Here is a 115,343-nt window from a genome sequence, read left to right as displayed (position 1 = left end):
CTGTGACTTTGACGGAAGAACACTTTCGCGCGTTGCGGCCAGGTACGTTTGTTTTTACGGGCATCGCTCGTCAGACGCTGAGTGACTGGTGCCAGGCGCACTCACTGCGGCTCGTCAAACTGATGGAACTGGATGAAGTGGCGATTTCCAACTCCATTCCGACCGCCGAAGGCGCCATCGCCATCGCCATGAAGGAGACGGAGATCACGCTGCACGGCGCTCGCGTCGTGGTGTTGGGATTTGGGCGCTGCGGCCAGACGCTGGCGCACAAACTGCGGGCGATGGGCGCCAGTGTCAGCGTATGCGCGCGCAGCGCTGCAGACCTGGCGCGGGTTGATGAAATGTCACTTGCAGCCGTGGAGATGAAGGATATTGAATCGGTTGTCGCGACAGCCGACATCGTTTTTAATACCATTCCGGCGTTGATTCTCACGGCTGCGGTGTTAAAAGAGATGTCGCACGACTGTGTCATCATCGACATCGCTTCAAAGCCGGGCGGCACCGACTTTCGTTACGCCGAGCGGCGTGGGTTAAAAGCCCTTCTGGCGCCAAGCCTGCCTGGTTTGGTCGCGCCAAAGACGGCCGGCCGCATTATCGCGCAGTCTGTATCCCGCATTCTCGCTTTGGAAACAGATGGTTTACACGGGGAGGAAGACATATGGAGCTAAAAAATAAGACAATTGGATTCGGTGTGACAGGAAGCCACTGCACTTATGAAGAAATCTATCCAGAAGTCAAGCGGCTTGTCGATCTCGGCGCGACAGTCATTCCTGTCTTTTCCAACAATGTGTTGAACACGGCGACGCGCTTTGGCGAAGCTGGCGAATGGGCCCGTAAAATTGAAGAGGTCACGGGCCAGAAAGCCATTACGACCATTCCAGAAGCCGAACCGCTTGGTCCGAGCAAGAAATTGGATGTTATGTTAATTGCGCCGTGTACGGCAAGTTCAATGAGTCGCTTGGCGCAAGCCAATACCGATTCGCCCGTCTTGATGGCGGCCAAATCCACATTGCGCAATGACAAACCATTGGTCCTGGGAATTTCGACCAATGACGGATTGGGTTTGAGCATGTACAATATCGCTCGTTTGGTGAATACGAAAAACATTTTCTTTGTACCATTTGGTCAGGATGCGCCACATGTTAAAATAAACTCACTCGTATCACTGATGCGATTGATTCCCGAAACATTGTCAGCGGCGCTTGAAAAGCGTCAACTGCAGCCAGTGTTACTGGAACGGTGGCGCGAAGAGCGACCGTCCTGACAAGGTCATAAAAGCTCACCGAGCGGCGCAGATTCACGTAAAACACGACCGAGCGTCTTTCACAAACAAGCAGCGGCTTGCTTGCATCCTTGGTCATGGTGAGCATGTCTGAGCCAGTTCTAAGTGGCTTCTAACCCAAAAAATAATACGGCACCTTTGGTGCCGCGCCATCCGCGATGCCTCGGTTGACAGGCGTTTTCTGATGTTGCAGGTGCGGGACGCAGTGCGCATGGCGGTCTACAAAGGAGATTTTGTTATGGAGAGAAAAGCGGCATACCGGCTAGCGATTTTAGGTGCGACAGGCGCAGTCGGGCGGGCGATGATTCGCACGCTCGAACGGCGTGGTTTTCCTGTTGAATCTATCAAATTGCTCGCTTCGGAACGTTCAGCAAACCAGACACTGACTTATGCGGGCCAAGCGATTCAAGTTGAAGTCGCCAAGCCGGAATCGTTCGAGGATGTGGACATCGCGTTGTTCAGCGCAGGGGCTGGTGCCAGTGAGCGCTTTGCGCCGGAGGCGGTGAAACGCGGCGCCATTGTCGTCGACAACAGCTCAGCTTTTCGGATGGCTGAACATGTGCCGCTGGTCGTACCAGAAGTCAATGCACATGCGCTGGATGGGCATCAAGGCATCATTGCCAATCCCAACTGCTCCACCATTCAGTTGATGGTTGCGCTCAATGCGCTGAAAGAGTTTGGTTTGGAGCGCGTTGTCATCTCCACGTACCAAGCGGTCAGCGGTATGGGACAAACGGCGATTGACGCGCTTGCGCAGGAAGTCGAAAGCTGGCGGCAGCACGGCAAGGTGGAGGAAACCATTTTCCCGCTCGCCAATCAGGATGTGCATTATCCGATGGCATTCAACGTCTTGCCGCAATGTGATGTCTTTCTTAACAACGGGTACACAAAAGAAGAGATGAAGCTGGTCAACGAATCGCGCAAGATTCTGGAAATGCCAGAATTGGCAGTCAGTCCGACGGCGGTGCGTGTACCTGTGGTCTACGGGCATGCTGAATCGGTTGCGGTTCGTTTTCAAACGCCAGTTTCAGCGGCAGTGGCCCGGGAGAAGATGCACACGGCGACCAATTTAGTCGTTGTTGACGATCCGGCAAATTATCTGTACCCGCACCCGCAGATGGCCAGTGACACAGGTGAGACATATGTTGGCCGCATTCGGCAGGATCTCGAGGATCCACATACGCTTCTGTTCTTCGTTGTAGCTGATAACTTGCTAAAAGGGGCTGCTTGGAACGCGGTGCAAATTGCTGAGGCGCTGGTGGCGCGCGCCTGACGGTCAGCGAAAGGAAGTTCGGAAGCATGAGAATTGTGGTGCAAAAATTCGGCGGTACGTCGGTTGCGACGCCAGAATCGCGCTTGGCGGCCGCTTCGCATATCGAACGTGCGCGAAGTGACGGTTACAGTGTTGTGGTCGTCGTCTCGGCGATGGGACGGCGCGGAGATCCTTATGCCACAGACAGTTTGTTGTCGTTGCTCGATGGAACCGATGGGGTGGCAAAGCGAGAAGCGGATTTGCTGATGGCCTGCGGGGAGACGATTTCTGCGGTTGTTTTTGCAGGTGTGTTGCGCAGCCGCGGCCATGCGGTCACCGTGCTGACTGGTGCACAAGCAGGGATTGTGACCAACGGTGAATTTGGCAATGCGCGCATTGTCGACATCCGGCCGGATCATATCCTCGCAAAGCTGAATGAGGGGCAGATTGTGGTTGTCACTGGCTTTCAAGGGGCAGACGAAACGGGCGAGTTGACGACGCTGGGGCGCGGCGGCAGCGATACCACCGCCACAGCTTTAGGTGTGGCGCTGTCTGCGGAAGTTGTGGATATTTTCACCGATGTGTCTGGCATTATGACTGCGGATCCGCGCATCGTAAAAGAGGCACGTCAATTGGAACAGGTCACATACAACGAAATTTGCAATTTGGCCTATCAAGGCGCAAAAGTGATTCATCCCAGAGCGGTGGAAATTGCGATGCAGCGCAACATCCCGATTCGCGTGCGAAGCACGCATTCAGAGGATCTGGGAACATTGGTGACCCAATCGGCCCACCAGTTAGAGCATGGCGCGCTTGTCAACCAAAATGCGTGGGGCATCGCGCACACGGCGAATGTGGCGCAGATTCGCGTGGAAGGCGAGGGTGTGGGAACTTCGTCTATTTTTGCGCTGATGGCCGAGCGCGGCATTTCTGTAGATTTAATTTCGGTGACGCCGCAGCAAGTTGCCTTCACGGTCGCCGATGAAGTGGCGGATGTCGCCATCCGGCTGTTGGATGAATTGGGGTATCAGCCACAGCTCCGGCGCAATTGCGCAAAGGTGTCTGTCGTCGGAGCAGGCATGACAGGGGTTCCCGGCGTGATGGCACGCATTGTCACTGCGCTTGCGCAAGAGAAAATTGAAATTTTACAGTCAGCTGATTCCCATACCACCATTTGGGTATTGGTTGATGGTTCGCATATGGTCGCGGCCGTGCGCGCGTTGCACCGTTCGTTTTGTCTCGCGGCTGCGATGGTGTGACAGAAAGGATGAGACGGTATGGATTTTGGCAGTTTGATCACGGCGATGGTGACTCCGTTCAATCAGGCTGAACAAGTTGATGAACTCGCGCTTTCGCGATTGATTGACCACCTGATAAGAACGGGGACCACAGCCATTTTAGCTTGCGGTACGACAGGCGAGTCGCCGACGCTGACGCACGATGAGAAATTGCAGCTTTTTGAGGCGACGCTGCGCGCCGTGGACGGCCGCGTGCCTGTTCTTGTGGGCACAGGGAGCAACGTGACCAAGCAGTCAATTGAACTGTCGCGCGAGGCGGTTGCGCTTGGCGTAGACGGCTTGCTCTTGGTGGCGCCTTATTACAACAAACCATCACAAGAAGGTCTGTATGCCCACTTCGCATCCATTGCTGATGCGATTGATTTGCCAGTGATGATTTACAATGTGCCTGGGCGCACAAGCGTGAATATTGAGACAGACACCATTCTTCGCTTGGCGCAAATTCCGAACGTGTTTGCTGTGAAAGAAGCGAGTGGCATATTCACGCAGATCGCGCATATTGCTGCAGAAAAACCGGATGATTTCCTGCTTTACAGCGGTGACGATAAATTTACACTGCCGATGTTGAGCCTAGGCGCAGCAGGCGTTGTCAGTGTGGCGAGCCACGTGGTGGGTTCAGAAATGCGCCAAATGATGGATTTGTTCTGGCACGGGGAGACCGAGGAAGCGGCAATTTGGAGCGCGCGCCTATTGCCGATGTTTGAAGGCCTGTTTGCGACTTCCAGTCCGGCGCCTGTCAAAGCTGCGCTCTCGCTTATCGGGCAACCCGTCGGCAGCGTTCGCCAGCCGTTGTTGCCAGTTTCCGGTGCGCTGGAAGCACACTTACAGGAATTGTTGCATCGACTCGGCAAAATTTGATTGTCTGTTCAATCACTTGGTTCATCATCGCAATGGACGCGGCCCTGAAGAGGGCCGTGGCGATGTTCCAAGGCACCCCAAGGAAAAGAACGTGTGGTAATGGCCGGAAACGCGCGTTTCTCCGTCATCTCGCTTCCGTTATATCACCTGATCACCGTGATGGCGATGCCTGAAGTCATCGCATAATGCCATAAAACGCGTATCCATCACAGGATCTTTATGGCGCGTCAAGTCCATGACGCCACTTTTTCAGCATCCTCCATGCGAAAACAAACATTTTTTACATAATGTGAATGATCACGTTGGTTGTGCGCCGTCATAATCCGGGTTATAATACTCAACATAGTGACTGGCGCGGCTTTCTAAAAGAGCGAATCATCACTCAGATCGATGGATGAACGGACTGATCTGTGTGACCGATTGAGCGATATTTTCATCGGCGTACGGACAGAACTGTGCGAACTTGAGGAAATCTTTTTGATCGCATGTGGTGAGCTGTGTAGCGTACACAGCCCTGTTAACTTGTGCACAATTTTTATTTGTGTTCTCGATTTTTGATTGCGGAGGTGCAAAATTGGCTAAAGGAAAAGCACGACTCTCCATCGTTCCACTTGGTGGGGTTGGCGAGATCGGAAAAAATATGACTTTGTATTGGTACGGGAACGACATGGTTGTCGTTGACGCCGGCTTGAAGTTCCCAGAAGAGGATATGCTGGGCATTGATATAGTCATTCCAGATATCACATTTTTGGTGGAAAATCGCGATAAGATCCGCGGGATTTTCTTGACCCACGGACACGAGGATCACATCGGTGGCTTGCCATATATCTTGCGGGACTTGAATGTTCCCGTTTATGGGACGGGCCTCACATTGGGACTTGTAGAAAATAAACTGCGTGAGCATGGGCTGTTGGATACGGCGAAATTGCATCGCGTCGACGGCAATTCTTTGATCAATGCGGGTGTCTTCCAGATTTCTTTGTTTTATGTCAATCACAGTATCCCGGATACTGCAGGTTTTGCCATTGACACACCTGAAGGCGTCGTCATTCATACAGGCGACTTTAAGTTTGATCCAACACCGGTCGATGGTCGGCACGCCGAGGTGCACAAACTGGCTGCTTTTGGCGCTCGCGGTGTTTTGGCGCTCGTAGGGGACAGCACGAATGCGGAACGCCCTGGCTATACGCCCTCGGAGCAAACCGTCGGTGTAAAAATAAACGAGATCATCGCGAACGCGCCTGGACGCGTCATCATGTCGACATTTGCTTCTAATATTCATCGACTGCAATTGATGATTCAGGCGGCCGAGCGCCATGGTCGAAAAGTGGCCGTAGTGGGTCGCAGCATGGTCAATAACATTCAGACGAGTGTCCAATTGGGATATCTTGAAATTCAACCCGACACGATGGTGGACGTGGATGATATCAACAAGATGGATCCGGAAAAACTGGTGATTTTATCGACTGGCAGTCAAGGCGAACCAATGTCCGCTTTAACGCGGATGGCTCGCGCAGCGCACCGGAAGATTGAAATTCTGCCGGGGGATACCGTTGTTTTTGCCAGTTCGCCCATTCCGGGAAACGAAAAGTATATCGCGCGCACGATTGATCAACTGTTTCGCGTAGGGGCAAACGTCATTTATCGCGGTGTGCACGCTTCTGGTCACGGCAGCCAGGAGGATTTGAAGTGGATGCTTTCGCTGGTTCGGCCGAAGTACTTTTTGCCGGTTCACGGCGAGTTTCGCATGCAGCGCACACATGCCGACTTGGCGATTGATGTCGGTGTCGAAGCGGAAAACATTTTCATCACCGATTTGGGCGATGTGGTCGAATTCGAAAATGGACGCGCTCGGCTCGGGGGCAAGGTGCCCGCAGGTACCGTGATGATCGATGGACTTGGCGTCGGCGATGTCGGCAACATTGTCCTGCGTGATCGGAAACTGCTGTCTCAAGACGGCATTCTCGTGGTGGTTGTCACGTTGTCGAAAGCGACAGGGCAAGTATTGTCTGGACCAGATATCATTTCGCGCGGGTTCGTCTATGTGCGGGAGTCAGAGGCGTTGCTCGAAGAGGCGAACAGGTTGGTGGAAAATACACTGGCTCGTCTGGTCTCCGATAACATCAGCGAATGGTCCTCATTGAAGACCGCCGTTCGCGATGCGCTTGGACGTTATCTGTTTGAACAGACCCGTCGCCGTCCGATGATATTGCCCATCATCATGGAGGCATAAGTTTGACAAAGTGAAAAAGGGGCCATCCAGCAGACCGCGTCGCCAGTCTGTTGGATGGCCTTTTTTGTCGTTCGCGTATCCCATTTCTGCATCTGATTTCCTCTCGACGTTCATACTAAGGGGCGAAGAGAGGAGTGGATGAGGGTGAAACCAAACGGAGGTTTACCAATCGAGCATGTTCTGCAGCAAATGCGGCGCTTGTCCACAAACATGTCCGAGGCGCAAGAAACACCAGATGAACATACAACGGAAAATATCGAAGCGCTTGGCGCAACAGCTCCGGCGACGATGCCGGAAAGCAATATTTACTGTTTAACCATCATTGGTCAAATCGAAGGACATATGGTGTTGCCGCCGCAGAACAAAACGACCAAGTATGAGCACATCATTCCTCAATTGGTTGCAGTTGAAGAGAGTGAAAAAGTAAAAGGCCTCTTGTTGGTCTTAAATACGGTGGGCGGTGATGTCGAGGCTGGACTTGCCATCGCAGAGTTGGTTGCATCAATCAGCAAGCCAACGGTCTCTCTGGTGTTGGGCGGCGGCCACTCCATTGGCGTACCTATTGCAGTCAGCTCCGACTATACGTATATCGCCGAATCCGCGAGCATGACCATTCACCCGATTCGGCTCAATGGGCTTGTGATTGGTGTTCCGCAGTCATTTGAGTACCTGGAGAAAATGCAGGAACGTGTCACGCGCTTTGTCATTGAGCACTCCAACATCACAGAGGAAAAGTTTCGTGATTTGATGTTGAACACGGGGCAGATGGCCAAGGATATTGGCACAACCGTCGTCGGACAGGATGCAGTAAAATACGGCTTGGTGGATGAAGTGGGCGGTTTGGGGCAGGCGATGCGCAAACTTCAGGAGATGATGGCGGCAGAAGCAGAAGACGCCACACAAGCGGCTACGGGGATGATGCAGTAATGCATTGGACCATTTTATCCGAGCATGAAGTATTTGCGAACGCGACGCCTACAGATGCAGAGCACAACGCCATCGAAGAAGTGATGGTTGGCCAAGCGCGGCTCATCCTTGCGCGCGCCGCTGACGGCACTGCGACCATCACGCGCCTCATCAGTCCACACGCGAGGGATTACCTGCGCGAGGATTGGCAACCAGGGATGCCTTACCGTGGAGACGTGTGATGATCCATCAGATTGAATCATGACGAGGGGGACTTTTTCACATGTTCCTGCGGGTAGGGGTCGCTCGGGAAGCGTAGTGGTGGAGATATCACCTTGAAGCGGGGCCGCTTTAAGCGGCCTTTTGATGATTGATGATGGGATTTTAGGAAACATCGTTGAACGTGTCTCTATTTTCCCCACCAGTATCAACGATACAAGGGCAAGAGCAGGAAAAGCGGCATGCAGCCACGAAACAGTCAGCAATGAAATGAAGGCTGGTGGGTAAAGCGTGGCACGAAAACAACAGCAAAAAAATATCCTCAAATATGAAGTCACAGGCCTTGCCATGTTGACGGCAAGCGCGCTCGCATTGGGTCGCTTGGGCCTAGTTGGTCAAATCTTTGCGGTAGCAAGTATTTACCTGGCTGGCAGCTGGTATTTTTTGATCCCGATTCTCGTGGGCTACGCCGCCCTATACATGATGATTCGCCGCACAAGATTTCCATGGGACAGCCGACATGTTGGCCTGTTGATCATTTTACTGTGTTTTCTCGCTTTCATGGAAATGGACTTTTACGGAAAAACATATGAAAGTATTCCCCTCTATAAAGCGCAATTTAACGCGCTGTCTGATTTGCGTCAATATATTTTTCAGCCAACTGGCAGTGCGCCGCCGCGGGCCGGCGGCGGGTTTTTGGGATATGGCGTCTTTGCCATTCTGCACGCATTGTTCAACACGCCTGGAACAAGCGAAGTGGGGCCGCGTTTGGTCATCACGGCAGGTTGTTTGATTGGCATTGCGCTGGCTTTGCAGACGTCGCTGGTCAATCTGGTCAAACGCGGCACAGGTTGGACCGAAGGTCTGATGGGGAGCCTGTGGCAGTCTGTCCGCAGCCATGTGAATGTGTTGTTTCGATCCGATAGGGATACTGATGATCAGGTTGAGCAGATTCCGCCGGGAAAATCCCGCCGCAAGAAACCGGAGCTCATTGTAGATGGAGAAGTGTATGAAGACGACGACGCTGTACAAGGGTCAAAGGCCGTTCGGCCGCAGGCTAAATTTGAGGCGCCGGTCATCCATGATTTCACGCATCGAGCTGGCCCATTGCGCGAAGAAACCACTGACGCCGCAGGAACGGCAACTGCTGAACCGCCGCTTGAGCAAATGGGCAATCAATTGGTGATGCGGTTTCCGGATGCGCCGCTGAAAAAGCCGACCACCCCACCGCAGCGAGAACATGCGCCAGAAGGGGATTACGAGGTAGGCACAATTGTGCATGACGAGAATTTTCGCCTGCCGCCCATCTCGCTTTTCACGCTGCCGCCAAACAGCGGCAAGAATTTTTCACAGCGCGGCGCGCAGGCCAATGCGCAAAAACTGGAGTCAACCCTGCAATCGTTTGGTGTGCAAGCGCGCGTTTTGGAGATCAGCCGCGGTCCCACCGTCACACGCTATGAATTGCAGCCTGCGGCAGGTGTGAAAGTTTCGCGGATTGTAGGATTGACGGATGATATCGCACTCGCCTTGGCTGCGCGCGACATTCGTATGGAGGCGCCCGTTCCAGGCAAATCGGTGATTGGCATTGAGGTGCCAAACGAGGAAGTGGCCATAGTCTCGCTGCGCGAAGTGCTTGCTTCGCCGGAGTTTCAAAAGACGAATGCTCATTTGGCGCTCGCTTTGGGCCGCGACATATCAGGTGCGCCGATTGTCGGCGATTTGCAGAAGATGCCTCACTTGCTGGTCGCAGGCGCCACAGGCGCGGGGAAAAGTGTGTGTATCAACGGGATCGTCGCTTCCATCATGATGCGTCACAAGCCACACGAAGTGAAATTGATGATGATTGACCCGAAGATGGTGGAGCTCAGTGTCTACAATGGCATTCCACATTTGCTTGCGCCTGTAGTCACAGATTCGCGCAAGGCCGCCTTTGCACTAAAAAAAGTCGTGCAGGAGATGGAGAACCGTTATCAATTGATGGCAGAACGGGGCGCGCGCGATATTGGGCGATATAATCAGTTGCTGCGGGACGAAGGACTGGAGCCGTTGCCGTTCATCGTCGTGATCGTCGATGAGTTGGCCGATTTGATGATGGTTGCGCCTGGTGATGTCGAGGATGCAATCTGTCGGATTGCCCAAATGGCCCGCGCGGCCGGGATTCACCTGATTGTGGCCACACAAAGGCCGTCCGTCGATGTCATCACGGGGCTCATCAAAGCGAACATCCCGAGCCGTATCGCTTTTGCTGTGTCATCCATGCACGACTCGCGGACCATTTTGGATGGGCCTGGCGCGGAAAAACTCTTGGGCCGCGGTGATATGCTCTACATGCCCGTTGGCGCATCGAAGGCTGTGCGTGTACAGGGGGCATTTGTCTCGGAAGGAGAAATAGAGCGGTTGGTCAAGTTCGTCAAGGAGCAGCAACACGCGGTCTACACCGTTGATTTGAACCATGGCGGCGAAGAAGAGACAACCGAGGACAGCGCCGGGGCGGACTTGGACGCACTGTTTGCCGATGCAGTAGATCTGGTTGTCGATTTGGGCCAGGCATCGGCATCGATGTTGCAACGGCGGTTTCGCATTGGCTACTCGCGCGCCTCGCGCATTGTGGATCAAATGGAGCAAAGCGGAATTGTCGGCCCCTTTGAGGGCAGCAAGCCGCGCGAAGTGATGATTTCAAAAGAGCAGTGGTTGCAGGCAAAATCATCATTCGTTCGCACACAGGAGTGATACAAGCCCTTCGTTGTCCATATACCTTGTAGTGGACATGTGAAAATCCATTCACCAGATTGGATGCCGAGAAGACTTTTTCACATGTCCCAACGTATTTGACTCGACGAGGAGATGGACAAGCATGGGGCGGACAGCGTTCAAAGGGCGCTTGTGGCAAGCGTATTTGGTTGTAGGGGCGTTATGCCTTGGCGTCTTTGTGTATGTGGACGGCAAGGTTTTTCCACAGGTAGATTCCCACTCTGCAGTGGCAAATGCGACATCCGGATCAGCAGCCCAGCATCAAAAACCGGATACGGCGCCATCCAACCAGATGATAAACACTTTGACGAAAAAGCTGGCTGATGTCGACGGTTTGTTTGACATGGTGGTTCTGCCAGACGGTGCTGGGGATGGGCAATTTACGGTATCGGCTATGGTTGATTTAGACACAGGAGAATCGGATGGTCAGAGCGTAAACCAGCAGGTGAATGCCGCGGTCGACGCGTATTACCAAGATATTTACACCAGCCAGCAACCGGTTAGCCAGGCTGAACTCACATTTATGCAGGATGGCAACATAGTTGGTCAGGCCGGATTGGGGAAAAACGCGTATGAGAAACTGGCCGCCACGACGACAGCGGGGAATATCGCAACAGCGCTCATGCACGGAACGCAAGTGGCGGGTGACAGCGCGAACGCCGCTTGGCTGGAAGTGGAGAATTCGTGACGGGCGGCGCTTGTCAGCCGCGCCGCCGCGGTGTTGCCCCAATGAGGTAGAGCTGCGATATGGCGATGTGATCACGGCGAAATGCCCGCATCAGTGCGCGTACAATCGGCTCGTGACCTGTGCGCAGCAACGTATCGACGATGCTTTTCAAAGTGAATCCTTCATCCAAGCAGTTTTCCACTTCTGGGTTGTCATCTAGACAATAGAGCCATCGTTCGTCGTACTGGCTTCCTCTGCGTTCCTTATATGCCGCGGCGTACAGTTGGTAAATATTAAACGATGCATGCAACTGCTCCAGATAGGACTCCAATTGGTACAGCGCTTTTGCAACCGATAAATGCTCTCCCTGAAAGTTGGCCAAATCACTCACCCTCTCCATTTCATTATGTTGCGCAAAAGGCGCAAAGGCAAGAGGAAGTTCAATGAGATAAAGCACATATCTAGGCCTCCTGAGCCAACTGCATCGTGAAAATGTCGGCATGGTAGATGTGCATACAGAGGGGTGGCTGTATTTTCATGATGGAATACGTAAAGTTGCATAAAGCATTTTGTGCGTGACTGATATACAATGGCAGGTGAATGAAAGACAATGTGGGTATACTTGAATATTCGAGCCAAGACCAGAAACACCTTCGTACAACGCCATCTGCGATGCCTTAAATGACTGGTCGTTTCATATGCTGCTGGTACGGAGGGCATCACATATGGCGGTCTAGGTGTTTGATAGGAGTTACAACTAACATGAAAGTCAGCAAGCCATACATAGCAAGTTCTTGTATCATCTTGACCGCCCTGATGGTATCTGGGTGTGGTGCGCCAGATCTGGCAGCGATGAAACCACACGTGACCAAGTCTGCCGGCGCGGTTATCTTGGTGGACAACCCCAATTTTGTCGCACCGAAAGATCTCCAATCCAATCAAGGCAAACAGTTGACGAGTGTCGAGACCATTCAAGCGACGACGGCGTCGTTTGCGTCAAACGTGACCTCTGCGCTAAAAAACCGGCATGTCAGCCTATGTTTGATTGCTGCTGACAATGCGAATCCACTCACAGCTGAGATTCAAAAACTTGCATCAGCGCACCCAAATGTACATTTCGAAGTGGTGAGCAATCAGACGTTGACCTCGCTGCAAAGTTCAGAGATTGGTTCCATTGTGCAAGATGAAGATGCGGTCGCTTTTGCCATTGGCTCCCTCGCTGGTACATGGGCCACGACTGAGGTGCAGGCCCTACAACTGACGAAACAACCGATTTTTGGTTATGTTCAAGGGAATGTGTCAAAAGACGCGCAAAAGGCGTTTTTTGCGGGACTGTTCACTGAAGATCCGAACGCTGATATCGAGCCGATGACGCCGCTAAATGGGACAACGGCCAATGTCACGCCAATTTATCCGACAGTGACCGCCATCGCTGCGGCTGGACAATTGAATGCGAGTTTGTTGCAGACCGTGCAGGAAACCGCTCCGGTCATCTTTGACGTGGATGATGCTTCAGACGTTCCCAATGCTGCCGTCAAGCCAGGACATCTTGGGTCGTCGCACTTACAAAACGTCTTATCTGAATTTGCGACAGGACAATGGCAGGCGCGTGCAGAAAGTGTGGTTGACCAGAATTCCGTTTTATTGGACACAGGACAGTTGCCAAGTCAGGTGATGAGCGCTTGGCATACCCTGCAACCATCACTGGCACAGGCTCCGGCGCAGTGGCAAGCCGCTTTTCAAAATCTGCCGGCGGCTACGAGACAAATGTTGCAAACGAAGTTTGGCATTGTCTGAAAAAGGAGATGTTGAATAGTGTCCAACACCGAACAAGTGCAGGGCCAAGCGCAGTACTATTTTCAATATCACATCCGTCGAGACAGGCCGGGACTTCTCGGGGATATCGCTTCTCTCTTGGGCATGCTCGGCTTTAATATTCTGCAGTTGGCAGGGGTTTCCGAGCACAGCAGGGGATTTCTCATACAGACGGATCGACCTGATAGTTTGAATGTGCTGCAGACGATGTTGTCTTCGATGGATGATATAGAGGTGACAGCGCTGCGGCAACCGTCGCTGCGGGATAGGTTGGCCATCCGTCACGGCCGCTACATCGAGCGAAGTGATGCGCAAACCCGCACATATCGCTTCGTGCGGGACGAATTAGGGGTGCTTGTCGATTTCCTTGGCGAATTGCTGAAGCAACCGGGACGTCAGGTCATTGGTGTGCGGGGACAGCCTCGGGTGGGGAAAACGGAATCGATTGTCGCCGCAAGTGTATATGCCAACAAAAGGTGGCTGTTTGTATCTTCGACACTGCTGAGACAGACCATCATGCGCGAATTGCCATCGAATGATTTTTTATCCGACCGTTTCGTGTATATTATTGATGGGGCGGTTTCAGCGCTGCGGGGGGACGAAGAACACCTGCAGTGTGTTGAAGAAATCTTGCGTATGCCTGCTCCAATTGTCATTGAGCATCCAGACATTTTTGTGAGTAGATCTCGGTTTCGTTGGGATTTATTTGACTTGATTATCGAACTGCGGCGGGAAACGCATGAAGATATACGCTATGACGTATTTGAACAGGAAGCATCCGCTTGGTCCAATGAGTGAACCACATAGTGAAGGAGGGTAATCGTTGCGAGAACTAGGCCGCATTCTGCGTACGAAGAGAGAAGCAATTGGCTATGATTTAGATGAAATTGAGGAAAAGACGAAAATCCGCAAACGATATTTGATTGCCCTTGAGGAAGGTGACTGGAGCAGTCTGCCTGGCCGCGTGTACGCACGAGGCTTTGTCCGCAGTTATGCGGATGTGCTAGGGCTTGATGGTTTCGATTTGCTGCAGAAGTATGTCGATGGGCGCGATTTGGACGAGCCAGACAAACATGAGCAAGCACCGGTTGAGACACCTGTCAGGCGCCAGCCAGCGGCAACACCACCACCTCCGAAAGCCAATGTTGAGGAAGAAGCGCGTACAAGTCCACAAAAACCGACAGCGGAGATCGCGGAACGAGACAAATCATCGTCTGCGCAACCCAAAAAGAGGACGCCGCAGTATCGGGAGACAAAAGAGCGGATGCGCGTTGGTGGCGCGGTTGGTCAGGTGCTGATTATTGTTGCCGCCTTGGTGGTGGTCGGCGGCGGATATGTGGTTTTGCACCGTCATATGGATGGGGGGAAACCCACGCAGGCTGCCACCTCCGGCAATCAAACGGGGCAAAATAACACGACTGCGCCCGCGAACACGACGCAGAACAAACCGACGAACCAAACGGGCAACCATACGACAAAGCATACAACCACGACAAAGAAACCGCCGAAGCAGCCTGTCACCATTACGGCACAGCCATTTACGGGCGGCGCGCATCCATATCTGGTTGGGAATGTCCAGAAGTTGCATGTTGTTGTGCAAGTGACGTCTGGTCAATGTTGGATGGCGGTTACAGGCGATGGCGGAAAAGTTTTGAATGGCAACGACATTGTGAACCCAGGGCAGTCACAGACGTTCGACGCGAACCAGACCATCGAGTTTAATCTTGGGCATGTCCAAGGTGTAACCATCACGGTCAATGGCAAGCCACTGACATTGCCAGATACCAATACACCTGTCACAATTCAAATTCAGAGACAAAGTTCATAAGACCGCCATGCGTCGTTCCGCACCGGCAACGTGATGAAGATGCCAGTCAATCGAGGCAGCGCGGATGGGGTGGCACGAAGGTGCCGACTTTATTTTTACGGTAGAAGGACGTGATAGAATGGCTAAAGAAGCATCTTTCGACGTAGTTTCCAAAGTGGATTTGCAAGAAGTGAACAATGCCGTGACACAAGCGCGTCGCGAAATCGAAACGCGGTTTGATTTCAAAGGCAGCAAGAGTGAGATTCGGGTAGAGGACGAAGCGCTGACGCTCATTTCCGATGATGAATACAAGTTGTCACAACTGCTCGACGTACTCCACACCAAACTCATCAAGCGGGATGTTTCGCTCAAAGCTTTAAAACCGGGCAAGATTCAACCTGCCGCCGGGGGGACGGTGCGGCAAGTGTTTACACTCACACAGGGGATAGATCAAACTGTCGCCAAGCAGATCACGAAAGTCATCAAAGATTCAAAAGTAAAGGTACAGGCTCAAATTCAAGGTGATCAGATACGGGTGACCGGCAAGAGTCGCGACGACTTGCAACAAATTATTCAACTGTTGCAAAGTCAAGACTTTGACGCGCCTCTGCAGTTCACGAATTATCGTTGATAAAACAGATGATAACTAAACTAGATGGTGTTGATAATCGCTTGGATGGGGGCGTGAAGTTTTGAATCTGGCTAACCGCATTACGATAGCCAGGATTTTTCTGGTTCCTGTCGTCAGTTTGGTACTCCTCATCCACTACAATTTTTGGTCCATCACGATTAATCAGCAGACGACGACAGGCAGCGAAATCATCGCTGCGCTTATCTTCATTCTCGCAGCAAGCACAGATGGACTGGATGGGTATATTGCGCGCAAACGCCAAATCGTGACCAATTTTGGCAAATTTCTCGATCCACTTGCTGACAAGTTGCTGATATCTGCTGTGCTCATCAGCCTTGTCCAGATGCAGCGAATGCCGGCTTGGGTCGCCATTATCATCATCAGTCGCGAGTTCGCGGTCACTGGCCTCCGGCTTGTGGCGGCGGCGGAGGGAATCGTCATCGCCGCCAGCAAGTTGGCAAAGTGGAAGACGGCGACGCAAATGATTGCAATGGTGGCGCTGATTGTGAACAATTTCCCTTTTTCTGCGCTGGGCTTTCCGTTTGCAGAATTGATGCTGTATATCATGGTGTTAATAACAGTCGTCTCGGGACTTGATTATTTCTTAAAGAACAAAAGCATCATCCGTGTGACAGACTGAAGTACTGGAGATGATGGCGCATGTCAGACGCGTGTCGCGCCGAACTGCTGGCAATCGGTTCGGAGATTTTACTTGGCCAAATTCACAACGCCCATGCACGGTTTATTTCTGCGGAACTTGCCAAACATGGATTGTACGTGTACCATCACGTTGCAGTCGGTGACAATGAAGCACGGATTCAGGCCGCATATCAAACAGCGGTAACGCGGTCCAATGTTGTGATTGTAACGGGGGGCCTCGGTCCCACTGTAGACGATTTGACAAAAGAAGCCTTGGCGGCATTTTTGGCTCGGAAATTGGTTTTATCCAATGAGGCTTTAGCGCAGCTTGAAACATATTTTGCTCATAGACAACGGAAAATGCCAGAAGAGAATCGGAAGCAAGCTTATTGTATTGAAGGTGGCGAATTGATTCCCAATCCCAATGGGACTGCGCCTGGACAATATATCTTTGCGAAGAATGTGCATTTCTTCTTGTTGCCTGGCCCGCCACTTGAAATGCAACCTATGTTGCGGGACTATGTCCTCCCGAAACTATTGGACGTCTTTGGCGGCTCACAGGCGCTCGTTTCTCGTATTTTGCATTTTTGTGGCATTGGCGAATCGGATGTCGATGAACAGGTGCGCGATTTGACAGCGTCTGCGAACCCGACCGTGGCGCCGCTTGCCGGTGAAGGCGAAATGCTTTTGCGCATCACTGCGACCGCAGGGAGTGAAGAAGCGGCAAAAGCGAAAATCGCGCCGATTGAGGCGGACATTCGCAGGCGTTTTGGCTCGTATATCTATGGGGTTGACGATGACACATTGCCAACCGTCGTGGGACGCATGCTGGAGGAACAGCGCGCGACCATCGGCGTAGCGGAAAGTTGTACGGGCGGCATGCTCGCCGCGATGTTTACAGATATTCCTGGTAGCTCAGCTTATTTTCTCGGCGGTATTGTCGCATATGACAACCATGTGAAGGAAGCGCTGCTGGGCGTTCCAGCGAATGTGCTCGAAACAAAGGGCGCGGTATCAGAGGAAACGGCGAAAGCCATGGCAGAAGGCGTCAGATCACGTCTACAGAGTACTTACGGAATTGGCATTACAGGCATTGCAGGTCCAGGGGGCGGCACGGCTGACAAACCAGTCGGCCTTGTCTTTGTCGCTGTCGCAGATGCCAGTGGAACGGAAGTTTTTCGATTGCAATATCGTGTTTCACGTCAGCAGGTGCGTTTGCGTACGTGTAAACAGGCGTTGTGGCGACTGCTTAATCGCATGCAACAACATGCGCCGGAAATCGGGAATTCTCCCTGAATTTTCGGGTTGTGTAGCACGGCGTTTGCAAAAACATGTGGATTTGTCTGGCATTGGAGTCCACTTGCCAGATTCAATGGCGCATGCCATTTTGCAAAACGCTCATGTCTTTGATTCAGAAAGGTGAGATCATGTCAGCATTTGAAGAATTTGAACTACATCGCCGCGTGGCACAGGCGATTCATGATATGGGCTTTGAAGAGCCATCGCCCATTCAAAAAGTATGTATCCCCTTGGTGTTAGAAGGGGTTGATGTGATTGGTCAGGCCCAAACTGGGACTGGGAAGACGGCTGCTTTTGGGATTCCGCTGGTTGATCGCGTCACACAAGATCCGCATGTTCAGGCAATTGTATTGACACCAACGCGTGAATTGGCGATTCAGGTCGCTGGCGAAGTTCGCAAAATCGCAAAATACAAGCGGGTTCGCTCCGTTCCCATCTATGGAGGACAGTCGATTGGTCACCAGATCCGCGCTTTGAAACAAGGTGTGCAGATTGTCATTGGGACGCCTGGCCGCGTGCTCGATCACATTCGCCGCGGCACGCTCAAGTTGAGCCAAGTTCGCACAGTGGTCTTGGACGAGGCGGACGAAATGCTGGATATGGGCTTCATTGAGGACATTGAAAGCATTCTGCGTGAAACGCCAGATGAGCGCCAAACACTGCTTTTCTCCGCAACATTCCCAGCTGAGGTCAAACGACTCTCTGGACGTTATATGAAAGATCCGAAGCATGTGACAGTCAATCGCGGTGAGATGACTGTTCCACGTATTGATCAAGTTTTTTACAAAGTGCTTGAACGCAATAAACTGGAGAGCCTCTGCCGGATTGCGGACAGCGAAGAAGTGCAGTTGGGCATCATTTTCTGCCGCACAAAGCGCGGTGTGGATGAGTTGGTCGAAGCGCTGCTCGCACGCGGCTATCTCGCTGATGGGCTGCATGGCGATTTGAGCCAGGCGCAGCGCGACAGAGTCATGCGGCGTTTTCGCAAGAATGAAATTGAAATGCTGGTCGCGACCGACGTCGCCGCGCGCGGTCTCGATGTGGACGATGTCACACACGTCATCAATTACGATATCCCGCAGGATCCTGAATCCTATGTGCACCGCATCGGTCGGACGGGGCGCGCTGGCAAGCACGGCTTGGCCATCACGCTTGTGACGCCGCGTGAGTTTAAGTTGCTTAAACAAATCGAGCGCGAGACCAAAGCGAGCATGATTTTGCGCGAAGTTCCGTCGCTGGAGGATGTGGCAGAACGCCAAGCGGAAATTTGGCGCAACCGCATCGTCGAAGTGTTGAACGAAGGTGGCCTTGGCCATTATCGCGCGATTCTAGGAAATTTGGTAGATGACTACGATCCGGTGGATCTCGCATCGGCGCTGTTAAAGGTGGCCACCGCTGGCGACGCGCAGCGTCCAGATGGCGAGGACTACGACTTTGGCGATACGGGCGCTCGTCCGGGCATGGTGCGTTTCTTTGTCAATATTGGCCGCACAGCTCGCATGAGCCCAGCAGACTTTGTGCGCGCCATCGCCGACGAAGCGGGTGTGCCTGGCGCAGCCATCGGCCGGATCGACATCTTTGATCGGTTTACGTTTATTGAAGTGGAGCAGGAAAGCGCGCCGTTTGTCTACGAGGCGCTGCGTCAGAGCCGCATCAATGGCACGCGCGTGAACTTGGAACCGGCAAAGCCGCGTGAAGCGCGGCGCTAAACGGTGTCTACGGGCAAGTCGCTTCAGAAGTGAACGTGCTGTCAGCACTTTGCTTGCAACATCTTTGCAATATACCAGGTGTGATACGCAAATGGCTCACCGTGTGGCGGTGAGCCATTTTTTTCGATCACGTTGCAAATTTTTTTGAACGATCATGCGAACAAATGTTTGCATTTGTTGATAGAGTTGATACAATATGATCGAAGGAAGCTAGCAACACTTCGCGAATTGATTATGATATCAAAGTGATTCGAATAAGACCGCTATGCGCGGCGTTTACGCGCCAATCGAACCGTGAGCATTTTTGGGTAACTGAAGCAGCGTGGTTGGTGCAGTCGCAAATGGTGATTATTCTTTCGAAATGAGGATGGTGTCCCATGGGAGAAAAGCGCGCGGCGCTAGAAATGGCCCTGAAACAGATTGAAAAGCAGTTTGGCAAAGGTTCTATCATGCGGCTGGGGGAAGCTTCTGCGTCCATGAATGTGGAAACGGTCTCCACGGGGTCAATTGCACTGGATATCGCACTGGGTGTGGGCGGATTGCCGCGAGGCCGCATCATTGAGGTGTACGGCCCGGAATCGTCAGGTAAGACGACTGTCGCGCTACATACCGTCGCAGAGGTGCAGAAGGCGGGCGGCCAAGCCGCGTTTATCGACGCCGAGCACGCGTTAGATCCAGCCTATGCCCAAAAGCTTGGCGTGAATATCGACGAATTGTTGATTTCACAGCCGGACACCGGTGAACAAGCGCTGGAAATTGCAGAGGCGCTCGTGCGCAGCGGCGCAGTCGATGTGATTGTCATCGACTCTGTCGCGGCCTTGGTTCCGAAAAACGAATTGGAAGGCGACATGGGGGATTCACACGTCGGTCTGCAAGCGAGGTTGATGTCGCAGGCATTGCGCAAGCTCGCGGGCGCCATTAGCAAATCGAAGACCATCGCCATCTTTATCAACCAAATTCGCGAAAAGGTCGGTGTCATGTTCGGCAATCCGGAAACGACGACTGGCGGACGTGCGCTCAAGTTTTATGCCACGGTTCGACTTGAAGTCAGACGCGCCGAATCAATTAAACAAGGCAACGACGTAGTCGGGTCGCGCACGCGCATTAAAGTGGTCAAGAACAAAGTCGCGCCGCCGTTCCGGCAAGCGGATGTCGATATCATGTTCGGTGAAGGGATTTCCCGTGAAGGCAGCCTGGTAGATATGGCGGCGGATATCGACGTGATTCAAAAGAGCGGTGCATGGTACTCGTTCAATGAGGAACGCCTTGGCCAAGGACGGGAGAATGCGAAACAGTTTTTGAAAGAGCATCCAGAAATCGCTGCGCAAATTGAGGCGCAAGTTCGCACACATTATGATGTCCCTTTATCGGAACTGATTGCCGGCGATGTCTCGGAGGATGACCCGGAGGATGTGCTTGAGTTTGGCAACGTTACCTGAACCAAATGAAGATGTGATTGTGGCTCGTGAGCCAGTGATGGGGGACCCGAACGCTGTTCGGGTTCTTTTTCACATTCGTTTGGCGCTTGTCATCGCCATTACGGATTGGGTGGAGCTTGGCCTCAAAGTTGGTCTGCCGGTCGATGCGGATTTATTTGAAGTGTTGACACAGCGTGCGGTCATTCGAGAGGCGGAGAAGCTGGCGCTCACCTACTTGACAGGTCGCGTTCGGACCGCATCGCAAGTTCGGTCGATGTTCAAAAGAAAAGAAGTGGATGATGCGGTCGCCGCCGCCGTCGTCAAACGGTTGCAGGCGCGTAATATCATTGATGATGAGCGCTACGCCACTTGGTTTGTGGAACAGGCTGGCGTCCGCGCTGGGCGACAACAGCTGATGGCAAAGCTATTGCGCCGCGGCATTGAGCGGGAAACGGCAAAACAGGTGATAGACCGACACTTTACGTCAGATGACGAATTGCAGGCCGCGCGATTGATTGCGGAAAAATATTTGCGCAGGCATGGGCGGATCGAAGAATACAAGGACAAAATGAAGCTGTTGCAACACTTGGCGCGCCGCGGTTTTTCTCAAGATGTGGCAATGGAGATTGTGAAAATCATCCAAAATGAGGACGGTAACACGGGTGAGGCATCAAAAGATGTGTTTTCTTGACAGTGATTTGGACGAACACGTACAATAGATCTGCGTATCATTTACGGCCTCTAGCTCGAATCCGTCATACATTGACGCGAACGGTTGGTTTTTCCAACTGGAGCAGGGAGGCATTGCTTTGTGATTCCCATTTGGTTGTGTATTGTCATAGCAGTAATTTGTTTAGCGATTGGCTTAGGGTTTGGCTACCTTGCTCGGCGGTTCATGGCCGAGTCCAAAATTGGCACCGCGGAAGTGCGTGCTTTGCAGATTATAGAGTCAGCACAACGAGACGTAGAGGCAAGACGCAAAGAAGCAGTTTTGGAAGCAAAAGAGGAAACACATCGGATTCGTCAAGAGGCGGATAAAGAGCTGCGGGAGCGACGCAACGAACTGCAGCGACTTGAGCGCCGTGTTCTTCAAAAAGAGGAATCGCTTGATCGCAAGTTGGAAGTGCAAGAGCAAAAAGCAGAGGAACTACGCAAAGACGAACAGTCATTGCAAGGTTTAAAGGCTGAAATTGAGTCACTGCGCTTGGAGCAGGTTCGCGAATTGGAACGTGTTTCTGGCTTGACGCGGGAAAGCGCGCGCGAGCTCATCATCAGTCAGATGGAGCGCGAGACGCGGCATGACGCGGCAGTGATGGTCAAACAAATTGAGCAAGAGGCAAAACGGGATGCCGAGCGGAGAGCGCGAGATATCATCGCGAGTGCAGTTCAACGTTGCGCTGCGGATCACGCTTCGGAAATCACCGTATCGGTTGTAAATTTGCCTAACGATGAAATGAAGGGACGTATTATTGGCCGCGAGGGCCGGAATATTCGTACCTTGGAAACGCTGACGGGCATTGACTTGATTATTGATGATACGCCTGAGGCCGTCATTTTATCCGGGTTTGATCCGATTCGCCGTGAGATTGCACGCGTTGCATTGGAGCGACTGGTCGCTGACGGGCGCATTCATCCAGCGCGGATCGAAGAAATGGTGGAGAAAGCGCGGCGAGATATTGATGACCTCGTTCGCGAAGAAGGTGAGCAAGCGACCTTTGACAGCAATGTGCATGGATTGCATCCGGATTTGGTCAAATTGCTTGGCCGTTTGAAATTCCGTACAAGTTATGGACAAAACGTACTCAAGCATTCAATTGAAGTGGCTCATTTGGCGGGCATGATGGCTGCGGAGCTGGGGTTGGATGTCGCCCTTGCAAGACGCGGTGGTCTGTTACACGATGTCGGTAAAGCCATTACGCACGAAGTAGAAGGTTCACACGTGGAAATTGGTGTGGATTTAGCAAAACGTTACAAGGAACATCCAATTGTCATTAATGCCATTGCTGCGCACCACGGGGATGTGGAATTTTCTTCTCCAGTGTCAGTCATTGTGGCGGCTGCAGATGCCATTTCTGCTGCACGTCCAGGAGCACGTCGTGAAACGCTGGAAATTTACATGAAGCGTTTGGAGAAGCTTGAATCGATTGCAGAGTCTTTTTCTGGTGTCGAAAAGAGCTACGCCATTCAGGCAGGGCGTGAAATTCGCATCATTGTGAAACCGGAATTAATTGATGATGCTGAGTCATTTTTGGTGGCAAAGGAGATATCCAAAAAGATTGAAAACGAACTGGATTACCCAGGTCAGATTAAAGTGACTGTCATTCGAGAAACTAGAGCCGTGGAATACGCAAAATAGAGTAGCCAACAGGCTGCTCTATTTTTCTATCGTGGGCGAGTTTTGTAAAAATTCCGTCAGGCTCGTTTGTCGTGATAGCAGAAGCATGTTGTTTGAAGCATAGACGGATTGTGGAAAGGGACTATGTGATGAAAGTGATATTTCTTGGCGATATCGTGGGGGAACCTGGTTGTCGTTTTGCAGCTGAGACACTGTCAGAGATCTTGCCACTCCATCAGCCAGATTTGGTGATAGCAAATGGAGAAAATGCGACAAAAGGACGCGGATTATCGCAAAAGACGGTTGAATCGCTGTATGACGCTGGCGTCGAGATCGTGACAATGGGGAACCATACATGGGATCAACGCGAAATTTTGCGTTTTATCGACAGTGATGAACGTATCGTTCGTCCGGCAAATTATCCGGTGGACACACCAGGGCGCGGCTATACGATTTGTAAAGTGAACCAGCGCAAAGTCTTGATCATCAACGTCATGGGACGTACGTTTTTAAGCCAGTTGGATTGCCCCTTCAATGCGGTCGAGCGCATTTTGGCGGAACATTCCGATATATGTCATGTCATTATCGACATGCATGCTGAGGTGACTTCGGAAAAACTCGGCATGGGTTGGGCTTTTGCAGGAAAAGTGTCGGCTGTGCTCGGTACACACACGCATGTGCCAACTGCGGATGCCACGATTTTGCCAGGCGGAACGGCGTATATTACGGATGTGGGTATGGTCGGGCCGCGCGACGGCATTTTAGGCATGAATCGGACACAGGTGATTCAGCGCATGCGCACGCAAATGCCGACACGTTTTGAAGTCGCAGATGGAGCCAATCAATTTTGTGCGGTTCTGTTTGAACTGGATGACGAAACGGGGCGCGCCAAACACATTGAGTCGCTGAATCGATTCGAGCCGCATCAGTAGTTTTTCTTCTCTTGTCCCTTCTGTTGGCATAAAAGGACAGTGTGTGAAATATCGATATAGTGTCCTACTGCCGAAGGGGATAGAGGAGGTCATTTCATCGTGGATGTGTTAAAGGTCTCGGCTAAGTCAAATCCGAATTCAGTCGCGGGTGCTTTGGCAGGGGTATTGCGTGAGCAAGGAAGCGCTGAAATTCAGGCGATTGGAGCAGGCGCTTTAAATCAGGCCGTTAAAGCGGTCGCCATTGCCAGGGGATTTGTCGCGCCAAGTGGCGTTGATTTGATTTGTATTCCAGCGTTTACGGACATTCAAATCGACGGGGAGGATCGGACGGCCATTCGCCTGTTGATTGAACCGCGCTGAGCAACGGTCGAATTTTACGTGCGCGTGAGCGCCATGCGTAAAGGTCGAATGGAAAGGAGCAGCTTTGATGAACCAATTCCATGTAGCCGATGCACATGTAGATGTGTTAATGAAGCTCTGTGGTTCGGATATTTCATTTCAGGCAGATGACCAGCGGCTTCAAGCAAATTTTCCATCTTTGACGGCTGGGGGTGTGGCCACACAGGTGTTTGCGCTGTTTGTGTCGCCCGACGCAGATGCGGGGACGCAACTTCACAATGTGTTGCTTGAACTAGCGGCATTTTATGAGCAGGTGGCGACGCTGCCCAATATCCGTCACATCACATCGCGCAGCGATTTGCGCACCGCGCGGCAACAGCATCAAATGGCGGCGCTTCTGTCTCTTGAGGGAGGCGGCTGTTTGCGCGGGCAGGTTGAAATTTTACACATGCTGCATCATCTCGGCGTGCGGGGGATGGGCCTGACATGGAATGACGCCAACGAGTTGGCTGATGGATGTGGGGAACTGCGCGGCGGCGGTTTGACCCGGGCAGGTCGCGCCGTGGTTCGTGAATTGCAGCGGATGGCGATGTGGATTGATTTGGCGCATTTGCATGATGCGGGTGTGCGAGATATTCTTCGCTTCACGGATGGCCCCGTGATGGCCTCCCACGCAAATGCACGAGCTGTACATGCGCACAGGCGCAATCTCACGGACGATGTCATTCGTGAGATCATTCGCCGCGATGGTTGGCTGGGGTTGACGTTTGAAGCGAGTTTTTTGAGTGACAAGCCAGCTAGTAGCGACGATGTCTTACGCCATTTGGATCACGTTTTGGAACTGGGCGGCGCCCGCCACGTCGGTTTTGGTTCAGATTTTGATGGAACCTCCAACCCTGTCGCAGGACTGTCCGAAAGCCGAGACTATGCCCAACTGGCGCAATCCATCAGGGAACGATACGGAAATGAACTGGCGCACCGAATTCTATTTGACAATTTTGAAGCGTTTTTGCTGCGGCAATTGCCCGCGTAGTCCGCATGATCCACCGCTTATAGGCCAAAGAGGCGCTCCTTCACAGGGGGCGCTTTTTTTGTTGCCAAGCCTAACTTCGTTTTTCGGGCGATGATATGATGCGCACCCATTTAGGCAATCGCATAGGATGTGCTGTGGTAGCGATTAGGCGATATGCCGACACGGGCGAGGTGGCACGGCGTTCACCACTTTTCCTCGACTCGCATACCGATACAGTATGAAACCCGGGCTGATGCCTTTGGTGATGACGCGTCGGGTTAAACTTCAGAGGAGGTTGCCGCATGGTGCTCTCAAGTAAAGATCTTGGCTATCGTGAAATCATGGCGAGCGCGGTTTGCGGTCGGGGCAGCAAGTACGCACAGACAACGTATACAGTGCGCCCTACGCACCGTCCAAGCACAATCGGTGGTTGCTGGGTGATGAACCACATTTACGAAGCTGAATTGATTGGCGATTATGTCGAAGTACACGGGCGCTTCGATGTCAACGTGTGGTATTCGTACAACAACAACTCGGACACGGCTGTGGCGAAGGAAACTGTGACCTATGTCGAGCAGATTGCCCTTCACGATCTCGATACAGATTGTGTGCGTGACACGCGTGAAGTAGAAGTTCGCGTGTTGCAAAACCCGAATTGTCTTGATGCAACGTTGACTGGGAATGGATCAGAGGTGCTGGTTCGGGTAGAGAAAGAGCTCGGTGTGGAAATCATCGGCAAGACAAAATTGTGTGTTGTGACCGCTGAGTTGGTCGAGAAAAAAGACGAAGACTTCTTCGAAGAGGAAAGTGTACTGGAAGAAGTCGAGATCGAAGACTGAACAAATCAATTGGTGGATTGAAAATGGGGCGTGATGCGCCCCATTTCTCATTGTATGACTTCGAGGAGGGACCAGTATGCGAGTTCGCGTTCAAATCAGTCAATCGTTACACGGACGCAGTGTGCAACTGCGTGGTTTTTCTCTTGGCAATAAAAATGTAACTGAGCTGATATTCGGAAATCTCGTGTGTGCTGTGAACGCGACGGCGAATAGGGCGCTGGAGAGAGAAAAACCGATTTTGGTGTTGTCTCCATCCGTGGCGAACGCATTTGGACTGACTGCGGACACAGACTTGCATCTGGTCCAGCACGGCAGCGTTTGGCGACTGGGCCCCGTCCTCGGTCTGTACGTGGATAGACTGCCATCCAAGGATAGGCCATTTGGCGAACAGACACATATGTTTGAGGAATTGACTACATACGGACAGGCAATGGGGGTGCATGTCGTGATTTTATCTCCAGGTGATGTCGCGCAGCGACGGGTCATGCATTTTGATAGCGCGAGAAAAACCTGGCGAAATCATGAACGAATTTTCCCGGATATTGTCATCCGCCGTTCTGGTTCGTTTGCCAAACTGAATGCGCAAAAGGCGCAACGCGAGTTGCAGCAATTACAAGAAAAAGGGCGGTTGTACACATTGCCGCGCGCGAGCAGCAACAAATGGACATTGTACCAGGTGCTTAGTGTCGAAACATCTTTGCGCCCGTTTTTGCCGCGAACAACACTTTGCACGTCAGGGCGAGACTTGTATCGGATGGTGATGGCGCGCAAAGACGTGTATCTCAAACCACCTGGCGGCGCGCAGGGGATATCCATCTATCATGTGCAACAAAATGGAAACCGGACCAAAGTGCAATGGGAGAAACGCAAGGTTTCACGCAACACAGAGCGCTACACAAATGTGTTTCAACCGCAGACAGAACTGAAGAAAGCCCTTTTGTCCACACAGGATGAATTTGTTGGTTTCTGGCGACGAACTGGTATGCGGCGTTGTATTGTCCAGGACACGGTGCAATTGCCGCGTTTGAACGATTCACCCTTTGATTTTCGCTGGTTAGTGCAAGCGAGCGACAACCCAGAGGTGATTGCTCGGGTGGCGCGTATTGGCCAAAAGAATGCCATTACGACCAATATTCACACAGGTGGACAGGCGAAAAAAGCGGAGGATCTCATCGAGCAGGCAGTTGGCAAGGACAAAACGACACGCTACATCCAGCAAATGGACGACATTGCCATGACCGTGGTGCGCACACTCGCCAAACGTTACGGCGCATTCGCAGAGGTCGGCATCGATTTGGCCATCTCCACGTCAGGAGACATCTATATATTCGAAATAAACCCTACACCTGGAAGGCGCATGTTGCGCATGCTTTCCCCGGACACTCGTCGTCTGTCACTTGACTCGATGCTTGAATATGCTATCAGGGCAACGGGATACGGTGGGTGAGACGTGGAAAGGGGGCGGACAGGATGGAAGGGGAACAAATTGAACTTAGTGTACACACGTTTCATAGCGCAATACCCCTCTTGCGCGTTAATCCTTTATTCCATAAATCGAGAGATCTACTCCAATTGCCAAAAGTGGAGTGTACGCACGGATCGCGAAAGATTCTTTTGACCTGCGTGCTGGATATGAACTTGCGGCAAGGCGAATTTGCCTTGAGTGAATCGGCAGCAAAGGCTTTGCGTTTGACGGAATACACGTGGCGGATGCCCGCGCAAATTTTGCCGCAAGGCGTGAGATTCGGTCCGCTCATTGGCATTCTTTCCAATCCGCTCTGGGACAGGGAAAAACGCACGCTGAAGCAAACCAAACAACTGCCTGCTTTGAAACGACTGGTTGAGGCAGGCAGAACGCATGGTGCGGTTTGTTTTCTGTTTCGCATGAGCGATGTCAATCTGCGATCCGGTACAGTACGCGGCTATGTGCTCCATGAGGGGCGCTGGCATCGTCGCGATTTGCCAATGCCGGATGTGATCTACGACCAACTTGTCTCGCGCAAGTTGGAACGTGATCCAAATGTTCAAGAAAAGCGCCAAGCGTTGACGAAGCGATATAAAGAAAAATTTTTCAACGATGGATTCTTTGACAAGTGGCAGATTTACGAGTGGCTCAAAGAGAGCGTGGATGTCAAAGCGCATTTGCCCAGAACGGTTCGCCACACGACGATGGAAAAAGCCATTGCGTTTCTGAATACGCACAGTGTCAGTTTTCTCAAACCTTTACACGGAAGTCTAGGACTTGGCATCGCGCGTTTTGTCAGACAGCGCGACGGCAGCGTCATTTACGAGCAGAAGCAGAAGACGTCGTCTGTGCTGCGGGGCAAGGCGAGTTCCAGCGAGCGCGCCCTTGAAACTTTTCGCACGCGTTTGAAGCAACGGCCGTATATTTGGCAAGAGGGATTACCGCTCGCAACTTACGAGCATCGTCCGCTTGACATCAGAATCCTGATGCAGCGCGATCACACTGGTGAATGGAAGCGAACCAAAATGTTTGCGAGGGTAGCCAAGAGTGGAGACTTTACATCGAATTTGACGGCAGGCGGCGATGCGATGCCTGTGGATGACGCAATTGCCCAGTGTTTGCCGAAACAAGAGCAGAAAAATCGCGCAAAGTCGCAGATTCGACGCTTGTCACAACAAATTGTCGACGCAGTAGAGAAGCAGTCGGGAAAGCAGTTTGGGGAATTGGGGATCGATTTGGGCTTAGATACTTCAGGAAAGGTGTGGGTCATTGAGGTCAATTCCAAACCGCGCAAGACCCCGACGACGGAGAAAGGACGTCAGGATTTGGTGGATTTATCCTTTGAACGTCCTATTCGATATGCCATCTATCTCGCCACGTCGACATCGAAATAGACCGTAGAGAAAGGAGGATGTCGAGTATGGCGTACTACTTGTTACATCGCAACCAGCCATCTGCAAAGCGCCTAGTCACACAATTGTCTCGCCTTTCCAACTATGTGTCGACCAATGTCGTATCAGAATCTGATGTGTTGGTGCGCTGGGGTGCTACGGAGGAGAGCGATCCGGCGCAAGGGATGGTACTCAATTCGAAAGATGCGATTGCGCGCATTGCCTCGCGAAATACCATGGCCAAGTTCTTGCGTCGTGTCGGCGTTCGCGTGGCGCCGAGATCGAGCAAGAACGGCGGCGTGACCAGTTTTAGCCGACAATATCGCATTCCGATGTTTGAATTGATGCCCATTGGGTGCTTTCGATCCGATTCTGGCGCGAGTTGGACGCAAGCGCGCATTTCGCGGTTGCAACCTTCCTTTCAAGAAATCTCGCTGACTGGGGATAAGCAAACCAGGCGCGCTGTCTTTTTGGCCACGCGCACGCTGCATGCGCTTGGGTTGGATTTTGGCATGGTGAGCATCGGTGTGGGCCCGAAAGGGGCCTTACACGTGTTGGATGTCACAGCGACCCCGGTGTTAGAGGGGCGGATGCTGGAAGTTTATAAAGAAGCGATGAACGCGTTTATGGAGCGAGAGGAACGCGCGCGTTACAGCGGTGCGAGCACATTGATGTTGGGAACCGACGTGGAAGTGATGCTGCAAAATGCGCAAGGAAAGATGGTGTTGGCAAGCAACTATTTTACACGCAAAGGGCGTGTAGGCTGTGATGATCGAAGTGTCAATTTTGACGGCAAACGTCTGCCTTTGATGGAACTGCGTCCATTGCCGGACAGCAGTCCGAACGGACTCTTGAACAACTTGCGGGCGACGATGCGTGAGGCCAGTGAGCGAATTGGGCGGCCGCTCGTTCGCTGGCGCGCAGGTAGCATGCCATTTCGACCGTACTGCACGGGTGGACATATTCACTTTTCTGGTGTGCCTTTCTCCAGTCGCCTAGTCAAAGCGTTGGACAACTATCTAGGCTTGATGATGATGGCCGTGGAAGATCGAAAAACGGCAGCTTTGCGCAGGCCGAAATACGGTTATTTGGGGGACATTCGCCACAAGGATTACGGCGGGTTCGAGTACCGCACGCCTGGGAGTTTTGTGTGCAGCCGCGACGCCACCGTCGCCGCTTTTCATCTGGCGCATTTTATCGCGGCAGAACATCGGAATTTGCCGATTCCGGACTTATATTCATCCCATTCGCAATTCGCTTTTTATGATGGGCATTTATCGCAATTGCGCCCTTTGATTCTTCGCAATATCGAAACAGTTCGCCAGCATGCTGCATACAGTCAATATCGTGAGTATGTCGAACCGCTATTTGCCATGATTGAGCAGGGGCGTACTTGGGATGAAAGCAAGGATGTTCGCGTAGAGTGGAACATCCCCCTCACAACGCTTCGGCGCAAACAGGTGAAAAGAACGAGGCGTGTTCGGGTGACAGGTTCTTGACGAGGAAGAGGGGTCGCTGTTGTGAACCGTGTAATCAACGCAGAACTGATGTGGCTTCATTCAAATGGGGAAATTGAATTGGTCGTTCGCCCGGTGGGTGAAACACGGGGGAGAGCATGGCCGGCGACGGCACGTTTCGCTAGCGGTGGTCTACCTGTGCGCATTGTCTCCTCAGCGGTGCGCGAGACCGTCATCTACCGGTTTCCGACGACATTGACCATGACATCGAATGGGGCAAGATTGGGAGAAGTGTACGCGATATTGGCGGGGGAGAGCAAAGAGGGTTTCACTGGCGCCCGCCTCAACTTTCGCGACATCATCGCGCTTGGACGCCAAAAACGCGTATTTTTGTACGTGGTGCCAACGGATCAAGTGACCAGCAACCCCAAGTGGCAGGGGTACGTGCGTTTGGGGACGAGACGGTGGATGAGTGTCCCTTGCCCACCGCCGCAAGCGGTTTACAACCGCATACCAAATCGTTTGTTGGAACGGCGTCCAAGCGCTGTGCAGGCGCGCCAACTGTTGGCCAATCAAAACATTCCGCTGTTTAACCCAGAATACTTTAGTAAATCAAAGATCTATGAGATGCTGATTGAGGGCGGGATGGCTGATTTTTTACCAGACACAGTTTCTCAATTGACACAAGCGGACTTATACGCAATGTTGTATAAGCATATGGCCGTTTATTTGAAGCCGTCAGGCGGCAGTGTCGGACACGGCATGTTGCGCATTGAAGCCAACAAGGGAAAATGGGCGGTTTTTGTGCTGAAGCATGGCCGGACGACACAATTTATTTGTGAATCATTGGAAGATGTGTGGCAGACGGTCTGCCGCCAGCGCGTGCCAGGCAAGTACGTGATCCAGCAAGCCATCCGTACGCTTGAATATCGTGGCCAGTCGTGTGATTTTCGCGTGCTGCTGCAAAAGCGGTCCGGTGCTTGGGAAATGGTGGGGCGCGGTGTTCGAGTCAGCGGCGCAGGGACCATCACCACGCATGTGCCCAACGGCGGCTCCATTGCAGATGCGAATGTCGTGCTGGCAGGGGCGTTTGGCGCCGAAGCTTTGCGGGTGGGGCGGAATTTGGAGCAGGCGGTCGTGCGCGCGGCGGTACTTATCGATCAGCGGTACGGTGGGAATTTGGGAGAGATGTCCATGGACATCGGCATTGACGAACGTGGGCAACCCTGGTTCTTCGAGGCCAACGCCAAACCGATGAAATTTGATGAACCGGATATCCGCAAAAAATCTCTAGAAGGCGTGCTGCAGCAATTGCATGAACGCGCGTTCAAGTGATGCTTGATACGCTGGAATTGGTTGCGTTATCAAGCTGGGATCGACAATATAAAAAAGAAGTCTGAGCCAACAAGTAAAGTGCGGCTCAGACTTTTTTTCATGAAATGACGTATCTGGATTAAACCAGCGGCCAAGGCAGCGCAAAACGCTGTTTACCCTTGGTGATCATCCGGATTTGGTGGAACGGGATATAATGCCAGCGTTTGTCGTACACGAGCAACGCCTGATGTGTGCGCACGAACTGATCAATATCTGGCAGATCACTGGCGAAGGAAAGCTTGTCCGGCGCGACAACGGGGCCGTCCAAACATGGTTCCTGATGAATCAAATGCACTTCAAACGTGGGGATATTCAACTTGTCCGACAACACCAACGCCTCCATTATTTCCTCGTGAGACACTTCATATATTATGGTATTATGTTGGGATAGACCGCCATGCGTGATACGCTCGTGCCAGCATCACGAAAATGCCAGTCAATCGAGGCATCGCGGATGGCGCATACGAAGGTGATCACTGATATTCAGGATAAATGTGTGATCACAATCTTGCAACGAGGGCACAAGGAGTTGCGTCGGGTTGGAAAAGGAAAACTTAATTAAACTTGCGCGCGAAGGACGCTTGGAGCAAGGGCTGGGGCTGACATTTGGCACGCACCGTCCCAACCAAGTGGACCGCGTTTTATACGATGTCGAGACACTCACAAAAGAACATCAAGTTGGCCTGAAGGCCAGCGGCGAGCCGTATCGCTTCTTGTTGAAAACGTACGGCTGCCAAATGAACGAACACGACACCGAAGTGATGGCTGGATTGCTTTGCGGTATGGGGTATGAGGAGACCGATAGTGTTGAACAGGCTGATTTGATTCTGTTTAACACGTGTGCCGTGCGGGAAAATGCCGAGGATAAAGTATTTGGAGAAATCGGCCGACTGCGTCCGCTCAAATATGACAATCCAGAGTTGATTTTTGGCTTATGCGGCTGTATGGCGCAGGAGCAAGGCGTGCAAAAGATGGTTTTGGAAAAATTCCCTTGGGTGGACATGCTGTTTGGCACCCACAACATTCATCGGTTGCCTGCGTTATTGAGTGCGGCCAGGCATTCCAAGGAAACCGTCATGGAAGTCTGGGATAAAGCGGCGGAAACGGTGGAAGACATGCCGAAAATGCGCAAGGACAACATTCGCGCATGGGTGAATATTCAATATGGCTGCAACAAATTCTGCACGTACTGCATTGTCCCTTACACACGTGGACGTGAGCGCAGCCGCCAGCCCGAAGACATTTTGGCGGAAATCCGCGAGCTGGTTCGCGACGGTTACCGTGAAATCACGTTGCTCGGGCAAAATGTGAACGACTATGGCGTAGATTTGGGCGCGGTGACGTTTGCCCAATTGCTGCGCCAGGTCAATGACATTGAAGGGATTGATCGGATTCGTTTCACGACGTCCAATCCCTGGAATTTCACGGACGAACTGATTCGCGTGATCGCCGAGTGTGAACATGTTGTTGAACACGTCCATCTGCCTGTGCAATCGGGCAATGATGGCGTGCTCAAGCGGATGAATCGGTCACACACGCGCGCGTATTACCTCCAGTTGGTTGAAAAGATTCGCAAAGCCATTCCGAACGTCTGCTTGACGACTGACATCATCGTCGGTTTCCCAGGCGAGACCGAAGCGGAGTTTCAGGATACGCTTCAGTTGATTCAGGAAGTGAAGTTTGACAGCGCATTTACGTTTATCTATTCGGCGCGGGAAAATACTCCTGCTGCGAAATTTGCAGATGAAACGCCGCTCGCGGACAAGAAAAATCGGCTGAAGCGGCTTAACGATGCTCAGAATGAAGTGAGCTTGATGCACAACGAGGCGTTGAAAGGACAAATCGTGGATGTGTTGGTCGAAGGCGCAAGTAGGACAAACAGCGCTGTGTTGGCGGGGCGGACACGAAGCAATCGCCTGATTTTGTTCCCAGGGGATGTGTCCCTGCGCGGCAAACACGTTCGGGTGGAAATCACCGATCCACAGACCTTTGTCCTGAAGGGACGCATGACAACCGTGGAAGAGGTGATCTCATGAGTGTCAATTTGGAAAGTCACGATTTGTTGCTCAAAAAGGCTGAACAGATTGCCGGACATATCGCGCATTCGGAGACGGCGCAGACGTACTGGCAGGCCAGAGACAAAATGGCCAGCCACAAAGAGGCGCAATCGCTGTTCGATGATTTGAAGAAAAAGACTAACGGCATGCTTGTGCTCAAGGACCGTGTGGGCGAACAGAGTGAAAAGTATCAGCGAATGAAAGACCAAACGGTGCAGATTGAGGCGCGTTTGGCGGAAATTCCGGTCGCTTTGCAATACAAAGCTGCTCAGGATGATCTCAATGGCATGTTGCAGGAAGTGATGCACATTCTGCTGGCTCGTTTAAACCAGGAGGTCCCTGTGGAAGTTGGTCCGCGTCAGTGCGGAAGTGGAGATGGGGGCAGTTGCTCATCTTGTTCGGCGCATTGATGGCAGAAGGAACTGGCAAGCGGTCGCGTGAGGGCGGCCGCTTTGCAGTTGTGTGCGCAAAATAAGATATGTTCAGGAGGTGTGACGATGGGACTGACGCCGATGATGCGTCAATACCAAGAGATTAAAGCGACGCATCAGGATGCGCTTTTGATGTTTCGGCTTGGGGATTTCTACGAGATGTTCTTTGAGGATGCTGTTGTGGCGAGCCGCGAATTGGACATCACGCTCACTGGCCGCGATGCGGGTGACGCTGGCCGCATTCCGATGTGCGGCGTTCCTCACCATGCTGTCGAACAGTATCTTGAGCGGCTGACGGATAAAGGATTTCGGGTCGCCATTTGCGATCAGGTGGAAGATCCGAAGGCGACCAAAGGATTGGTGCGTCGCGAGGTCGTGCGGATTGTCACGCCGGGGACGGCTTTGTCCGATGAGCACAGCAACCGATTTTTGGCGACAATTGTGGCCAAAGGCGCGTCTTTTGGGATGGCCATGGTCGATGTCGGGACTGGCGAGGTCTATGTTGGGCAGGCAGACGAGACATTGTGCAGAGAACAGTTATGGCTGTGGCGACCGCTCGAAATCGTCGTCGCCAAACAGTGGGAAATGCCAGATTGGCTGACTTCATTTACCGCGGATACCGATGCGCTGATGACATTTCGCGCTGCGGCAGACGAGGCGCTGATTCAGACACAATATGAAGTGGCCAGTCCCGTTGTGTTCGGTTTAGCCGCGCAAAGCCCTGCTGCTGCCGCATTGGCGAATCTGCTGCAGTACATACAGGAAACGCAAAAAATGACGTTGCGCCATTTGCAGGAGCCCAAGAACTTGTTCGTGCAAGCGCATCTGCAGTTAAATCAAGCGGCGTTGCACCATCTGGAGTTGCTGCAGACAGCGCGTGAAGGTTCGCGCAAAGGTTCTTTGCTCGAACTGCTCGACGAAACCATGACTTCTGCGGGAGGGCGTCTTTTGCGCACATGGCTGGAACGGCCGCTATGTCAGCGCGATGCGATTGACGCCCGCCACGAAGCGGTGGAACTGTTTGTCCGCGACTTGTTTTTGCGCGAGGAGATACGCGATGGACTGCGCGGCGTGCACGATTTGTCTCGCCTCGTCGCGCGCATTGCGTTCAATCGCGGCAACGCGCGGGATCTGCTGGCTTTGGCAAACTCTTTGACGTATGGGCAGGCCGTCATCGACGCGTTGCGATCCACCACGGATTTGCCGCGTTTGATTGCAAAGACGGTGTCCGACTTGCCGGGTTTGACCGACTTGATAAAGACCATCCAAGCACAATTGGTGGATGAGCCGCCGGTTTCCACACACGAAGGCCGCATGTTTCGCGAAGGTGTCGACGAATCGTTGGACAGGCTGCGGACGTTGCAGTTGTCCGGTCGCACTTGGCTGCGCGATTTGGAGCAGCAAGAGCGTGAACGAACAGGCATCAAATCGCTCAAAGTCGGTTATAACAAGGTTTTTGGCTATTATATTGAAATTTCCAAAGCAAACTTGGGCAGCATCCCCGCCAACTATGAACGGCGGCAGACATTGAGCAATGCAGAGCGTTTCATCCTGCCGGAATTGAAAGCGCGCGAGGCGGAGATTCTCTCTGCGGAAGATCGGGCGATGGCGAAGGAGTTGGAAATGTTCCAAGCCTTGTGTGAGCGCGTTTTGGGCCAACGCGTTGAAATACAGGCTTGGGCCGACGCGTTGGCGCAAATGGATGTGTTGCAATCCCTGGCACATGTGGCGGTCATGCAGAACTATGTGCGCCCAGAGATGCGCGATGAAGTCGGGATCGACATCGAGCAAGGCAGACATCCAGTTGTCGAGAAGCTATCGATCAACCGTTTTGTGCCGAACGATACGCGTTTGTGCGGCGAACAACAGATGATCCTTTTGACAGGGCCCAATATGGGCGGCAAAAGCACCTACATGCGGCAAACGGCCATCATCGTCATTATGGCGCAAATGGGGGCTTTTGTGCCGGCCAAACGAGCCGTGATCGGCGTGGTCGATCAGATTTTCGCTCGCATCGGCGCTGCGGATGATCTGGGGCGCGGGCAGAGCACCTTCATGGTGGAGATGATTGAGCTGGCAGAGATTCTGCGGCAATCGACGGCGCGGACACTCGTGCTACTCGATGAAATTGGCCGAGGGACCTCCACATATGATGGCTTGTCCATCGCGGAAGCGGTGGTGGAAGAGATGGCGCAGCGCAGCGATTGCCCATTGACGATGTTCGCCACGCACTACCATGAGCTGATAGCCTTTTCCCAATCCTTTGCCAATGTGTGCAATTATTCGATGGCCGTAGAGGAAACGGATGCGGGGGTCACTTTTTTGCACACTGTGGTCGAGCGGCCATCGGATAGAAGCTATGGCATTCAAGTGGCGCGATTGGCTGGATTGCCGCCGCATGTGATTGCGCGCGCCACAGCGCTGCTCGCGGTGCGGGAAGGGATGTCTTCATTTGAAGTGGAGGCTGCCGCAGCGAAGCAGGGCTCTCCTGCCATCGCAAACAACCAGACAACGGCTCAAGATGAGACTGCTTTGGGGTTGTTTCAAGGGCCGTATGTCGCTTTTGTTGAACAACTGGCGGCATGTGACGTGTTGCGAATGACACCGCTTGATGCAATGAATCATCTGCATCAAATCACCGAAAAAGCGAAGGAGTTGATACAGTGGGAAAAATCCAACTGATGTCCACTTCGCTGGCGAATCAAATCGCCGCGGGGGAAGTTGTCGTACGGCCGGCTTCATGTGTCAAAGAGCTTGTTGAAAACAGCCTGGACGCAGGCGCGAAACGAATTTCCGTCACGCTGACTGAAGGGGGCATCGCGGGGATTTTAGTTCAGGATGACGGTGTTGGGATGGATGAGGCGGATGCCCAACTGGCCTTTGCTCGCCATGCGAGTAGCAAAGTGTACGAAGAGCGGGATTTGACCCGCATTCGCACACTTGGCTTTCGCGGGGAAGCGCTCGCATCCATCGCAGCAGTCGCCCGCGTGACACTGACGACGCGCCAGGCGGGCGCGGATGCTGCGCTTGAAATCAAAGTCGCCGGTGGGGAAATGGCGCCGATACGGCACGTGGGTGCAGCAGTGGGGACAAGCATCGAAGTGCGCGATTTGTTTTACAACACGCCGGCGAGGCTGAAATATCTGCGCAGCGTCCAGACCGAGCAGGCAAAATCGGTCGAGATCGTGCAAAGGGCGGCGTTGTCCCGTCCAGATGTGGCGTTTAGCTGCCAAACGGAACATCACGTGCTGTTTCAAACGCCAGGGAACGGTGACATGCGGACCGTGCTTGCATCGCTGTATGGTGTGGGTGAGGCGAAACAGCTGTTGGCGGTCACTGGCGAAACGAACGACTATGTTGTCAAAGGTTACATTGGTCGGCCGACTCAGGGTAGAGCATCGAGATCGCACGCGCATTTGTTTGTCAACGGGCGCCCTGTGCGCAACATCGCAGTCCATCAGGCGGTGATACGCGGGTATAAAAACCGCCTGATGGTGGGGAAACAGCCGATGTACGCCATTTACATTGAGATGGATCCGAGTCTAATTGACGTCAATGTCCATCCGCATAAAGAAGAAGTGCGTTTCAGCGAAGAAGGGGATGTCACCCGTTTTGTCGCGGAAGCAATCGCTGCGGCGTTGGACGAGACCCTGTTGGCGCCAACGCCCGTCTCGCCGCGTGTTCAGGCGCGAAGTGAGGTGCAGCCGCTGGCGATTGATTGGTCGCAGGCAAAAACGGTGGACAAGGGCGGCCAGAGAACACAAGAATCGGTCACAGCGCGACCGGCAGTGCAAAGAACGACACCATTCAAACCGCAAAGCGGCGTAGAACTGCAGGATAAAGCCAAGTATGCGAGTGGGACGGCTCGGGAAGCCGATGTGGCTTATGCGCCAACGCAGAACGAGTCAAGACAGGATATCGCGGCAGCGGAGCAGGCGGTGACAGCGGAACAAACGCCATCTGCGTCGGCGCCAGACGCGCCGCAAGCTCGCAAGGCCAATTGGCAACTGCGGCCGATTGGCCAGGCGCTGGGGATGTATGTGCTGGCTGACGATGGTGAAACGCTGTATATCATCGATCAGCACGCTGCACATGAACGTATTCTGTTTGAGCAGTTCTACACGCGCCTGACGACGCGCACGGTCTATGCGATGCCATTGCTTGCGCCAATCACTTTGACGCTCACGCCCAGCGTGTTCGAACGGACGATGTCGCAACAAGCGGCGTTAAGTGAGCTTGGTCTGACGTTTGAGCACTTTGGCGGCTATGATGTCGTCGTGCGCACTGTACCGGATATTTGGGAAGGGCTGGACATGGACAAGCTGGTGCACGAGACGTTTGAACAGTTGCCTGCGCAGATGCAATCGGCCGATTTTCACCAATTGATGCACGATGTGATTGCCACACGCGCCTGTAAAGCTGCTGTGAAAGCCAATTGGCACTTATCCGAGGAAGAACTGGCCGCACTGTGCCATGCGCTGACGGCGTTGGACGATCCGTTTCACTGTCCGCACGGCCGTCCCATCTTCCTGCAGTTTACCGACAAACATTTGGAGAAGGAGTTCCGGCGCATTGTCTGACCGCTTTCGTGACGCACTGCAGGCGGTTGTCACCACCCCATGGCAGGCATCTGCAGAACAGGAGAAGTTGGCGCAGGCACTGGCGGCGTGGTTTGGGGCGCCCTGTGTCGCGCGCAAAGACCGAAGTGTGCAGGAATTGTGCGCAAAGTTTGCGGTTGAGGTCGTGATCGTCGCGGGGGAGCCGTTCAAACTGTATCATCGGGATGCGGATGCGCCGCTGTTTTTTCACCCCAGCATGGCGGCACAGCGGATAGCGCGCCGGGCGCGTGGCGAGACAGACCGCATGCTGCGTGTGGGTGGTATCCGCGAAGGGGATATCGTCGTGGACGCGACATTGGGGATGGCAGCCGACGCCATGGTCTTGTCTGCCGCTGTCGGACAAACGGGGCGCGTGATTGGCCTGGAGCAGAGCGCGTACGTGGCGCAGATGCTCCGCGCGGTACAGCAGTTTGGCAGCCTTACTTATCCAGAGGCGGTTCAATACCTCGCGAAGGTGGATATCATCCAAGCGAATCACAGCGCATGGCTGGCCGAACAACCGGATGACAGCGTGGATGTCGTCTATTTTGATCCGATGTTTCGTTCGCCTAATGAAGAGTCGGCAGCGCTCGGTCCCCTGCGGTTGTTTGCCAATCGCGATCAACTGCAGGAGGAGGCCGTCGCACAGGCCAAGCGTGTCGCGCGGCGTGCGGTGATGGTGAAAGAGCGGCCTTCATCAGGCGTGTTTGCAAAATATCAATTGCAGCCGGATCAACCACGCCGAAAAATTGCTTACGGAGTGTGGCGCAAACATCATGAATGACAAAAGGGTCATCTGCGTTTTAGGACCTACCGCCGTCGGTAAAAGCGATGTCGCCGTGGACATCTGCTTGCGCTATGGCGGGCAGGTGATTTCAGCAGATTCCATGCAAATTTATCGCGGGATGGATATTGGCACGGCGAAATTAAATGCACAGGAGCAGCGCGGCATTCAACATCATCTGTTGGATATGGTGGATCCTGCGACGAAGTTCACTGTCGCGCAATGGCAAAAAGCGGCGGACGAGGTCATCGAACGATTGCACAGCCAGCATGTGCTCCCGGTCGTGTGCGGCGGAACGGGCTTATATATTCGCTCTATCACGGACGATCTTGATTTTTCCACTCAGCCAGACACTGCCGCTGTACGTGAAAAATGGCTTGATTTTGCCGAAAAACACGGTCGTGAAGCGCTCCACAGAGCACTCGAGCTGCGCGATGTCGATTCGGCCAATCGCCTACATCCCAATGATGTAAAGCGCGTCGTTCGGGCGCTGGAAATCGCCGAGACGAGTGGCAAGATGATGTCTACGAACTACGATTGGACGCCGAAGTCTGGGCGTTATCAGGTCCTGCTGATTGGCTTGTGGATGGAGCGCGAGGCGCTTTACAAGCGTGTGGATAAACGCGTGGACATGATGGTGGAAGCAGGTTTGTTTGACGAGGTCAGGGCGTTGCGTGACCAAGGAATCACATCAGCACATACTGCTTTGCAAGCGATTGGCTATAAAGAGATTGACGCGTACTTTGACGGAGCCTGCACTGCGCAGGCGGCGATTGAGGCCATCAAACGCAATACGCGGCGCTTTGTCAAACGCCAATTGTCTTGGTTTCGGCGTGATCCTCGCGTACAATGGTTTGAACGGACGGATGATGGCGATTTCGCGGCAGGAGAAAACACACGACTTTGGCGAATAATTGAAGAATTTCTAGAAGGAAAATGCGAGGGGACTCGCGAATAGAATTGGCAGGCCCATGAATGGAGTGTGAAGACACATCATGACGAAGCAACAGATCAACATCCAAGACACGTTTTTAAATCAGGTGCGCAAGGACCGGATTCCGGTGATTGTATACTTGGTTAATGGATTTCAGATTCGCGGTGTTGTCCGCGCATTCGATAATTATACAATTGTCGTTGAGGCGGAAGGAAAACAGCAATTGATTTTTAAACATGCCATTTCGACATTTGTGCCGATGCGGCAGGTTTCGCTCACAGCTGAGAACAATGCAGCTGATGCAGAAGCAAGCGAATAATCTGCACTTTTTTTATCGTTGACAAAGAAGCTGTGACTGTGTTAATTTAATTGCTGTCGTTACGGATGCCAGCGTAGCTCAGTTGGTAGAGCAACTGACTTGTAATCAGTAGGTCGCAGGTTCGACTCCTGTCGCTGGCTCCAATCCGGAGGGGTACCAAAGTGGCCAAATGGAGCGGACTGTAAATCCGTTGCGGAATGCTTCGTAGGTTCGAATCCTACCCCCTCCACCATGTTTTGTAGGGGCGTAGTTCAGCTGGTAGAACGGCGGTCTCCAAAACCGCATGTCGTGGGTTCGAATCCTGCCGCCCCTGCCAGTGTCGTGTTTTTTGGGGGTATAGCTCAGCTGGGAGAGCACCTGCCTTGCAAGCAGGGGGTCATCGGTTCGAATCCGTTTACCTCCACCATCTTCCTCGATAGCTCAGCGGTAGAGCATCCGGCTGTTAACCGGAGGGTCGTAGGTTCGAATCCTACTCGGGGAGCCAACAAAGATGCTCCTATAGCTCAGTCGGTAGAGCGCATCCATGGTAAGGATGAGGTCACCAGTTCAAGTCTGGTTGGGAGCTCCACATTCGGACGTTTAGCTCAGTTGGGAGAGCATCTGCCTTACAAGCAGAGGGTCGGCGGTTCGAGCCCGTCAACGTCCACCATAAAAAAGCCCGCTACGGCGCGGATAATCGGGATGGGTTCATCTTACAGATGGGCCCATTTTGTGTTTTGGTGCAACAATTTTTGGGGTGAACAATCGTTTAAGTTGTGAGATGTCGTGAGCGAGAGGAGAGTGGTAGAATCTAGGGTGATCCACGCTCTTTGAGGCACTCTCCAAAAATATAACTATATCCAATGACTTTCGAGTAGGCAGCTGTAATAAGCCAGGGTGGGTGCTCTGGGGCTCGATTCGCGAATGCCATGGACGCATACGGTTCTTTGAAGGAGCTTCAAGAGTCTTCCAATCGCTTATCAACAGATGATCGATACAAACCCGGGGATGTTCCCGTCTTCAGTTTAAATGTCTTTGCAAAGTGATGGATATCCGCGAATCCACAGTACGCCGAGATCTCCTCAAGCGAATGCTGGGTCGTCGCCAGGAGTTCTTTGGCGTGATCAATACGCATCTTCAGCAGAAATTGGTATGGGGACATACCATACGTACGTTTGAACAGGACGTTGAACCAAGATGTAGACAGATTCGCTCGTTTTGCCATGTCCTCTAACTGGAGGGGGCTCGACAGGTTGTTCGCAAAGTAGGATGTCATCCAATGAAGCGAGTTTGATTGGACATGGAGGTCAGCGTCATGTGGTAAGTGATCTTCCAGGATCATGATAATGATATCCAGTGCAACAGACTGAGCTTTCAGTTGAAAGATGGGATCGCGATGTTGAAAATACTCCACTAGTGAGAGCATCAACTGGGCCAGTTTCATTGGATTCTTGGGATGTAATACGACAGGGATGGATTGGTGATACGCATCATAAAATGTCGGCTGGACGAGGTGAAGATATGCGCTGAGATCAAGCTGGCCCTGTTTGGTAGGGAAGCTCGATTCACGATCAGAATTGTAAAAGACATCGAAATGAACAAATGGGGTCGTTGTATCCGTGAGACCTTCCATCTTCACTAAACGATCAGGCTGAATCAGGAAAAACTGCCCGGGACGTAGCAGAAATGTTTGATGCTCGACAATCACCTTGCACAGGCCTTGTTGAATGTAGACAACGAGATAGTCCAAAAGCCGCCGTTCGTGTATCACCCAAGGACGGCGTATTGCGTAATCTGCCTCACGAATATATGGGCAGATGACTTTCGATTTTTCCCGCTGGTCTTGCATGACCGATTTCATTTTCTCACACCTTCCGTTTCCGCCATTACCTGACTCTATCATCCCAGTTCGTTTTGACAATAACAAGCGGCGTATTGACAAAGATTATTTGACCAACTGTCGATACACTATGAGCATAATTCTATTACAAATGAAGTGAATGGAGGCAAACGTGTGAAAGTTGAAATTGATAACCTGAAGATACCTCCGCTAGCCGGAATATGTTCATATGATAGCGCCCTAGTGCCGGGATATGGAGTGGATCAGAACGTAGCGCTTCTGAAACGGTACATATACGTTGAAACCTTCCTACACAGAATCATGGTCGCTCATCTTGCCAATACGCCTGAATGGGAATGTAAGTGTGCGTTTGCATATCATTTGTATTTGGACGCCGAGCACAGTGCATCTCTCCGCAAACGAGTCAGCGAAATGCGAGAACCGCCGCTTCACCTAGATCGAGTCCCAGATCCGAAGTTGCAACACGTTCTGGAGGAAGTGATTCGCGCAGAAACGACACTGGAACTGCTCGTGGGTATTTACGAAGTCGTTAAGCCAGCGCTGATCGAGGCATATCAGTTACACCAACTGGAGACAAACCGCTTCATGGACCAACCTACCTATCGGGCGATCCGTTTTATCCTCATGGAGGAAGAGGAAATGGTGGCGTGGGGACAAAGTGCTATTCAGGCCCTGATCCGAACAAAACAAGATTCCGAAGCTGCGGAAGCTTGGCGCAGTCACCTTCTCTCGTACCTGCATCATGCTGGAGGCATTCGCGGTGAGCACACACAGGCTGAGCCTCATAATTTGCCGCCCGCCCGCTTTAATGGTGAGTCCTATAAGCCACAATTTTATCCGAAGCGGGATGAACGTTTTATCGACATGTTTAACCGCTCTGCTGCGATAGATGACTATTATCAAGATGAGGCGCTCCAACCTGATGAACGCACATACGCCTTGATGTACAAACGGTTGCGAGAAATGGATGTACCCGAGTGGATGTGTCCTATTCTGTTTACCGCCAACGACAAGCCATGGGACTATTACGTGGACCTTAGTCGACAATTGTATGACGAAGCCCGGCATGCCATGATGGGGGAGATAGGTCTCTATCAGTCGGGGATTCCCTTCTATCGATATCCTATCGATATCAAAGCGTCCGTTTCACTCAACACGGCGTTTACACCGCTTGAGTCCCATATCATACTGTGGGGAATTGAGCAGGATTTGATGTCCGGAAAATCGGGGAAGAAGTGGGAACATGATATCGCCGTTCAATCGGGCATGCCACTGGCCATAACCCTTCAAGACTATGATTGGGCAGACGAAGTGCTCCATGCGCAAATCGGACGAAAATGGTTACAACCAGAATTTGGCGCATTGAGCGAGATGCATGTGGCTTACGAAGAGATGCGAAAGAAGTGGATTGAAACCACGGACAAGTATGTAAACCTGTCAGAGCAAACACCTTGGTGGCCGCAATTTGTGATGGAAATGCGTGAGGGATGGGAACGTCGAAACGAAGTCGGCCATTATGGCGGCTAACAGCGCTCGGTGACGAGCGATAATTTCATTCACGACTACCACGAATCTAAAGCTTATCATGGTTGTGTGACGGCTCGTATCCCTGTCGCTACAATGGTGCGGGCCGTCGTGACATGTGTCAGTTGGTTTTAACGGAGCTTTTTGGTCATATTTGACGCCTTGCAAGGTTCGGAGAGTGAACGGCAGTTAGATCAATCCCACGGTTAATCAGTGCCATTGCGAAAAACACGTCCATTGGCATCCCCCCAGACCCGAGTCAACGAAGGACTCGGATTCCCTGATACATAACGTAATGAACATTCCACTCCCTTCAACGGATGCAGTCTAGATGACCACAGTAGTATTTACCCATGAACTTTCCACAGATTGAAGTCTCTACCTTCATTTAATTTTGCACCAGAGCTCACTTTCGTGCGATTTTCAAGGGAGCACTGCTATGATGATTGTCGATTCTGTCGTGGTAGTATTGATTACCGACCGGCTTTTCTGCCAAATTGACTACGCTTGAGTAACTAGTCGCGTTGTCTTTAGGGTTTAACAGAGTACACGACACATCCATTTTGGCAAAGAGAAGCGTAAACGTGGGATTCATTTCGAACTCTAATGTAATCCGCTATATTTGTTCGTAGTCTAAGCGCTTATCAGCCTAAAGAATAGCAGCTGATCCAGCGTTGTAACTAGCATTCAGCAGGTTGCTACTAGATAAAAGGGAAGTGATTTGTATCAGACATCGGTGGATCAATTGGCGAAAAGTACTGCTCTGGTTTATCGTCCTCTTTATTATTTCAGTGTCGTTGTGGTTAGGTGGTTGGGGTGTGGCGTCGAGTGTTTTGGGCGTTGCACTCCAAGTGGTGATCGAAATGCTGGCTATGATCCTCCAGTTTGCTGCTCTTTTCTGGTTCATGGCCCGGGGACGCACATATTGGATTTTACCTCGTGAGACTGGTGTCTCTTGGGACGATTATCGGGGTAACCCAGAAATCGTTGAGAATGCTGAGCGGATTGTTACGTTATTGAAGGGCGTCAAAGAATTCAAGGAGATGGGCGGCGAGGTCATCCGAGGACTGCTCCTCTGTGGACCGCCAGGTACCGGTAAATCATACCTAGCTCAGGTGATTGCGAACGAAGCGCAGGTCCCTTTTGCTTACGCTTCAGCGCCAAGCTTTCAAAACATGTTCTTTGGTGTGGGGAATCTGAAGGTGATGGGCCTGTACAGAAAGGCTAGGAAGCTGGCGAAAGTGTACGGAGCTTGCATCATCTTCATCGACGAGATAGATGCTATTGGATTAAAGAGACAACAGGGTGGGATTGGTGGTTTGCTGGGCATGGGCGGAGGAAGCGGCCTTCTTAATGAGCTACTCTTGCAGCTTGATCCGCCAAACATTGACACTTCGCGGTTTGCCAGGTTTCTTCGTGGACTCGGTTTGAGGCGAAAGAAAGCTGAGCGGCCGGCAGTGTTGACTATCGGGGCCACGAATCTACCTGACGTACTAGATTCGGCGTTAATCCGGCCCGGACGCTTTGACAGGCAGGTATGGGTGGATTTCCCGGATTATGATGGACGGGTGGACGTCTTCAACTACTACCTTCAGAAGGTCAAGTGTGAACCTAGTTTGACTTCAGAGCGGGCGGCATTGGATGCGATTGGGTATAGCCCTGCACAAATCAAACATATCGTCAATGAATCAGTCGTGATTGCCCATCAGCGGGGCGCTCTGGCCGCCGCTTACGAGGATTTCCGGATGGCTATGGAGACCTATGAGTGGGGGCTGAAACAGCCGCTTCGCTCCATGCGAGAGGATGAGAAACGGAACATTGCCTACCACGAGGCCGGTCATGCGGTGACCCAGTACTTACTGAAGCCTCACGACCGTGTGTGGAAGGTAACCATCATCCGCCGAGGTGGCGCGCTCGGTCTGGCCGCCACGAAGCCTACGCATGAGAGGTATAACCGCAGTGACAGTGAGATGCTGGCAGAAATCCAAGTCTGTTTGGCGGCTCGGGCAGCGGAAGAGGAGTTCCTGGGAAAGAAATTAAACGGCGTCACCTCTGACCTGCAGCAGGCGACTGAGATAGCCGGCGCGTACCTTGGCCTGGTGGGAATGGGCGATGAGTTGTTCAGTTGGCTTGCGATAGGCTCGCGGATAGATGGGCTTAAGGCGCTTCGGCCCAAAATCAATGAGCTGTTGAAGGACCAGATGGCTCAAGTAAAGCAACTGCTACAGGAACATGCTGAATTCGTCCACAAGATTGCGAATCAGTTGTTGAAGCAGGGAGATCTGACTGGCGAGGAAGTTGAACAGATTTATGTGCGACTGTATGGCCGAAACCGGCCAGAACCATATGAGATAAAGCAGCAAGCCTTTTGCGTTTCGCATGCAGCGAAGGCATCGGAAAATGATGAGGAGTTCAACGAGGATTCCGAACAAAACCCGTTGGTAGAGTTGACAACATCGTTTGAAAGCCAATAAGGAACACAATTATCGACCTGGAAGCGAGCTAGGTTTACACTTTATGACCAACTGTTTCCGTTGTGTCCGGCGGTTCGAACGCATCAACATTCATCAAAAAAGCGCGCGATGGCGCGGCTTTATAAAAAGAGATCGCTCTTTTGAGTGATCTCTTTTAGCGCAAGTACAACTTGATTGCACTTGAGTTTCACCCAAGCAACGAGTAGGGTGTCTGATATGTTCTATCAATGATGGTGGTGATGCCCTTTCTGCGGATTTGTGATGGAAAAACCGTCTTGAGTTGCGTCGTAATCAATGACAATGCCATTCAAGAATTCATGATTGCTTTCAAGCAATACTTCAATTCCAGGTGTCGTCGCGTTGATTAAATCATCAGGTTTTTGATAATCAAGACTCATCCCGTAATGGGCATGATCCCCGTGCGCGTGAGTGACATAAACCCGCAGTTTTAAATTCTTATCCGTTTGTTCTCGGAGAATACTCAGTATCTGCTTCTTAGCTGATGGTGTGATTTTGCACTGCATCAACGATTCGCCACCTTATTTAAATTTAAGTTCTATACTATCATAACAATCTGTCAAATTTGCTCCACGGCCTCCTCTGCGATATTCACAACACGAGATGCTTTGTGACCAATCAAAAAGCCATTTATATCGCCTGCATGTATGTAATGAAAAAGGGCTCAACCATGTCTTGGTTGAGCCCTTGATTTCTCCGTGTTTAGTACATTTTTTTGACTGCGCTTAAGTGTTTATACCAGTAAGAACCTGGTTTAACGCTAAGATAGCCCACTTTACCAAGCCCACCGCCACATTGGATCATTTCTCCGTTACCGACATATATACCAGAATGACCGCCGTCATTGAATGACAATAAATCTCCAGATTGCATATCGGATTTCGGTTCATCATAACCGACAGATGTATACTGTTTCGTGGAGAATGTTGTAATTTTATAACCTAGCGCATGATGATAAACGTAGGCTGTAAAATTCGAACAGTCAAAGCCATATTGTCCACGATCTTCGTTGTGTCCCCAGATGTACGGTGTGCCCAATTTGCTTTCTGCCACTTTCAGAACAGCGTCTGTCTTCGCCTGAGTTGATGCATTCTCACTCGCCAACGGAGTCATGTTATGATCGATGGTCACACCTGGTGGCAATGTTGCTGCCATTGCGATCGATGTGCCAATGGAAAATACACACGCCATACCAAAAAATGCAGAAATCACGCTTTTCTTATTCAAATTATTCCTCCTTGTGCCTCCGAGGTTAGTTGACGGGTTCGGTGGAGAATGCCCCTACCTGTTTGTTGTGGCAACCAGGATTCACCCCAAAAAAATAAGTCCCCCGTACCTGTATCACAGGATTCGGCATGATTGTTTCGGAACCTATGTTATCACGGTGTTTTGTCAATGGAACTAGAGGATTAGTGGATAAAAAAGAGGATGATGGTGGTAGTGGAAATTCATTCAGATGTGGACGATATGCGGTCAACCGCTTGGCCACGTCGATGGCGCACACTCCAAAGTAAGCGTTCAGGGTCAAGGCGTTTCCGGTACGCTTTTTTAGGTGATTACTGCGTTTTCGATACCAAATGTGGTTGTTCAGATTTTGTTAAGATCTAAAGAATATAATTGAATTTGGGCTTAAGGAGAGACTGATGATTTCTAGACATTTGTATCCTGACTCAGGCTTCGGTATTCGCTGATGTTCATTTTCATTTAATGGAGACCAAAATTCTTAACCTTTCATGTCCTCGGGATTCTTTGTTAGTTTTAAATCGTGCGTATGTAGATTCTGAAGTCCAACTCAAATCGTATGACCAAGCATGGGGGAATGTCAAGTCTAACTAGTTGAAAATCTGGTTTTGGATCATATCGTTATAAGTCATTTTTTAGATTATTTGGAAAGAGGGTTATATTGGGTGAAAAGAAAAAAATGGGCAAATGCGATCAACTTGACCACAATGGTTTCGAGTCTCGTTGCTACTGCCGTGATGGACGTAAATACCACATTTGCTGCGACAAGTTCCAATACGAGCAATTACCAAGTCTCATCTTCAGTCAATGGTCATGCGTTGGGGAAGACTCAAGCATTCACGCTACATAAAACCACTTATTATTCTACGGATGAAGTTATCACATTGTTGGGATCTGTCGGTTTGGAGCCACAGTGGACTGAGACCAACGGGCAGTTTTCGCTGAAGCTGACCAGCTCGACGAAACTTGCTGGGAAAGTGAAAGTGCTCAATGGCAAAACGGGAAACGTGAATGTATATGTGAATGGGACGTTAGTGGCTACACATATTGACAGTGTTGTTCGACAGAGTGGCGGAGAACAAGTGAGATATCTGCCATTGTGGGACATTCAGCAAGTGCTCAAAGCCATCAATATGAAATCGACGTGGAACGGAAACACGAAGGCTTTAAAAGTACAGGCGCCGCATTTTTATGGTATCCCGGGACCGACTGGTGCAACGGGAGCCACGGGAGCAACCGGCGCGACAGGCGCTACCGGACCGCAAGGGCCAACAGGCACGACCGGATCACAAGGATCAACAGGGGCGCGTGGTAGCGTAGGACCGACAGGTGCCACGGGATCGCAAGGAGCCACGGGACCGACAGGTGCCACGGGATCGCAAGGAGCCACGGGAGCGACAGGCGCCACGGGATCGCAAGGGGTCACAGGGGCCACCGGATCGCAAGGAGCCACGGGAGCAACCGGAGCCACGGGAGCAACCGGAGCAACCGGAGCCACGGGAGCAACCGGAGCCACGGGAGCAACCGGAGCCACGGGAGCAACCGGAGCAACTGGAGCCACGGGAGCAACCGGAGCCACGGGAGCAACCGGAGCAACCGGAGCAACTGGAGCAACTGGAGCAACTGGAGCAACTGGAGCAACTGGAGCAACTGGAGCAACTGGAGCAACTGGAGCAACTGGAGCAACTGGAGCAACTGGAGCAACTGGACCGTCAGGTTCAGGTGCAGGCTCAATCATTCCTTTTGCATCGGGACTTCCAGTTGATATGACCACGGTCGCTGGTGGTTTACCTGGTACGGTGAGCCTCGTCGCTGATGGCAATTCTGTTACAGGTGTTTCCTTAACTGGTGGGACCATCGATCTCACTGGAGGCCCGAGCACGTTGCTCGATATGGCATTTTCAGTTCCACGCGATGGAACGATTACATCCATTGATGCGTATTTTAGTTCGACAGCAGCCCTCAGTCTTGTGGGAACCACAGTTACAGTTACAGCCCAATTGTACAGTTCGCCCACACCGGATAATACATTCACTGCGGTCCCTGGTGCGACTGTCACATTGGCTCCGGCGCTTACCGGCGTGCTTGCGATTGGGACTACAAGTAACGGAATTACGACAGGTTTGTCCATCCCAGTGACTGCGCAAACACGTCTATTGTGGGTGATTTCATCAAGCGCTGCAGGTCTTAGCTTGGTGGATAATGTAGAAGGATATGTAAGTGGAGGAATAACCATTAGTTAAATCGGCTTTTTGAGACCCGTTAGATACTTATATCGGTGAACCACATTCTACCTAAACAGCAACAGGCGCCTTTTCTGTACGTCAGAAAGGGCGCCTGATTTCATCCATACCTTGTTATCCATCTTCAGTTGTGCGTTCTTCTTTGTGAATGTGGATGCGAAGCTGTTCGCCGAGTTTGGACATTTGCTCATCTCTGTGTTCTTCACAAATCTGGCTGATCAGACTACGTATTTTTACGTGTTCAATCAACAGCTTCGCAATCTCCGCGCGTGCGAGCGGCGCATGCTTGGCGAATTCAGGCAATAAAATTTCTTCTTCCTCACGAAAGTGATCCCACCCTCTATTGTTCCAGAACGTCTATATCTTTTCCTTGAGCACATCAGTTACTTCTTGTTGCCGAATCAATCATTGCGCAAGGACAAGCGCATGATGATGGTGTCGCGATAGCGGTTGCAGTGCTGGCTGTCTCTTTGCGGGTTTGTCGGCCATATGATATTTCTCCCCTTCAATGCGTGCGATTGTTCCACTTATTTGTTTGCATGCCTTCTGAACCACGCCTTTATTATATCGACGCAAATGCGTTTCAGGCAGACGCAATCGGAGGATCCTACATGGTCTGATGGGGTCTAACAAACTCATTTGTGTATCGACAAAAGAAAAACGCATCTCATGTATGAATCAGCGCATGACTAGGAAACATATCCCATGTAATATGGGGCATGCCGGAATTGTAAATGAAATACAAAGAGGTGATCGCTGTGGAAAGGGATGCGAATAAGGGACTTGGAAAAGTCTATTGGTCGATCATTCTTACCGTTCTTATCCTATTTGCTTTAGCAGGGGTACTTTGGTGGTATGACGGATACATGCTTCATGGACAGTAAAATCCCAGAGAGGAAACGGGGGAGAACACGCGCGTGCACAAATCAAGAAATGAAATTAAAGCCAGAAAACGGAAAATCAATGCCAGAATCGCCACCATTGCGATCATTGGCGTAATTGTCTTGTTCCTATTGCTCGAATTCCAGGAATTTGTACACCTTAGTTCCAGACTGTTGTATTGGAAACATTAGAGTCGACATGCGCCCCGTGTCAGCGGAAGTATGAAGATATGAGTCAATGAGGGCAGACAGATGGTCTGGCAGCGACGTGCTGGCTTTATGTTCAGCAATGGAAAGGAGTTTAACGTGCATGAAATTTTTACGGTTCCCACCACCGGGCAAGATGGCGCTTATTCTGATTCCGTTTCTTTTGACCGGGTGCGGAGAACGGTATTTTCTTTTCAATACTGCGGGACCTGTCGCGGAAATTGAACGCAATTTGATCTATACGACATTTGTCTTGACGGCGATTGTCGTCATCCCGGTCATCGCCTTGATGTTTTACATCATTCGGCGATTTCGTGATACGCCTGACAACCCTGCACCGTATCGCCCAGAGTGGGCGCAAAGTCACAGATTGGAGTTCGTTGTGTGGGGAGTTCCCATTTTGATTATCTGCGTTTTGGGCGTCGTGACAGTGCGAGATACGTTTCGACTCGTGCGTCCGACAACCTCGATGTCGGGTACGCCCTTGACCATTCAAGTCACCTCATTGGATTGGAAGTGGTTGTTTCAGTACCCGGATCAAAAGATTGCGACGGTCAACTATTGCGAGATTCCGACGAATCGTCCAGTTCGATTCATTTTGACTTCTGATGCGCCGATGAACTCCTTCTGGGTTCCACAGCTCGGCGGGCAGGAGTACACAATGCCGGGTATGGCGATGCGCTTATGGCTGCAAGCGGACAAGCCAGGCAGCTACTTCGGAAGCGGAGCGAATTTCTCCGGTCGGGAGTTTGCGCATATGAAATTCAACGTGATCGCCAAATCTGAGAACGATTTTCAACAGTGGATCCAACAAACGAAATCCACTGCCCCTGCGCTTACAAAGGCAGGTTATCAAAAATTGACACAGCAAAATGTGGTCGATAAACAAACCTTTTCTTCATTCCCATCTGGTGTATTTGAGCAGAACATCAAGTCAGAGGGTGGAATGTACATGAAACATGAGTTGAAGGAAGCGACAGACTAACCCAGAGAGAGGTGCGCGTACGTTGACGGGCATAAAGAATTTTGCAAGCCACTTCTTTGTTTTAGGCGAACCGATGATCTACGGCGCAGACGTTTCCATCGTTTTGGTGACCATTGCGATCATCGTCGCGCTTACATACTACAAGAAGTGGGGCTGGCTGTGGCGCGAATGGTTAACCACGGTCGATCACAAGAAAATTGGCATCATGTACCTGATTGCCGCCATTCTGATGCTGTTCCGCGGCGGTGTCGATGCGCTGTTGATGCGCACACAGTTGATTCAACCGAATATGCACTTTCTACAAGCGCAGCACTACAACGAGATTTTTACCACCCATGGAACGCTCATGATCTTGTTCATGGCGATGCCGTTTATCTTCGCGGTGTTCAATGTTGCCGTTCCCTTGCAAATCGGCGCTAGAGATGTGGCATTCCCTTATTTGAACGCCATCAGTTTCTGGTTGTTTTTCTTCGCGGCGATGTTGCTTAATCTCTCCTTTGTCATCGGCGGTTCGCCTGACGCTGGATGGATGAGTTACCCGCCGCTTTCCGATCTCCCTTTTGATATGGGGCCAGGGGAGAACTACTACATACTCGCTTTGCAAATAACGGGTATCGGCAGTATCGCGACAGGGATCAATTTCTTTGTGACCATCCTGAAAATGCGAGCGCCCGGCATGACCTTGATGCGTCTGCCGCTGTTTTGTTGGTGTGTCCTCGGCGCTTGCATCCTGATTATTGTGGCGTTTCCCGCGTTGACCGCTGTACTTGCGCTGTTGTTGATTGACCGGATTGCGGGCGCGCACTTCTTCACGATGTTGGCGGGTGGCAATCCAATGATGTACATCAACCTGTTCTGGGTGTGGGGACATCCTGAAGTATATATTGTCGTCTTACCGGCATTTGGTGTCTTTTCAGAGGTGGTTGCCACCTTTTCGCGCAAGAGAATCTTTGGCTACACGTCAATGGTCGCGTCGATCATGGTCATTACCGTCATCAGCTACCTCGTTTGGGCGCACCACTTTTTCACGATGGGCGCGGGTCCTGGCGTCAACAGTTTCTTTGCCGTCGCGTCCATGATCATCGCCATCCCGACAGGGGTCAAGGTGTTCACCTGGCTGTTTACCATGTACGCTGGTCGCGTTCGCATTCCGGCGCCGATGCTGTGGACGCTTGGGTTCATTCCCAATTTCGCAATCGGCGGCGCGACAGGCGTCATGTTGGCTGCGGCGCCTGCGGATTACCAGTATCACAACAGTTATTTTCTCATCGCTCACTTTCACCAAGTGCTCATTGGCGGGACGGTTTACGGCATGCTTGCGGGGCTGTACTACTGGTATCCAAAGATGTTCGGTCATCGACTGAATGAACGTCTGGCAAGGCACGCGTTTTGGTGGTTCAACATTGGCTTTTATGTGTGCTTCATGCCACAGTACGCCCTCGGCTACATGGGCATGACAAGACGTATCTTCACTTATGCGCCAGGCATGGGGTGGGCAACCTGGAATCTCATATCATCCATCGGCGCATACATGATGGGCATCGGCTTCCTCTTTTTGGTGGCGGATATCGTCTACAGCGCATTTTACGGTGAACGAGATACGACAGGCGATATTTGGGATGGTCGCACATTGGAGTGGTCGTTGCCAAGCCCTGCGCCACACTACAACTTTGCTGTCATTCCACAAGTGAACGATCGCGACGCTTGGTGGGAATACAAGCAACAGAAGCGCGAGGGAAAAGAAGTGACGGCGCTTCAGTACAAGGGTGAACTCCATCCGATTCACATGCCGAAAAGTTCTGGTCGACCATTCGTCATTTCCGTCTGCTTTTTCGTCGCCGGATTTGGCTTGGTGTTCAACTGGTATGTGCTTGGCATTCTTGGTTTTCTCGGTGTCGGCGTTTGCCTGATTCTGCGGTCGTTCGAATTTGACACCGATTATTACATTCCGATTGAGGAAGTGCGACATACGGAAAAGGCTTACGGGAGGTTATTGCATGGCGAACAGTGAAGAAACACTCCATTCGCTGCCGCGCGCGGCACATTTGCCGATTGAATATTCGACGGAAGACGGGTCGCTGCGCATTTTCGGATTTTGGGTCTTTCTCGTCACAGACATGTTGTTGTTCTCCTGCTTTTTTGCGACGTTCGCTGTCTTGTATCGGCATATCGGGACAGGGCCGAAACCTTCTGCGATTTATGATGTTCGTGGCTATACAGCGGAGACCATTATTCTGTTGACCAGCAGCTTTACTTCCGGTATCGCGACCTATTTCATGCGACGTGGCAACAAGTCGGGATTGCTTACTTGGCTTGTGATCACGATTGTATTGGGTCTGGCGTTTATCGGTTTAGAAGCGAGCGAGTTTGTATCAGATGCAGTGACAGGCGCTACTTTGCAACGCAGCGCCTTCTTATCCTCATTTTTTACCTTAGTCGGAACACACGGATGTCACGTGTCTTTCGGCATCATCTGGATGACGTGTCTGCTCATTCAAATTTCGAAACGCGGGATAACACCAGTCATTGCGCGTAAGGTCTTCATCACAGGACTATACTGGCACTTCCTCGACGTTGTGTGGGTTTTTCTCTTTAGCGTGGTTTACTTGATTGGAGGCATGTATTGACATGGCGACGCCCGATGAGCATGTACAACGACCACATCGCGAGCATGGACTGGGTTTACCGATCCTCGGGTTCGTCCTGTCGATTGTACTTACGATTATTGCACTATGGTTACACACGAACGGGCGTATGGGGCCTGGCGCGCTTGTAACCACGATTTTGATTCTCGCGGTGGTTCAAATTGTGATTCAGTTGTTCTTCTTTATGCACGTCACCGAGACTGATGGAGAAACTGCATGGCATGCTTGGTTTTTGGCGCTGGGGCTCTTCTTGGTCATTGCCATCGTAGCAGGGTCGATTTGGATCATGACCTTTGGCACCGAGGCATATTGACAGAATCTAAAGGCGGTGTGCGTTTTGGATGTGGCAAATCAATCGGTGAGGGCAGTTGGACTCACACATATACGAGCGGTGATCAAAGCCTATGTTGCGTTGACGAAACCGCGTATCATGCTTTTTTTGTTATTTACCGCTTATTGCGCGATGATTGTGGCGCAAGGAGGGGTTCCTGATTTACAGAAGACAGTTGCTGGTCTCGGCGGATTGGCGCTGTCTGCTGGTGGTGGGGCAGCCATTAACATGTGGTATGACCGTGATATTGACGCAGTCATGGAGCGCACGAACCGCCGTCCGATACCAGCCGGTTTGGTAAAGCCTTGGCATGCGCTGGCCGTTGGCCTTGGCCTTGGCGCATTGTCTGTAGTGGTTCTTGCTGTATGGTGTAATTGGCTGTCAACCGCCTTCTCGCTTATCGGCTATTTCTATTATGCGGTCGTATACACGATGTGGTTGAAGCGCAGAACGCCGCAAAACATCGTCATCGGTGGCGGTGCTGGCGCTTTTCCGCCGCTTGTCGGATGGGCCTGTGTGACTGGCCACCAAAGTTTTGCCGCTTGGGTGATGTTTTCCGTCATCTTCTTGTGGACGCCTGCCCATTTTTGGGCATTGGCGCTATATAAAAATGAGGATTATGTACGGGCGGGTGTGCCGATGATGCCAGTTGTGCGTGGAAACAGAAGCACGAAGCGGCAAATGGTCATTTATACAGTTTTGTTGGTTTTGACATCTTGGCTATTGGTCAACACGTTGCAGGCGCACATGCTTTATATCGCTGCGGCCACGTTGGTTGGGTTCTATTTCTTGCGTTCGACCTTCGTTTTGATGAACAGCAAAGACGATGAGGAAATTCTGGCAAAACGGACCTTCTTCGTGTCATTGATGTATCTCCCAACATTCTTTGCGACCGTGGTCGTTTGTTCGCTGATCTAGCATCTGGTGCGCTCCACTCACTTGTTTTCCCTCAAATTTACTGTTGCCCCACCTGTGCAGATGCGTTTCGGGTCGTTGCTTCAGCGTTGCTGGTGCAGTTGTCACGTTGGCTCCAGCGCTGACTGGCGTGATTGCGCTTGGAACTGTGAGTAACGGAATTACGACAGGTTTGGCAATTCCAGTGACTGCTCAAACACGTCTGTTGCTTGTTTTTTCAGCAACTGCTGCAGGTTTTACCTTGGTGAATACTGTGGCCGGATATGTAAGTGGGGGAGTAACCATTAGTTAAAGTGGGTTTGTGAAAAACGATAGATATGCGGTGAAACGTCTTCCCGTCGAGCATGACTCGGATAGGAATTTGCGGAATTATGAACAGCGACTGGCCAATTGTGAAGCACGTTCTGCACCAACAACGCCTAATCGCGCAAACAAAGGACCGTTGCCTAAGCCCCAGGCAGCGGTCCCTTGCTGATGAACGAAAGTCAATGAGTTGACTTGGTCGATCCCGCTCACAGGCGCCCCAATCCCCGTTTTCGTCCAAATAAAACCTATCAAATATCGACTCGCGCCAATTGCTGCCAAAGGCGGCGCAGGCTAGAGCGGCATGCCATCTTCAAGCAAAGCCAGCGCCTCGGCAAATTCGGCGTAGATGTTCGTTTCCGGCTGTTCTATTGAGCGGAACGATAAGGACATTGCCACCCCAAACAATGCGCCAGCGAACACACGCACAGCGAGATCGTCCGCGTCACGTCCGGCGCGTTTGGCCACCATCTCGGATAGCATGTGCATCGTTTTGGCCATGTTGTCCCAGAATGTCGCGCGAACTTCCGGAATGGAGAAGATCAGTTTGCTGCGTTCCAGCTCTGATGCAAGCTCGTCTGGCGGCGTCCATTGCGGTCGGCATCACAAATCCGAGTCCAAGCCCGGCGACGGCGATGATGGCCAGTACTACGATGGGGCATATTGATGAGAAATACAGAGCCCACCAGAATCCCGACAGCAATCACCCGCCGAGAATCGGTCCGAGTAGGAAGGCGATCATGGCGCTTACCATTGGTTTGAAGCAAAGCAGGCTTGTTCGATGAAGCCATCAAAAAAAGCCATCCCAAAGCAGCTTGTGCTGCGCAGGAATGGCTTTTTTTGCGAGGCTGAATTTAATGCCCGGGAATCGCGCTCTCCATAGCATCGTCGGTTTTGGCGCGGCGGAACGGCCAGAAGTGGCCGTTTTCCACGACTGCGACACAAGCTGGCACGAAGAAGGCCAGCATGATGAAGAAGTAGATGGCCAAACCAATGAGGATGGAGAGACCGATTTCCACCAATGTCGTCACACCAGCGACGACCATCGAACCAAATGTGCCGCCCATAATCAAGGCTGCCGAGAAAATCACGTTGCCCATGTTTCTCATCGCTCGATGCATCGCCGCGCGCACAGAGGCATGTCGGTCAGCCGCCAGTTCCTCATCAAATCTCGACATCAGGAAGATGGAATAGTCGACCCCTAAAGCCACTAACAGCAAGAAGGCGAAGAAGGGGACCGACCAACTGATACCTGGTTTGCCCATGAGATGCACGGCGACAAATTGCAGGATGCCCATCGTGATAAAGTACGTGCCAGCCAAGGAGAAGATGATGTACAGCGGCGCGATGATGGACCGCAAGAAAATCATCAACAAAATGAAAATGGCAATCAAAATCAGGATAATGGTCCGAACAAAGTCTGCATTGGAGACACTGTTCAATTGTGTTTGTGTCGGCGTGGTGCCGGTCATCAGTATCTGGCCCTGAGAAAGCGGGCTTTGGGCAAGGGCAATTTCTGCGTGTTGTTGGATGGTCGGCATTTCTTTGATGGCCGTCATCGAATAGGGATCCGTCGAGAGGACCACTTTGATGTCCGCAACGTGGCCATCTTTCGAAATGTAGGCGTCCATCGCCTGTTTCAGGTCTGCATTGTTGTGAACAGCAGAGGCGGGGACATAAAAACCAGGGTTGCCTGTGGTCGTCGCTGTCGCCGATTGCTGGAGCGCCGTTTTCACTTGGCCTACGCCACTGGATAGTTGATCCACAGCGTTGCCAGCCTGGTTGACACCAGAACTGAGCTGACCTAAATTTCGGCTCAATTCAGAGACGCCAGACGCCAATTGGGTCGATCCGCTGGCAAGCTGTGCGGCTCCGTCTGTCAACTGAAAAAGGCCGTTGTGCAACTGTGAAGAACCTTGGGTGAATTGGGCCAGTCCACTGACGAGTTGCCCGGATGCGCCAGCCAGTTTTTGTTGACCAGCCGCTAATTGATTTGCGCCATTTTTCACTTGCGTCGCGCCACTGCTTAACTGGCTCAATGAGCTGGACAGGCTTTTGGTGTTGGCGCTCAGCTGCTTGGTAGCTGTTTCTGCCTGTGAAGTGCCTTGCTCCGTAGCATTCGCCAATTGGACAATTTGTTGCCAAGTTGGATCCGTCGAACTGGCATCCGGATGCGCCTTTTCCCATTGTGCGAGGAGATCTGCCAACTTGGTGGCGTTACTTGCATTGGTTTGCGCCGCATCACTGAGGCTGCTTGCGCCAGTGGCCAATTGAGTTGCTGCTTTGGCCGCTTGACTGGCGCCGCTGGCCAATTGACCGGCGCCGCTCGCAGTCGATGTCGCGCCAGTCGCCAACTGGGTTTCGCTGTTTTTGATGCTCTGCGCGCCTTGCTGCAATTGCTTTGCACCAGTGGTCAACTGATTTGTTTGGGAGGTCACTTGCTGCAGTCCGCTATGCAATTGGCCGGCGCCCTGTTGCACCCCTTTGGCGCCGCTCACCAATGGTTGCAAGGAAGTGCTGGTCGATTTCCCGCCTAGCTTGCCCGATAGCAGATTCAGACCGCTTTGCACCTGTTTCAATCCGCCAGCGGCCTCTTTGTTCTGGGAAGCGATTTGAAATGATTTGAGCACAGTGCCCGTTGGACGTGTGGCGCTGTCCACTTCTTTGACACCATTCATCTGAGCGATGGCGTTGGACACGTTCTCAATGGTCGCAAGCCCTTTTTGACTGCGCAGGTTGTCAGGGGACGAAATGACCACGTCCGAAGGCATGACGTTTCCTTGACCAAAGGCGCCCGCAACCGTGTTGAACCCTTTGACGGATGCGGCAGAGGGAATGTCGGAAAGCGGATCAAACGAGCGCTTGTCCGTGAACATGAGACCAATGGGCAAGAGGACGATGACGGCGCAAAGGAGCGTCCACCACGGGTGGCGCAATGCGACGCGGCCGGTGGCATTCCACATCCGTGAAGGTTTGTGCGCTTGTGTGGAACCGATTTTGCGCGGCCAGAAGATGAACCGTCCCAAAGCCATGATGAGCGCTGGAATAAACGTCAGACATGTGAAAATGGTGACAAAGACACCGACCGCCACACCGACGGCGGATCGATAAATGCTAAAGTGCGCGAAATAGAGGATGGCGAATGACACGAGTACGGTCAGCGCGCTGAAGATGACTGTTTTGGCGACGCCGCGCAACCCGGCGGCCAAAGCCTCAATCGGCGCCAGCCCGTGGCCAAGTTCCTCGCGGAAGCGGTTCAGGATGATAATGGAGTAATCTGTGCCGGCGCCAAAGATGATGGCAATCAGGAACGTCTGTGTGAACGTGGATGCTGGCAGGCCAAGCGAAGCCAACCAACCGACGAGACTGCTTGAGAAGAGAAAGGAGATACCAATGGACAAAAGCGTGACGAATGGCGTGATGGCCGAACGGAACACCAAGAGCAATATCACCAGTACGAGTACAACTGTCACACCAGCTGTTTTGGAGGCGCCATCCAACGAAGTGTTGGTTTGATCCTGCTCCAAAGGCACATCACCAGTGAATAATACGTTGGCGTCTCTGGGTGGGTTGGTGAATACACGTTTAATGTTTGCTAGAGCATTGACCGTTTTTTGATCCGTGTCGTTTCCAGGAAAGCCGACGGAAGCAATTTCGACAGTGTGATCAGAACTGTTAAATTTCGATGCCAACGAAGCGCTCGTGTTGTAGTTATCCTGTACAAATTTGATGCCGTACTGTTTCGGCTGTTTGTCGAGCAGCGCAAGTTTTTCTTTAAAGTACTGTTTGTCCGCCTTCGACAATCCGTGGTCATTGTGGATGGCGATGATGGCGGAACTTTGCGCAGACTGTTTTGGATTCACCTGTTTTAATAGGTTTTGGGCGACAACCACCGTCGAGTTGTTGGCAAGATATTGTGAAGATTCATGTGAGACGACATTTTTTAGTTGAGGCAACGCAAAATAAGCGGCGGCTGTAAGGACAATCCAGGCAATGATGATCAGAAAGCGAAATTTATGCACCCAGTGCGCATATTTTTCAAACATGTGCTTTCTCCTTCTAACGTGAAAGATTTGCATTGAGCAGGGATGAGGGGGGCGCTTTTGGTCAAAATCTGCCTCTTCGCGGCAATCAAGCACACTGGAAATGAACACCTCATTACCTACCCAATTTTGGAATGAATCATAAACGGACAAATGTCCGTGTGGAAAATATTAAAGGACAACTGTCCGGGTGTCAACGCATATGGCGTGTCCGATTTGTTACACTTGATTTAAGCAGTAGATTGGTTGGAAGATAGCTCGTTTGCGACAAAAACCCATTTTAATATGGACGGGATGAACACGGATTATGAGCCCAAGTTTATTTACATGTAAATAACGGTTCACTCAGTGATTCGACTTTGCAGTTTGTTTAAGTACATGTCGCGAATTCCTTCTACAAACTGCGTTTTGCTGTATTTTCTCATGTCTCGTTCAAACAAATAAAAACTGGGACTGATGGTTGACAGTAGGATATCTGCGGCCAATGGGATATCCATATCGCGCGGTTCCAGCTCTGCCATCTTCAGCAGTTGACAGAAGATGTGATGAAGTTTTTGGTAAAATTCGTTGTCTCCAATCAATTGTGCTTGATTTACAGATGCCAGTAAGTCTTCTTTTTCATCGATAAAATCGATGGCACGTTCAATCACGCTATCCAAAACTTCAATGGCCTGATTTGTATGCCCGTGGATATCTGCAATCTGTTGCTCCATTTCCTGCATGACTTTCTCTGCGCTTTCTTTCAAGAGTTCCATACATAATTCGCCTTTATTCGCGTATCTACGGTACAGTGTGCCTTGGCCGACGCCAGCCGCTTTGGCAATCTGGTGCATACTCACTTCGGCTACGCCGTACTTGGCGAACAGTCGCTGTGCGGTCTCCAAAATCAGAAAACTGCTCTCCAAGCCGTCTCGGCGCTGAATTCGGTCCGTGCAAGGCGCTGTGGACGGTTCTGTCAAGCGATGTATCCAGTCTTTTACCGCCGTGATAACCACCTGTGTGACTGCACGGTTTTCACGTTCCGCTGTGGCGTATAGCGTATCGCGTTCTTCTTCCGTCAAGTAAACGGTCAGCCGTTTATCTCTTTTCTCAGCTGCATCCTTTTTGGGTCTAGCCACGCCTGTTCACCTCATCATTAATTACATGTAGTTTATTATAGACAACAACATGGCTGTATACAATTATGTACATGTAAAAAACGGGATCGTATATGAAGAAAAAGGAGGTGCACGCGAAATTGATTGATATGGACGAAGAAGGGTTGACGTCACTTTAAGAGTGGATTATATTACAGTGAGTAAACGGTTACTTGAAAATTATTTTTGGTGAAAACCGTATCTTTGTATGATTTGAGTGATGAGTGTATGATTTTGTATGTTAGAACTCGGACGACTGAAGCTGCGAGAACTAACGGAGAATGCGCATCAATCAGTGAGGGATTTTGATAGCTTGCAAGTCGACATCGAGGGTGTGTTGAGAAGATGAACTTGGTTGTTGTCGGAAGTTTAAACATGGACATTTTGATTCCTACTGATCCGTATCCTGGTCCTGGGGAAACTGTGATGGGAGGCGATATTCAATATGTTCCTGGCGGGAAAGGGGCCAATCAGGCGGTCGCGGCCGCTCGGCTAGGGGCACATGTGACCATGTTGGGCATGGTCGGTGCGGATGGTTATGGAAAGCAATTGAAGAAAATGCTCGAACATGACCATGTCGACACGGAATTGATTCAGACGAGTGACAAGTCCTCTGGCGTGGCTTTCGTACACATTGAAAAAGATGGAGAAAACCGAATCATTGTCTCACCAGGCGCGAATTACGCTTACGGCGTGGAAAATGTTCTGAAATGTAAAAATATGATTGAGCGTGCCGATGCAGTGTTGGTCCAACTAGAAATCCCAATTGAAACGGTCAAAGCGGTACTCGACATCGCGGCGGTAGCCGGGGTGCCCACATTTCTCGATCCCGCCCCAGCCAGAGCGGATTTGTTCGAGCAGATTGGACATGTGGATTGGATTGTGCCCAACGAATCCGAAGTTGAGTTGCTCACTGGACAGCCTGTGTACGACATCAAGACGGCGCGGTTGGCTGCGGCCAAACTGCAACAACTGGGCGCACGGCGAGTGTTGCTCAAAGTAGGTAGTTATGGCGCATATGTATCTGATGAAAACGGCATGTCGTTTCAACCGGGATTTCAGGTGGTACCGGTAGACACAACGGCGGCTGGTGATGCGTTTTGCGCCGCTTTCGTGGTTGACTATCTGCGATACAACAGCGTGCACAGCGCTTTGCGCGTGGCGTGTGCGGCAGGTGCATTGACCGTCACGAAACAAGGGGCGCAGCCATCTCTCCCTTACGCAGAGGACGTCACAGCGTTTTTGGATGTCGCCATTGAGGTGGAAGGATTGGCACAACAAAGTGAGTCATCGTGAACCGATGGTTTGGTGCGAGTTGGCCGGAACATGTGCTATATGTAGCTTGATGGAGGATGCAAAGTCGTATTTTTTCAGGGATTGGAGGAGCCGGGTTGATTGAGGTACATGGCGACAGCGTCGTCATCCAGACGAAAACACTTTATGCAATCTTCCAAAAAGGTTTGATAACGACACTTCGGAGCATCGCGGGTGAATCTTTTATCGAGATCTCAGATGGGGAGGTCGACAAGGTCGCGTCGTTGGAACTTTTGTACGCTTCAGGCCCACATGCTGAACTGGGTCGCGGCCCTCGTGGACAAATTGAGTGCCGCAGCCTGTCGGACACGTGTGCAGAAATTCGCTTCAGCGGTTGGCACGCCGATGGGGTCATCACACTGACAGAGGATGAAGCTACAGGAGATCTGATTGTCGATCCCGCCGCATTCTCCGCGCGCCCTGGCGTTTGCGCTTGCAGATGGAATGTATCCGGTGTCCTGAACGATTTGGAATTGGTCGCTCCCTTTTTTCAGGGCGTCAAGCTCAGTTTAGGGGATTCCTTGCTTCAGAATACACACTGGTCATGGCCGCACGAATGGGAGGCAGGGCTCCTGATTTTGCAAGGGCGGACTGGAGGGTTCTGGATACATACAGAGGACACCCAGTACCGCTACAAGTCGGTTCAGTTGGGGAAGAATGGCGCAGGCGCAATCGGATTGGAGTCTTGGGCCTACGGTCCGGTAGACAACAATTTGAGCGCTGGCGGCTTGAGTTGGAAAATCAACGTCTACACAGGGGATTGGCAAGTGCCAGCTGCAACGTACCGGCAGTGGTGGTGGGAAGCGTACGGTCTGCAAAAGGTGGCAGAAACGCGTGCTCCATGGACAAAGGATGTCTCTATGGCGATATCCTGGTGTCCAAACGATGTTCGCATCCTGGAAGCGCTGGCGAAAAACGTGCCGCCAGAAAAGGTGCTTATCCATTTTCCCTATTGGCGAACTGACGCGTATGACCAACATTATCCCAATTATGTGGCAACTGACGCGGCGATAGATTTCATCCAGCGTGGACAGGAATACGGATTTCACATCGCGCCGCATTTCAATGCGCTCGAGATTGATCCATCCCATCATCTGTTCGATCTCGTCCGTGATTTTCAGTATCGACACATCTCAACCAAGGAGATCTTGGGATGGGGTTGGGACGGTGTAGCGATTCCGGTGCCAAGTTCCAATCATCAGTTGACAAGGAATCGATCCTTGAATGTGATGGCCAAGATTCACCCTGGGTTAAAAATGTGGCAGTCGATACTCATGGAGAACATGGCAAAGCCAGTGCAACAGTTGAAACTGGACACCGTTTTTTTGGATGTGGCGCTGGCGACTTTCAACTTGCACAATTGCCTGGTGGACAACATGACGCCGACCGAGGGGCTGCACGTGGAACTGCAACAGATCTCGAAATTGAGCAATGGGCTTGTGCTCGCCGGGGAAGGATTGAATGAAATTACTGCGCAGACGCTGTCGTTTGCCCAAGTGCATCTCTTCCGAAGCTATCACGACACCATATCAGGATTGGAGGGGATTGGGTGTCCACTGAATCATTTTTTGTTCTCGAAGCTCACTCGATCCTTTGGATACAGTCGGCTTGGCGGGCATACGGAAGAGGAGAAGCTCCGCATGCGTGCGCATGAAGCGCAGGGAGCCATACCAACCATTACGATTCACTCCGCTGACGAATTGGATGAGCCAAATGTTGAAATTCAGCAGATGCTGAAATCCGTGCAAGAACAACATTGATGACCTACGGAATGTCCAGGCAAAGTTTCACGCAGCAAAAGTGCGTTTTCTAGTTCAATCCAGGCACTACAAATTTTCGCGAGGTGTACGAGATGACTGACATCGAGGCAACTTCAAAAGCATTCTGGTGTGTCGACTCCCCTGATGGACGCATTCGGCTAACGCTGACCTTAGCGAACGAAGGCAGTCTCACTTATTCTGTCTTGCAGGATGAACATGTGATGATAGAGCCATCGCCACTTGGTCTCTCAACCAGCGTGGCTGATTTTCGCGAAGGCATGACCTACTTGTCACATACAACCAAAACAGTTCAAGAGGCTTATGATCTGATTGGCGGCAAAACTTCGAAAGCTGTCGATCACTACAACGAATTGACATTGAAGTTTCGCAAGCAAATTTACGAACTACATGTCATCCTGCGCGCTTATGACGATGGCATCGCCTATCGCTATAAAGTACCAGGCACGGGCGCCATCAGTATATACGGGGAAGCCAGCGCGTTTAAAATGCCCGATGGCAGCACTGCGTGGGCGCATGACTTCGTCGAACATTACGAGGCGTTTTACCCAGCACGCAAACTGAATGACATGGCGGTGGGCGACTATGGGATGCCTGTGCTCTTCCATCATCCTGACGGCAGATGGTCTCTGGTTTCGGAAGCAGCGGTCTATGGCGAGACTGGCGCATCACATCTCTGTGTTGCCGACGAGCAAAACGGGTGTCTATTGCGGGTTGTGCCTGCACCGGATCAATCTGCAGCCCTCCTCTCGCATCGACCGTTTGAAACAGCTTGGCGCGCGGTGATTGTGTCCGTTGAACTGGCAGGGATTGTGGCGTCGAATCTGATGGAGAATCTGAATCCTGCATCGGAGATCAGCGACACGAGTTGGATTCAACCGGGGAGATCCGCCTGGTCGTGGTGGTCGGGAGACAGCACCAGTGATCTCGACGTCCAAAAGCGATATGTCGATTTTGCTGCGCGGATGGGATGGGAGTACTATCTCTGCGACGGCGGGTGGCAAGAAGCGTGGTTGCCTGAGTTGCTCGACTATGCCAAGGGCAAAGACGTGCGTCTGTTCGTGTGGTCGCATCATCAGGATTTGCAGACGGACGATGAAATTGAAAGCAAGTTGTCGCGCTGGGCGGCCATGGGTGTGGCTGGCGTAAAAGTCGATTTTTTTGAAAGCGATTCCCAAGACAAACTTCGCTTGTACGACAAACTCGCCATTGAGACGGCGAAACGGCAGTTATTGCTGAATTATCACGGATGCACAAAACCGAGCGGCGAGCGGCGGAGATGGCCGCACCTGGTCACGCGTGAGGGGGTGCTTGGCGCGGAGTACTACAAGTGGTCGCTTGGCGCCACGGCAGAACACAACTGTACACTGCCATTTACACGCAATGTTGTCGGTCCGATGGATTACACGCCAGTTACGTATTCGAATTATCAGGGGCAGACGACTTTTGCTCACCAGACTGCGCTTTGTATTGTATTTGAGTCCAGTGTCCAACATTTTGCGGACAGCGTCGACAGCTACGAGACGCTTGATGCGCCTGTGCTCAAGCTGTTTCAAGCATGTCCCGCAACTTGGGATGAGACGAGGTTGTTAGAAGGGTATCCTGGACGTTACGTCACCATCGCTCGGCGCAAAGGAGATGATTGGTTCATTGGCGCCATCTGTGGTGGAGAGGCGAGATCAGTTCGCATTCCGCTGTCTTTTCTGACGGAGGGCGCGTATGTCGCCAATGTGATTCGCGATGGCGACAAAGCGGATCAGATGATTCATCAAGAACATATGGTCGATCCTGCCAGTTTTCTGGAGATCCCCCTGCTTGTCAACGGAGGTTGCGCCGTCTGGGTGGTTGCGAAGTAGTTAGCGCTCCTGCCCGGTTGTATGTCACTTAGACCTGTTATGGGTGCGTTGCAATGCGGTGATGGCACCGGGCAGCATTGAGGCATGAAAAGGGAACCGTGTGGCGTGATAACCTGCCAAAAAGCAAGATGTTGTAAAAATAAAAAAACAGGTTGACGAAATATATAGAATAGAGTACTTTTTAAACCATTCAAGTAACCGATTACTCATAATTTTGTCTATATAAGAATACGTTATCCTGTTTTGTGATTTGCGGAATCTCGGAATATGGTTGGCGTTACCATGAACATACGTGATACGTTCCGCACCAGCAGAATCATGAAAATGCCAGTCAATCGAGGCAGCGCGGATGGCGCGGCACTAGGGTGCCGGCTTTATTTTCACGGTAGGGGGGTGATTGAGCAGTTGAGGAGGCATGGCTGCTCCAAATTGAAAGCGGTGTTTATTTTGAGGGGGCAAACCAAAAATTTCAGGCAATAGGCCGCGAGGAATCGCGTACAGCGCAACTTGAAAATAAATTGGCGCTCTGGTGCGGGGCGCATTCTGCATCCCGCATGGCGGTCTAAAGCCAAATAGCTACAGGTGAAATAGGGAGGATTTTGTGATGAAGAAAGGCTATTCCTTGCTTATCAGTGGACTTGTAAGCACTTCAATACTCTCTTTGGCTGGTTGCAGCACCAGTTCGAACGGCACATCGCCAACAACGTCATCGAAAGGTAGTTCTGATAGCGCACCTACAGCCAGCAATCCTTTGAAGCTGACTTGGTTCAGCGATGTTCCCGAATACAACTGGACATGGAATACCAAGAAGAACTTGGTGCAGAAGACCATTACAGATCAGACTGGGCTCACTTTCACAATGAACACGCCACCTGAACAGGCTGACACCAAGCTGAATTTGATGATGGCCACAGGTAAATTGCCAGACATCATTTCGACGCAGCAGCCGTCCATTGTCACACAGTTGGCGAAAAGCGGCAAGGTATGGAACTTAGAAGACTTGTTTAAACAGTATGATCCCTCGTTTTTGAAACAGTTTCCGAGCGGGATCGTCACCGAATTGAACAATGAGTTCGGCGGATTTTACAGCATGCCGAGTTTCGCCACATCGGCTGACGAGTTCAAGCAGTATCCGCAAACGCAATCCGCATTGTTATACCAGAGCGGTTGGGCTTTCATTGTCAATCAACAATTGATGCAGAAGGCGGGCATCAAGCTGTCGCAGCTCAAGACCGAAGACGACGTGATCGCAGCACTGAAAAAAGTGAAGAGTATGAATATGAAAGTCAACGGCGCGCCAGTCATACCGCTTCAAATCGATGACAAAGACGACTGGTGGTACGTGACACTGCAGAATTTGGCGCAGATGTTCGGCGGGATGCCCGTGACCAAACAGGGTGATTACCGCTCCATTGATGAGTCTCCGGAGATGGAGCATGCAATCGATTTCTTGTTTAAGTTGGCGCAGGCAGGCGTCATCGACCAATCCGAGTTTACGCTGGACACTTCGTCGGTCACAAGCGCGGTTCAATCTGGACGTGTCTTCGCTTTGCTGGGCAATGCAGCGAACCCCAACTGGGCGAGCATGTACACTGCGGACCACAATGTGATGTGGGTGTCGCCAGGCAGCATTGACTCCGATCAAGGGACGACGCCGGTGTTCCCGTACACGCACTCTGCAGGATGGACACAGACGATGGTGTCAAAAAATGCGCCCAATCCAGAGGCAATCGCCAAATGGCTCGCTTACATGTGGAGTCCGAAGACGCAGATTTTGGTCCAATACGGTCTGCAAGGGACAGATTGGCATTGGAGCAAAAACGGAACCATTGTGCAAAATCCGCAGGTCGTGAAGAAACTGAACAATTCGAAGTTGAACTACGCAGCCACTTTGGGGATAGATCAAATGTGGTACTTCGACAACCCAGTGTATATGCAAAGTGTCGCCGCTCCACCGAAGGCGCCACAGAGTTGGGAAAACAAGATGGAATCCGCGGCGGCATTGACCAAACCAGTGTACCGCTACGATGCGGACGCGTTGAGCATGCCAGCGACGTTGATCGCGCCTGGAAGCACGTTATACAACGATCAACAGCAAATCACGACATACTGGCAGGCGCAGGTGCCGAAGATGATCTTTGCGTCGAGTGAAGCACAGGAGAAACAGATTTGGCAGCAGACGATTCAGCAGATGGACAAGATGGGCCAAACCAAAATCGATTCCGTCGATAATACGGAATTTCACAAGTTGGAGAAGGTCTTTGGATATACGTTGAAAGGCGTCAATCCATAACACTGCCATCGCACCAGCAGAATCATGCAAATGCCAGTCAATTGAGGCATCGCAGATGGCGCGGCGCTGAGGTAGCAACTTTAATTTTATGCTAGGAGGAATGTGCTCATTGAGAACGGTTGCGTCAAGCTGCTGTTCTCAATGAGCTGGGGATTATAGGTTGAGAAAAGAGGTCGCTTTATGAAAAATATCGGGATTGATGCGGCAGCGGTAGGGATGAAACCCACAAAGAGGAGGAAGAAATACGCGTACGGCATGGACGCGCGGACGCAAAGCGAACTGCAGGTCATGGTGTGGCCAGCGATGCTTTTCATGATTTTGTTCAACTTTCTGCCGCTGTTCGGTCTGATCATTGCATTCACAAACTACAGCCCGATAAACGGGATCGCCGGGATTTTTGACAGTGCGTGGAACAATTTTGCGAATTTCATGTTCGTATTTAAAGATGTGTTCTTTTGGCCGATGATCCGCAACACGCTCGGCATCAACATCCTGGGGATGATCGTCGGATTTCCTGTGACCATCATGTTCGCGTTTTTGCTGAACGAGATCGCCAGCCAGAAGTTTCGCTCTTTCATTCAAACAATCACCTACCTGCCGCACTTTCTCTCTTGGGTGATATACGGGGGACTCATCATGAATATGCTCTCCCCCACGACAGGTGTCGTGAACTGGTTGTTGTTGCATCTGCATCTGGTGCATAAGCCGGTGGAATTCATGGCGAATCCCAAGTATTTCTGGGGGCTGGCTGTCACAACCGGATTGTTGAAGGATTTGGGCTGGGGCGCGATTTTGTATCTGGCTGCCATTGCTGGCGTGGAACAGAGTCAATACGAAGCGGCGGCAATTGATGGCGCCGGGCGGTTTAAACGGATGTGGCACATCACGTTGCCGGGGATCTTGGGCACGGTGATGATTATGGTCATCTTCTCTATCAGTGGCATTCTCAACAACAATTTCAATCAGATTTACGTCCTGCAGAACAGTCTCAATTTACCCACAAGTCAGGTGATTGCAACATACGTTTACCAAATTGGATTGCAGCAGTTCCAGTTTGCGTATGGCACGGCTGTTGGGCTGATGAATTCTGTGATAGCGCTGGTACTGTTGGTCGGTTCGAATTTGCTGTCGAAGAAACTGACTGGCAAAGGCTTGTTCTAGGGGGGCGGAAGCTGATGATAGAAGGAAAAACGATAGGGGACAGAACGTTTAACTGGGCGAATGTGCTCATTATGATCATTCTGATGATTCTCACTTTATATCCGTTTTGGTATGCTCTAATTGGCTCACTGGACACGGGCAATGATTATGCGCTCGGCCAAGTGTTCCTGTGGCCGCGTCAATTCACGTTGGCGAACTACAAGACGGTGCTTGTCGATCCAGCGCTGCTGGAGGCCTTGGTCGTCACCATCACGCGAACGCTGATTGTGACGGTGGTCTCGGTACTGTACACGGCGATGTTCGCTTACGCCTTTTCGAGAGGATATCTGCGAGGAAAGAAGTGGTATGCGGCGGCAGGATTTTGCAGTATGTATGTCGGCGGCGGGTTGGTGCCGTTGTTCATGTTGCTGAATTGGCTGCACTTGTATGACAACTATCTCGTCTACATTCTGCCGGGCCTGTTTAGTTTCTGGAACGTGATCATATTTACAGCGAATTTTCGCTCCATTCCAGATTCGTTGATCGAATCGGCCAAAATGGATGGCGCAAGTGAGTTCCGCATCTTTTTTCAACTGATATTGCCGTTGTCGAAGCCGGTGTTGGCCGCATTGTCGGTTTTCACGGCAGTCGGTGTGTGGAACGATTACACCACGACCTTGTTTTTTACGCAGTCTCAAGGTCTGCAAACCCTGCAATATTACATTTTGAAGTTGATTCAAAGCGTCAATGCGGTTGATGCGCTGCAAACACAAACTGGCGCCACATCGCTTATCACCGGCAAGATGCACAATGTGGCCACGGCGACATCGGCACAAACCGTCCAACTGGCGGCGATGGTGGTTGCGGCCATCCCGATGATCATCATGTATCCCTTTGCCCAAAAGTACTTCATCAAGGGTGTGCTGATTGGTTCTATCAAAGAGTAACAACAGAGGTAGGTTCATAAGATAAAGACATCTGCAAAATGCAGACGCGTCATACGAAAGGAAGGCTGCACATGTACGCTACCAAAACGACTGGCGCGTTCGACTTGAACCGCTTGGCGAAACTCGCATTTCCTAAGGGAAAAGTTCGCATGGTGTTGGACACCGATACCTATAACGAAATTGATGATCAATTTGCAGTCACCTATGCGCTTTTGTCGCCAGAGCGACTCAAAGTCGAAGCGCTCTACGCTGCGCCGTTTTACAACGACTTATCAACCGGACCGGCTGACGGTATGGAAAAAAGCTATGAGGAAATTCTTCGGATTCTTGAACGGCTGCATGTGCCCAGCACAGGATTCGTCTATAGAGGCTCCACTGAATATTTACCCGACGCGATCACGCCAGTGAAGAGTGACGCTGCGCGCGATTTAGTCGAAAGAGCACTGGCGTCGGATGCGGATGATCCACTGTACGTCGTCGCCATCGGCGCACCGACCAACGTCGCCTCGGCAATTCTGATGGAACCGAAAATCTTACATCACATTGTGGTGGTTTGGCTGGGGGGAAATGGGCTCCATTGGCCTGATACACGCGAATTCAACATGGTCCAAGACATCCACGCCTCGCGTGTGATTCTGGATTCCGGCGTTCCCCTGGTTTACGTACCGTGTATGGGAGTGACGTCCCATCTGTTGACATCGCTGCCGGAGATCCGCGATTCCATCGGCGGTTATGGCGAGATCGGCGATTATCTCGTGGAGGTCTTTGAACGATGCCATGGGGATCACTTTGGGTATTCCCGTGTCATCTGGGATATTGCCACCATTGCGTATTTCATGAATGAAGAATGGGTTCCATCGAGCTTGGTGCATAGCCCGATTTTAAATGATGGATTCACGTATAGTTTTGATTCGACACGGCACCTGATTCGGGCTGTAAACTACATCCACCGCGATCCGGTGTTTACGGATCTCTTCACAAAGATCAGACAGCATCGGGTGTAAAAATATCCGGTTGGTCACTTTCATTGTCACAATGTTTGGGTTAGGATAAAGTGTTGATATTTTGATTGAACGGTATGGTAGAGGGTGCTGCAGCAATGAATATGCGTGAAATTGCAAAACGTGCCGGGGTTTCAACCGCGACGGTTTCCCGTGTGCTCAATGGGAATCCGAAGGTAAATCCTGAATTGCGGGATATTGTAAACAAGGTCATTCAGGAAGTGAACTATGTCCCCAATGCGATCGCACGCAGTATGAATCATGGAACGACGTCGATTTTGGGACTGATACTACCGGACATCACGAACCCCTTTTTTCCGGGCATTGCGCGCGGCGTCGAGGATGCGGCCATCAGCAAAGGGTACAAGGTGATTCTTTGCAACACGGACAACCATGCAGATACTGAAAAAACGTATCTTCGCATGTTGCGGGAACAGCGTGTCGATGGACTCATCCTTGTGAGCGCCAGCAATATGTCTGAAGAAACCATGCGTCAAATGATAGAGGACATTCCCGTGGTGTTGTGTGACCGGATACCTGAGAGCAAGCATTTCAGTTCCGTCGTCACCGACCATCGCAAGGGAATCAAGATGGCAGTTGACCATTTGGTTGGCCTTGGCCATCGCGAGATTGCCATGATTTCTGGTCCGAAAACACTCATTTCAGGGATTGAACGGGCGAATTATTTCCGAGACATCATGGCGGAGGCCGGACTGCCTTGCCCAGAACAGCGTGTCGTACCGTGTGACTATCGGTATGAATCGGGGTTCATCGCCGCAAATCAACTGCTCAAGGACAAGGCGATCACGGCGATTCTGTGCGCGAACGATATGATGGCGCTTGGGGCAATGGATGCCGTGTTTGAATCCGGCCTACAGGTTCCAGACGACATATCTGTCGTGGGTTATGACAATATCCCATTTTCCAATTGGTCCAGACCTCGTTTGACGACGGTCTCTCAACCTACATATCTGCTCGGGGTCAATGCGCTTGAGATTCTGGCGGACGCCCTGGCGAGTTCGGAGACTGACAAACAGCAGGTTCAACGGATGTTGAACCCGACACTCATCGTGCGAAAATCTTCGGCTATGGTCAAGCGATGATAACGATATTCAATGCACAGTGAGGTCATCATGAAGAGAAAATCACCCAAGACACCAGCGGCAAATGATATCCATTCGTCTAACGATGTGAAGCGCAGTATACAGACACTTCCGCCGACTCGTTTGTTACGTCACGCCTTTCACTTTCGAAAAGCGCCCTCTCCCTGGAGACGTGCCATCGGTGCAGGTTTGAGTTTGTTTGTGCCGATTGTCTGTGGGATAGCCATTGGACACCCGCTATGGGGGCTGATGGCCACAATGGGTGGATTTGCGGGAATTTACGCCACGGATTCCCCACCGAAGAGGCTTGCAGTCAAATTGCTTATCGTGGTGATTGGTCTATCGATTTCAGTTGCACTTGGAACGCTGTCTGCAGGTTCACCATGGTCGATAGCCATCATGTCTGCAGTTGTTGCTGCCTGCGCTACGTTTATATCGGGCGCATTGCAAGTGCCGCCACCCGGGCCTTACTTTTTTATCATGGCTTGTGAAGTCGGGACGGGCATGCCGCTAGACCCAGGGGCCGCCGGAACGCGACTTTTTTTCGCGCTCATCGGCGGGGCCATTGCCTGGAGCATCGGCATGGGAAGCTGCTTTTGGCAACGACGAGTTGGTCGATCCGGCACAGACAAAACATATGACTCAACTGTACAACGCCTGGGTGAGCCGGGGATGTGGTTGGATGCATCAGCGCGATTGCGCGCCGCATTGCGGCGAGACTCCATCGTCTGGCCAGCGTCAATTCGAATCGCCATTGGCATTTTTGTCGCCACACTGATTGCCTATGCGCTCGGCGATGATCGACCATATTGGGTCCCACTTGGCTGTGCTGCCGTACTTCTGGGTACACACGTCATGGCGACCATCCATCGGGCGATCCAACGAGCCATTGGCACCTCCATCGGAATCATTCTGACGGGATGGATTTTTTCGTTGCACCCGTCTTTTCTCGTCTTAGCCGTACTTTGTTTAGTCCTGCAAACGGTTGTCGAGTTGTTCGTCGTCCGAAATTACGGCTTGGCGGTCATCTTCATCACGCCTTTGGCGCTCATCGTCGCCATGACCGCCAACACGGGCATGACGCCTCTTGAGTTGGTTCACGCAAGGCTAGTCGACAATATTCTTGGATGTTGCGTCGGACTTGCTATGGGGCTGTTGTTGTGGCGTCGAGCTGCATCGAGGAGGCTGCGACTCGTAGCGGCGCGCGCCATTCGTTCTGAAGGCGATTTTTTGCAGGCCGTACTGTCCAGTCAGAGCGACGATCCAGGAGATTATGCTTCGTTTTTGCGTGAAATGGGCACTGTCTTATCGCATTTGGACGATATGCAACAGACCGCGCTACATGAGTTTCCTCACAGGGCGCCTGTGACAGATGAACTGTGGCCGACCATTGCGGCGACAAAGCATGTTGCCGAGGCATTGCAGATGATGGTGAAGGAGCGAGATCAAGTTCAAGCATTGCGCATTCTCGGCGAGCAATGTCAAATTTGGTTCGAGGCTGTGGCCAAATCAGTGGAACGAAACGGTGATTTTATCAACCGTGGCGCATTGCCGTTTGCCGATTTGCACTTGGGGTTAACGCCTGCTTTGCTCGAACTGCAAGCAAGTGTCACAGAACATAAGCGCACAGTGCGATAAAGCGAGAGCGCCAAGAAGTGAAATGGATACTTATCACACACCTGTATCGTCCGCATGGCAAGATGGGCGATGCAGGTGTTCTTTTTTTAATTTGTCTTATAAATCCTAGTGTAATTGAGGCAAAACAAAAAGTCTATTCTTTGTTCTGAATTTTAGATATAGTTCGACTGGCAAGCGGGCTTGCGCAAGAAACGGACGGCTGTGAGCGGCATTGAATTGGATTTGAGAGGAGAATTTTAGTGAAGAGCCAGTCCACAACTGAAATCCAGGCAAAATTCAAGTGGGCATTAGACAGTTTTTGTTCCAAATTGAACAAAGATGAGCAAGTGATCGCCGTTATCTTGATGGGAAGTCTTTCTTACGATCAAGTGTGGGAAAAGTCGGATATTGATTTGAAACTGATCGTAAAGGAGCAGAGATTAGCGAAATCAACCATGAGTTTGATAGCGCATGATGTGCTCATCAACGCGACCATTGACACGAGAAACGATTTCAAACGCTGGATGGAAGGTTCCGTACAAGGCTCGATTGATCACGCCATTCTCGTGAAGAGCAAGCTGTTGTTCACCAAGGATCCATCGCTCCAACAATACTTCGATGATATTGGGTATGTGGGCGAGCGAGATCGCCAATTGATGTTGCTGCAGTCTGGGTGCCGCGCGTTGAACTTGCTGTCTAAAGTCGAGAAATGGTGTTATGTGAAAGCGGATCCGACGTACAGTGCGTTTTGGATGTTGAAAATGGTTGATACGCTTGCCGACATCGAAGTGATGGTGAATCAAGAGGTGCCGATGCGTGAATCAGTACAGCGGGCGCTTCAATATCATCCCGAATTATTCCACGCCATCTATACAGAAATGATCTGTGGAAAAGTAGATGAGCGCAAAGTACGAAGCGGTTTGGTGAAAATCAATGCGTATCTCAATCGACAGACGGAAAGATTGTTTAAACCAGTGCTGGATTATTTACGACAGGAACAGGAGATCCGGACCATATCAGATATTGAGGCGCGGTTCGAAACCATAGTGTCTTTAGATTTTGGCTGGCTTACACTCGCATGCGACTGGTTAGCCGAGTGTGGTGCACTCATCAAAGTTACGGCAGAGACAAAATTGACGCCAAGAAGCAATGTTCAATTGGAGGAACCAGCATACTTATGTGCAGATGGAGGACAGTTCATTTGAGGGGGATAACATGAAACAGTTTATTGAAGTGCGCGGTGCGAGACAGAATAACCTAAAAAATGTGCATGTTGACATTCCGCGAGACAAGTTAACCGTGCTTACCGGTGTGAGCGGTTCTGGTAAATCATCGCTTGCGTTCGAGGTCATTTACGGTGAAGGGCAGAGGAAGTTTCTTGAATCTCTTTCTACATTTGCGAAGAGTCACATGAATCAGTTGAAGAAACCGGATGTCGATTTTATATTCGGACTGTCTCCAGTCATCGCGATTCAGCAGAAGAAAGGGACTGTCAATCCCAGATCTACTGTCGGCACGATGACAGATACACATGATTATATGCGGCTGTTGTTTGCCACCTGCGGGGAGGCGGAATGCCCCTTATGCGCGCACCCAATATCCATCCGAACGGTGGCACAAATGGTTGAGTGGGTTCAATCGCTGCCAGAGGGAACTCTGCTTGAAGTTCGCGCACCAATCTTTAAAAACGATGGAGAGAACTATGAAACCTTGTTTGATGAGATCCGGACCAAAGGGTTTCGGACCATCGTCATCAATGGTGAAAAGCGAACGATGAGCGACAAGCTTGAACTGGATGAGGATGCGGGTGATTGGATGGAGGTGGTTGTCGATAGCATCGTGGTCAAACCGGGTGTATTTAGGGAGTTCACTAAAACCATTGAAAATAGCCTTCGTTTAATCGGTGAAGGGTTCATTCGTTTCGAGATAGTGGGCGGGGAAGAGGTGTGTGTCAACAAGCAGCAATTCTATCAAGGGTTCTGCTGTCCCAATCATCATCTGGCGATGGGTGAACTGCGAGCCAACTATTTCTCGTTCAACGTGCAGGATAGCGCATGCCGCACCTGCGGTGGACTCGGAACCTACGTACGTGCCGAACCAAATTTCTTCGTCGCGAACATGGAGAAAAGTCTCAACAAGGGCGCAATGGATCCGAGGATTTTTAAAGGCGAGATGGCCGATACCACCTGGCGGTGGTTGTTTTTCTACAATATGGCGCGCCATTTCGAATTCAGTTTAGATACCTCGTTCAGAGCGTTGACCAAAAAGGCCACCGACATTCTGTTTTATGGGACGCATGGCGAGCGTTTCGAACTCCAACCCCCTCAAGATAAGGCGCACGCAGCGAAATTCAACGGCCGAAGTTTTGGCAGCATGGTTTCTTACAACGGTATGGTGGGTGAAATCAATCGCTGGTACAAGGTCTATATGAAACGCGGTGTGAGAAATCCAACTGAAGATGAGTTTTTCAAGCGGGTGATGGTCGAACACACATGTCCAGATTGTGAAGGAAAGAAACTGAAACAGCAGCGCTTCTGCGTGAAAATTGGCGGGCGGGATATCCACGAATTGTGTACGATGCCGATCCGAGAATTGAATGATTTCTTGAATCAAATCCGATTGACTGGTGATCATGTTCAGGCTGGAAAGCAGATCATCCACGAAGTTGTAACACGTGTTCAGTTGTTGATTGACATTGGATTGGACTACTTGAATTTAAATCGACGTTCGGACACCCTCTCAGGCGGGGAAGCACAACGCATTCGCCTGTCCACACAGATTAGCTCCGGTTTGATGGGGATGCTCTACGTACTCGATGAGCCAAGTATCGGATTGCATGCAAGGGATACGATGCGCATTGTGAACACGCTCAAACGCCTGCGTGATATCGGCAATACCATCATTGTCGTCGAACATGATATCGATACGATTCGCAACGCAGATCACATTATCGAGCTTGGACCGGGTCCGGGCGCGCGCGGTGGACATATCGTTGCAGAAGGCGGTTTATTAGAAGTGTGTTGTAAAAAGGAATCATTGACAGGCGCTTACTTGTCTGGCGCCTGTAAAATTGAATTGCCGCATAAGCGGCGCAAGCAAAGCCAGGCATTTCTCACGATAAGGGGCGCTACGGCAAATAACCTGCAAAACGTAGATGCTGTGATTCCACTCGGTCTGTTTGTATGCGTGACTGGTGTATCCGGTTCTGGCAAGAGCACACTCATCAATGAAATCCTTTATAAGCAATTGCGCCTGATCTTCCATCACGCGCGTGTTGTACCAGGTTTGCATGATGCCTTAGAAGGGCAAGAGCACATTTCGGAAGTCATCAGTATTGATCAATCGCCAATTGGCCGCAGCTCACGCTCAAATCCAGCTACATACGTTGGTATTTTTGATAGGATTCGCGACTTGTTTGCCTCGTCACAGGCTGCGGTGGAAAAGGGTTTGAGCAAAACGGATTTTAGCTTTAACAGCAAAAGCAGCGGACGTTGTGCGCATTGTCAGGGAGAAGGCGTCGTTAAAACCGAGCTTCAGTTCATGCCCGACTTGGAAACTGTTTGCCCAGTTTGCAAAGGGGTGCGTTTTAGCATCCGTGTACTGGAAGTATGCGTGCATGGCAAAAACGTCGCGCAGGTATTGGATATGACCATTGAAGAGGCGATTGTGTTCTTCTATGAGCATCCTAGCATTGTGCATAAATTAAATATGTTGAATGCATTAGGGCTTGGATATGTCAAACTTGGTCAGTCATCGAACACACTTTCCGGCGGAGAGGCCCAGCGGATTAAGCTTGCGACAGAGCTTGGTAAAATAAAAAGAGGGGCGCATAACCTGTACATACTCGACGAGCCGACGACTGGATTGCATCTACATGATGTTCAGAATTTGATCCGCTGTATTGAGCGATTGGTTGAAGCGGGTCATACAGTTCTCGTGATTGAACACCATTTGGATTTGATTAAGATGGCCGATTACATCATTGATATGGGGCCAGAAGGAGGCAATGGTGGCGGGAAAATCATGGCCTGCGGTACGCCGGAGCAGGTGGCACAAATAGATGCTTCTCACACTGGAAGATTTCTGCGCAAAGTGCTAAAAGCCAATGGTGGTCTTACTGATTCTGAAGTGTAATCGTCAGCATGGAAGGACGGACTTGAAACGCAAGCTGGCGCATCCTTGGGGGCGGTGAGCCACGAGCAGAGATTTGCCGTGGGTCACCAACCACAAGTATGCAGCCATAAATTGATTATTTCTCTTCATAACCGTTGACAACAACATCGAGTTTGCCGGTTTCCGGGTCGATGACGAGTCCATGGACGCGAAGCGATTTTGGGATCAAGGGATGGTTGACAATCATGCGCACGCTCTCGCGCACACTGTTGGGAATCGATTCAATGCGTTGCAACCATGTTTTCAAATCAATTCCAGAATATTCTAATGTGTGAATGGTCTCGGGAGAAATGCCCTTGTCCATCATTTTTTTAATGGTTTCATCTGAATTGATACTGCCCATTCCACAACCATGGTGACCAATGACGCAGATTTCATCAGCGCCGAGATCGTAGACAGCGACAATAATGCTGCGCATGATACTTCCAAATGGATGTGAGACGACCGCTCCGGCATTTTTTATAATTTTGGCATCGCCATTTCTTAAATTCATGGCGCGGGGGAGCAATTCACTGAGGCGCGTGTCCATACAAGACAAAACAACCAGCTTTTTATTTGGGAATTTTGATGTTTTGTACTGCTCGTATTCATGGGATTCTACAAAGCGTTGATTGAAAGCCATGAGCTCTTCCAAGTAGTTCATCACGGACGCACCTTTCAAAAATATGTAGTTGAAATGGATAATATCCTTCTGTCCCTACTGCAATTATAGTGATTTAGATATGTATTTACCACCTACTAGACATAAAGTCCTGCCAAATGTCCCACAATCAGCGGTTCTAGAGAAGCGGGAGTGGTTCACGCTATGCTGTCGTGTCTAAGCTTGACGAAAAGAGGATGAGGAGGTCGAATGTCGGCTAAAAATATCATTTTCCGAGCAATACGAAAATAGGCTTCGTTTTGAGCGGTGTTTTCATAAAAATAACCCGCCGTGGCGGGTCAATGCGTACATGTTCGAATGGCAAGTATCTAGGACAAAACCCAACTTCAATAAACCGGAGTCGTTGTGCAACATGTTTTTGTTGCCACATATCCTGGGACGAGCAAGAAGAACAACACAAAGATAATCAAGAATACAACCGCCCACTGCGTATATCCACCAAAGGTTCCCATGTCAACTGCCCCTCTCCAGAAGATACTTCACAATACGCGTGCTGAGATTGATATAAATAGGCGTTATGTACCAGACATGCGCCGGAATTTGCGCATTTTCCATGATATTGGTTTAGAAGTGAATGCGAATGCTCAACATAAGCCAAGTTACGCATTTTGCAAGGGGGCGGGTTTGATGGAACAACCAGAAGAAGTGAAAAAAATTGTAAATGAGGCGTCCACGACACTTCGGAAAGCGTTAGACGAGCAAATTTCAGGTTTGAAAAACAAACTGGACCAAATGCAGCAAAACTTAGCGTCAAATAAAGGACAAAGCAATGCACAGCCACAGCAATCATCAAATCAGTTGTTGCAACAGATGCAGCAATTCAAACAACAGACGCAACAACAACAGCAGGAAGCATATCAGCAATTGCAGCAATCGATTCAGCAAGCGATGCAAATCCTTGGGCAGGCAAATGAACACCTACAAACAAATCAGATTTTGTCACAGATGAATCAGCAGATTGATCAGGCGCAACAGCAATTGCAAAAAATGACCGGGCAGCAATCAAATGCACAAGCTGCACCAGGGGAGACAAACCAGCAAGCGAATCAAAATCAGCAGGTGCATTGAATGATCCCAATGCCGTTTCTGGCTGTTTAGCTGCTTTTGTCATCCGCGTCTGACATGACATCGAGCAATTTTAAAGCGGATCGAATGCAAAGGTTATGCATTGTTTTACAATTTTAGGGAAGGAGTAAGAGGGGATTTAAGTCTGGAGGGAATTGTACACCATGCCGCAATTGATTGATGAGGTCAAGGACAAAAAAATCAGTTCCAGTTTAGAGGAAAATGTTAATTATTTGAATAACCTGCTCGGTATTGGTACGACTTGGGATATCATTTTAAAACCTTTTAAGTTTGGCCAGATAAACATGGCCTCATATGTGACGAATGGCTTCTTTCTGACGATGAACGAGGTCCTGATTTTAGACAGTTTTCATGCCCGCGTAGAGGAATTTGAAAAGAATCATGCGGGGCAAACGTATACGCTTGAACAAATGGTCGATTACCTAAATGCAAACATCTCGTTTGTTCAGGTGCAAATTATTGACCAGATGTCGGATGCCGTCCGCTTTATTTTGTCAGGGCCGCTTGTCACGTTTATTGATGGATACGATAAAGTGTTCTACATCGACACACGTATTTATCCAATGCGCAGTATTTCCGAACCGCTGACAGAACGCGTGATTCGAGGAAATCATGACGCGTTCACAGAGACGATGCTGATGAATACGACGTTGATTCGTCGGCGTTTGCGTGATCCAAGACTGCGTGTTGAGTTGCTACAAGTGGGGGCACGTTCGCAGACGGACGTGAGCCTGATGTATCTTAAGGATGTCACAGATGAGGCACTTGTGCAGGACATGAGGGAGCGGCTCAAAAATCTAAAATCTGAATCCATGATGATGGGTGAACAACAAGTCATTGATCTGATTGGCAGAGTGAAGTGGAATCCGTATCCGATTGCCCGTTATACGGAACGTCCAGATGTGGCCAGTGCGGCGTTGTTGGAGGGACAAGTCGTGATTGTGGTCGATACGACGCCACAGGTCATTATTGCGCCCACCACTTTTTTTCAACATATTCAGCACCCACAGGAATATCATTCTTACCCTTTGGTGGGGACGTATTTGCGTTGGGTGATTGCAATATCGATATTCATCAGCATTTTTATGCCAAGTATATTTCTGTTAGTCAACCAACATCCGAATATGATACCCCGCTGGGCCGCTTTTTTTCAGGCAAATCGGCATGATCCGCTGCCATTGTGGGGTGAATTGCTCATCGCTGAAGTCGCATTGGATATTGTCCGGTTGGCGGTCATCAACAGCCCAGTGTCATTGGCGTCGTCTGTTGGTATTATCGCAGCATTGTTGTTTGGACAGTTCTCAACGCAAATTCATTTGCTGCAACCAGAAGTGCTGGTCTACATGGGACTTGTGATGATTGCGGAGTATGCGACACCTTCTTTTGAGCTATCTTCAGCCAATCAGCTGTCACGGATATGGATGATGCTTTGGACGGCAGGATTAGGTTGGCTCGGTGCGATCATCGGCGTGGGCACTTGGTTTATCCGCCTGTTGACGACCAGGGCGTTTGGCAAACCGTATTTGTGGCCATTGTTTCCGTTCCGCTGGAAAGACGGAATGCGCGATGTATTGTTTCGTTGGCCCAGCTTCCAATTGGGTGGCGTTCCTGAAATTTTCAAACGCCGCCGCGGCCGTTTGTGAAACGCGCCAATTTCAGAGATCAGATCACTGCGAAATCGCTCTGGGCATCGCCCAGGGCTTTTTGTTTTGTGCTGGGCTATCACCCATATTTGTTTTCCTGCATAGGTTGAGGTGGTAAGCGGCCGCTCGGGCACGAGATGAAAATACGTGAGGTGGTTCACATGAAACCGAGCAACCGAAAAAAGCGCAGCAACCGAAACACGAAAATGTCCCTGCAGGTCATTGACGATTATGAACAAGGCCAGATTGCGCTGTCAGAAGCGCTGCAGCAATTGTCAGGCCATTCTAACAGTGCAACTGGTGGGCAGCCGGTGATTGAAAAATCTCGTTTAAACGCATTGCTGACCGAATTGGACGAATTGATTGGCTTACAGGAAGTCAAACGCGTCGTGAGAGAGATCTTTGCCTATGTGTATGTGCAACAAACGCGGCAAAAACAGCATTTAAAGGCGGAACCTGTCGTTTTGCACATGGTGTTTTTGGGGAATCCGGGCACCGGAAAAACCACGGTGGCACGGATTCTGGCTCGTTTGTTTTTTGAATGTGGACTGTTGTCACAAGGGCATCTGGTCGAAGTTGAACGTGCCGATTTGGTCGGCGAATATATCGGTCACACTGCGCAAAAGACACGCGAACACATCAAAAAGGCACTGGGCGGCGTGCTCTTCATCGATGAAGCGTACTCATTGGCGCGCGGCGGCGACAAAGATTTTGGTCGTGAGGCGATTGATTGTCTGGTCAACACCAGAGTTTGAATATCACACTCCAGGTAAAGTGAGTATTGGCGAGGAAAACGTGTGTTTTTTCGCCTTAGTATAGGGCACGTGTTTACAGGCGGCACGAAGATCTTGCCGATAAAATCATAAAGCTGTGCCGCAGCGGACAAGCTATCGGGCGATCTGCGCCATACATACGACAAGTTCAAATGGAGGGTGGGTGCGAACCAAAATTGAATGTGTAAAACATAGAAAGAGATTGGACAATGTTTGATGATGGATTATCGAAACACAACATCAGAAATACACAAGAGCGGCATTGATACGGCTATTACTCCATTGATTGTTTTTTGTGGTGACTATCGTGAACCTTAATGGGTTTTACGAACCGTTTTTAAGCGAACCAGCATGTGAAGATCGTTGATCATTAGAGGTTATGAGATATGAAGATCAACAGAATAGATCATGTGGGTATAATCGTAAATGACCTTTCAGCAGCTAAAGCGTTTTTTCTTCATTTTGGACTTGAAGTGCAAGGGGAAGGAGAATTGGAAGGAGAGCAACTCGATCAGATTGTTGGGATTAATGATGTTAAAACGGCATATGTGTTCTTGCGGATGCCAGACGGTCAGGCAAATATAGAGCTAATCAATTTATACACCGTTCGATGAAAGAGATATTCAGCAACCTTTTGCAAATACACTCGGTATCCGACATATTGCATTTGCTGTTGAGGATATTGAAGCTGTTGTTGCCAAGTTGAAAAAGAGTGCAGCGCGAATATTTGGTGAGATACAGCGATATGAAGATATGCTACGTTCGTGGACCAGAGGGAATTATTTTGGAGTTGGCTGAGCAAATCAAATAAACAGACGATATGCATATAGAGAAACATTGCCAATTATTTTGATCAGATTGAACGGTTGTCTTTTTATGGGCAGTTGTTCAGTCTCTTTGTTGAACAAACCGTTAATTGAAGAAAATAACATCCCCAGGGCACAATTAGAGCCAGTAAAAACACACTGACTCCATTTTTTGATTGACCACTGACATCTAATTTCTATATCATCAAATTAGTTGTTTGTTTAATTAGATATATGGTTAAGTATGTGTTTGAGATGTAACTCGATAAGTGGTGACTTACCACAAAGCTTTAGAGGCTCCAACATACATACGCATTTTATTTTTATTAAAAAGGTACGATGCATGGTCAAGGGTTGGCTGGCGTCTTGGTCCTGACTATTACTCATCAGATGACAATGCTTCGAAATGCAAGTGTCGTGAAAGAAATACGGAATAAAAACACGATTTATTTCGAACTGAACCGGCAATTATTCAAACAGAATGCGGAAGCCATTCCCACCGTGGTTTTTCAGATCAGAAGAAATTGACATGGAGGACGGCACGATGGTTGGGTACGATCGTCTCCGTAATTCGGTGTTAAACAATTTTTTTTACACCGGATGGTAGATGGTAGGTTGAAGCAAATACCTGCCCAGCGCAAGCGCGTGGTATTTGAGCACCTTCTGTGTGAATTTCGCATAGGACAAAAAACACTGAGAAGCAAATTAACGAGAATATTCAGCATTTGTATGATTATTGCACCATTCGACTCGAAATTATCATCAATCACTACCCGTATCGGAAAAATAGAATTTGTGAGTTGAACCCAAAAGAAATGTGGGGCGATTGGAGGATGGTGCGATGTGGAAATGCGTAAAAACTCAAATTTGATGCTATTCGTTTCGGGCCAGACATTATCGACATTCGGTGATAACGTATTTCTCATTGCCCTGATGTGGTTTACGATTTCTACGACACGTTCTCATGCGGCGCTGACGTGGATTGTACTTGCACAGACCGTCCCTCCTATATTTGGGTTATTCTCAGGCACTTTTGTAGATCATTGGAGTAAACGACGAACAATGATTGTAACAGACGTGCTGCGAAGCATGATCTGCGTAGGGATCTTTATCGTTTCGGCCTGTCACCACCCTTCATTCCTGTTACTGTTTTGCTTTGTATTCCTCCTAACGACAACAGGGACATTTTTTTGGGCTGCTCAAAATTCAATTTTGCCATTTGTCGTAACGGAAGATGAACTTTCTACAGCCACAGGACTAAACCAATCAGCGAGTACAACATCACAATTGATTGGAACTTTATTTGGCGGCACACTTCTCGCGGTTGTCGGAGCACCACTGTTGTTTCTTGCTAACGCAATTACTTTTATTGTCTCGTGTACGACTTTAGGTTTTCTTAAGGTAACGGAGCATTCAATCATAAAGAACAACAAGTTCAATTTTTGGGTTCGGTGGCGTGAAGGTATAAATTTTATTACCCTTAATGCTTATGTCTTATTTGTAGTTATATCGGCTTTGATTGCCAATTTCACATTAGCCCCACTCGATATGGCGTTGGTTACATGGGTGAAAGGTTGGACGTCTCATGGAACAGCTTCGACAGTAGCGGTCATTTCTGTTGGTGATGTGATTGGTGTGTTGGTTGGAGGACTCTTGGTTGGGCCACTTGCTAAGCAATTTTCATCAAGAACGCTCCTTTTAGTCAGTAATTTTTGTGTTGCAGCGTGTATTGGGGTCTTGTCACTCTTGTCAAATGTCATTTGGGCTGTATTCTGGGTTTTTTTGATGGAATTGCAGTGGGTGTTATTAATGTTTCAATCGTAACCGAGCTTCTCAGGATTGTTCCTCCCAAAATGACTGCAAGAGTGTTTGGTTCGTTAACAGCCTTAGCAAGACTAGCATCACCACTCGGGGTCGTAATTTTCGGCATGTTGTTGCACATAAGTATTTCAGTTGCTCTTGTAGTGATGGCTATACCGAGTGTGATTGTTGCGATTCTACTGCTAGCCTTCTACTTTCACGCGAGAACAGAATAGTTTTTGACTAATCGCTATTGTACTTCTGGGGTAAAACCGACGGTTCCGCTCTATCCTAACGGGTAGTATTTTAAGATACCGAATTTAAAGCACACGAGTTACGTAGCCGAACCCTGAACAGGTTCCGTAACTTGTATCCAGTACAGTCATTTCGACGCGGCCACTGCGCAGCGTATTTTCGTTACTTCAGTTCGTTTCAAACTGAACGCTACGTTCGATAAGCTGCATTCGGAAGATTCATTCTGGTATTATTGTGAGAAGGAGAAAGGTTTAACAGAGCGGCATTTTTCAGAAAACCACCTTGATGGAGGTAAATTATAGTGGGCGAGATTGCTCAAACACCAAAACCACCTTATTATGCAGTGATTTTTACGTCTGAACGAACAGACGGGAATAATGGCTATGCCAAAATGGCTGAGGAAATGGTAAAAATCGCTTCCGTTCAACCAGGATTTCTAGGTGTAGAAAGTGCTCGTGAAAGCGTCGGTATTACCGTATCCTATTGGGAATCGCTCGAAGCTATACAAAACTGGAAACAGAATGAACGACATATAATTGCCCAAAAGCTTGGAAAGTCCGATTGGTATCTAAAATACAAAACGAGAGTGAGTAAGGTAGAACGGGACTACGGGTTTGAAGAGGACTGAACTAGTTGGCAAGCCCTGCGTCTCGCCCTCCTTATAACACCTTCATCAGCACTGCAGTGGTCGAGTTGTTTTATGTATCTCTCGCTTCGTTTACGGCGAGGAACCAAAACCACGGGCGGGGTGCCACAAGTTAGACAGACAGATTGCGCTGGGCTATGGAAGAGGAAACATCGTTGAGAGTAAACTTCAAGAATACGTGGATAACGTATATCAATATATGCCTGCCAAGGATAAACAGGAATTCTATTTTTATTAAACTCCCGGGAAGGCAATAACAAGTAGAAACAGAATGCGAAGCATAGTTCTCTTAGGACTCACATTGGAGGGTGCCCGCCATTGAAAAACCAATACTTTGCTCCTGGTGAGGAAGTTGTACTTCGGCGAGTATGGAAGGGAAAGATACACCGGATCACTGCAGCGACCGTTGCGCAGGATACTCCGGATTTGATTGCGCTATATTGGGGGCCTGGCTATCCTCTCAAAGCAACGACGAATAACCCTCTCAAAGGTCGTTTGGAGATTTCTCATGATCTTATTGATGGTACATGGGGGGGCAGATCTGTGCTTTCGCTTGCTTCACCAAAAGCAGCCCACGCTGTCTATGCCATGTGGGATGAGGAACACCGTTTGCTGGAATGGTACATCAATCTTCAGGAACCGTTGCACCGAACTGCGGTCGGATTTGATACAACAGATTACTTATTGGATATCGCAGTAAGGCCTGATCGATCTAAATGGGTTTGGCAGGATGAAGACGAATTTTAGGAAGCCATCATTGCAGGGAATATATCGATTGAACACGCACAAATCATTCGATCCGAAGGTGAACGAGCAGTTAAGTTGATGCAAGAAAGTTCTTCATCATTTTACGATACTTGGGGGAGTTGGATGCCCCCGACAGAATGGCGGATACCAAAATTTCCGATGGGCTATGACGAAATATAAACGTCCTCAATATCGATCTACCACCACTTAATACACACGGTGGTTTAGTTCAAGTACGCCTCTTGAAGTATTGGGGGCAAATCTTGAACAAGCCGCGCATCACTACGAATTCCGCATCGCCACTATCGACGCGCCCGACTTGGGAGCGTTTTTTTGTTGTCGTGGTATGGCCTTTGCTTGCCGCCAGCGAGGTCATTTTGGCTACCCTTTGGGACCGCAGTGCCGAAATCGCCCGACTATGACCTATGCGTCTCTGTGAGCGGTTTGGTAGCAAAGGACGATTGGTTTGAACGTCGAGGAGCAAATAGTCACATTTACAGCGGGGACATTGTGATACTATTGGGTTATTCAGGTAATGTACAGCATTGTTCAATATTAAGATAATTCAGTATCGTGGGCTTTATAAGCAGAATGCTTGCCAAATATGGGAGTGATTGAATGGACGCATCTTTAGTTCTTGACGAATTTATTCGGAAAACAGAGGTTCATCCGTTAGAAAATCATAGTGACCTCCTGTTTCAAGCTCGAGATTTAGTCAACTTGGAATTGTGTAATCTTAACTACCCCATAGAAACAGTGAGGCTTGCACACAGGATTTATGGTTACATGGGGAATGAAGGAATAAATGACAGAGTAGACCTTATGACCAAATTTCTTCAGAATGCGAACGGAAATCTTGAAGATAAGTTCTGGGCAAAATGGGAAATCGTCGATAACCTCGCTCTCCTAAAGCGATATCCAGAAATGATTAACGAACAGCAAGCGTTTTTATTATGGTCTAAAGCACATATGCAATCAGATTTCTTGATACAAGTCATGTATGATAGCACACAGGCTCTTGGGTGGTTCGAACTTAAAATGACTGATAAGTGGTTTGAAATATATCACGAATTGATATCTAGAGTTGCGCGTACAGCTGCAAATCGTCGTGCTCGTGTTCTATACGTGGAGACAGCCACTGGTTTACTTGTGTACAACTTACAGAGGTATGAAGATGCGGTTCCTGAAATCGAACGCTACTACAGCGTTATTAACGAGGACCCATTGTGGGACGGATTTGATGAATTCAATATCCGTGTCAAGTCGTACGAACTCGGACTATATAGTGGACGACAACAATGGGACAATTATAATCGAGTCGTTGAAGAGGCAACCAGAATAATCACAGACTGTATAGCTAAATACGAGCGTGGAGAGCACGTTGAAATCAATCAAATCTGTGATATGGCTCATGAAATTGGAACTTGTCTTATGTGGGAGAAGCGATATGAACAGGCAATACCTCTGTTCGAATACGCTGTCTCCAAGCAGGGGACAGGAGTAACCCATTTCTTTTACGCTATGTGTATATGGGCAACCGAAAAAAACAAAGAAAAAACCCTGTATCATTTGCGTATGGCGGAAACGACCACCAAAGGCAACAAAGGTCTTCGTTCAAGATACAAACACATGTTTTTAGATACTCAGGAATTCGTAGATGTATGTGATGATGGAGAATTCCTCTCGGTATTCAATCAGTAAAATTGGAGCCATATGCTTTTGAACAAACGTGTGCGAATCCCCGTTCCTCGCATCCTGTATAATCAGTTCAACGCGTCTCGATGGGTGCGTTTTTTCGTTACTTCAATCCGTCTCACACACTGAACGCTACATTCGATAAATCTGCATTTGGACGGTTCATTTTGGTGTCATTGTAAAAATGGGAATGTCCACTACGCGTCTGGAAATGCCATTGATGCTGGGGGACTACGTTCACACTTGTCAACAGCGGCATACGAATTCCTGAATAGACATGGAGGTATGCGAAATGGCTGACTTCAAATTACCCGTTAGGAAATATAACTCAGACCCCGATTTGAGGATTCCAATCACTACCGAAAAAACTGCATTCCTTGTAGTCGATTCATATGAAACAGGATTTCACAACGAAATTATAGAGTGCCAAATTCATTTGTCGCTTAATGTTGCACGAAATATGGGACTAAAAGTGGTTTACCTATATGATGCAATTTCTGGTGTCGGTGGTCCTTATGATGTGACCACAAGAATTCATGGACTAGATCACCAGGATAACAGTTGGAAGCCAGTGACGTCCACATTTAATCCGCTAATACGACCTCTAGAGAATGAACCTGTTATTCCTAAATGGGGGAAAGATGGTTTTGACGGTACACCCCTCGATTACTATCTCAAGACGTGGAATATTGACACGATAATTGCTGTTGGGTTTCACATAAAGTCATGTTTATATCAAACCTGCTTGTCGGCTCGTCATCACAATTATCGCGTGGTCATGCTTAGGGATTGCACGAATTCTTTTGAATTCCCCGATACTGAGGATGTTAACAATCCTGAAGGCGGATGGTTGAGATTCGTTTTTTTGCGGATGTATGAAACAGATATAGGTTACACTTCGACCTCGACGGATCTTCAGAAAGTGTTCTTGGACGGGCAGTTAGAGAGTTCAAAAAGACGGTAGAAAATTACAAGAAGAAGGCGGATAGGAGGATATAAATGACGACTGAAAAACGAACTAGGCCACTCTTTTTGGTTCTTCCATACAATCGATTGATTCCATCGGAAAGACCTCAGCTTCCTCGTGGATACACGTTCAGAAAGTACGAGGAGGGAGACAAGGATAAACTTTCCATGCTCTTAGCATCCGAAGGATGGGCCAATGATGAACCAAGTATCAATGATTTTTTAGACCATGTCATCCCTGAAGGACTATTCTTTGTGATTTATGAGCCTACAGGGGAATTTATAGGTACTGCTTCTGCTGTTCACCATCCAGAGTCACCTCATTGGCACTTCCCATTTGGTGGTGAGATCGGATACGTAATCGTTCAACGACATCACCGTGGAAAAGGGATTGGCTATGCAGTTTCGGTTTCCGCAACAAACAGACTCATTGAAGCAGGTTATAAAAACATTCGTGTAGGTACGAATGACCACCGTCTTGAGGCCCTTAAAATTTATCTCAAAATTGGGTTCGTTCCGTTTCTTTATACAGAGGATAGTGAAGAGCGTTGGAAAGCTATCTGTGATCATCTGAACTGGTTATATACGCCTGATGAATGGATGAAATCAGACATCCGAGTATGACTCTGAGCTAAAAAAATTTCATTGCAACGCTCTTTGAGAAGTCTGCAACGTTAACGTTTGAGGAAGTATGGCGGATGAAAAAATATCTGATTGGAATCAAGTTCGCGCTAGCAAAAGTTTCGACGAAGAAACTGGAGCAGATCGTCGATCTGCCATGGAGATCTATGGCCTCGGAAAAATTGATAAAAAACATTTGATTAGAGCTCAGAAGCAGTTAAACGATAATCATAATCAGAATGAAATATAAATTCAAAGCGCCAACAAATGTATGGACAGCTCTGACAAAACTTATCTGACTGTTTTCGGTAAAACAAGGGCTTCAGTTGTGAGGATATACGTATTTGAATGAATATAAAGCTATGTGATGACGTTAATCGCATCGCGACCAAAGTGGTTTTCGAGTATGGTGCACTTGGGAACTTGTCCTTCGCGTACGGCCAAGGATCGGTGTTTGCTGGTTTTGTGGAAACGTCAGACCTCGATATTAATCTGGTGTGGATGCGCTCATGCGGGGGTGAAAACGCTTTACACAATTGCATAGAAAAATTACAATAAGTATTGGGAGATGTATCGAAAGGGGAATAATAACTCCGCCATGTCTAAAACCTTGTAATGGTCTTGAGAAGGATTGGGTATCACAACACGTTATTGGAGTGTGTGTTTGTGTTGCCTAACTGTACCATACAAGGGGCAACAGCGTGGTTTGGGGTTATAAAGATCCTATTGATATGTCATTTTTTTATTGATTGGGATTCTTCATCTCCTTTAACGCCCAACCACACTCTGCCAACCTGGGAGGGCGATTTAATGGTTGATGTATTCAAGGTTTGTGAGTCCATGATCAGTCACATAAAGTCTCAATACCCTAATGATGTTGCCATTGCGGCGTATTATGGATCGTACGCTCAGGGAACGGCAACTAAACGATCAGACTTAGATTTCTTCTACATCCCTGCATCAGAGGCTGGTCGGCAGGTCAGTCTCCAGTTCATTGTTGGGGATATTAGCTTTGACCTTTGGCCAATTAGCTGGGAACGTGCTCAAAGGATGGCCCAGTTCGATGAAATGCCGACAATCATTGCAGATTGTAAACTACTCTATGTTCGTTCTGATGAAGATCTTCAACGATTTATGGAGCTTCGTAAAACGGTTACCACCATGCAGGCGCCAGAAAATAGAATAAAGCTTATCGAGAAGGCTGAATCATGTTTGTGCAGTGCTTGCATGCATCTGTACAAGTTAAGGCGCGATGGTAAGTCCCGGTTAACCGTTTTACGCACGGAAGCGCAAGGGGTGCTCACACACACCCTACAAGGCCTTGCAGTACTGAATGGAACATACTTCACAAAGGGATTTGGCAAGAACAAGGAACAAATCATGAATCTAACATTACGGCCCAATCAATTGGAGACACTCATGAACAAAATCATGCGGAGTGTCACTTACACCGATACGGTCGAGGCATGTGAGCGTCTAATGTCAGATACGCTTGAAATCGTGGAAGCCCAAAAAGAGCTGTGTGTTAAGGAACCTTCTTATGGTGAACGTATGTATGGTTTTTACGAAGAAGAAAAGGGAATCTTGGACAAAATCCTCACAGCGTGCGAGAGAAATGACTATGACACTGCATTCTTCTTTTCGATTCACGCTCAGCAAGAAATTTCTCACTTTCTCTATTTTGCTGAGCGAGGACAATGGCCTTCGGAACTGGAATCAAGTTGGGTGTCTCAAGACATTTATAGAAGAATCGGATTTCCTAATTTGGTGGAATGGCTCGACCCAGATGAGCTTAGTCCACTGCAAACAGCAGTGGAGCAACTGAAATTCCAATTGGAGGCCTATTTGCTGGATAAGGGAGTTCGAATTAATCGATTTGGTACACTTGAACAATTTAAGACGTTTCTCTCGACACGTGGCTAGTTCGATTCGCAATTCATCGGCACGAGGCGACATGTCTGATTGGACTACCCTCTCGACATCCGATTAAACAGAGTTGGGATCACTTATAGAGCGCGATTCACATATTGGCTCCATTGTGCCTGGTTTCTACACTAACCGAGTTTCGTTGCGGTTATTTCGTTTATTTCTTATAATACGGATACATGGAGGCTATACTGTTCAGAAGGAGGGAGTCCCATGCCGGATATGTCAGTCAATCTGATTGAGCCTGATGATAAAGAGTTCGAAAGCATAAAAAAGCTCGTCAGCAGTTTAGACATCGCACCTGATGAAAATGAGCTTATCATCGTCGATCAGGCACACAATGTCAGGATTGAACTTCCACACGCTCTTTACCGCGTGCTAGTGGACGCGGCGCACCAGTTAGCGAAGGGGAACACCGTTGGGGTACTGCATTACGAGCAGGACATCACGACGCAGCAAGCTGCTGATCTTTTGCAGGTTTCGCGTCCGCATGTCGTTAAAATCCTTGAAGCAGGTGATATTCCGTATCATATGGTCGGTTCCCATCGTCGGATACGTTTATCTGATTTGTTGGAGTACAAGAAAAACCGGGATGCAATGCGCCGCGAGAAACTGAATGACCTGATTCGCATTTCGGAATCGTCCGGTCTGTATGAATTGAACGATTTCCCGGAAGAGGACTAGTGACGATGGCACTGGTCGCTTTTTTAGACGCTTGTGTGTTGTTCCCATCCAACTTGCGGGACGTGATTCTGTCGATGGCAGAGGCGGGTATATGCCAGCTACGGTGGAGTCCTGATGTGTTGGAGGAAATGGAGCGAAACTTAATCAAAGTGGGCAAAGTCACTCCACGCCTGCGGAGCGTTATGGAAGCCGCCTTCCCAGATGCGATGGTACCGCGATGCGTATCAAGCGTTGGTCGGTGACATGCCGAACGACGAGAAAGATCATCACGTTCTGGCTGCCGCAATTGCAATTCAGGCTGACGTGCTTGTGACGGCCAACCTAAAGGACTTCAAGCCACTGCCCGACGATTGCGAAGTCGAAATACAGCATCCAGATGAATTCCTGTGTGCTGTGTTAGAAAATTCACCTATGGAGATTTTCGATACACTTAAAGACCTAGCATCACGTAGGCATGCGCCGATGAATTCGACTCCCGCAATCCTAAACGCTTTACACAAGACTGTACCCAATTTCGTCATGCAGGCATTCGATATTTTCCCTCGATACGACAAAGATGGCCCTTCATAGACCGCCAGATGTCGTCATGAATAACAGACTTGTGACGTGCAAGGTAAATGGCAACGTCCGGACCGATCACATACCTGCTCATGGCACATATCTCCTTTTCGTTACAGTTAATGTAGCTCGACGCTTTGGTTTCATGCACACGTCTACTGTAAAGTTTTTGCGAATATATCAGAAAATTGGAATGTGTATATAAACGACCCGTTACCCGAATATCAAAAAACGCTGTACATCTCATCACACTGGATTCTACCACGATTTAGGAATGAATATGGCTGACTCGATGGTTTCCTCGGTCAGATGAGTATACAACCCCTGTCATTTTTAAAGCTGAAACCTTTTCCTTTCCAGCACCGTCTGAGAAATTAAGAAACTGTGAATCACAAACGGAAGGAATGGGTTGTCTTGAGCGTAAGAACGACCATCATCTTTACAGTAGCGACTGCAATTTTTCTGTTGGTAGGTTGCGGTGCACCAACTGCAAATACAACAAGACAGACCGTTGTAGTGAATACGCATAAACCGAAGAATAAAAGTAAAGGAAATCATACACTCAAGACCGATCCCTCAATGGCCCACACAAATTTACAACTCAATCCAAATTCGCTTTACATGATCTCGAAATCTACGGGGTGGGACTTTAGCAGATTACAAGCTACCCCTACACTAAACGGTGCCGTTCTTCGGACTGATGACGGCGGAAAGACGTGGCATAATTGCACACCCACCAGCGTTTCTGCACAGGAGACATTCGCTGGCGGGTTGGCGGTCAGTGATTCGGAAGCATGGTTATTTGTTTCAGCAGGCAAAAAAACGCTGTTATATCATACGACTGACGGTGGTGCATCGTGGACATCTACATCTATTCCCAAATCCTATCTTATAGCTGATCTTCGTTTCTCTGATGCTCAACACGGTTGGTTGTTGGCATCACAAGGTTCAGCAGCAGGACAGGAGCCGATTGATCTTTATTATACATCGGACGGCGGTAAAACATGGTCACAGATACTCAGCAAAACAGAGTCGAACAAACTGCTGCTTGGGAACAAGACTGGAGTAACATTTATCAATCGCACTACCGGATGGATCACGGTGGACAGTGGACAACACCCCGGACAAGTGGAAGTCTATGTTAGCCACGACGGCGGACATTCTTGGGCGCTTCAAACGATTCCAGTATCTACTAGCTTACAAAAACACTATGCGCATCCGTTAGCGCCCATCTTCACATCGTCTCAAGTTGGCATCATGCCAGTGACATTTGACGATGGCACCACCGTTATCTACACAACAGAGAACGGTGGTCAAGATTGGAATTCGACCAAACCAGTTCCGGTATCTAATGTGGTCAACGTGTCATACGACGGACAGACCGTCTATGTTACGGATGGCAAATCAGTCTATGATTCGCGTGACAACGGGCAAAGTTGGGTGAAGTGGAAGGGGACGATAGGGGCAAGTGATCAAATCGGGGATGTAACTGCGCAAGGTGTATATGTAGTCAAAAAAGGTGGCTCGGAGGTTGTGAATATCCCTTTTAACGCTTCAGATTTTGTGAAATAGGGGAAGTATGACGTGGTTTTAAACACCATTGATCCCCAAATCCAGTCATAATGGCGCTCATACCTAACCCAACCTGTCAGAAATGGCTCGTCAGGAAAGGCGGAAAAGCAGTGTGTCATACGTTCCATTAAGGACGGTGACGCGCGTGAACAGGGACAACAACAAGTTCAAGGTAACAGTGCGCGGTTCTGGCAATGGAAAGCGGCTTGAAGACATCTTAACGGAAATGTCTGCGCTGATTCTGGAGATCTCCGAGAAGGCGACCAAAAAATACACGGTTTAATGGGGCTGCGGGACAAAGTAAATCTTCGAGGGTTGGTGAGCGGATTATATGATTACTTTGTCTGTTGATCGGACGTTTAGTAACCCTTTTCAGCAAGACGACATCGAGAGACTGCAAAACACGATAAAGGCTATCATCTATGCTCGTGTATCGACGCACGGACAAGCGCGTGACGGTTACTCACTCGATTCGCAGATCGACATGTGTACTGTGATGGCACGGGATGAGCTCCAATTGGATGAAGATGAAGTCATCGCGGTCATCGAGGCGGGGGACAAAGGGGATGATCCGAATCGTCCTGCATTGAATTTCGCGTTGTGGCTCGTCGATCACGGCATTGGGCGCAAATTCATCTGCTTGCATCCCGACCGATTCGCGCGTGCTTTGCACCTGCAACTGGTTGTTGCTGACCGCGTGTGGAGTGCGGGTTACGACTTGCACTTTGTGGAGACGGAAGAAGTCGATCCGAACAACCCGGAATCCATGTTGGTCTTTAATCTGCAAGGCGCGATTGCCCAGTACAACAAGGCCAAAATCTTGGCGAACTCAAGACGTGGTAGGCGGCAGAAAGTGAAGAACGGCAAAATCCCCGGTGTTCGACGCGTGTACGGTTACGTTTTCGATAAAGATTCCGATACCTTGGTCGAAAATCCTGACGAAAAGGCCATCTTTCTGATGATGGTTGATTGGTTGCTGAACGGCAAGGACGGACGTGACATGACCATCACAGCCATTGCGCGCGAGCTTTCCTTGCTATCGATCCCCGCGCCGAACGGTGACTGTTGGTATCAAGCCACAGTGAGTCGCATCCTGAAAAATCCTGTGTACACTGGACGCTTCTATTATGGAAAAACTGAGTATCGGCAGCGTAAAGGGCAGACCACAATCGTCAAGAAGCCAGAGGGAGAGTGGCAGATGGTGCCCGTTCCAGCGTACATAGACGATGCTACGTTCGAAGCACTTCAAGCAAAAATGGAGGGGTTGGCGCGGGCGAATCGCGGTGCAAAGCCGCATGTTCCGTTCTTGCTCAAAGGCATGGCGCGTTGCGGTCGGTGCGGTTCTTCCGTCGTTGCTGGGGCACCGTCACGGAGCAAGCAGACGGGCGAAATCATGCACCGCTACTATGTTTGTTCGGGGAAGATGCGCAAAGTGTTCGAGGTTGGAACTGGACGGGAAGTACATGCGTGTCACGGTCGGAACTGGCGGCAGGACGTGATCGACGACTATGTGTGGCGGTACATTGTTCAGGTTTTGCACGAGCCTGATGAAATGTTTCGCCAAATTCTTGAACGCCAAGGCGACCCTGAACAAATGCGTCAACTAGAGACGAGGCGCGACTTGATGGTTGCCTCGTTGTCAGAAAAGCAAGAGGAACGCAAACGTTGGATCCATCTGAACGTCAAGGGGCGCGTGACAGACGAGGAGTTAGATGAGGCTTTAGAACCACTCGAAAAAGACATTAAGCGACTGTCTACATTGGTCGATGCCGCGGCTGATGCGTTGAATGCATACGAGTTGAACCAGCAGAAGGTCGATGAACTGAAAACAACGATTGCAAATTTTAAACGGTATCTGTCTTGGGACATCAGTATGGAAGACAAGCACTTATTTGCTAAACAACTGGTCAAGTGTGTGGTTTTGCATGATGACGAGATTGAGATCTTCATCAACTGGGACATCGGAACGCCAGACAACGGCCCCGACGATCTCGATGATGACAATAAAAAAACATTCGTCTGATCAGGGACTACCGAATTTAATCGCTCATCAAGGGGATGGAGGATTATAAAGATCAGTTTATTACGATATTAGCGGGCTATGAGCAAGAGATGGAATGGTTTCTCAGCACCAATCCTGGTTTGCCGAGCCGTTTTCCCATTCATATTCGCTTTCCCGATTACGATGCGGCTTCACTCCTGCGGATTGCAAGGCAAACTGCGGCAAAACGGCAGTATCGTTTGAGTGCAGATGCTGAAATCAAGTTGCGTAGACAAATTAATCAAACCATTGCGCAAAGATCAGACAAAGGTGATTTTAGCAATGCGCGTTGGGTGCGAAACATCATCGAACGCGCTGTTCGGCAACAAGCGGTCCGCCTATACGACATTGCAAATCCGAAACGGGAGGATTTACTGACGTTAGAAGGTGCTGATTTTGTCTGGGAGGGGAAGGCATGAGCACAGAGAGCCTCATCATAGGTCGTACAAACGCTGGGAAAACGTCTTTTTGTCTGCGCTTTGCCCGTTATTTGGGGCTGCGTGAGTTGAATTGGATGATCGAGCGGACTGACGGCCGGCGCGAACGGCGCCGAATGGCGCTTTCTGAAGCAGAACAGATGTTGTCTTCCCAAGAGCCGCATCGGACGCAGGAATTACAGACGTTGTTTTTACCTGTACCGCGTGGCAAAACGGACAAAATGGTGCGTGTCACGGATACGGCGGGACTGGCGGATGGACTGCACAGCGACGCGTCTGTACGCCGTGCGATGGCGCAGACATTGCGTTCGATGGTGAATGCGCGAGTCGTCTTTCACGTCATCGACGCCGATGCGGTCGGTCGCGAACTGATTCGTATGCGGAACAACGATGCTGACGCTTTACACGCACTTGATATGCAGATGATTGCCCTTGGACGGACGAGATCTGCTTATATCGTATTAGCCAGCAAAATGGATTTGCCGAGTGCGAAGGAGGGATACCGGTGGCTGCGTCAACATTTGGCGAAGGAAAAAGTCATTGCCATTTCCGCGCGCGAAGGCACTGGCTTTCAAGAGGTGAGGCGATATGTCTGGCGCATGGCCTGATATCCTACGCGCTTTCGTTGCGCTTTTGTTTGCTGGCGCCGCTGTCAAGCTGATGGATGACGCACTCGACGTCGAGTACGATTTGTGTCGTGGCAAGCGCACGTTGGCTGTGCGCTTGGAACGAGCGTGTTTACCGTACAGTCTCGCCATTTTTGGCATTGCCATGATCACAGAAGCGCACGTTGCGCTCGCTGTTTTTTTGGGAAGCTATGCAGTCGGCATGTTTACACGTTTGGATGAACGGCTACCCAGCCGTGTTCCTGCCTTTGTCGAAATCATCGTGGCCATCGCGCTTTGTATTGTCCTAGTCGGTTGGCGCGAGGCGCTCTGGGGTGTCGCGATGATGAGTGTCATCGATTGGCTGGACGATATGGTCGACAGGCAAAAAGATCTGATCAGTGGTCAGTTCAATGTTGCCATTCGCTTTGGTTTTGTCGAGGTTCTATTTGCCATTTTAATTGCCTTGTGTCTGGCCGTTTATACAGAGGTTGTCTGGACGGCGCTTGGATTCATCGCCCTTGTGGTCTTGAGCATCATTTTTGATGTCACAACCAAAAAAATCATTGGACCGGATGATGAGGAGATGATGGACAAATGGTAATTCTGGTGTATGCTGCACTCACATTAACCATACTCTTAGTGGTATATCGCATTGGACGCATGACGGGCAGGCGCCAGGGTAGGGCAATGGCGGAGGCGGAGTTGCCAATTCGGTATCGCGCCATATATCTGCTTGAACAGCGCTGTCCGATTTGCGATGATAAACATGATTGCCAAATCTCACAAACGCAGAATCAGGGGTGAGTGCGTGCAGGAAAATCGAGTCATTGTAGCCATGTGCCAGATTGGACAGGAAACGGATGACAGAAGAGCGTATCGTGAACAAGAAATGATTGGTCTGTGCGGCGCGGCGGATGCAACGGTCGTGGCCGTGCTGGTACAGCGGCGGCGACAAGTCGAGCCGCGGATGTTTTTTGGGGCAGGCAAAGTGGATGAACTCGCGCAAATCATCGAGGCGAATGAAGCTGACTTGGTCGTTGCCGACAGGGAATTGTCGCCCGCCCAAATTCGTAACCTGGAGCGCATGCTACAGTGCCGCGTGATTGATAGAACGCAGCTGATTTTAGATATTTTTGCGCGTCGGGCCAAGACGCGCGAAGGTCGTGTGCAAGTTGAAATTGCGCAATTGAATTATCTGTTGCCGCGATTGACCGGCCAAGGACTTGCCCTGTCGCGGCAAGGCGGCGGCATCGGCACACGTGGACCAGGGGAAACGCAGTTGGAGATGGACCGGCGCCGTATTCGCACGCGCATGACACAATTGCGCAAGGAACTCAAGGAAGTGGAACGTCAGCGCGTGGTTGCGCGCCAGCGACGTATGCGCGATGTCCCAGTCGTTGCGCTTGTTGGCTACACGAACGCAGGCAAGACGACATTACAGTCGGCTTGGGTGCGGGACAAAGGTCAGACGGAGGCCATCGTCGGTAACAATCGTCTGTTTGACACGCTCGATCCGACTGCGCGGCAAGTACAGACGAAATTGGGCAATCCGTATGTCGTGATCGACACGGTGGGATTTGTTGAAGCGTTGCCGCACCACTTGGTGGAAGCCTTTCAGGCCACGTTGGAGGAGACAAAGCATGCCGATGTCACCGTGATTGTCGTGGATGCTGCGGAAGAACCAACATCGCATCTTGCCACGACACGTCAAGTTCTCGCACGGTTGGCTGCGCTGGACAAGCCGGTCGTGACCTTTTTTAACAAAATGGATTTGGCGGAAGCCCGCCCTGCGCCAGACATGCAGGCGGTCACTTCTCTATATGGCGCGGTCGCAAAAAATGATCAAATTGAAGCGTTATATTCAACGGTCGAACAGTTGCTGCTTTTGGATGAAGTTCGTGTGACACTTCAGACGCATCCTGATGCGCAAATTTGGGATGATCTGCTGCGCAAAGGTCGAATTGAATCTGCGGATCCGGTATCGGCTGACGAGTGGTTGATCACGGCTGTCACCAGTCGCCGGGAGGCGCAAGTATGGCAGCAGCATCGACAAGATGGGAGTTTGCATGAGGAACAAACTTGATGGGTATATTGCGGCGTGTGAAGCACAGATAAGGCCTCTGGTGGAACAGAGCGAGCGGATTTCACAGGAGAATCAAGAGCGCGTACTCGACGCTTTTTGGCGTCAACGGATAAGCCAAGCGGATTTAGTTGGCACGACGGGTTATGGACTTTCTGATGTCGGTCGTGATAAATTTGAAGCTGTCTTCGCGACCGCTTTTGGCGCTGAAGCCGCGCTCGTGCGACCACAGATTGTCTCGGGAACCCACGCCATTTCATTGGCGCTGTTTGGTGTGTTGCGGCCAGGGGATGAGTTGTTGTTTGTGACGGGCTCCCCCTATGATACATTGCATGGTGTCACCGGATTGAGAACGGCGCAAGGCAGTTTGGCGGAATGGGGCATTTCGACCAATATCATCGATCTGACAGCAGATGGAGAGATTGATGTCGCTGCCATTTGCAATTACATTACGGATCGCACGAAACTCTGTATGTTTCAGCGCTCGCGTGGCTATCAGGCTCGCCCTGCGATAAGTGTCGCCACACTTGGCAAAGCGTTTGCCGAAATCCGTGCAGTTCACCCGCATGTGCTGCTTGGTGTTGACAATTGCTACGGCGAGTTTGTTGAAACGTTGGAACCGACGCATGTTGGCGCCGATATGGTGATGGGCTCGCTCATCAAAAACCCGGGCGGCGGCATTGTGCCCACAGGCGGCTACATTGCAGGCAAGGCAAGTGTCATTGAAGAGGTGGCAGCACGCTTGGTTGCACCTGGTGCAGGCGCCGAGTATGGGCCGACTGGCGCGTATCAACAATCATTTTACCAAGGTCTCTTTTTGGCGCCGCATGTGGTGGGACAAGCTATCCGAGGGTCACTCCTATTTGCGCAAGCGCTGTCTGGTCTTGGCTATCGGGTGGCGCCGGAACCAGGGGTGCCACGAACGGATTTGATTCTCTCGGTTCAGTTGGATGATCCCGAGCGTCTGCTCCGTTTTTGTCAAGCAATCCAGGCGGTGGCGCCGATTGATGCGCACGTGCGTCCTGAAGCCGATGCGATGGCTGGTTATGCCGATGCGGTGGTCATGGCGGCAGGTACGTTTATTCAGGGAGCTTCCTTGGAGCTTTCTGCGGATGCGCCAATGCGCCCGCCGTATATTGCGTATGTGCAGGGCGGCTTGACTTATGAGCATTGCGTAATTGCTCTCAAACGTATTTTGCGACAAATTGCGCCACAAATATGTTAGAAAAACTAACATTATACATTGCCTCCTCCTCATAACCGTGTTAGGATGAGGAGGAAGAGCATGTGAGGTGGGGGTCGCTCCATGGATTTAAATGACCGTCGTCAATTGCCGTTGTTCGCTATCGGAACAGTGCAAAAATTGACGGGATTGAGCGCTCGTCAAATTCGGTATTACGAAGAGCACGATTTGATTCAACCTGCTCGTACCTCGGGTAAACAACGGCAGTTTTCATTTGCTGATGTTGAGCGCTTGATGATGATTCGAACCTGGCTTGATGAAGGCCACAACATGGCTGGTGTAAAGCGCAACTTTGCTGAAATGGAACGTCGCCCAGCGGCGAAACAAATGGCAAAGAACGAGTTGTCAGATGCGGAAGTTTACAAGTGGTTGGAGCGCGAACTGTTGGATGCACGTGCGCAAACCGAATCCATCTTTCAAGGTGACCTATCTCGTTTCTATCGAAAAAAACATTAAATCAGCGTGTTCGTTTTTGGGACACTGCTAAGTGATGGAGGAGTATCCAGTGCGCAAGCAGTATGACAAGGAAGAGATTTTGAGTCAAGCAGAAGCGTCAAATGTCCGTTATGTACGTCTTCAATTTACTGATTTGTTAGGTATCGTGAAAAACGTGGAAATCCCGGTCGATCAGTTGCCGAAGGCACTCGACAACAAAATGATGTTTGATGGTTCTTCTATCGAAGGCTTTGTGCGCATTGAGGAGTCTGACATGTACTTGGTGCCAGACTTGTCGACATGGTTGGTATTTCCTTGGGATACGCCACAAGGGAAAATTGCGCGCTTGATTTGTGACATTCATTTGCCTGATGGATCACCATTCCCTGGAGATCCTCGTTCAGTGTTGAAGAATGTGCTGGAACGCGTGAAGGCACTTGGATTTACATCGTTTAATGTCGGTCCAGAACCGGAATTTTTCCTCTTTAAAATTGATGAGCACGGCAAACCAACTGACGAAGTGAATGACGAAGGTGGATATTTCGACTGGGCGCCACTCGACTTGGGTGAGAACTGCCGTCGCGATATCGTTTTGACCTTAGAAAATATGGGATTCGAAATTGAGGCATCGCACCACGAAGTTGCACCTGGACAACACGAAATTGACTTCAAATATGCTGACGCTGTTGAAGCGGCAGACAACATTGCGACGTTCCGTCTGGTCGTCAAGACAGTTGCTCGCCAACACGGCCTGCACGCGACGTTCATGCCGAAACCGGTGTATGGCATCAATGGTTCCGGTATGCACCAGCACTTGTCTTTGTTCAAAGGCAATGAAAACGCGTTTTATGATGAGTCTGATGAACTTGGCTTGAGCACGACAGCTCGTCATTTCTTGGCAGGTGTGCTTGAGCACGCAGCAGGATTTACCGCAATCTGTAATCCGACAGTAAACTCCTACAAGCGTTTAGTTCCAGGTTATGAGGCGCCATGCTACGTCGCTTGGAGTGCGAAAAATCGTTCACCGCTTGTACGTGTGCCAGCTGCTCGCGGCCTAAGCACGCGTATTGAAGTGCGGAGTCCGGATCCATCCTGTAATCCGTATCTGTCCATTGCGACCTTGTTGGCATCGGGATTGGATGGCATCGAACGAGAACTCAAGTTGGGTGACCCCGTCAATCGCAATATTTACATCATGACGGAAACGGAAAAAGAGGAAGCCGGTATTCACAGTCTGCCTGCAAGCTTAAATGATGCTATGGAAGCATTGGTGAACGACGAAGTGCTCTCTAAAGCATTGGGCAGCCACGTGCTTGTTCACTTTTTGGAAGCCAAGAAAATCGAATGGAACATGTACCGCACGCAAGTGACCGAATGGGAACGAGATCAATACTTGTCCTTGTATTAATACAGGACATGCCCGTCGTAGAGGGTCTATAGCTGTTTAAGAAAAAGCATCCACCGTCTGCATTCCGATGTAGGCGTGGGTGCTTTTTTTGGATGTTGTGAAAAGAGCGATTACGTGCATGGGTGCACAGGTGTACTAGAAAGCAAAAAGCGTTACTCGAGTTGCAGGATATGGCGAATGGAGTAACTTTAACTTTACAGTAGGTATAGATGAATTGGAGGAGGGAGGGATAACATTTGACAAGAGGGAAAATAGTGATTGTGGCGCTGACTCAACCGTTGATAGCGGAAGCCAGCATTCTCTTAGCAAGCTATCTGTATGGCGTCGAATATTCAGATGAACAGCAAACAGAAGCTCAGCAGATCTTAAAGCGTTTTCTGCATTATCAAATTGCGACACCTTTTCTTGCGCGGTACGATGAGACATACGTTGGATTTATCGTGCTTGATTGGGGATTTTCCACTTCAAAAGGTCTGCCGGTTTTGCGGGTGCAGGCTTTGTATACACTGCCTGCATATCGAGAAATCGGTGTTGCTTCGACGCTATTGTCGCACGCCATCTCGCTTGCAAAGGGGAAGGGCGCAAACCGACTACAACTTGAGACAGACAGGGAGAATACACCCGCTAAACACCTATATGCAAAATTCGGTTTTGAGCTACTCCCGGAGAAAGAGGTGTACATGCTCTTTCTATAGGGGGGAGCGGGGATGCTCATAGCCTCCCAAAGCATGATGAATACGTAGATTAAATCAGCGTCTACAGTTTGGCAATCATCCGACTGTTCTCAAATGTTGAGGAAGATGCCAATTGACGATGGATAAAGTTCCAACGACATGGCTGAATTAAGTCGCGAATAAGTCGCGAACGGCTGAAAGCGTCTTTTAGCGCAGACTGCGAAAAACGCCAATGACCTTCCCTAAGATGACCACGTCCGGATAGTAGAGCGGCGCTAAACGGCTGTTTTCCGGTTGAAGTCGCACGCGTCCCTGTTCACGAAAGAAGCGTTTGACAGTGGCTTCGTCATCCATTGTCATGGCCACGACAATGTCTCCGTTGATGGCCTGGGATTGCCGCCTGACAATCACCATGTCTCCGTCAAAAATGCCTGCTTCAATCATGCTGTCGCCGCTGACGTTCAGCGCAAAAACGTCTTCGTTATGGGCGAATTCCGGAGAGAGGGGAAGGTATCCCTGAATGTCCTCAAACGCGGCGATGGGCTGTCCCGCTGTGACACGGCCGAGAATGGGGGCCATTACCGTCGTGCTCGCTGCTTCGTCATTCATCATCGAATCGCCCGTGTCCTGAAGTAGTTCCAAGGCGCGCGGCTTGGTTGGATCTCGCCGGATGTAACCTTTTTGCTGCAGACGTTCCAAATGACCATGGACAGTAGAACTGGACGCGAGGCCCACTGCTTCACCGATTTCCCGTACAGAAGGTGGATATCCCTTTTCATTTAAATTTTTCCGAATAAAATCGAGAATCGCCTCTTGCCTTGCGGTGAGTTGGGTCACGGTTCTACACATCCCTTGTCATCTTTTGGCGCAATCGTAACATATAAAGGACGTCGATGGCAAACGTTTGTTCGATCACGACTTGTTTTGTGCCATCAAAGTGTCAGGAGATGAGGCCAAGCTCGTGTAAAGCGCGCGCCACACCATCGTCTTCTGCGTTAGTCGTCACCCGTTTGGCGAACTGTTTCACGTCGTCGGTCGCGTTGCCCATCGCATAGGAATAGCCAAGCGTTTTGAACATGCCGATGTCATTGCCTCCATCCCCGATGTGGAGCGCATGCTCTGGTTTGATGCCCAAATGATCAAGCAGATGTTTGGCGCCAATCGACTTATCCGACTTCCTTCGTTGAAAATCAACCGCTCTTGTATCCCATCTATAGATGTAGCTCGCCGGGAATCGCGTCTCAAAATCCGCATCCCACTCGCGCGTCATGAACGCGTTGATCTGAAAAATGTTGATATTGTCGAGATTGGCCACTGCGAATGGCACGATCTCAATGGACGGAAAATCGAAGAATGCCAAAATCGCTTTGTACTGCTCGGGAATCGGCGCAAAGGAAACCGCGCGTTCGTGCGTGTGAAGGATGGTTGAAATGCCGTGCGAACGGGCGTAGTGCACGATGCCTGCAACATCGTCTGCTTTGAAGGGGGTAGCAAACAATTCGTCTGTTTTGGTGCGGACGAGGCCGCCGTTGAAGAAGATGCCATAGGGAACATCCAGTGTGTCTTGTACGTGTTTTGCATGCAACACCGAGCGCCCTGTGCAGATGGCCACAGGGATTCCCTGCGCGGTAAGTTGCTCAACTGCCCGAATGCCGCTTTGAACCAATTTTCCTTCGACGAACAGTGTTCCATCAATGTCGAGAAATACCATCTGGATGTCTGTGTTTCTCATGTTCTAACTCCTCTCAGCGCTAGCCCACTTTCTGGACATCTTTAGGCTGTACATCATTATACATGAGCAAACGCGCTTCTCGGAATTTTGTAAATCTCTCCTGATAGTGATTGATTATCAGAGTGTTTTTCCAGTATGATAGCCGTATTGGTTGGATACGGGAGGAACGATATGCAGACAACGATGGAACAACTTGTATCACTGGCAAAGCGTCGGGGATTTATTTTCCCGGGCTCGGAGATATACGGGGGATTGGCGAACACCTGGGATTATGGCCCGCTTGGCGCTCAAATGAAACAAAATATTCGTCGCGCCTGGTGGCAGCATTTTATTGTGCAAAATCCGTATAACGTAGGGCTGGACTCATCCATTTTGATGAATCAGCAAGTCTGGGTGGCATCTGGGCATGTCGGTAATTTTAATGATCCGATGGTCGATTGTCGGCAATGTAAATCGCGTTTTCGCGCCGATAAACTGATTGAGGAAGCGGCTAGTGCAAAAGGCGAGGACATTATGGTTGATGGATTGCCCTTTGCCAAGATGGAGGCATTGCTTGAGGCGTATGGTGTCGTTTGTCCGGATTGTGGCAAGACGGACTTTACAAACATTCGCCAGTTCAACATGATGTTCAAAACAAATCAGGGCGTCACTGAAGATGCGGCAAATGAAGTCTACTTGCGCCCGGAAACCGCGCAAGGGATTTTTGTCAACTTCAAAAATGTCCAACGGACAATGAGAAAAAAACTTCCGTTTGGCATTGGTCAGGTTGGGAAAAGTTTTCGCAATGAAATTACACCAGGCAATTTTACATTCCGCACGCGTGAGTTTGATCAAATGGAGCTGGAGTTCTTTTGCGCGCCGGGTGAAGATTTAAAGTGGTTCGCATATTGGCGGCAGTTTTGTTATGACTGGTTGCTCATGCTTGGCATGAAAAAGGAAAATCTCCGTCTGCGCGACCATGAAAAAGAACAATTGTCCCACTACAGCGCCGCGACCACCGACGTGGAGTTCAAATATCCGTTTGGCTGGGGTGAATTGCTTGGCGTGGCGGATCGAACAGATTTTGATTTGCGCGCACATGCGACCCATTCTGGTGAAAATATGACGATGCAGGAAGAGGGCGGCGAGCCGTTCATACCGTACTGTATCGAGCCGTCTATTGGGCTGGACAGATTGTTCTTGGCCATTTTCGCCGATGCTTATGACGAGGAGCAGGTAGGGGAGAACGATACGCGAGTGGTCCTGCATTTGCATCCGTCCATCGCGCCATATCAGGCCGCAGTGTTCCCGCTGTCCAAGAAATTAAGCGAATCTGCGCTCAAACTGTTTAGCGAGTTGTCGACATCATTGAGCGTCGATTATGACGAGTCTGGTTCCATCGGTAAACGATATCGGCGTCATGACGAAATTGGCACGCCGTTTTGTATTACGTATGATTTTGATTCTGAAACCGACCAGGCAGTGACTGTACGGCACCGCGATAGCATGGAGCAGACTCGCATTCCTATCTCTGAAGTGGCCAATTGGTTGAGTCAGCAAATAAAAGCCACGAGCTAAAGTACATGAGTCGCCACCATATCGGGAAAAACAAGATGGGGGTGGCGATGAATGTCCAATCAACACACTGTAAACCACAATGAGAATTTCGCGTTTGTTGGTGCTTTAGAGCAAAATCATCATTTTGAGTCATTCGTTGAGAAACGGAATCAAATGATGGACAACAGGCCGATAACGCCAGTTCCGTGGAAACAGTACCATCGTGCGAATGTCAAACATGGCACTCGACACTCGAATGGCTAATGGTCAACGTCACAACCAGCAGTGAAGCGCGGGAAAACTCCCGCGCTTTTTTGTAAATTGCGCGGCATGAGTGACACGTCTTGCCAGCGCCATCATCAAAAGTCAATCCAACGAGGCAGCGAATGGCGCGGTATGGGCGTGTAGGCGTTGTAGCAACGGGCGTTAAGAGCGTTTTTTCGGCACAAATAAGACCATCCCACCATTTGTATATTGACAAATATCTGATAACGACTGGTAGTCCGCATAATCTCGCTGTGCTACAATGTTTTGAAATCATTTGTTTAATGCGCGTTTTTTGGCCGTAGATTCGATTGCTTGCCTTATGTAAAGCTTATGTATAGAGAATGACAACATCAGACATAAAACCTACCGCGTATGCCCGAGAGACAATCAGTAGAGCGGTGGACACATCGGTCAATCACGGCACTGCGAACGGTGGGGACTGCGTAGGAGGAACACCTCATTTTTGAGCAGATCTATGCAGATGAGGAGAGGAGTCGCCATGATAGAGCAGATCATATCCTTGTTAAAAGAACGTATTCTCATTCTCGACGGTGCGATGGGCACCATGATTCAGCAGCGTGAATTGACGGCTGATGACTTTGGCGGTGCAGCACTTGAGGGATGTAATGAATATTTAAATGTGACCCGCCCTGACGTCATTCGTGATATTCATGCGGGTTATTTGGCTGCAGGTGCCGACATTGTTGAAACCAACTCATTCGGCAGTACACCGCTTGTGTTGGCTGAGTACGATCTCGCCGACCAAGCGTTTGAAATCAGCCGCTTAGCGGCGCAACTGGCGCGGGAAGCAGCAGATGCTTACAGCACGCGCGAAAAGCCTCGTTTTGTCGCGGGCTCTATGGGTCCTACCACGAAAAGTTTGTCCGTCACAGGTGGTGCAACTTTTGATGAACTCGTGGAAAGTTACGCCGTGCAAGCAGAAGGGTTGATGGTTGGCGGCGCCGACTTCTTGATGGTGGAAACATCCCAAGACATGTTGAATGTCAAGGCGGCAGGCAGGGCGATTCAACAAGTGGAAGAAAAACTTGGCCGCAAAGTGCCGATAATGGTCAGCGGCACGATAGAGGCAATGGGCACGACACTTGCTGGACAGACCATTGAGGCGTTCTATCTGTCGATTGAGCACCTGAAGCCTTTCGCAGTAGGCATGAATTGCGCCACTGGTCCGGAACTGATGCGGGATCACATGCGCGCGTTGTCGGAGCTGGCACAGTGTTCTGTCAGTTGTCACCCCAATGCAGGCTTGCCAGACGAGGAAGGGCGCTATTTGGAAACGCCGTATGCCTTCGCCAAAAAAATGTCCGATTTTGCGCGTGAAGGCTGGATCAACATCGCAGGCGGTTGTTGCGGTACGACGCCGGATCATATCCGCGCGCTCGCTGAACAAGTACAAGGTTTGGCGCCGCGTCAATTGGCCACGCCGCACGAACATGCCGTGGCAGGGATGGATGCTTTCATATTGTCAGATGATCAACGACCGGTTTTCGTCGGGGAACGGACCAATGTGCTAGGTTCGCGCAAATTCCGTCGGTTGATCGCCAGCGGTGATTTTGATGCGGCTTCTGAAATCGCCCGTGCGCAGGTGCGGGCTGGCGCGCAGGTGATCGACCTCAATTTACAGGACCCAGACCGGGATGAATTGGCTGACGTAGACCAACTGTTGTCGTTGGTGGTTCGCAAAGTCAAAGTGCCACTGATGATTGACTCCACAGATGCAGTCGTTGTGGAAGCGGCACTGAAGAAAATTCAGGGGAAATCCATCATCAATTCGACCAACTTGGAAGATGGGGAGCCAAGGCTGGCCACTTATGCAAACTTGGCGCGGCGATACGGCGCTGCGCTGGTGGTGGGAACCATTGATGAGCAGGGAATGGCGGTCACACGCGAGCGCAAAGTGGAGATTGCGCTTCGAATTGTCGGGCTGCTGGAAGAAAAATATGGCCTTTCGCGAGCCGACATCATCATCGACCCGCTGACGTTCCCCGTTGGCACGGGCGATGAAAATTACATTGGATCAGCGCTGGAAACAGTCGAGGCCATTCGTATCCTGAAGGAGCGCTTACCGGAGTGCCCGACTTTGCTTGGCGTCAGCAATGTTTCATTTGGCCTGCCGCCAGCGGGTAGAGAAGTGTTAAACGCCGCGTTCCTGTACCATTGCACGAAGGCGGGCCTATCCTACGCGATTGTCAACAGCGAGCGCTTGGAGCGCTATGCGTCCATTGCAGAAGAGGATAGGGTCTTGGCCGACAAGCTGCTGTTTGAGACCACAGATGCGGTGGTGGCAGAGTTCACTGAGCGGTTTCGCGAACGGCGGGTGACGTCGAACATTGTGCGGGAAGATCTTTCACTGGATGAACGGCTCGCTCGCTATGTGGTGGAAGGGACAAAAGACGGCCTGCTGCCAGATTTGGATTTGGCGTTACAGGATATGCCGCCGCTTGATATCATCAATGGTCCATTGATGGACGGGATGAGTGAAGTTGGGCGTTTATTCAATAACAACGAGCTGATTGTCGCCGAAGTGCTGCAAAGTGCGGAAGTGATGAAGGCGGCTGTAGCCTATCTCGAACCGCATATGGAAAAGACGGAATCCCACACCAAAGGCCGCCTATTATTGGCCACGGTCAAGGGAGATGTCCATGATATTGGAAAGAACTTGGTGGAGATCATCTTAGCCAACAATGGATATGAGGTGGTTAACCTCGGTATCAAAGTGCCCTCTGACCAATTGATACAGGCGGTTCGTGAGCACAAGCCAGACATGGTTGGGCTTTCCGGGCTGCTGGTGAAATCGGCGCAGCAGATGGTCATTACGGCCGACGATTTTACCCATGCTGGCATCGATTTGCCTCTGCTTGTCGGCGGTGCTGCACTGACGAAGAAGTTTACGTTGACCAAAATCGCTGACAAGTATCAAGGGCCGGTCATTTATGCGAAGGATGCGATGGAAGGACTCGATTTTGCCAATCGATTGATGGACGTGTCACAGAAATCGGAGTTGCTCGCCAAAAATGCCGCAGATAGGCAAACGTTTGTGGCGCAAATGGAAAAACAAACGGTGACCACTGTGGCGACGGTGAAGAGAGCGTCAGACTTGCGGCGTGATGCGCCTGTGTTTACGCCACCTGATTTAGAACGTCACATTTTGCGGGATTATCCCGTGAAAATGATTCGCCCGTACCTGAATTTGCAGATGTTACTTGGCAAACATCTCGGCCTGTCTGGGAATGTCGAGAAGCGGATCGCTGATAGGGATACTCAGGCTCTGTCGTTGCTGGAAATGGTAGATGAATTGATACACGAAGCCAGCGCCAAGGAGTGGGTGAAGGCGAATGCGGTGTATCAGTTCTTCCCTGTGGTTGCCGATGGGGACGATCTCGTCATTTATGCGCCGGATCAAAAGGAAATTCGCGCGCGCATTCCCTTCCCGCGTCAAGCCAAGGCGCCGTTTTTGAGCGTCGCGGATTTTGTTCGCCCCATTGAACAAGGGACCATGGACTATATGGCGATGTTTGCGCTGACGACTGGCAGCCAAATTCGGAATGAGGCAGAACGGTTAAAAACAGCTGGTGAGTATTTGCGCGCGCATGCCTTACAGTCGATTGCGCTGGAGCTTGCAGAAGCGTTTGCGGAACGGGTGCATCAGATGTTGCGCGATATGTGGGGATTTCCGGATCCATTGGGGCTCAGCATGCGGGAGCGATTCATTGCCCGTTACCAGGGGATTCGCGTTTCCTTCGGTTATCCGGCATGCCCTGATTTAGAACAGCAAGCGACCTTGTTTGACTTGTTGCAGCCAAGTGACATCGGTCTGCATCTGACGGATGGGTTCATGATGGACCCGGAAGCGTCGGTGTCGGCGCTCGCATTCAGTCACCCGGAAGCCAAGTATTTCAATGTTGAACTGCGTGAGGAAATGGCTTGACGGTCGTAGGGAATGAAACTTTCACATATCGTTGATTTTTAGAAGAGATGAGGGAGAGTCGCATGGCAGCGGACGAAGCAGGTAAAGGGATCGCAAGTATCCAAGTTGGTCATCGCAAATTTGTGATTGGCGATGGCGCGATGGCGACCTATCTCCATCAGTGTGGGGTGCCGATTCGAGTTTGTGCGGAGGAGTTGAATCTTTCTTCTCCTCATATCGTCGAGCAGGTGCATCGCGCTTATGTGAACGCGGGTGCGACCGTCATTCAAACCAATTCATTCGCAGCCAACCGAAGCAACCTATCACGGTACGACCTCGCAGACAAGGTCGACGAGGTCAACCAGGCAGCCGTTGCCATTGCTCGCCAAGCATGCGCTGACCAGGCTGCTGTATTTGGCACCATTGGCGCCATTCGCGGCACCACTCGCTACGGTGGCGCGTTGTTGCAGGAAGAGCGCGTGGAGTTGCAGGCCCAATATGAGGAACAGGCAAAAGCGCTGATGGCCGCGGGGATTGACGGTTGGGTGCTGGAGACCTTTCCTGACTTGGAGGAGATCTCACTCGCATTGGAGGTTGTCCGCAACCTGTCCAATCTTCCGGTTGTTGCAAACTTGTCTCCTGAGGAAGTCGGTGTGACCCGGGACGGCGTACCACTGCAAAAAGCTTTTTCTTTGTTGCGGGAGGGCGGGGCTGACGTCACGGGGTTAAACTGTCGACTAGGCCCATATGGCATATTGCGGGCGTATGAGCGGCTTACTTTACAAGAAGGCACATTTGCTGCTGTTCCGAACGCAGGCATGTTGCATCGCAGCGAAACGGAAGGCCTCTCCTACACTGGTGATGAAGATTACTTTTCTGATTTGATGATTCAGATCGCGAAACTGGGCGTGACTTGGCTCGGCGGGTGTTGTGGAACGACGCCGTTGCACATTCAGACCTTGGTTCAGCGCTTGAAGACCCTGGACACGTCTGAAGTGTGGCAGGAAACTGCAGTGCCGACTGAACAAACGACAGTCCAAGCGCAGCCGAGCAAGCCAGATACTGGACACATGTACGACATCATTCGGCCAACCAGTGTTTCGTTGGTGGAGCAAGTGAATGCGGGCACCACGATCATTGTCGAATTGGATCCGCCAAAGACGCTCAACTGCGAACGATACATTCAAGGCGCACGCGCGCTGTCGGCGGCTGGAGCAGACATGATCACCATGGCGGACAACTCTTTGGCCATGGTGCGGATGAGCAACATGGCCTTGGCGAGCATGCTGAAACAGTTTGGCATTGAACCATTGGTGCATGTGGCGTGTCGGGATCGAAATCTGATTGGTCAACAATCGCATCTGATGGGGCTGCATGCGCTGGGGATCCGCAACATTTTATTGGTCACAGGCGATCCGTCCAAGTACGGCGACTTGCCTGGCGCCACGTCGGTGTACGACGTTTCTTCGACCGATTTGACGAAGATGGTGCGGCGTTTGAATGAAGGTGTGGGCTTTTCGGGCAGTCCATTGCGAAAGCCTGCTGAATTTGTCATCGGCACGTCGTTCAATCCGCATGTGCGCAATTTTGAAAAGGCGGTTGAGCGGCTTAAGCGCAAGGTCGCGGCCGGCGCGGATTACGTCATGACGCAGCCTGTTTACGAAGAGCGGACAATGGAGCAGATTGCAGTTGCGACGCGGGATTTAGGGGTGCCGGTGATGATTGGCATCATGCCGATGACGGGTTTGCGCAACGCGGAATTTTTGCATCATCAGGTGCCGGGCATCACCATTCCAGATGAGGTATTGACCGCTATGCGGGAAGCAGCGCCAGAGGATGCGCCGGAAGTCGGATTCAACGTGGCGAAAAAGTTATGTGAAGCTGCATTGCAGTATTATAAAGGCATATATTTGATCACGCCATTTCTCAAGTATGAAATCACCGTGCGCCTGACACAGCATATCCGTCAACTTACACCGGAACCGCAGTTGAACTGACGCTAGTCTATATGTGGATGATCACTTTTGTTCCACGCTCGCTTTCAAGTCTAGTAAAGTTTTTATCCGTAGTTGACATATGTGATTACTTTGAGTATGTTAAATGAAAATTATGAAATGAAATTTATGCCGATCAGTCAACTGAAGGCTCTTGTATCTCTTATTTGTTTGGAACCTTGATTCCAACGGGAAGAGATGCAAGAGCCTTTCTGATTTGCTGGAGAGAATTGTGGGGAGAAATTGCATTTATCAGACGATAAATCGCCTTCTTCCAGGATTCGTGGTATAGGAGAAAACTTGTATACAGCGGAGGTCGTGCTATGAAAAAGAAAGTGGTAAAAGTTGCATCATCTGTGGGCATCACCTTGTCAATTAGCATCGCTACGATAGGGTGTGCTTCGCCGTCGCAATCGCAGTCTCAGTCGAATCAAACGGTCACCATTACGTTCTGGGATCGTCATCCCGAATTGCAGACGATATTAACCCAAGCAGTCAACGGATTCGAGAAAAAGTATCCGAACATTAAAGTGAAATTTCAAGAGATTCCAGTCACTACTGAAACACAGCAATATCAAGCTGCAGTTTCCGGGAATTCTCTGCCGGATGTTTTCGCCCTATCCGCGTATAGCCTCCCTCAGTACGTTGCGCTGAACACATTACATAGCCTTAATTCCATTTTTCCCGCTTCTGTTCAAAAGACATATCCTGCGGGGACCTTTACAGAAGGATACAGCACAATGGGCGATCAAGTGTACATGTTGCCGATGTACGCGCCGGATCACTCCGGGAATATGTTGTACTACAACAAAGATTTACTGAAGAAGTATGGATTGGGTGTGCCTACAACGTGGAATCAACTCATGACAGAAAGTGAGACCATATATCAAAAATCAGGCGGCAAGGTTTACGGTTTAGCTGAGCCGATGAACAATCCTGGTTTACTATCGGAAATCGCATCTTCCATTTCTCCTGCGGTGGATAGCAATGGTTTTAACGATAAGACTGGGCAATACGAGTTTGACAGTCCTGGATACGTGCAGGTTATGAATTTTTTCAAAGAGATGATGACTGGTCATGCGCTCGATCCCGACGATGTGACGACTTTGTCGAAGCCACAAGCGCGAGCGGCGCTGGCGGCAGGTCAAGCTGCGTTTGAAATCGATGGAGACTGGGGTGGAGAGCTGATTCAGGGCCTGGGGTTCAAAGATTGGGGGGTTGCTAAACTGCCCACTTGGAACCGCAAACCATACTATTGGGGATACACAGGGCCTACTCCAGAAGGATTGGCCATTAACGCGAACACGAAGCACTGGCAGCAAGCGAGTACCTTTGTGAAATATTTAGCGAATTATTTGTACCCGCTGATGGCGAATGAAGGATATGACACAGCAAAAATCGTGAAACCCAGCAAACCTGCATTTTCACAGGTTTCGCAAATATTGAACGATTTAGAGTCTACTT

The 115,343-nt window shown here is 50.3% G+C and carries 95 protein-coding genes, 7 tRNA genes, 4 pseudogenes and 1 riboswitch (2 of these 107 cut by a window edge); of the genes and pseudogenes, 93 read left to right on the top strand and 13 right to left on the bottom strand.

The genetic code is table 11. The features are described from left to right. From dpsA to ACFSB2_RS08030, 11 genes are all read left to right on the top strand, one after another. Window positions 1-668 carry the 3' portion of a dipicolinate synthase subunit DpsA gene (dpsA, locus tag ACFSB2_RS08080; protein ID WP_377942511.1) on the top strand. It extends 244 nt beyond the left edge of the window, so the window shows 668 of its 912 coding nt (coding positions 245-912); its start codon lies off the left edge, out of view; the stop codon is at window positions 666-668. Next, window positions 659-1,264, top strand: a complete 606-nt coding sequence (locus tag ACFSB2_RS08075; protein ID WP_377942510.1) for a dipicolinate synthase subunit B — start codon at window positions 659-661, stop codon at window positions 1,262-1,264. Before dpsA ends, ACFSB2_RS08075 begins: the two co-directional genes overlap by 10 nt. 256 nt (window positions 1,265-1,520) lie before the next feature. Next, window positions 1,521-2,555 carry an aspartate-semialdehyde dehydrogenase gene (locus tag ACFSB2_RS08070; RefSeq protein WP_377942509.1) on the top strand — a complete coding sequence of 345 codons (1,035 nt, stop codon included), beginning with the start codon at window positions 1,521-1,523 and terminating at the stop codon, window positions 2,553-2,555. 26 nt (window positions 2,556-2,581) lie between these two features. Further along, window positions 2,582-3,793: an aspartate kinase gene (dapG, locus tag ACFSB2_RS08065; protein WP_377942508.1), complete on the top strand. Its 1,212-nt coding sequence runs from the start codon at window positions 2,582-2,584 to the stop codon at window positions 3,791-3,793. Between the two features lie 18 nt (window positions 3,794-3,811). Continuing rightward, the gene (gene dapA / locus ACFSB2_RS08060) at window positions 3,812-4,690 is read left to right on the top strand and encodes a 4-hydroxy-tetrahydrodipicolinate synthase (protein ID WP_377942507.1); all 879 of its coding nucleotides are present in this window, start codon (window positions 3,812-3,814) and stop codon (window positions 4,688-4,690) included. 574 nt (window positions 4,691-5,264) lie between these two features. Next, the gene (locus ACFSB2_RS08055; protein ID WP_377942506.1) at window positions 5,265-6,923 is read left to right on the top strand and encodes a ribonuclease J; all 1,659 of its coding nucleotides are present in this window, start codon (window positions 5,265-5,267) and stop codon (window positions 6,921-6,923) included. A gap of 189 nt (window positions 6,924-7,112) precedes the next feature. After that, window positions 7,113-7,850, top strand: coding sequence for a ClpP family protease (locus ACFSB2_RS08050; RefSeq protein WP_377942616.1), 738 nt, complete (start codon window positions 7,113-7,115; stop codon window positions 7,848-7,850). Next, window positions 7,850-8,071, top strand: a complete 222-nt coding sequence (locus ACFSB2_RS08045; protein WP_377942505.1) for a YlzJ-like family protein — start codon at window positions 7,850-7,852, stop codon at window positions 8,069-8,071. Before ACFSB2_RS08050 ends, ACFSB2_RS08045 begins: the two co-directional genes overlap by 1 nt. A gap of 124 nt (window positions 8,072-8,195) precedes the next feature. Then, window positions 8,196-8,336 carry a hypothetical protein gene (locus tag ACFSB2_RS08040; RefSeq protein ID WP_377942504.1) on the top strand — a complete coding sequence of 47 codons (141 nt, stop codon included), beginning with the start codon at window positions 8,196-8,198 and terminating at the stop codon, window positions 8,334-8,336. A gap of 3 nt (window positions 8,337-8,339) precedes the next feature. Next, window positions 8,340-10,778: an FtsK/SpoIIIE family DNA translocase gene (locus ACFSB2_RS08035; protein WP_377942503.1), complete on the top strand. Its 2,439-nt coding sequence runs from the start codon at window positions 8,340-8,342 to the stop codon at window positions 10,776-10,778. 124 nt (window positions 10,779-10,902) lie between these two features. After that, window positions 10,903-11,487: a hypothetical protein gene (locus ACFSB2_RS08030; RefSeq protein ID WP_377942502.1), complete on the top strand. Its 585-nt coding sequence runs from the start codon at window positions 10,903-10,905 to the stop codon at window positions 11,485-11,487. Window positions 11,488-11,500: 13 nt separating this feature from the next. Here ACFSB2_RS08030 and ACFSB2_RS08025 read toward each other — a convergent pair whose 3' ends face one another. Further along, the gene (locus ACFSB2_RS08025; protein ID WP_377942501.1) at window positions 11,501-11,923 is read right to left on the bottom strand and encodes a hypothetical protein; all 423 of its coding nucleotides are present in this window, start codon (window positions 11,921-11,923) and stop codon (window positions 11,501-11,503) included. 305 nt (window positions 11,924-12,228) lie between these two features. Between ACFSB2_RS08025 and ACFSB2_RS08020 the strand changes: the two genes are divergently transcribed. The 18 genes from ACFSB2_RS08020 (at window position 12,229) to ACFSB2_RS07935 (ending at window position 31,889) form a co-directional block, all read left to right on the top strand. Next, window positions 12,229-13,263, top strand: a complete 1,035-nt coding sequence (locus ACFSB2_RS08020) for a hypothetical protein (protein ID WP_377942500.1) — start codon at window positions 12,229-12,231, stop codon at window positions 13,261-13,263. An 18-nt stretch (window positions 13,264-13,281) separates the two neighbouring features. Next, window positions 13,282-14,079, top strand: a complete 798-nt coding sequence (locus tag ACFSB2_RS08015; RefSeq protein WP_377942499.1) for a DUF3388 domain-containing protein — start codon at window positions 13,282-13,284, stop codon at window positions 14,077-14,079. 25 nt (window positions 14,080-14,104) lie between these two features. Continuing rightward, complete coding sequence (locus ACFSB2_RS08010; RefSeq protein WP_377942498.1) at window positions 14,105-15,109, top strand: helix-turn-helix domain-containing protein; 1,005 nt, start codon at window positions 14,105-14,107, stop codon at window positions 15,107-15,109. A 118-nt stretch (window positions 15,110-15,227) separates the two neighbouring features. Beyond that, window positions 15,228-15,719 (top strand): YajQ family cyclic di-GMP-binding protein, encoded by a 492-nt coding sequence (locus ACFSB2_RS08005; protein ID WP_377942615.1) that lies wholly within the window; start codon window positions 15,228-15,230, stop codon window positions 15,717-15,719. A 61-nt stretch (window positions 15,720-15,780) separates the two neighbouring features. Next, window positions 15,781-16,359 carry a CDP-diacylglycerol--glycerol-3-phosphate 3-phosphatidyltransferase gene (gene pgsA / locus ACFSB2_RS08000; RefSeq protein WP_377942497.1) on the top strand — a complete coding sequence of 193 codons (579 nt, stop codon included), beginning with the start codon at window positions 15,781-15,783 and terminating at the stop codon, window positions 16,357-16,359. A 20-nt stretch (window positions 16,360-16,379) separates the two neighbouring features. Continuing rightward, window positions 16,380-17,654 (top strand): competence/damage-inducible protein A, encoded by a 1,275-nt coding sequence (locus ACFSB2_RS07995; RefSeq protein WP_377942496.1) that lies wholly within the window; start codon window positions 16,380-16,382, stop codon window positions 17,652-17,654. A gap of 131 nt (window positions 17,655-17,785) precedes the next feature. After that, the gene (locus ACFSB2_RS07990) at window positions 17,786-19,366 is read left to right on the top strand and encodes a DEAD/DEAH box helicase (RefSeq protein ID WP_377942495.1); all 1,581 of its coding nucleotides are present in this window, start codon (window positions 17,786-17,788) and stop codon (window positions 19,364-19,366) included. A gap of 377 nt (window positions 19,367-19,743) precedes the next feature. Further along, window positions 19,744-20,805: a recombinase RecA gene (recA, locus tag ACFSB2_RS07985; protein ID WP_377942494.1), complete on the top strand. Its 1,062-nt coding sequence runs from the start codon at window positions 19,744-19,746 to the stop codon at window positions 20,803-20,805. Further along, on the top strand, window positions 20,783-21,475 hold the full coding sequence (locus tag ACFSB2_RS07980) for a regulatory protein RecX (RefSeq protein ID WP_377942493.1): 693 nt from the start codon (window positions 20,783-20,785) through the stop codon (window positions 21,473-21,475). The genes recA and ACFSB2_RS07980 overlap by 23 nt, the downstream gene beginning before the upstream one ends. A gap of 120 nt (window positions 21,476-21,595) precedes the next feature. Next, window positions 21,596-23,140, top strand: a complete 1,545-nt coding sequence (rny, locus tag ACFSB2_RS07975) for a ribonuclease Y (protein ID WP_377942492.1) — start codon at window positions 21,596-21,598, stop codon at window positions 23,138-23,140. Window positions 23,141-23,268: 128 nt separating this feature from the next. Continuing rightward, window positions 23,269-24,051 carry a TIGR00282 family metallophosphoesterase gene (locus ACFSB2_RS07970; RefSeq protein WP_377942491.1) on the top strand — a complete coding sequence of 261 codons (783 nt, stop codon included), beginning with the start codon at window positions 23,269-23,271 and terminating at the stop codon, window positions 24,049-24,051. A 99-nt stretch (window positions 24,052-24,150) separates the two neighbouring features. Further along, complete coding sequence (locus ACFSB2_RS07965; protein WP_377942490.1) at window positions 24,151-24,411, top strand: stage V sporulation protein S; 261 nt, start codon at window positions 24,151-24,153, stop codon at window positions 24,409-24,411. A gap of 67 nt (window positions 24,412-24,478) precedes the next feature. Further along, entirely contained in the window at window positions 24,479-25,423 is a 945-nt protein-coding gene (locus ACFSB2_RS07960; protein ID WP_377942489.1) for a dipeptidase, read from the top strand. Between the two features lie 281 nt (window positions 25,424-25,704). After that, a complete protein-coding gene (gene cotE / locus ACFSB2_RS07955; RefSeq protein ID WP_377942488.1) occupies window positions 25,705-26,241 on the top strand; it encodes an outer spore coat protein CotE in 537 nt (178 codons plus the stop codon). Window positions 26,242-26,317: 76 nt separating this feature from the next. Next, a complete protein-coding gene (locus ACFSB2_RS07950; protein ID WP_377942487.1) occupies window positions 26,318-27,688 on the top strand; it encodes a YheC/YheD family endospore coat-associated protein in 1,371 nt (456 codons plus the stop codon). 23 nt (window positions 27,689-27,711) lie between these two features. Further along, window positions 27,712-29,100 (top strand): YheC/YheD family endospore coat-associated protein, encoded by a 1,389-nt coding sequence (locus tag ACFSB2_RS07945; RefSeq protein ID WP_377942486.1) that lies wholly within the window; start codon window positions 27,712-27,714, stop codon window positions 29,098-29,100. Between the two features lie 26 nt (window positions 29,101-29,126). After that, the gene (locus tag ACFSB2_RS07940) at window positions 29,127-30,596 is read left to right on the top strand and encodes a putative amidoligase domain-containing protein (protein WP_377942485.1); all 1,470 of its coding nucleotides are present in this window, start codon (window positions 29,127-29,129) and stop codon (window positions 30,594-30,596) included. Between the two features lie 21 nt (window positions 30,597-30,617). Beyond that, window positions 30,618-31,889 carry a YheC/YheD family endospore coat-associated protein gene (locus tag ACFSB2_RS07935; protein ID WP_377942484.1) on the top strand — a complete coding sequence of 424 codons (1,272 nt, stop codon included), beginning with the start codon at window positions 30,618-30,620 and terminating at the stop codon, window positions 31,887-31,889. A gap of 118 nt (window positions 31,890-32,007) precedes the next feature. Here ACFSB2_RS07935 and ACFSB2_RS07930 read toward each other — a convergent pair whose 3' ends face one another. Then, window positions 32,008-32,259, bottom strand: a complete 252-nt coding sequence (locus ACFSB2_RS07930; protein ID WP_377942614.1) for a hypothetical protein — start codon at window positions 32,257-32,259, stop codon at window positions 32,008-32,010. Window positions 32,260-32,467: 208 nt separating this feature from the next. On the opposite strand from ACFSB2_RS07930, the gene miaB reads away from it, so the two are divergent. The 14 genes from miaB (at window position 32,468) to ACFSB2_RS07860 (ending at window position 41,700) form a co-directional block, all read left to right on the top strand. Continuing rightward, window positions 32,468-33,964 (top strand): tRNA (N6-isopentenyl adenosine(37)-C2)-methylthiotransferase MiaB, encoded by a 1,497-nt coding sequence (gene miaB / locus ACFSB2_RS07925; RefSeq protein ID WP_377942483.1) that lies wholly within the window; start codon window positions 32,468-32,470, stop codon window positions 33,962-33,964. Further along, on the top strand, window positions 33,961-34,395 hold the full coding sequence (locus tag ACFSB2_RS07920) for a YlbF family regulator (RefSeq protein ID WP_377942482.1): 435 nt from the start codon (window positions 33,961-33,963) through the stop codon (window positions 34,393-34,395). Before miaB ends, ACFSB2_RS07920 begins: the two co-directional genes overlap by 4 nt. A gap of 87 nt (window positions 34,396-34,482) precedes the next feature. Then, window positions 34,483-37,098, top strand: coding sequence for a DNA mismatch repair protein MutS (mutS, locus tag ACFSB2_RS07915; protein ID WP_377942481.1), 2,616 nt, complete (start codon window positions 34,483-34,485; stop codon window positions 37,096-37,098). Next, on the top strand, window positions 37,080-38,996 hold the full coding sequence (gene mutL, locus ACFSB2_RS07910; RefSeq protein WP_377942480.1) for a DNA mismatch repair endonuclease MutL: 1,917 nt from the start codon (window positions 37,080-37,082) through the stop codon (window positions 38,994-38,996). The genes mutS and mutL overlap by 19 nt, the downstream gene beginning before the upstream one ends. Further along, the gene (locus ACFSB2_RS07905) at window positions 38,989-39,798 is read left to right on the top strand and encodes a class I SAM-dependent methyltransferase (protein WP_377942479.1); all 810 of its coding nucleotides are present in this window, start codon (window positions 38,989-38,991) and stop codon (window positions 39,796-39,798) included. The genes mutL and ACFSB2_RS07905 overlap by 8 nt, the downstream gene beginning before the upstream one ends. Then, a complete protein-coding gene (gene miaA, locus ACFSB2_RS07900) occupies window positions 39,791-40,756 on the top strand; it encodes a tRNA (adenosine(37)-N6)-dimethylallyltransferase MiaA (RefSeq protein ID WP_377942478.1) in 966 nt (321 codons plus the stop codon). Before ACFSB2_RS07905 ends, miaA begins: the two co-directional genes overlap by 8 nt. Window positions 40,757-40,793: 37 nt before the next feature. Next, window positions 40,794-41,051 carry an RNA chaperone Hfq gene (gene hfq, locus ACFSB2_RS07895; protein ID WP_377942477.1) on the top strand — a complete coding sequence of 86 codons (258 nt, stop codon included), beginning with the start codon at window positions 40,794-40,796 and terminating at the stop codon, window positions 41,049-41,051. Between the two features lie 67 nt (window positions 41,052-41,118). Next, window positions 41,119-41,194, top strand: a tRNA-Thr gene (locus ACFSB2_RS07890). A gap of 4 nt (window positions 41,195-41,198) precedes the next feature. Further along, window positions 41,199-41,283, top strand: a tRNA-Tyr gene (locus ACFSB2_RS07885). An 8-nt stretch (window positions 41,284-41,291) separates the two neighbouring features. Next, window positions 41,292-41,367: transfer RNA gene (locus ACFSB2_RS07880), tRNA-Trp, on the top strand. Window positions 41,368-41,381: 14 nt separating this feature from the next. Beyond that, a tRNA-Ala gene (locus tag ACFSB2_RS07875) sits at window positions 41,382-41,457 on the top strand. A gap of 3 nt (window positions 41,458-41,460) precedes the next feature. After that, a tRNA-Asn gene (locus ACFSB2_RS07870) sits at window positions 41,461-41,535 on the top strand. Window positions 41,536-41,543: 8 nt separating this feature from the next. Next, window positions 41,544-41,619, top strand: a tRNA-Thr gene (locus ACFSB2_RS07865). A gap of 5 nt (window positions 41,620-41,624) precedes the next feature. Next, window positions 41,625-41,700 (top strand) — tRNA-Val (locus ACFSB2_RS07860). 288 nt (window positions 41,701-41,988) lie between these two features. Here ACFSB2_RS07860 and ACFSB2_RS07855 read toward each other — a convergent pair. Beyond that, window positions 41,989-42,891 (bottom strand): helix-turn-helix domain-containing protein, encoded by a 903-nt coding sequence (locus ACFSB2_RS07855; protein ID WP_377942476.1) that lies wholly within the window; start codon window positions 42,889-42,891, stop codon window positions 41,989-41,991. A gap of 411 nt (window positions 42,892-43,302) precedes the next feature. Here ACFSB2_RS07855 and ACFSB2_RS07850 point away from each other — a divergent pair, with 411 nt between their 5' ends. Both ACFSB2_RS07850 and ACFSB2_RS07845 read left to right on the top strand, forming a co-directional pair. Next, entirely contained in the window at window positions 43,303-44,418 is a 1,116-nt protein-coding gene (locus ACFSB2_RS07850) for a hypothetical protein (protein ID WP_377942475.1), read from the top strand. An 815-nt stretch (window positions 44,419-45,233) separates the two neighbouring features. Further along, the gene (locus tag ACFSB2_RS07845; protein WP_377942474.1) at window positions 45,234-46,889 is read left to right on the top strand and encodes an AAA family ATPase; all 1,656 of its coding nucleotides are present in this window, start codon (window positions 45,234-45,236) and stop codon (window positions 46,887-46,889) included. 224 nt (window positions 46,890-47,113) lie between these two features. Here ACFSB2_RS07845 and ACFSB2_RS07840 read toward each other — a convergent pair whose 3' ends face one another. Next, the gene (locus ACFSB2_RS07840; protein ID WP_377942613.1) at window positions 47,114-47,413 is read right to left on the bottom strand and encodes a HesB/IscA family protein; all 300 of its coding nucleotides are present in this window, start codon (window positions 47,411-47,413) and stop codon (window positions 47,114-47,116) included. A 196-nt stretch (window positions 47,414-47,609) separates the two neighbouring features. Continuing rightward, window positions 47,610-48,134, bottom strand: coding sequence for a C40 family peptidase (locus ACFSB2_RS07835; RefSeq protein ID WP_377942473.1), 525 nt, complete (start codon window positions 48,132-48,134; stop codon window positions 47,610-47,612). Next, window positions 48,134-48,273: riboswitch (cyclic di-AMP (ydaO/yuaA leader) on the bottom strand. Its footprint overlaps the gene before it by 1 nt. A gap of 541 nt (window positions 48,274-48,814) precedes the next feature. Between ACFSB2_RS07835 and ACFSB2_RS07830 the strand changes: the two genes are divergently transcribed. Further along, on the top strand, window positions 48,815-50,392 hold the full coding sequence (locus ACFSB2_RS07830; protein WP_377942472.1) for an exosporium glycoprotein BclB-related protein: 1,578 nt from the start codon (window positions 48,815-48,817) through the stop codon (window positions 50,390-50,392). A gap of 114 nt (window positions 50,393-50,506) precedes the next feature. Here ACFSB2_RS07830 and ACFSB2_RS07825 read toward each other — a convergent pair. Continuing rightward, window positions 50,507-50,713, bottom strand: a pseudogene (locus tag ACFSB2_RS07825) (hemerythrin domain-containing protein); the annotation flags it as partial. A gap of 870 nt (window positions 50,714-51,583) precedes the next feature. On the opposite strand from ACFSB2_RS07825, the gene ACFSB2_RS07820 reads away from it, so the two are divergent. The 6 genes and pseudogenes from ACFSB2_RS07820 to ACFSB2_RS07795 all read left to right on the top strand — a co-directional run. After that, a complete protein-coding gene (locus tag ACFSB2_RS07820) occupies window positions 51,584-52,465 on the top strand; it encodes a cytochrome c oxidase subunit II (protein WP_377942471.1) in 882 nt (293 codons plus the stop codon). Between the two features lie 73 nt (window positions 52,466-52,538). After that, window positions 52,539-54,476 (top strand): cbb3-type cytochrome c oxidase subunit I, encoded by a 1,938-nt coding sequence (locus tag ACFSB2_RS07815; protein WP_377942612.1) that lies wholly within the window; start codon window positions 52,539-52,541, stop codon window positions 54,474-54,476. Further along, window positions 54,463-55,092, top strand: coding sequence for a cytochrome (ubi)quinol oxidase subunit III (locus tag ACFSB2_RS07810; RefSeq protein ID WP_377942470.1), 630 nt, complete (start codon window positions 54,463-54,465; stop codon window positions 55,090-55,092). The genes ACFSB2_RS07815 and ACFSB2_RS07810 overlap by 14 nt, the downstream gene beginning before the upstream one ends. Window position 55,093: 1 nt before the next feature. Then, window positions 55,094-55,423: a cytochrome o ubiquinol oxidase subunit IV gene (locus ACFSB2_RS07805; RefSeq protein WP_377942469.1), complete on the top strand. Its 330-nt coding sequence runs from the start codon at window positions 55,094-55,096 to the stop codon at window positions 55,421-55,423. Between the two features lie 30 nt (window positions 55,424-55,453). Continuing rightward, on the top strand, window positions 55,454-56,359 hold the full coding sequence (locus ACFSB2_RS07800) for a heme o synthase (RefSeq protein WP_377942611.1): 906 nt from the start codon (window positions 55,454-55,456) through the stop codon (window positions 56,357-56,359). A gap of 82 nt (window positions 56,360-56,441) precedes the next feature. Beyond that, window positions 56,442-56,648: pseudogene (locus ACFSB2_RS07795) on the top strand (exosporium glycoprotein BclB-related protein); the annotation flags it as partial. A gap of 77 nt (window positions 56,649-56,725) precedes the next feature. Here the strand turns inward: ACFSB2_RS07795 and ACFSB2_RS07790 are convergent. Further along, the gene (locus ACFSB2_RS07790) at window positions 56,726-56,914 is read right to left on the bottom strand and encodes a hypothetical protein (protein ID WP_377942468.1); all 189 of its coding nucleotides are present in this window, start codon (window positions 56,912-56,914) and stop codon (window positions 56,726-56,728) included. 39 nt (window positions 56,915-56,953) lie between these two features. Beyond that, window positions 56,954-57,193 (bottom strand): acyl-CoA-like ligand-binding transcription factor, encoded by a 240-nt coding sequence (locus tag ACFSB2_RS07785; RefSeq protein WP_377942610.1) that lies wholly within the window; start codon window positions 57,191-57,193, stop codon window positions 56,954-56,956. Here ACFSB2_RS07785 and ACFSB2_RS07780 point away from each other — a divergent pair. Further along, a complete protein-coding gene (locus ACFSB2_RS07780) occupies window positions 57,172-57,444 on the top strand; it encodes a hypothetical protein (protein WP_377942467.1) in 273 nt (90 codons plus the stop codon). The two genes, ACFSB2_RS07785 and ACFSB2_RS07780, sit on opposite strands and share 22 nt — an antisense overlap. 69 nt (window positions 57,445-57,513) lie before the next feature. Here the strand turns inward: ACFSB2_RS07780 and ACFSB2_RS07775 are convergent, their stop codons facing one another. Together ACFSB2_RS07775 and ACFSB2_RS07770 are read right to left on the bottom strand one after the other, a co-directional pair. Next, a complete protein-coding gene (locus ACFSB2_RS07775; protein ID WP_377942466.1) occupies window positions 57,514-60,705 on the bottom strand; it encodes an MMPL family transporter in 3,192 nt (1,063 codons plus the stop codon). Between the two features lie 338 nt (window positions 60,706-61,043). Next, entirely contained in the window at window positions 61,044-61,820 is a 777-nt protein-coding gene (locus ACFSB2_RS07770) for a TetR/AcrR family transcriptional regulator (protein ID WP_377942465.1), read from the bottom strand. A gap of 363 nt (window positions 61,821-62,183) precedes the next feature. Here ACFSB2_RS07770 and rbsK point away from each other — a divergent pair, with 363 nt between their 5' ends. From rbsK to uvrA, 11 genes are all read left to right on the top strand, one after another. Beyond that, entirely contained in the window at window positions 62,184-63,134 is a 951-nt protein-coding gene (gene rbsK / locus ACFSB2_RS07765; protein ID WP_377942464.1) for a ribokinase, read from the top strand. 95 nt (window positions 63,135-63,229) lie between these two features. Continuing rightward, window positions 63,230-64,912 (top strand): DUF6259 domain-containing protein, encoded by a 1,683-nt coding sequence (locus tag ACFSB2_RS07760; RefSeq protein WP_377942463.1) that lies wholly within the window; start codon window positions 63,230-63,232, stop codon window positions 64,910-64,912. A gap of 92 nt (window positions 64,913-65,004) precedes the next feature. After that, a complete protein-coding gene (locus tag ACFSB2_RS07755) occupies window positions 65,005-66,786 on the top strand; it encodes a glycoside hydrolase family 97 protein (protein ID WP_377942462.1) in 1,782 nt (593 codons plus the stop codon). Between the two features lie 604 nt (window positions 66,787-67,390). Beyond that, a complete protein-coding gene (locus tag ACFSB2_RS07750) occupies window positions 67,391-69,079 on the top strand; it encodes a type 2 periplasmic-binding domain-containing protein (RefSeq protein ID WP_377942461.1) in 1,689 nt (562 codons plus the stop codon). Window positions 69,080-69,259: 180 nt separating this feature from the next. After that, the gene (locus ACFSB2_RS07745; protein WP_377942460.1) at window positions 69,260-70,240 is read left to right on the top strand and encodes an ABC transporter permease; all 981 of its coding nucleotides are present in this window, start codon (window positions 69,260-69,262) and stop codon (window positions 70,238-70,240) included. 14 nt (window positions 70,241-70,254) lie between these two features. Continuing rightward, window positions 70,255-71,166 carry a carbohydrate ABC transporter permease gene (locus ACFSB2_RS07740; RefSeq protein WP_377942459.1) on the top strand — a complete coding sequence of 304 codons (912 nt, stop codon included), beginning with the start codon at window positions 70,255-70,257 and terminating at the stop codon, window positions 71,164-71,166. A gap of 71 nt (window positions 71,167-71,237) precedes the next feature. Then, entirely contained in the window at window positions 71,238-72,170 is a 933-nt protein-coding gene (locus ACFSB2_RS07735; protein WP_377942458.1) for a nucleoside hydrolase, read from the top strand. Between the two features lie 95 nt (window positions 72,171-72,265). After that, window positions 72,266-73,270 (top strand): LacI family DNA-binding transcriptional regulator, encoded by a 1,005-nt coding sequence (locus ACFSB2_RS07730; protein ID WP_377942457.1) that lies wholly within the window; start codon window positions 72,266-72,268, stop codon window positions 73,268-73,270. Between the two features lie 30 nt (window positions 73,271-73,300). Beyond that, window positions 73,301-74,908 carry an FUSC family protein gene (locus tag ACFSB2_RS07725; protein WP_377942456.1) on the top strand — a complete coding sequence of 536 codons (1,608 nt, stop codon included), beginning with the start codon at window positions 73,301-73,303 and terminating at the stop codon, window positions 74,906-74,908. A gap of 239 nt (window positions 74,909-75,147) precedes the next feature. Continuing rightward, window positions 75,148-76,092: a nucleotidyltransferase domain-containing protein gene (locus ACFSB2_RS07720; protein ID WP_377942455.1), complete on the top strand. Its 945-nt coding sequence runs from the start codon at window positions 75,148-75,150 to the stop codon at window positions 76,090-76,092. A gap of 10 nt (window positions 76,093-76,102) precedes the next feature. Beyond that, window positions 76,103-79,021, top strand: a complete 2,919-nt coding sequence (gene uvrA / locus ACFSB2_RS07715; protein WP_377942454.1) for an excinuclease ABC subunit UvrA — start codon at window positions 76,103-76,105, stop codon at window positions 79,019-79,021. A gap of 115 nt (window positions 79,022-79,136) precedes the next feature. Here uvrA and ACFSB2_RS07710 read toward each other — a convergent pair whose 3' ends face one another. Further along, complete coding sequence (locus tag ACFSB2_RS07710) at window positions 79,137-79,703, bottom strand: beta-class carbonic anhydrase (protein WP_377942453.1); 567 nt, start codon at window positions 79,701-79,703, stop codon at window positions 79,137-79,139. A gap of 645 nt (window positions 79,704-80,348) precedes the next feature. Here ACFSB2_RS07710 and ACFSB2_RS07705 point away from each other — a divergent pair. The 25 genes and pseudogenes from ACFSB2_RS07705 (at window position 80,349) to ACFSB2_RS07585 (ending at window position 104,446) form a co-directional block, all read left to right on the top strand. After that, complete coding sequence (locus tag ACFSB2_RS07705; protein ID WP_377942452.1) at window positions 80,349-80,789, top strand: hypothetical protein; 441 nt, start codon at window positions 80,349-80,351, stop codon at window positions 80,787-80,789. Between the two features lie 161 nt (window positions 80,790-80,950). Then, window positions 80,951-82,450, top strand: coding sequence for a spore germination protein (locus ACFSB2_RS07700; protein ID WP_377942451.1), 1,500 nt, complete (start codon window positions 80,951-80,953; stop codon window positions 82,448-82,450). 161 nt (window positions 82,451-82,611) lie between these two features. Beyond that, a pseudogene (locus ACFSB2_RS07695) lies at window positions 82,612-83,190 on the top strand (AAA family ATPase); the annotation flags it as partial. 419 nt (window positions 83,191-83,609) lie between these two features. Next, window positions 83,610-84,034, top strand: a pseudogene (locus tag ACFSB2_RS07690) (VOC family protein). A gap of 844 nt (window positions 84,035-84,878) precedes the next feature. Further along, window positions 84,879-85,853 carry an MFS transporter gene (locus tag ACFSB2_RS07685; RefSeq protein ID WP_377942609.1) on the top strand — a complete coding sequence of 325 codons (975 nt, stop codon included), beginning with the start codon at window positions 84,879-84,881 and terminating at the stop codon, window positions 85,851-85,853. A gap of 532 nt (window positions 85,854-86,385) precedes the next feature. Then, window positions 86,386-86,712 carry an antibiotic biosynthesis monooxygenase family protein gene (locus ACFSB2_RS07680; RefSeq protein WP_377942450.1) on the top strand — a complete coding sequence of 109 codons (327 nt, stop codon included), beginning with the start codon at window positions 86,386-86,388 and terminating at the stop codon, window positions 86,710-86,712. Window positions 86,713-87,048: 336 nt separating this feature from the next. Next, window positions 87,049-87,477, top strand: coding sequence for a ribonuclease FAU-1 family protein (locus tag ACFSB2_RS07675; protein ID WP_377942449.1), 429 nt, complete (start codon window positions 87,049-87,051; stop codon window positions 87,475-87,477). Window positions 87,478-88,095: 618 nt separating this feature from the next. Further along, window positions 88,096-89,178 (top strand): hypothetical protein, encoded by a 1,083-nt coding sequence (locus tag ACFSB2_RS07670; RefSeq protein WP_377942448.1) that lies wholly within the window; start codon window positions 88,096-88,098, stop codon window positions 89,176-89,178. Window positions 89,179-89,464: 286 nt separating this feature from the next. After that, window positions 89,465-90,136, top strand: coding sequence for an isochorismatase family protein (locus ACFSB2_RS07665; protein ID WP_377942447.1), 672 nt, complete (start codon window positions 89,465-89,467; stop codon window positions 90,134-90,136). A gap of 35 nt (window positions 90,137-90,171) precedes the next feature. After that, window positions 90,172-90,762 carry a GNAT family N-acetyltransferase gene (locus tag ACFSB2_RS07660; protein ID WP_377942446.1) on the top strand — a complete coding sequence of 197 codons (591 nt, stop codon included), beginning with the start codon at window positions 90,172-90,174 and terminating at the stop codon, window positions 90,760-90,762. A 67-nt stretch (window positions 90,763-90,829) separates the two neighbouring features. After that, entirely contained in the window at window positions 90,830-91,009 is a 180-nt protein-coding gene (locus ACFSB2_RS07655; protein ID WP_377942445.1) for a hypothetical protein, read from the top strand. A gap of 560 nt (window positions 91,010-91,569) precedes the next feature. Next, window positions 91,570-92,682, top strand: a complete 1,113-nt coding sequence (locus tag ACFSB2_RS07650; RefSeq protein WP_377942444.1) for a nucleotidyltransferase domain-containing protein — start codon at window positions 91,570-91,572, stop codon at window positions 92,680-92,682. A gap of 216 nt (window positions 92,683-92,898) precedes the next feature. Further along, window positions 92,899-93,369 carry a helix-turn-helix domain-containing protein gene (locus ACFSB2_RS07645; RefSeq protein WP_377942443.1) on the top strand — a complete coding sequence of 157 codons (471 nt, stop codon included), beginning with the start codon at window positions 92,899-92,901 and terminating at the stop codon, window positions 93,367-93,369. Between the two features lie 201 nt (window positions 93,370-93,570). Then, a complete protein-coding gene (locus ACFSB2_RS07640; protein ID WP_377942442.1) occupies window positions 93,571-93,939 on the top strand; it encodes a hypothetical protein in 369 nt (122 codons plus the stop codon). 402 nt (window positions 93,940-94,341) lie between these two features. Next, complete coding sequence (locus ACFSB2_RS07635) at window positions 94,342-95,499, top strand: VPS10 domain-containing protein (RefSeq protein ID WP_377942441.1); 1,158 nt, start codon at window positions 94,342-94,344, stop codon at window positions 95,497-95,499. A 112-nt stretch (window positions 95,500-95,611) separates the two neighbouring features. Beyond that, on the top strand, window positions 95,612-95,782 hold the full coding sequence (locus ACFSB2_RS07630; RefSeq protein ID WP_377942440.1) for a hypothetical protein: 171 nt from the start codon (window positions 95,612-95,614) through the stop codon (window positions 95,780-95,782). 48 nt (window positions 95,783-95,830) lie between these two features. Then, on the top strand, window positions 95,831-97,522 hold the full coding sequence (locus ACFSB2_RS07625) for a recombinase family protein (RefSeq protein WP_377942439.1): 1,692 nt from the start codon (window positions 95,831-95,833) through the stop codon (window positions 97,520-97,522). 35 nt (window positions 97,523-97,557) lie between these two features. Beyond that, complete coding sequence (locus ACFSB2_RS07620; protein ID WP_377942438.1) at window positions 97,558-97,959, top strand: hypothetical protein; 402 nt, start codon at window positions 97,558-97,560, stop codon at window positions 97,957-97,959. Continuing rightward, window positions 97,956-98,585 (top strand): GTPase, encoded by a 630-nt coding sequence (locus tag ACFSB2_RS07615; RefSeq protein ID WP_377942437.1) that lies wholly within the window; start codon window positions 97,956-97,958, stop codon window positions 98,583-98,585. Before ACFSB2_RS07620 ends, ACFSB2_RS07615 begins: the two co-directional genes overlap by 4 nt. After that, complete coding sequence (locus ACFSB2_RS07610) at window positions 98,566-99,186, top strand: hypothetical protein (RefSeq protein WP_377942436.1); 621 nt, start codon at window positions 98,566-98,568, stop codon at window positions 99,184-99,186. The genes ACFSB2_RS07615 and ACFSB2_RS07610 overlap by 20 nt, the downstream gene beginning before the upstream one ends. Window positions 99,187-99,393: 207 nt before the next feature. After that, on the top strand, window positions 99,394-100,668 hold the full coding sequence (gene hflX, locus ACFSB2_RS07605) for a GTPase HflX (RefSeq protein ID WP_377942435.1): 1,275 nt from the start codon (window positions 99,394-99,396) through the stop codon (window positions 100,666-100,668). Next, window positions 100,652-101,890: a methionine gamma-lyase family protein gene (locus ACFSB2_RS07600; protein ID WP_377942434.1), complete on the top strand. Its 1,239-nt coding sequence runs from the start codon at window positions 100,652-100,654 to the stop codon at window positions 101,888-101,890. The genes hflX and ACFSB2_RS07600 overlap by 17 nt, the downstream gene beginning before the upstream one ends. 81 nt (window positions 101,891-101,971) lie before the next feature. Beyond that, window positions 101,972-102,364, top strand: a complete 393-nt coding sequence (locus ACFSB2_RS07595; RefSeq protein ID WP_377942433.1) for a MerR family transcriptional regulator — start codon at window positions 101,972-101,974, stop codon at window positions 102,362-102,364. A gap of 49 nt (window positions 102,365-102,413) precedes the next feature. Continuing rightward, entirely contained in the window at window positions 102,414-103,751 is a 1,338-nt protein-coding gene (gene glnA / locus ACFSB2_RS07590) for a type I glutamate--ammonia ligase (protein WP_377942432.1), read from the top strand. 236 nt (window positions 103,752-103,987) lie between these two features. Next, window positions 103,988-104,446, top strand: coding sequence for a GNAT family N-acetyltransferase (locus tag ACFSB2_RS07585; protein ID WP_377942431.1), 459 nt, complete (start codon window positions 103,988-103,990; stop codon window positions 104,444-104,446). A 186-nt stretch (window positions 104,447-104,632) separates the two neighbouring features. Here ACFSB2_RS07585 and lexA read toward each other — a convergent pair whose 3' ends face one another. Together lexA and ACFSB2_RS07575 are read right to left on the bottom strand one after the other, a co-directional pair. Continuing rightward, on the bottom strand, window positions 104,633-105,262 hold the full coding sequence (gene lexA / locus ACFSB2_RS07580; protein ID WP_377942430.1) for a transcriptional repressor LexA: 630 nt from the start codon (window positions 105,260-105,262) through the stop codon (window positions 104,633-104,635). A gap of 103 nt (window positions 105,263-105,365) precedes the next feature. Continuing rightward, entirely contained in the window at window positions 105,366-106,157 is a 792-nt protein-coding gene (locus ACFSB2_RS07575; protein WP_377942429.1) for an HAD family hydrolase, read from the bottom strand. Window positions 106,158-106,328: 171 nt separating this feature from the next. Here ACFSB2_RS07575 and ACFSB2_RS07570 point away from each other — a divergent pair, with 171 nt between their 5' ends. From ACFSB2_RS07570 to ACFSB2_RS07555, 4 genes are all read left to right on the top strand, one after another. After that, window positions 106,329-107,714: a glycine--tRNA ligase gene (locus tag ACFSB2_RS07570; RefSeq protein WP_377942428.1), complete on the top strand. Its 1,386-nt coding sequence runs from the start codon at window positions 106,329-106,331 to the stop codon at window positions 107,712-107,714. 745 nt (window positions 107,715-108,459) lie between these two features. Then, window positions 108,460-111,906 (top strand): methionine synthase, encoded by a 3,447-nt coding sequence (gene metH / locus ACFSB2_RS07565; RefSeq protein ID WP_377942427.1) that lies wholly within the window; start codon window positions 108,460-108,462, stop codon window positions 111,904-111,906. A 62-nt stretch (window positions 111,907-111,968) separates the two neighbouring features. Further along, window positions 111,969-113,882 (top strand): bifunctional homocysteine S-methyltransferase/methylenetetrahydrofolate reductase, encoded by a 1,914-nt coding sequence (locus ACFSB2_RS07560; RefSeq protein ID WP_377942426.1) that lies wholly within the window; start codon window positions 111,969-111,971, stop codon window positions 113,880-113,882. A gap of 320 nt (window positions 113,883-114,202) precedes the next feature. Next, window positions 114,203-115,343: the 5' portion of an ABC transporter substrate-binding protein gene (locus tag ACFSB2_RS07555; RefSeq protein WP_377942425.1), read on the top strand. Its footprint extends 293 nt past the window's final position; 1,141 of the gene's 1,434 nt are visible here — the first part of the coding sequence; it begins with the start codon at window positions 114,203-114,205; its stop codon lies beyond the right edge, outside the window.

Source organism: Alicyclobacillus fodiniaquatilis (assembly GCF_042678105.1).
GTDB classification, from domain to species: Bacteria; Bacillota; Bacilli; order Alicyclobacillales; family Alicyclobacillaceae; genus Alicyclobacillus; species Alicyclobacillus fodiniaquatilis.
The sequence above is the reverse complement of the archived record's forward strand: the minus strand, read 5'-3'. Positions and strand labels throughout refer to the sequence as shown.

Bases quoted from the DNA above. Each gene is read 5' to 3' on its own strand.
- ACFSB2_RS07655 (WP_377942445.1), top strand. From the start codon at position 90,830: ATGGCGGATGAAAAAATATCTGATTGGAATCAAGTTCGCGCTAGCAAA.
- ACFSB2_RS07945 (WP_377942486.1), top strand. From the start codon at position 27,712: ATGGAAGGGGAACAAATTGAACTTAGTGTACACACGTTTCATAGCGCA.
- ACFSB2_RS07625 (WP_377942439.1), top strand. From the start codon at position 95,831: ATGATTACTTTGTCTGTTGATCGGACGTTTAGTAACCCTTTTCAGCAA.
- ACFSB2_RS07600 (WP_377942434.1), top strand. From the start codon at position 100,652: ATGAGGAACAAACTTGATGGGTATATTGCGGCGTGTGAAGCACAGATA.
- mutS (WP_377942481.1), top strand. From the start codon at position 34,483: ATGGGACTGACGCCGATGATGCGTCAATACCAAGAGATTAAAGCGACG.
- ACFSB2_RS07745 (WP_377942460.1), top strand. From the start codon at position 69,260: ATGAAAAATATCGGGATTGATGCGGCAGCGGTAGGGATGAAACCCACA.
- ACFSB2_RS08070 (WP_377942509.1), top strand. From the start codon at position 1,521: ATGGAGAGAAAAGCGGCATACCGGCTAGCGATTTTAGGTGCGACAGGC.
- ACFSB2_RS07990 (WP_377942495.1), top strand. From the start codon at position 17,786: ATGTCAGCATTTGAAGAATTTGAACTACATCGCCGCGTGGCACAGGCG.
- miaA (WP_377942478.1), top strand. From the start codon at position 39,791: ATGAATGACAAAAGGGTCATCTGCGTTTTAGGACCTACCGCCGTCGGT.
- ACFSB2_RS07750 (WP_377942461.1), top strand. From the start codon at position 67,391: ATGAAGAAAGGCTATTCCTTGCTTATCAGTGGACTTGTAAGCACTTCA.
- ACFSB2_RS07820 (WP_377942471.1), top strand. From the start codon at position 51,584: ATGAAATTTTTACGGTTCCCACCACCGGGCAAGATGGCGCTTATTCTG.
- ACFSB2_RS08075 (WP_377942510.1), top strand. From the start codon at position 659: ATGGAGCTAAAAAATAAGACAATTGGATTCGGTGTGACAGGAAGCCAC.
- ACFSB2_RS07780 (WP_377942467.1), top strand. From the start codon at position 57,172: ATGTCGCGCGAACTTCCGGAATGGAGAAGATCAGTTTGCTGCGTTCCA.
- ACFSB2_RS07815 (WP_377942612.1), top strand. From the start codon at position 52,539: ATGATCTACGGCGCAGACGTTTCCATCGTTTTGGTGACCATTGCGATC.
- ACFSB2_RS07670 (WP_377942448.1), top strand. From the start codon at position 88,096: ATGGACGCATCTTTAGTTCTTGACGAATTTATTCGGAAAACAGAGGTT.
- ACFSB2_RS08050 (WP_377942616.1), top strand. From the start codon at position 7,113: ATGCGGCGCTTGTCCACAAACATGTCCGAGGCGCAAGAAACACCAGAT.
- ACFSB2_RS07620 (WP_377942438.1), top strand. From the start codon at position 97,558: ATGGAGGATTATAAAGATCAGTTTATTACGATATTAGCGGGCTATGAG.
- ACFSB2_RS07595 (WP_377942433.1), top strand. From the start codon at position 101,972: ATGGATTTAAATGACCGTCGTCAATTGCCGTTGTTCGCTATCGGAACA.
- ACFSB2_RS07855 (WP_377942476.1), bottom strand. From the start codon at position 42,891: ATGAAATCGGTCATGCAAGACCAGCGGGAAAAATCGAAAGTCATCTGC.
- ACFSB2_RS07570 (WP_377942428.1), top strand. From the start codon at position 106,329: ATGCAGACAACGATGGAACAACTTGTATCACTGGCAAAGCGTCGGGGA.
- rbsK (WP_377942464.1), top strand. From the start codon at position 62,184: ATGAACTTGGTTGTTGTCGGAAGTTTAAACATGGACATTTTGATTCCT.
- ACFSB2_RS07615 (WP_377942437.1), top strand. From the start codon at position 97,956: ATGAGCACAGAGAGCCTCATCATAGGTCGTACAAACGCTGGGAAAACG.
- ACFSB2_RS07560 (WP_377942426.1), top strand. From the start codon at position 111,969: ATGGCAGCGGACGAAGCAGGTAAAGGGATCGCAAGTATCCAAGTTGGT.
- ACFSB2_RS07650 (WP_377942444.1), top strand. From the start codon at position 91,570: ATGGTTGATGTATTCAAGGTTTGTGAGTCCATGATCAGTCACATAAAG.
- ACFSB2_RS07640 (WP_377942442.1), top strand. From the start codon at position 93,571: ATGCGATGGTACCGCGATGCGTATCAAGCGTTGGTCGGTGACATGCCG.
- ACFSB2_RS07840 (WP_377942613.1), bottom strand. From the start codon at position 47,413: ATGCAGTGCAAAATCACACCATCAGCTAAGAAGCAGATACTGAGTATT.
- ACFSB2_RS07850 (WP_377942475.1), top strand. From the start codon at position 43,303: ATGCGAGAACCGCCGCTTCACCTAGATCGAGTCCCAGATCCGAAGTTG.
- ACFSB2_RS07740 (WP_377942459.1), top strand. From the start codon at position 70,255: ATGATAGAAGGAAAAACGATAGGGGACAGAACGTTTAACTGGGCGAAT.
- ACFSB2_RS07665 (WP_377942447.1), top strand. From the start codon at position 89,465: ATGGCTGACTTCAAATTACCCGTTAGGAAATATAACTCAGACCCCGAT.
- ACFSB2_RS08045 (WP_377942505.1), top strand. From the start codon at position 7,850: ATGCATTGGACCATTTTATCCGAGCATGAAGTATTTGCGAACGCGACG.
- ACFSB2_RS08005 (WP_377942615.1), top strand. From the start codon at position 15,228: ATGGCTAAAGAAGCATCTTTCGACGTAGTTTCCAAAGTGGATTTGCAA.
- ACFSB2_RS07735 (WP_377942458.1), top strand. From the start codon at position 71,238: ATGTACGCTACCAAAACGACTGGCGCGTTCGACTTGAACCGCTTGGCG.
- ACFSB2_RS07775 (WP_377942466.1), bottom strand. From the start codon at position 60,705: ATGTTTGAAAAATATGCGCACTGGGTGCATAAATTTCGCTTTCTGATC.
- ACFSB2_RS07995 (WP_377942496.1), top strand. From the start codon at position 16,380: ATGTCAGACGCGTGTCGCGCCGAACTGCTGGCAATCGGTTCGGAGATT.
- ACFSB2_RS07730 (WP_377942457.1), top strand. From the start codon at position 72,266: ATGAATATGCGTGAAATTGCAAAACGTGCCGGGGTTTCAACCGCGACG.
- uvrA (WP_377942454.1), top strand. From the start codon at position 76,103: ATGAAACAGTTTATTGAAGTGCGCGGTGCGAGACAGAATAACCTAAAA.
- ACFSB2_RS07810 (WP_377942470.1), top strand. From the start codon at position 54,463: ATGGCGAACAGTGAAGAAACACTCCATTCGCTGCCGCGCGCGGCACAT.
- ACFSB2_RS07970 (WP_377942491.1), top strand. From the start codon at position 23,269: ATGAAAGTGATATTTCTTGGCGATATCGTGGGGGAACCTGGTTGTCGT.
- cotE (WP_377942488.1), top strand. From the start codon at position 25,705: ATGGTGCTCTCAAGTAAAGATCTTGGCTATCGTGAAATCATGGCGAGC.
- ACFSB2_RS07755 (WP_377942462.1), top strand. From the start codon at position 65,005: ATGACTGACATCGAGGCAACTTCAAAAGCATTCTGGTGTGTCGACTCC.
- ACFSB2_RS07710 (WP_377942453.1), bottom strand. From the start codon at position 79,703: ATGAACTACTTGGAAGAGCTCATGGCTTTCAATCAACGCTTTGTAGAA.
- ACFSB2_RS07960 (WP_377942489.1), top strand. From the start codon at position 24,479: ATGAACCAATTCCATGTAGCCGATGCACATGTAGATGTGTTAATGAAG.
- ACFSB2_RS07940 (WP_377942485.1), top strand. From the start codon at position 29,127: ATGGCGTACTACTTGTTACATCGCAACCAGCCATCTGCAAAGCGCCTA.
- ACFSB2_RS07685 (WP_377942609.1), top strand. From the start codon at position 84,879: ATGCGTAAAAACTCAAATTTGATGCTATTCGTTTCGGGCCAGACATTA.
- ACFSB2_RS08030 (WP_377942502.1), top strand. From the start codon at position 10,903: ATGGGGCGGACAGCGTTCAAAGGGCGCTTGTGGCAAGCGTATTTGGTT.
- ACFSB2_RS08020 (WP_377942500.1), top strand. From the start codon at position 12,229: ATGAAAGTCAGCAAGCCATACATAGCAAGTTCTTGTATCATCTTGACC.
- ACFSB2_RS08040 (WP_377942504.1), top strand. From the start codon at position 8,196: ATGATTGATGATGGGATTTTAGGAAACATCGTTGAACGTGTCTCTATT.
- ACFSB2_RS07705 (WP_377942452.1), top strand. From the start codon at position 80,349: ATGGAACAACCAGAAGAAGTGAAAAAAATTGTAAATGAGGCGTCCACG.
- ACFSB2_RS07660 (WP_377942446.1), top strand. From the start codon at position 90,172: ATGACGACTGAAAAACGAACTAGGCCACTCTTTTTGGTTCTTCCATAC.
- ACFSB2_RS07700 (WP_377942451.1), top strand. From the start codon at position 80,951: ATGCCGCAATTGATTGATGAGGTCAAGGACAAAAAAATCAGTTCCAGT.
- ACFSB2_RS07610 (WP_377942436.1), top strand. From the start codon at position 98,566: ATGTCTGGCGCATGGCCTGATATCCTACGCGCTTTCGTTGCGCTTTTG.
- dapA (WP_377942507.1), top strand. From the start codon at position 3,812: ATGGATTTTGGCAGTTTGATCACGGCGATGGTGACTCCGTTCAATCAG.
- ACFSB2_RS07805 (WP_377942469.1), top strand. From the start codon at position 55,094: ATGGCGACGCCCGATGAGCATGTACAACGACCACATCGCGAGCATGGA.
- dapG (WP_377942508.1), top strand. From the start codon at position 2,582: ATGAGAATTGTGGTGCAAAAATTCGGCGGTACGTCGGTTGCGACGCCA.
- ACFSB2_RS07575 (WP_377942429.1), bottom strand. From the start codon at position 106,157: ATGAGAAACACAGACATCCAGATGGTATTTCTCGACATTGATGGAACA.
- ACFSB2_RS07645 (WP_377942443.1), top strand. From the start codon at position 92,899: ATGCCGGATATGTCAGTCAATCTGATTGAGCCTGATGATAAAGAGTTC.
- hfq (WP_377942477.1), top strand. From the start codon at position 40,794: ATGACGAAGCAACAGATCAACATCCAAGACACGTTTTTAAATCAGGTG.
- recA (WP_377942494.1), top strand. From the start codon at position 19,744: ATGGGAGAAAAGCGCGCGGCGCTAGAAATGGCCCTGAAACAGATTGAA.
- metH (WP_377942427.1), top strand. From the start codon at position 108,460: ATGATAGAGCAGATCATATCCTTGTTAAAAGAACGTATTCTCATTCTC.
- ACFSB2_RS07725 (WP_377942456.1), top strand. From the start codon at position 73,301: ATGAAGAGAAAATCACCCAAGACACCAGCGGCAAATGATATCCATTCG.
- ACFSB2_RS07920 (WP_377942482.1), top strand. From the start codon at position 33,961: ATGAGTGTCAATTTGGAAAGTCACGATTTGTTGCTCAAAAAGGCTGAA.
- ACFSB2_RS07950 (WP_377942487.1), top strand. From the start codon at position 26,318: ATGCGAGTTCGCGTTCAAATCAGTCAATCGTTACACGGACGCAGTGTG.